This window comes from Pseudomonas batumici, from assembly GCF_036585405.1.
GTDB classification, from domain to species: domain Bacteria; phylum Pseudomonadota; class Gammaproteobacteria; order Pseudomonadales; family Pseudomonadaceae; genus Aquipseudomonas; species Aquipseudomonas batumici.
In genome coordinates this window covers 4,726,894-4,842,236 of sequence record NZ_CP144470.1, presented here as the reverse complement: position 1 = coordinate 4,842,236, position 115,343 = coordinate 4,726,894, and the positions used below count along the sequence as shown (strand labels likewise).

The following is a 115,343-nucleotide window of genomic DNA, read 5'->3' as shown; positions in this document are numbered from 1 at the left end:
TGAGTCGTACGATCCCGGGATCGGGGGTATCGATCGTTGGCGATCTGCCCCGCGGCCCTCATGCCCTTCGCGGCCATGAAGACAACACGGTGCATATCTGGGTAAACGGAACCGGTCGGCAGTACAGATAGCCCTGCATGATCCGGCAACCCTGTTCCAGTAACATCTCGGCCTGTTGCGGGGTCTCCACGCCTTCGGCCACCAGTTCCAGACTCAGCGCCTGGCCCAACTTGATGATCGCCTCGACGATGGCCAGGTCGCTCTTGTCGCTGAGCATGTCACGCACGAAGCTCTGGTCGATCTTCAACACATCGATGGGAAACCGCTTGAGATAGGCCAGGCTCGAATAACCCGTGCCGAAATCGTCGATGGCCACGTGCACGCCCAGCGCCTTGAGCGCCATCAGGGTTTCACGGGCGTTGTCGATGTCCCGGGCCAGCACCCCTTCGGTGATTTCCAGTTCCAGCCATTGCGGCGCCAGGCCGGAGTCATGCAGGATGCCCTTGACCATCCCCAGGAAGGTCTCCTCGCGAAACTGCACGACGCTGATGTTCACGCTGACGCAGATCCGGTAACCCAGCTCGTGGAGTTTGCGGGTGTCCTTGCAGGCCTGGAGCAGCACGTACTTGCCGATGGGGATGATCAGCCCGGTTTCCTCGGCCAGGGGAATGAAGTCCGCCGGGGAGACCAGGTTGCCGTCACCGTCGCGCCAGCGGATCAGCGCCTCCATGCCCACCACCCGGTGTTCCCGGGCATCGACCTTGGCCTGGTAGAACACCTCGAAAACCCCGTCCTCGATGGCCGCGCGCATATGCCGTTCAAGCAGGTGGCGGGCGCGCATGCTGCTTTCGATACCCGGCGAGAAAAACAGGTAGCGATTACGTCCCGCCTGCTTGGCCTGGTACATCGCAGCATCGGCATGCCGGTAGAGCGACTCCAGATCGTCGCTGTCTTCCGGGAACACGCCGATGCCGATGCTGGCGCTCAGGTCGTAGCGATTGCCCTGCAGCGAAAACGGGCTGGAGATGCTGGTCAGCACCCGTTCGGCAAAATTGCCCACCGCCTCGAAACCGTCCACCTCCGACAGCAGGATGATGAACTCGTCGCCGCCTTGCCGACTGAGCGTGTCCATGCCGCGCAGCATCGTCGACAAGCGCGTGGCCACGTACTTGAGCATCTGGTCACCGACCGAATGGCCCATGGAGTCGTTGATGGCCTTGAAGTTGTCCAGATCCAGCAACAACAGCGCCAGCCGCCCGCGATTGCGCCGGGCCATTTTCAGGGCCTGCTCGGCGCGGTCCTGCAACAGCATGCGATTGGGCAAGCCGGTCAGGGCATCGTGATTGGCCAGCCGCTTGGCTTCGTTGCGCAAGGTGATATGGGCGTTGATATGCGCCCTGGCCACCGGGATATTCAAGGGTTTCTGGATAAAGTCGATGCCGCCGTAGCCCAGAGCCTGGAGTTCGTAATCGGCCTGGGCATGGGAGGTGACGAAAATCACCGCGGCGTCGGACAGCTTGGGGTCGGACTTCAAGGCCTTGCAGACCTCGAAGCCGTTCATGCCGGGCATCTCGATATCGAGCAGGACCACATCGGGACGGTATTGACGCGCCACCCTCAGCGCTTCTTCGCCACTGGTGGCGACATGCACCTGTGCCAGATCGCGTACCGATTCCCTGAGAATGAGCGCGTCAGTCGCCTGGTCATCGACGATCAGGACGACCGGAGCAGGGCTAAATGTGGTCTCGCGCATTCCTTGCTCCCAGGCAATTCCTTTGTAATTCATGACCAAAGAGCGCTGACGTGGCCCCGTTTCTCACGTCCGCGCGAGCACCCAGGCGCCCAAGACACCGCAAAGGAACGCAGACGTATATTGGTTATAGCTGACGCGAGGCACATAGCCACCCCGCCGAAACTTCTTCGACGACTCGTTGACCGAGCGGTAAACCTCCAGTCAGCGCGACTCGCCCAGCAACCCCAGCTCCTGCGCCCGCGCCACGGCCTGGGTGCGCCGCTCGACCCCCAGCTTGCTGTTGATATGGCTGGCGTGGGTTTTGACCGTATGCAGGGAGATGAACAACTGGTCGCTGATCTCCTGGTTCGAACACCCCTGGGCGATCAGGTGCAGGACGGCCAGCTCGCGGGTACTCAGGCTCTCGATGGGCTGTGAGGGCTGCAAGACCTCCGTCGACTCGCGCACGACCTGGGCCGGCAGCAGCTCCAGCAGGCTTTGCCGCAGGGACGTGTCGGGACCTTGCAGCAGTTGCTCGCGCATCCAGCCCGGATGCACCTGCGCCAGGGGCTGGAACGGCAACAGCGCGCCCCCCGTGGTGGCCTCCACCGCGCGGGAGAACAGCGGCCGGGCTTCAGCCTCCCGGGCGGTCGCCAGCAGCAGCATCACCCACTGGTTCCAGGCCATCACGCTGAGCAATTGGCTGCCGCAGGCCTGCCCCTGTTCCACCAGCTTCGACAACCGTTGCTGCGCGGCCGCCGGCGGACCCCGCAACGCATCGAGCTGGGCCTGCTGCAACTGGATATGCAAGGGCAGTTGCAGGTGGAATTCAGGCGCCGCGGCCGGCCGATCGCCGTTATAGGTCTGCTCCAGGCGCCCCAGCCAGGCTTCGGCCAGGTCAATGCGCCCCTGGGCCAGCCACAGTTGGCACTTGACCAGGGTGATCATCGCCAGGTAGTAGATTGGCGGTACATCCCAGATATGCATCAAGCGCTCGGCCTCGGCCAGTTCGGCAAAGGCCTTGGCGAACTCGCCGTTGCGCCCTTCCTCGCTGGCAATGGCGCAGTATCCCACCAACACGCTGATATCACGGCAGGCTCGCGCCTCGTGGATGCCGGCCAACAGGCGAATCCGCCCGGCCTCGGGTTGCAGGCGCTGGATCAGCAGGTAGCCCTCGTACAGCGTCAGCCGCGCGCGGGCGGCGTACAGGCGCTGGGTAGGCAGGCCCTGCAGGCGCTGCAAGCCCTGGCGCACCTCATCCAGCGCGCGCAGCACCTCGCCACGGGCCTGGAGCACCCGTGCCCGGTCGTAATGGGCCAGGGCCTCGAACAAGGGGTTGCCGACCCGCTGGGCCAGTTCCAGCGACTCGCGATTCAGGCCCCGTGCACGCCACAGGTCGCCATCGGCAATCGCCAGGTTGGACAGGGTCGACAGGCACACCATACGCTGGCCATAGCGCTTGTGCGGCAGGCTGAGCAAGGCTTCGCCGCAATAGGCCTGGGTCTTCTGGCGATCGCCACGGCCGCGGGCGATGATCCCGCTCAACGCCAGCCATTGCGCGAGCATGGACTTCTGCGCGGTGGCCGAAGGCGCCGGCAGGAAGTGACTCAGGTGGCTCGCCAGCTCTTCGGCCGCATCCAGCTGGCAGGCCAGCGCCAACGCCCAGGCATAGAGCACGATCAGGCGCGGCGTGCTGACCAGCAGGCTGTCGGGCAAGTCCATTTTCCAGCGCAGCAGCATGCCGACGTTCTGCTCGGCCAGCAGTTGCTCTTCCGAGAGGTTCTGCACCAGGTTGGCCGCCACATCCAGATGACCGGCCCGCAGCGCCTGCTCCACCGCCTCGTCGAGCAGGCCCTGGGCGCTGAACCAACGGCAGGCCCGCAGGTGCAGGCTGGCGGCGGGGACCAGGGCATTGCCGGGCGGACGACTGCGCAGCAGATCGGAAAACAGGTGGTGATAACGGAACCAGTGGCCGTGTTCGTCCAACGGCACCAGGAATACCTGGTGCGATTGCAGGTAACGCAGGATCTGCGCGCTGTCGTGGGACTCGCGGATCGCATCGCACAGCTCGCCGCAGAAACGTTCCTGGGGCGCGGTGTCGTAGAGAAAGGCCTGGACCTCGGGCGGCAGGCAGTCGATCACCTCCTCCAGCAGGTAATCGCGGATCAGCCCTGCCCCGCCCTGCAGGACCTGGGGCACCGCCATGTCGCTGCTGGCCTGCGCCGCGGCCAGCAGCCAGAAACGCAATCCGGCCACCCAGCCCTCGCTACGCTCGATCAGGTTGTGCAACGCCTCGCCACGCAAGGAACTGCTGTGGCGTTCGAACAGATCCAGGGATTCGCCGTGGGTCAGGCGCAGGTCCTGCTCGTTCAACTCCAGCAGTTGTCGCGACAGCCGCAGGCGGGCCAGATGCCACTCCGGCCGCTGCCGGCTGGTGACCAGCACCAGCAAACCGGCGGGCAGGTGGTTGAGGAAAAACTGCAGGCAACGATCCAGCACCGGCCCCTGGGCCAGATGGTAGTCGTCGAGCACGAGCAACAGCGGCGTGGTGGTGGAAAGATGCAGCGCCAGTTCGTCGAGCAGGCCGTCCAGCCACTCTTCGAAAGCGAAGGGTTGATGCCGCTGGCGCATTTTCAACAGGCCCAATGCCTGGCAGCCCAACCCCGGGAAACTGTGTTGCAGGCCGTCGAGCAGGCGCTCGAGGAAACGTCCCGGATCGTTGTCCCGGGGACTGAGCCCCAGCCACAGGCTTTTCCAGTGTCCGGGCAGGCTCTGGCAGAACTCCACCGCCAGCGAGCTCTTGCCGAACCCGGCCGGGGCGCTGACCAACAACAATCGCCCCTGCAACCCGGCACCGAGGCGTTCGCACAGGCGCGGTCGCAGCACATAGCCGTCCGGCAATGGCGGACGGAAGAAACGTCCTTCCAGGGCAGGTATGGCCAGGCCCATGGGACCTTGCATACGGGACAGTTCAGTCATGGCCGGCTCTTGTTGAAAGGCTATTATCGGCGGGCAGATGCCCGCAGACTAGCGGTAAAAAGCACCGTAATGAAGACTTTTTGTCGTAATTTTGTCGAAAAGACTCGGCTTTGAAATATTTGGCTACACATATCCCGCGGACAAAAAAACGCCCCGAACCAACGGGGCGTTTCAACGCAGGATGCGCCTGCGCTTGCAACCGGGTTTCAGCGAACGCCGTCCTGGCGCAGGGCGGCCGGGGTGAAGTCGCTGGTGCTGGCGGTGAAGCCGAAGTCATACGCCTGCTTCTCTTCGTTCTTCATGCCCAGCGCCAGGTAGCGGCCGGACTGCAGGTCGTAGAGGGTTTCCAGGGCGTACCACGGCACCTGCTTGTCATAGTAGTTCTCGGCATGGGCTTCGGCCACCCGCCAGAGTTGACCGCGACCGTCGTAGTGATCGATCACCGCCGCCTGCCAGGTGTCTTCGTCGATGTAGAAGTCACGCTTGGCATAGATGTGACGCTGACCTTCCTTCAGGGTCGCGACCACGTGCCAGACGCGGCGCAACTCATAGCGCGCCAGGTCCTGGTTGATGTGCCCGGCCTTGATGATGTCGTCGTACTTGAGTTGCGGCGAGTCGAGCTTGTAGCTGTCGGCGGCGATGTACATCTCCTGCTTGCCTACGAGCTTCCAGTCGTAGCGGTCCGGCGCGCCGTTGTACATGTCCAGGTTGTCGGAGGTGCGCAGGCCGTCGGCGGCAGTACCCGGGCCGTCATAGGAGACTTGCGGGGCACGCCGCACGCGACGCTGGCCGGCGTTGTAGACCCAGGCCGAACGCGGCTCCTTGACCTGGTCGAGGGTTTCGTGGACCAGCAGCACGCCACCGGCCAGACGCGCCGGCGCGGTCACTTTCTGCTTGAAGAAGAACAGGATATTGCCCGAGCTGGCCGGATCGTAGTCCTTCATCTTGTCGCGGAAGACGAACTGGTCCTGGAAGTACACCAGGCTGTACGAGCCGTTGGCCTGGGGCGTGGCCTGGGTCACCAGGCGGGTCACGCTGCCGCCGCGATAGCGGGTGATATGGTTCCAGATCACTTCCACGCCACTTTTCGGAATCGGGAAGGGTACGGCGGTCTTGAAGTTTTCCAGGCCGTTGCCGCCGCTGACCAGACTGGTCTTGGTGGCGTTTTCCTTGATCGCCGCGAACACGTCATCCGGTACGGTGGCACCGCGATGGGACGGGTAGACCGGCATCTTGAAGGTCTCCGGGTAACGCTTGAACATCGCGTATTGCCCCGGCGCCAGCTTGTCCTTGTACTGATCGACGTTCTGCGCGGTGATGATGAACAGCGGCTTTTCATTGGCGTAGGGGTCGGAGAGGAAACCCTTGCCGTCGACGCTGCCGATGGTCTTCGCCATCGGCGTCCAGGCCGGGATGGTGCCGGCGGCATTGCCGGCCTTTTCCGCGCCCATCGGGGTCAGGCTGCTGCCCAGTTTCGCCGCTTCGTCGGCGGACACCGCCGCCATCACGCTGCTGGCCAGCAACGACAATCCCAGTACACCGACCTGAAGCAGATTCTTGGTGATTTTCATCTTGTTGTTCTTCCTTCAAATGCAAGGTACTTAGAAGTTCATGCCGACGCTCAGCGCCACGAAGTCACGGTCATCCACGGTGGTGTACTTGCCACCAAAGAAATTGGTGTACGAGAGGTTGGCCGTGTAGGTGTTCTGATACTCGGCTTCCAGACCCAGGCTGACCGCCTTGCGGCCTTCCTCGAAGTTGCCGCCAGGACCTGGCGAGTAACCGCTGACGTCGTGGGACCAGGCCACGCTGGGCTTGAGGTTGATACCGGCAAAAACGTTGTTGTAGTCCCAGATCGCGCGAGCCCGGTAGCCCCAGGAGTCGGAGGTGGCGAAACCATTGTTCTCGCAATAGCGGCTCAGGTTGTTCTGCGCGGCGCCCGCCAAGGTACTCGCGTTCAACGCGACGCACTGGCCATTGGGCAGCGGGCCCGGACCATAGCTCGGGTCGCGCCCGTAGCGGGCTTTGGTGGGACTGTCCAGGCCACCCATGTGGGTCAGGCCGATCTCACCCACAACGGTCAAGCGCTCGGCCCCCATCACCTGATCGAAGAAATGGGTGAAGGTGGTTTGTACCTGGGTGATTTCCTTGCGCCGGTAACCCGGTTGATCCTGCCCAGGCTGGCCCTGCAAGACCGACACGCTGGGGTTCAACGGCGTCAGGCCGGAATAGAGAATGTCCGTGGTATTGAGTTGCACCGGCGCATTCGGTCGATAGCTGACCTCACCGCTCCACGCCGTGCCCGTCGGCAAGGTGGTGGAGAAACTCAACCCATAAAGACGGATATCCGAAGGGTATTCCACGTAATAGCTGGAGTTGCCCGCCACGACAAGCGGCAACAAGCTGGGCGCCAGACCGACCGCAACGCCCGCCGGGACACCGGCGCCGACCAGCGAACCCACCAGGCCGGCACCGCTGTAGGCACTCGCCGGAGCCCCCTTGCCACTGAAAATCGGGTTACGGCTGTGATAGTTCATGAAATAAGCGCCGAACTCGGTGTCCAGCGGTTCGAACATATAGTGCGCGGCAAAACCGAATTGACCGCTGTCGCTTGGCTTGCGGTCAGGTCCCCGACGAACGATCACCCCTTCGTCAGGGTCACCAAAGGTCACCCCCTTGGCGGCCAGCGTGTTCAAGGTTGCGCCGCGCAACGCCGCGGGCAGGCCGGCGGCGGCCAAGGAACTGTTCAACCCGTTCTGGGTTCTCAACACCGCCAGGTTGTTGTTACAGCCATTGGCGATCACATCCGGCTGTGAGAAGAACGTGCCGCAGTTGTCGACAACCGTCTGGTCCCAGCCGATCTGATAGAAGCCTTCAGCCGACAGGTTGTCGGTGATGCTCTGCGACAGATAGAACATGTTGACCGGAATCAAGCCTTCCTTGATCTCGGCACCCGGGCGACGGAATGCCGATACATCGATAGGGTTGATCGAGTTGATACCACCACCGATGAAGGTACTTTCCCCCCAGCTGACCACCTGCTTGCCGAACCGCACCGAACCCGGCAGGTCGGCAATGCTGTAGTTGTGGTAGACGAACGCATCGAGAATCTCGCCACCGGAGGACTTGGCAGCCTCCTTGCGCCCATCGTTGCTGACATTCTTGAATCTCAGGTCTTCGTCCTGCAGCTTGAAGTCATACCAATATTTGCCGCGAACAAATACGCCTGTATCGCCATATTTCAATTCAAGGTCATGAGTCCCCTTGAAGATCTTCGAAAACGTATCCCCAGCCTTGAAGTTCAGGTGACCATCATCGGAGGTTTGTGAAAGACCATGGCCGCCGTTGTTCGATCCAATCAGGTTCTTGTCAGGATTCTGCGTCGACCAGCTGGCCCCCAGCGACAGGGACGAGTCGAAGCTGCCCTCGATTTCACCGACATTGAAACTGACGCCAAAGGCGGGACCGGCGAGCGTAGAGGCGAGACTGACAGCCAAGGGCAGCTTCGCCCGGCGCCAGAACGGGTTTAACGAGATCATCGAGCTACTCCATGTGCTTTATTGTTATGGCAGTGAGCACTTCCAGGAATGCCCCGGGCGAAAGGGAAGCAGACACTCCCATCAATCGCCCGAAGTCGCGGCGCGGTGTATCGCTTGCCGCGTTCCTGAAAATCCGTCAGCGGACTATAGCCAGCGGGTAGTACCGCTTGATCCCTCTAAAGTGTGATTTGCACGCTGGGGATCACTGCAACAACAATGCGTTCGCCAAGCCGGTAAATACCGGCGGGCAAGCATGACTGAAAATTAGAATTTGCCAAGCCAAGCGCTTGCTTGGTGGGCTTGCCACGCCCTTTCGGGCGTGGCGGGACACCTCAGAGGGTCGAGAGGAAACTGCTGTTGCTGGCCTGCCATTGGAGGATGTCGATGCGGATGCGCTTCTTGTCCAGTTTGCCGACGCTGGTCTTGGGAATTTCAGTAACAACGGCGATCTGGCTCGGGATCGCCCACTTGCTCAAGTGCCCCTGCTCGACGAACGGCTTGAGGTGTTCCTTGAGTTCCCGGGCACCAATCTGCTGACCCTCGCGCAGGACCAGTAGCGCAAACGGACGCTCGCCCCATTGCGGATCGGCGATGCCCACCACTGCTACTTCGCGTACCGCCGGATGGCGGCTGATCAGGTCTTCCAGGGCCAGGGAGGAGATCCATTCGCCGCCGGTCTTGATCACGTCCTTGATCCGGTCGCGGATGTCGATCACCCCCAGGCTGTCCAGGGTCGCCACGTCGCCGGTGTGCAACCAGCCGCCGGCCCAGAGTTCGGCGCCCTTCTGCGGCTCGTTGTAATAGCTCTCGGTCAGCCAGGGCGCGCGCAGCACCAGTTCACCCTGGGTCTCGCCGTCAGCCGGGAGGAAGTTACCTTCATCGTCGACAATCGCCGCTTCCACCAGCGGCCCGGGCACGCCGGCCTTGATCCGGTAGGTGGTGCGCTCGTCCTCGCTGCCGGCCATCAACTCTTCGCTGAGGTGGGCACAGGACACCAGCGGGCCGGTTTCCGACATGCCGTAGGCGGCGGTCAACTGAATGCCCCTGCTCTTGGCGGTCTCATACAGCGTGCGGTTCAACGCACTGCCGCCGATGACCATCTTCCAGCCCTTGAAGTCGGTGCCCTGCGCCGCCTTGGCGTTGAGCACCATCTGCAGGATGGTCGGCACGCAATGGGAAAAGGTGACCTTTTCCTTGCGCCACAGCTCCACCAGCAGTTCCGGGTCGTAGCGACCGGGATAGACCTGCTTGAGCCCGAGCATGGTCGCCACGTACGGCAGGCCCCAGGCGTGCACGTGGAACATCGGGGTGATGGGCATGTACACGTCGTTGGTGCCCAGCAGGCGCACGCTGTCGATGCTGCCCATGATGGTCGACACGCCCAGGGTGTGCAGCACCAGTTGCCGATGGGTGAAATACACGCCTTTCGGGTTACCCGTGGTGCCGGTGGTGTAGAAGGTGGTGGCGACCGAGTTCTCGTCGAAATCCTCGAAGTCGTAGACCGGGCTCGCCGCCGCCAGCAGTTGCTCGTACTCGCCCACCAGGTTCGGCAACTCGGCGCTCTTGTCCTCGGTGTCGGTGAGCAGCAGGGTCTTCTCCACCGTGGTCAGCTGCCCGGCAATCGCCTGGTACAGGCCGACGAACTCGCTGTTGACCAGCACGAAGCGGTCCTCGGCGTGATTCATGGTGTAGAGGATCTGCTCGGGTGAGAGCCGCACGTTGATGGTGTGGATGACCGCGCCGATCATCGGGATGGCGAACATGCACTCCAGGTAGCGATGACTGTCCCAATCCATCACCGCGACGGTATCGCCGGCCTTGACCCCCGCCGCCGTCAGGACGTTGGCCAGGCGGGCGATCCGCTCGCTCAGGGTCGGATAACTGTAGCGCAGCTTGTCGCGATAGATGATCTCGCGGGTCTTCTCGTAGCGGCTGCCGGACATCAGCAAGCGCTTGATCAACAGTGGGTATTGATAAGCCCCTTCGGCGGGCGGAATGATACGAGTCTGCAACATGGAGCTTCCTTGGTCTGAGTGCACGGGCAAGGCTAAAGATAGGCACTCTAGAGCCGTCGCGCACTCACTAAATCGCCCAAAGGAATGATTTGCAGACAAACGTGAAGGCCAGCTTGGCACCGGCGTCCACGAAAACCGCCGCCAAGGCTCAGGCCACCTGCCCCGCCGGCTGCCGGGCCGGGGTTCGCGGGAACACCAGCGCGGCGACGAACGTCAGCGCGGCGAAGCCGCCGAGGATCAGGTACAGACCGGCAAAACCCTGGCGTGGCTCGACGAAAGCGATCAACGGAATGGCCGTCGCGCTGGCCCCGAACGACAGGCAGTAGCGCAAGGCAAAGACCCGGGATTGCCACTGCGGGGCGACAAAGTGGGCGACCATGGCGTCATTCACCGTCACCTGGCCGAACACCACGAACATCAGCGCCGCCCCCAGCACCATCACCGACAGGCCGTCGACATAGGCCAGGCCGAACAGCAACGGCGCCTGGCACAGGGTCAGCACCACGAAAGGCCATTTCAGGCTCATGCGGTCGAGCATCCGGCCGATGCTCAACTGCGCCACCGCGCCAAAGGCGTAGGCCAGGCTGACGATCACACCGAGCAACTGCGGCGAAGCGAGCCACTCGTGCAGGCGCTCCTGGAACAGCTTCGGGTAGGTCATGGTGGTGGCATTGAACACCACCCCGCCGGTGGCCGTGACCAGGGCCAGCACGCCGAACACCATGACCATGGAAATCTGCTGGCCGCTGGCGCCGCGCGGTTTCACATGGGGCTGCAGCGGGATCGGTTCTTCTCGCACCTGCCAGGCAAACAGCACGCCGAGCAGGATCGACACCGCCCCCGGCAGGATAAACGCCGAGCGCCAGCCGAACTGCGCCACCAGAAAGCCGGTGACCAGCGCCGAAAACGCCACGCCCAGGTTGCCCCACATGCCGTTGACGCCGATTTCACGGCCACGGTTGCGGGCATAGCTCACCAGCATCGCGGTACCCACCGGGTGGTAGATCGCCGCGAAGACACCGATCAGGGTCAGCCCCAGGGTCAGCATCGGCACCGTGCTGCTCAGGCCGGTAAAGATCGACGCGGCGCCGATCCCGAAGAAGAACAGCAGCATCATGCTGCGCCGGCTCCAGCGGTCCCCCAGCCAGCCGGCCGGCAGCGAACAGGCACCGAAGGCAATGAAGCCGCCCAGGGACAGGCCGATCATCCGGGCGAAGTCGAGGCCGAAGGTCTGGCCCATGCCGAGCACGGCGGCGGGAAAAATCAGCATGAACATGTGATCGATCACATGGGCTGCGTTGATATAGCGGATTACGTTTCGGGGTTGGTTCATCACGGCACGCTTCAGGAGTGTTATCGGTCCGTCATGCTAAATTGGCGACAAAACGCATTTCTGCCAACAAACTCATCAAACCAGACAGACTTGTGGAATCGGACATGTTAATCAGCCATTTCCTGCACGGCCCTATCAGCGCCTACCCCCGCAATTACGTCGACGGCGCGCACCAGGAGCTGCACGTCCATCGGGAAGCGCAGTTGCTCTATGCCGTGAGTGGAGTGATGCGCCTGGTGACCGCCGAGGGCGCGTGGATCATCCCGCCGACCCGCGCGGTGTGGATTCCGCCCTGGGTCGAGCATGAGATTTTCATGAGCGGCGAAGTGCGCATGCGGTCGTTATTTGTCGCGGCCGAGTATTCGCCGGCCAACCTGCAAGGTTGCTGCGTGCTGGCGGTGACGCCGCTGCTGCGGGAGTTGATCGTGCGGGCGGTGCAAGGGCCGGAACAGGCGCGGAACCCGCTGATCCAGCAACTGATGCTGGAGGAACTGGCCGCCCTGGAGAACCTGCCGCTGCACATCCCCATGCCGACGGACCGGCGCCTGCAACGGATCTGCCTGGCCCTGCTGGAAGCCCCGGATCATCCCAACAGCCTGGAGGACTGGGCCCAGCAGGTCGGCGCCAGTACCCGGACCCTGGCGCGACTGTTCCAGCAGCAGGTGCGGATGAATTTCAATGCCTGGCGCCAGCAGCTACGCCTGATGGAAGCCCTGCCACGCCTGATCGCCGGGGAAAGCGTGCAGCACGTGGCGAAGGTCCTGGGCTATGGCAGCGCCCGGGCGTTCAGTTCGATGTTTCGTCGCCTGCTCGGCGACAACCCACGCGACTACCTGAACGCCTTGAATCAGTTCAGCGCGATCAATGCATCTCGGTGAAGGCCAGCTTCACGCCGATGGCGATCAGTACCGCGCCCATGGTGCGGTCGAACCAGTGGCCCATGCGGGCGAAACCGGCACGCACGCGCTGCTGGCTGAACAGCATCGCCACCAGGCAGAACCACAGCGCGGTGGCCGCCGCCAGGTAGACGCCATAGCCGGCCTGGACCAGCAACGGCGTATGCGGGTTGATCACCACGGTGAACAGAGAGAGGAAAAACAGCGTCGCCTTGGGGTTCAGGCCATTGGTCACGAAACCGGAAGTGAAGGCGCCACGGGCGGTGCGCTCGCCCGCCTGCAAGGCCAGGTCGTCCGGCGCGGGCTGGGCGGGTTTGGCGCGGATGGCCTTGAAGCCGATGTACAGCAGGTAAGCCGCCGCCAGCCATTTCAGGGCGTTGAACAGCACGATCGATTGCGACACGATCAAGCCGATGCCCAGCAGCGAGTAACCCACATGCAGGAAGATCGCCGTACCGACGCCCAGCGCGGTCCAGGTGCCGGCACGCCGGCCATGGGTCACGCTCTCGCGCACCACCACGGCGAAATCCGGGCCGGGGCTGGCCACCGCCAGCAGGTGAATCAGGGCAACGGTCAAGAATTCCGCCAGGTAGATGGACACGTCGATGGACTCCTCAGTCACTGAATATGTCTGTTAGGCTCGTCACGAAAACTCGCCGAGCGGCGATCAGGCAAGGCAAAAACAGGCGAGGAAGCGGAGTTTAGTCCACTAAATGAGCATTCCGAGCCTGTTTTTAACGCAGCATGATCGTCGCGCAGGCAGTTTTCGTGGCGAGCCGAGGCTCGATACCTTACGCCTTCACCCCATAGCACAAAAGGTACAGTTGATGAGCAACTCCCGCCGCGCGGTATTCCTCGATCACCCTTCCCTGGATCTCGGCGATCTGGACCTTGATCCGCTGCGGGCCTGCTTCGACGAGTTGCGTTTGTGTGCCGGGACCACCCCGGAGAATGTCGTCGAACACCTGGCAGGCGCCAGCGTGGCCATCAGCAACAAGGTGCCCCTGACCGCCGAAACCCTGGCCGCCTGCCCCGACCTGAAGCTGATCCTGATCAGCGCCACCGGTACCAACAATGTCGACCTGGCCGCCGCCCGCGCCCGCGGCATTACCGTGAGCAACTGCCAGGGCTACGGCACGCCGTCGGTGGCCCAGCACACCCTGATGTTGCTGCTGGCCCTGGCCACACGGCTGACCGACTACCAGAAAGCCGTGGGCGAAGGCCGCTGGCAACAGGCCAGACAGTTCTGCCTGCTGGACTTCCCGATTGTCGAGCTGGAAGGCAAGACCCTCGGCCTGCTCGGCCATGGCGAACTCGGCGGCGCGGTGGCCCGGCTCGCCGAAGCCTTCGGCATGCGCGTGTTGCTCGGGCAGATTCCCGGACGCCCGGCCCGGGCCGATCGCGTACCGTTGGAGCAACTGCTGCCACAGGTCGATGCACTGACCCTGCACTGCCCGCTCAACGAATACACCCGCCACTTCATCGGTGCCCCTGAACTGGCGCTGCTCAAGCCCGGCGCTTTCGTGGTCAACACCGCGCGCGGCGGCCTGATCGACGAACTGGCCCTGGCCGATGCCCTGCGCAGCGGCCACCTGGGCGGGGCCGCCACCGATGTGCTGAGCGTCGAACCGCCCAGCAACGGCAACCCGCTGCTGGCCGGCGATATCCCGCGCCTGATCGTCACCCCGCACAACGCCTGGGGCAGCCGTGAAGCCCGGCAACGGATCGTCGGGCAACTGGCGGAAAACGCCCTGGGCTTCTTCAACGGAGCAGCATTGCGGGTTGTCAGTTGATAGACTGCGGCACTTTTTTTCAGGGAGCAGACCATGGATCCGCGCAGTGAAGTACTGCTTCGTCAGGCCGACTATTTCCAGGGCAAGCTGTTGCTCGCCGGACTGCCCGCCGACGACTTGCTCGGGCGCCTGCCCAATGCCCACGGCTGGTGCTGGCATGCTGGGGATCAGGCGGCATTGGAGGCCCGCTTTGCCGGCCGCAGCCATTTCGGCGTGAATATCCCCGAGCTCCCGTTCGACAGCGCCGTGGTGTTCCTGCCCAAGGCCAAGGACCTGACCGACTACCTGCTCAACGCCATCGCTTCGCGCCTGCCCGGCGGCGATGTGTTCCTGGTGGGTGAAAAACGCAGCGGCATCGAAGGCGCGGCCAAGCAGCTCAACCCCTTCGGCAAGCCGCGCAAGCTCGACAGCGCCCGGCATTGCCAGCTGTGGCAGGTCACCGTCGCCGACGCGCCGCAGACCCAGCCGCTGGAGAGCCTGGCCCGGCATTACGAACTGGACCTGACCGAAGGACCGCTCAAGGTGGTCAGCCTCCCCGGTGTGTTCAGCCATGGACGCCTGGATCGCGGCAGCGCCCTGCTGCTGGAGCATCTGGACAAGCTGCCGAGCGGCCACCTGCTGGACTTCGGTTGCGGTGCCGGGGTGCTCGGCGCCGCCGTGAAGCGGCGTTACCCGCACAACCAGGTGATCCTGCTCGACGTCGACGCCTTCGCCACCGCCAGCAGCCGCCTGACCCTGGCCGCCAACGGCCTCGACGGCGAAGTGCTGACCGGTGACGGCATCGATGCGGCACCCATGGGCCTGAGTGCGATCCTGAGCAATCCGCCGTTTCATGTCGGCGTGCACACCGACTATCAGGCAACGGAAAATCTGCTGCGAAAAGCGGCAAAACATCTGAAAAACGGCGGCGAACTGCGGCTGGTGGCGAACAACTTCCTGCGCTACCAACCCTTGATCGAAGAGCATCTGGGGCCTTGCGTGACCAAGGCCGAGGGACAGGGCTTCCGGGTCTACAGCGCCAAACGCGGTTGAAAAACAAGACTTGCGCAATGGATCCTGCCTAGGCAGAATCCGCTCCGTCCTAGGGGAGTAGTCTCCCACGAGCGCCACGCTCGTCCGGCATGCGTCAACATACTTGGTCAACCGACCATGGCGCATGCGACCCAGGGTCCGCACAGACGGGCCCGGGGTTTGACAAGACCTATGACACGCACACCTTACCCGGGGCGGGAAGGCTGTACGTGTCATAGCCGTGTCGACCCGCCCCTTAGGAAAACCTGATGCTGGACTCCCTGCTCGTTCCCACCGCAATCGTTGCCCTGGCCGAAATCGGCGACAAGACGCAACTGCTCGCGCTCATTCTGGCTGCACGTTTTCGCAAACCCTGGCCGATCATTGCCGGTATCGTCGCGGCGACCCTGGCCAACCATGCGGCGGCCGGCGCGGTGGGCGCCTGGTTCGGCAGTTTCTTCTCCGATGCGGTGCTGCACTGGATCCTCGCGGCGAGCTTTACCGCCACGGCCCTGTGGACCCTGGTGCCGGACAAGATCGACGATGACGAGACCACCACGGCGCGCAAGTTCGGCCCGTTCCTGACCACCCTGATCGCGTTCTTCCTGGCGGAAATCGGTGACAAGACCCAGGTCGCCACGGTGATGCTGGCGGCACAGTATCCGGAGCTGTGGCTGGTGATCATCGGCACCACCCTGGGCATGCTGATCGCCAACGTCCCGGTGGTGTTGGCGGGCAACTTCGCCGCCGACAAGTTGCCGTTGACCCTGATCCGCCGCCTGGCGGCGTCGGCGTTCTTCATCCTCGCGGTGGTGGCGGTGTACAAGGCGATGCAGAGCAGCGGCTGGCTCTAAGACGGCTTTAAACCGCGCCTCAACCCGGCGTCAGGCACTCCGGCGCATTGAGCTTCGGATCGTTCACCAGGTTGGCCAGCACCCGCTCGCGCAAAGGCGCCTGGGGACTGGCCAGCAACGCCTGCAAGTCGGCCAGCGAGGTGGCTTCGGACAACCACGCCTCCTGCCCCGCTGCATCCAGGATCAGCGGACGCCGCTGATTCGACGCCGCCTGGGTCACCACGGCGGTGCTCAACCAGACATGCCCGTCCACCGGATAGGCCTCCCAGATCGCCGCAAAAAACAGGCTCGAACCTTCCGCCGGCGTCAGCCAGTAAGGCCGCTTGCGCTGCGTGCCGCGCCACTCGTAGAAGCCGTTGGCCGGCAGCAGGCAACGCCGCTCGCGGAAGGCCTGGCGAAACATCGGCTGCTCGGCCAGGGTTTCCGCCCGGGCATGGGCCGGAGTCTTCGACAGATCGGTCAGCCAGGCCGGGGTCAGCCCCCAGCGGGCGCGGGCCAGCTCGCGTTGACCGTCGGCAGCACGCAGGATCAGCACCGAATCATTGGGCGAAATATTCCACTGCGCCTTCTGGTCGGCGGGAAAGCCGGGCAAGGCCGCGAAGGTGGGGTTCCAGCGAAACAGGGCATAACGTCCACACATTGGGCTACACGGCTCTTTTCAAAAACTCGGGGCAATCAAGCTAACAGACCAGCACATCCGGAAAACTGTCCGGCTCATCACCGGACATCGGCAGCGCCTCATTGTACGCGGCGATCAACTCCCGCGCGCAGTGCGCCTGGTCATTGTCCACCGCCAGGGCCAACAACCCGAACACCGGCAACTCCCCCACCCCACCCAGCAGGTCACGCCCCACCAGGTGCGCCTCGATCCCTTCGCTGGCGAGCATGCCTTGCAGCAGCTCACCTTCCATCAGGTTTTCCGGCTCGTAGATACGCTGCATAGGGAAACCCTCGTCACTCGTCCTCTCTGTAGACGTCGAGCATCCACTCCTCGCCATCGGTCTGCAGGACAAAGGTAATCGGTCGGCAGCACACCGCGCAGTCCTCGATATAGGTCTGGTCGCCGCCGGACAGATCCAGCACCGCTTCGCCTACTACACCGCAATAAGGGCATTCGTAACGCTCAGTTTCCAGCATCGCGGCCTCCGAAGTGACTTGTGCGTATAATCGCCGGTCTATTTGCAAGGCTATTTTACGCCTGGGCTTTATTTTCCCGATCGGGCTTTGTTATTTATCACTCAACCCTCTACTTACCCTAGCCGTTTCCAACAAGAGAGCATGATGGGCGAATTCGATGCCATCCGACCTTACGACGACAGTGAAGTACCGGCCGTCCTGGCCCGACTGTTCGGCGACCAGGCGTTTCTAGATATCCTCACCCACTTCCGCTTCCCGCGCCTGGCCGGCGCCTTCGGCTGGCTGCTCAAACCGCTGATCGCCTACCGCCTGCGCCGTGAATTCGCCGGCGTGACCTCGGTCGCCACCTTGCAGGACAAGGTCGAGGTCTACGTCGACCGGACCATCGAGCATGCCACCGACGGCGTCACCTACACCGGCGTGGAACAGCTCAAGTCGGGCCAGGCCTACCTGTTCCTGGCCAACCATCGGGACATCGTGATGGACCCGGCCTTCGTCAACTATGCCGTGTACCACGCCGGCCTGCCCACGCCGCGCATCGCCATCGGCGACAACCTGCTGCAAAAGCCCTTCGTCAGCGACCTGATGCGCCTGAACAAGAGCTTCATCGTGCACCGCTCGATCGCCGGACGGCGGGAAAAGATGGCCGCCTATCAATTGCTCTCGGCCTACATCAACCATTCGATCCGTCACGACGGCCAATCGATCTGGATCGCCCAGGCCGAAGGCCGGGCCAAGGACGGTGACGACCGGACCGAGTCGGCGATCCTGAAAATGTTCCACATGAGCCGCAAGGACGAGCCGTTCTCCGAGGTCATCCGCTCGATGAACCTGACGCCCGTGTCCATCAGCTACGAGTATGACCCCTGCGACCTGGCCAAGGCACGCGAGCTGTATATCCGCGCCACCACCGGCAGCTACACCAAGGCGCCGGGCGAGGATGACGTCAGCATTGCCAAGGGCATCACCGGCTACAAGGGCCGGGTCCACGTGAACTTCGCCGCGCCCCTGAGCGGCGAGTTCGAGGACACCAAGGTCCTGGCCACGGAAATGGACCGGCAGATTCTCCACGGCTATCGCCTGTTCCCGGTGCACTACCTGGCCTATGCCCAGTGGAGCGAAGCCGACCCGCAGTTGCAGGTGCCGCCCGCCCCCCAGGTGTTCCCCGCCGAGGAACTGGCCAAGGCCGAGGTGCAATGGCAGAACCGCCTGGAGGCCTGCCCGGTCGAACACCGTCCGTACCTGGTGCAGCAATACGCGACGCCGGTGCGCAATCAGTATCGGGTCAAGGCCGGCCTGGCGCTTTAATAGCAACGGTTATGAATAACAACGGCGCCCGTGGGCGCCGTTGTCGTTTCTGTTGGTCGGGTTGATTTCCATTGTCACCGGAACGTCACCTTGACACGCCAGTCTGTCGCCCTTCGATAGCCCACGGAGCTTGTCATGCTGCACGCAGAAAACCAGGATCGCCTTTACCTGATCGCCCCCAGCGACGAACAGCAAGCCCTGGTGGACGCCATGTCGTTCAACGTCCAGGATCGCCATTGGCTGGTGTATTGCGCATTGGGAGGGCATCAGCACGCCGATCTGCCGGAAACGGATCTGCTGACGGGGGTGAGCGTGCTGGATCTTTATGTGGAGGCGGCGTGAGCCGCCCCCCACATGGCTCATATCATTATTCGCTCAGCAGTTGGCCGATTTTCGGGTCCTTGAACACCCGGGTCAGCGCATCGCTCAACACGTCGCTGATCAACTTGGTGTTCGACTCTTCGTTCGGCGCCATGCCGAAACGCTGGTTCAAGGATGCCCCATAGCTACCGCTGTAATGACGGTTGCCGCTGCTCACATCGGAACGGAAGTTGGCACCGATGTTCGCCTCGGTCACATAAACCCCCTCTTTCGGCGACTGATAGGTCAGGTCGGACAGGGTCACGGTCAATACCGGCACATTCATCGCGTTAGGCGACGGGGTAAAGCCCAGCAGGCGCACCGCGGCTTCGGCCTGGGCCTGCAGTTTCGGCATCAGGTCGGCACTTTGCACGGTAATGGCGCTGGTCTCGGGGTACAGGCCACCCCGGGTACCCAACACCGGCGAGCGGCGGCCGTCCACCACCCGCACCACCACCGGCTGGCCATGGCCGATCGGCGCCAGTTGCACGGTGAGCTTGGGTTGCGGGCTGAGTTGTTGCGGGCTGTTGGCACAGCCGACAAGCGTCAAACTGGTTACTGTGATCAAACCGAACAACAGGCGTTGCAACATGCTCATCTCTCCAAGGACCAGGCATCATTCAGGCCCTGAGTATAGCGGGGCCCGGGTGTCGCTAACCAGCGTCGCCCGCACGGGCACGAACGTCCGGCAAGCGCCCCCGGCCGCCGTCTGGTCACGAACCTGTCACACCGGCCTGCCACCCTGCGCACAACCTCTGATCGCTGAAACGCCCGGCACCTGACCGGATGCCGAATAAAAGTCATTAAACACGACCATTTTTCCCCGTTTCTTAGTTACAATCTCCCCCCGATTATAAGGACGTCTCCTGATCGGGCCTCGCAGCACCGCCAATGCCCTTGCATCGGCACCTTCGTACTGCCCACAGAGAGCCGCCCACACAGATCGAGTGAAGCCGGCGAGCTTGCTGATACCAGCGCAAACCACCGTTTTCAGCGAATCTGCCAGAGCTGCCCTTGCGCTCGCTCACTGCGTTGTTGGCCCGTGCCGCCTGCCCTTCCCGGCCGGTATTCGCACCACGGGCCCGGTGACAGACTGCGGCAGCCCTTTTTTGAGGTTCACGTCTTCAAAAGAGCGTGAAAAAACGGGTTTTCACAACTTCACGAGAGTGTGGCGAACAAATGAATAGTTTCGTGTCTGAACAGGCACCATCAGCGTCTCCAACGGCCCCATCACACAGGATCCGATACACCTCGACAGGTGCTTGACACCTGTTCGCTTACGGATTTGGTTGCACGAATCGGACGCTCTTGACCATAAGTCGAATTGCCCGTGTTGCCCGCACATGCGTTCATACGCACCTGGGCCCACCGGCAGCGTCCGCTGAAGTTGCAAGAAATTGCGAAGAATCGGACATGGCCATCCTGGTCGGGTCATTGCGGGGCTAACATCAACAGAGCCCCGCCCATGCCCGGCAGCCATGCCGTCAATGTGGTGCTGCAGATTTTGGAGACGCGTTAATGGCGCATAACGAAGCAGTCGATGTGGTCCTGGTAGGGGCCGGCATCATGAGTGCCACCCTTGCGGTGCTGCTCAAGGAGCTCGACCCCGCGATCAAGCTGGAAGTCGTCGAGCTGATGGATTCCGGTGCCGCGGAGAGTTCCAACCCGTGGAACAACGCCGGTACCGGCCATGCCGGCCTGTGCGAGCTGAACTACACGCCGCAGGCGGCTGACGGCTCCGTCAACATCAAGAAAGCCGTGCACATCAACACCCAGTTCGAGGTGTCGAAGCAGTTCTGGGCCTACCTGGCGCAGAAAGGCACCTTCGGCTCGTGCAAGTCCTTCATCAGCCCGGTGCCGCACCTGAGCTTCGTCCAGGGCGACAAGGACATTGCCTTCCTCAAGAAGCGCTTTGAAAGCCTGCATCCGCACCATGCCTTCGCCGAGATGGAATACACCGAAGACCGCGCGAAGCTGGCCGAGTGGATGCCACTGATGATGCAGGGCCGTCCGGCCGACGAGCCGATTGCCGCGACCCGCGTGCTGAAAGGCACCGACGTCAACTTCGGCGCCCTGACCAACCAGTTGCTCAAGCACCTGACCAGCGCCCCCGACGCCCAGGTCAAGTACTGCAAGCGCGTGACCGGCCTCAAGCGCAATGGCGCCGGCTGGACCGTGAGCATCAAGGACGTGAACAGCGGCAACAGCCGTGAAGTCGATGCCAAGTTCGTCTTCCTCGGCGCCGGCGGTGCGGCCCTGCCGCTGCTGCAGGCTTCGGGCATCGAGGAAAGCAAGGGCTTCGGCGGCTTCCCGGTCAGCGGCCAGTGGCTGCGTTGCGACAACCCGGAAGTGGTCAAGCACCACCAGGCCAAGGTCTACAGCCAGGCCGCCGTGGGTTCGCCACCGATGTCCGTGCCGCACCTGGACACCCGTGTGGTCGATGGCAAGAAGTCCCTGCTGTTCGGGCCTTATGCCGGTTTCACCACCAAGTTCCTCAAGCACGGTTCGCTGATGGACCTGCCGCTGTCGGTGCGCGTTGGCAACATCGGCCCGATGCTGGCCGTGGCCCGCGACAACATGGACCTGACCAAGTACCTGATCAGCGAAGTGATGCAGTCCATGGAGCAGCGCCTGGAATCCCTGCGCCGCTTCTACCCGGAGGTGAAAGCCGAGGACTGGCGCCTGGAAACGGCCGGTCAACGGGTGCAGATCATCAAGAAAGACCCGAAGAAAGGCGGCATCCTGCAGTTCGGTACCGAACTGGTGGCGGCCAAGGACGGCACGCTGGCCGCCCTGCTCGGCGCCTCGCCGGGCGCTTCGGTCACCGTGTCGATCATGCTGGAACTGATCGAGCGCTGCTTCCCGGAAAAAGCCAAGGGTGAGTGGGCGGCCAAGCTCCATGAGATCTTCCCGGCACGGGAAACGGTCCTGGAGACGGATGCGGCGCTGTATCGCAAGATCAACGCGCAGAACAACATCCGCCTGGAACTGGTGGAGCCGAGCAGCGAGACCGAAAGCTACGCTTGAGGTGATCGTGCAATGAAAAACGCCCTGTTCTTCGGTTGAAGAACGGGGCGTTTTTTTTAGCTCAGAATCAGATGTGGCGAGCGGGCTTGCCCGCTCGCCACAGGGGTCAGCCGCGAGCGTTGTCGATCAACTCGATATAGTCGCCGGCATTGCGCTGATCGCTGATCAGGGCGACGAAGTCCTGGCCGTGCTCGTCCTTGCCGTCGAGGTCGTAACCGGCTTCCTTGAAGAACACCAGGAACCGCTCGAAATCGTCGATACGCAGGCCACGGTAGGCCTTGATCAGCTTGTGCAGGGACGGCGAGGTGGCATCAACCGGCTCGAAATCGAGAAACAACTTGATCTGCGCATCGCCGATCTCGTCACCAATCACCTGTTTCTTATCTTTGCGCATTACCGGCTCCAGCCAACAGACATTACACGGGGCAGGCAGTTTACCCCTGCCTCTGCTCCGGTCTCAACGAGTACGAACTGATCCGGTCCACCCGTGCGCCAACGGCAAAAAACCTGACGGTAAAAACTGTGCTCCGAAGCCCGCACGTGGCGTCTAGCAGCATGTAGACCCGCAACCCGGCGGGAAGTGACTGCGAGCCCGAGCATGCAAGCGCTGTTGAACGAGATCCTTGATGAAGTCCGGCCATTGATCGGCCGGGGCAAAGTGGCCAATTACATTCCGGCGCTGGCGGATGTGCCGGGCAATCAACTGGGCGTTGCCGTGTACAGCAACGACGGCGAGGTGTTCCAGGCCGGCGACGCGCAGACGCCCTTCTCGATCCAGAGTATTTCCAAGGTCTTCAGCCTGGTGCAGGCGATCGGCCACTCCGGTGAGGCGATCTGGGAGCGGCTGGGCCATGAACCCTCCGGGCAGCCCTTCAACTCGCTGGTGCAGCTGGAGTTCGAACGCGGCCGCCCACGTAATCCGTTCATCAACGCCGGAGCCCTGGTGATCTGCGATATCAACCAGTCGCGCTTCGCCGCGCCGGCGTTGTCGATGCGCGACTTCGTCCGGCGCCTGTCGGGCAACATGCAGATCATGGTGGACGGCAAGGTGGCCGAATCGGAATACCAGCACCGCGCACGCAACGCGGCCATGGCCTACCTGATGCAATCGTTCGGCAACTTTCACAACGATGTGGAGGCAGTGCTGCGCAGTTACTTCAGCCACTGCGCGCTGCGCATGAACTGCATCGACCTGGCGCGGGCGTTCTGCTTCCTGGCCAATGACGGCTTCTGCAAGCACAGCGGCGAGCAGATCCTGACCCGGCGCCAGACCCAGCAGGTCAACTCGATCATGGCCACCAGCGGGTTGTATGACGAGGCCGGGAATTTTGCCTATCGGGTCGGCTTGCCTGGCAAGAGCGGCGTGGGTGGCGGGATTGTCGCGGTGGTGCCGGGACGCTTTACCGTGTGCGTCTGGTCGCCGGAGCTGAATGCGGCCGGTAACTCGCTGGTGGGAATGGCGGCGCTGGAACTGCTGAGCGAGCGGATCGGCTGGTCGGTGTTCTAAAGTGCAACACTGTGGCGAGCGGGCTCGCCACAGGATTGATTCCAGGCCTCCTGATGGGAATCAGGTAATCGGCGCTGGATTGAACAAGGTAATGTCGTTGTGCAGCTTGTGCCGCTCGGCCCAGGTCTGCTGTTTGCCGCTGGCGACATCCAGGTAGTAGTGGAACAACTCCCAGCCCAGCTCCTCGATCGTGGCCCTCCCGGTCGCAATGCGCCCGGCGTCGATATCGATCAGGTCCGGCCAGCGCTGCGCCAGCTCGGTGCGGGTCGAGACCTTCACCACCGGCGCCATCGCCAAGCCATAAGGCGTACCGCGTCCCGTGGTGAACACATGCAGGTTCATCCCGGCAGCCAGCTGCAAGGTACCGCAGACAAAATCACTGGCCGGCGTCGCGCAGAAGATCAGGCCCTTGCGCGTGAAGCGCTCGCCCGGCCCCAGCACCCCGTTGATCGCGCTGCTGCCGGACTTGACGATGGAACCCAGGGACTTCTCGACAATGTTCGACAACCCGCCCTTCTTGTTCCCGGGCGTGGTATTGGCGCTGCGGTCGGCCTCGCCCTTGGCCAGGTAGCGGTCGTACCAGTCCATCTCGCGCACCAGCGCCTCGGCCACCGGCAGGTTCTCCGCCCGCGAGGTCAGCAGGTAGATCGCATCGCGCACTTCCGTCACTTCGGAAAACATCACCGTCGCCCCGGCCCGCAACAGCAGATCGGAGGCATAGCCCAAGGCCGGGTTGGCGGTGATCCCGGAAAACGCATCGCTGCCGCCACATTGCATGCCGAGAATCAGCTCCGACGCCGGCACCGTTTCCCGGCGCCGCTGATCGAGTTTCTTCAGGCGGGTTTCCGCCAGCGCCATGATCTGCTCGATCATTTCGGTAAAGCCGTGGCTGGCATCCTGCAAGCGATACAACCAGGGCTCGCTCAGGTCCACCGAGCTGTCGCCCTCGTGCATCACCTGCCCGGCCTGCAACTTCTCGCAGCCGAGACTGATCACCAGCGCCTCGCCCCCCAGGTTCGGGTTGCGCGCCAGGTTGCGCACGGTGCGGATCGGGATATAGGCGTCGGCCGCGCTGATCGCCACGCCGCAACCGTAGCTGTGGGTCAAGGCCACCACATCGTCGACATGCGGGTACTTGGGCAACAGTTCGTCCTTGATGCGCTTGACCGCATGGTCCAGCACGCCGGTCACGCACTGCACCGTGGTGGTGATGCCGAGGATATTGCGCGTGCCCACGGTACCGTCGGCATTGCGATAGCCCTCGAAGGTGAAGCCCTCGAGCGGCGCCTGGGCCGCCGGCACGTCGGTGGACAGCGGCAGGCTGTCCAGCGGTGGCGCGGTGGGCATGCGCAACTGATCCTCCTTGATCCAACTGCCACGGGGAATCGGCGCCAGCGCATAACCGATGACCTGGCCGTAGCGGATCACTTCGCCGCCCTCGGCGATGTCCACCAGGGTCACCTTGTGGCTCTGCGGAATGGGCTCGCGGGTCACCAGGCCGTCCGCGAACTCGGTGCCGGCCGGCACGCCCTGGTCATTGACCACGATCACCACGTTGTCCCGCTCGTGCAGGCGGATGTAGCGCGGCGAATCGGAATGTTCAATCAACTGCATGAAGCCGCTCCTCAGGAATGGGCTTGGGTCAGACGGGGCTCGGTATCGTGCCTGGGACCGGCCGGTGGCTCGCGCAGTTCGACCCGCTTGATCTCACCGACGATCACCACGTAGCTGATCACCGCCACCAGCGCGTTGGCGCCGACGAACACCAGGGCCCACTTGAACGAGCCGGTGGCGCTGATGATGTAGCCGATCACGATCGGCGTGGTGATGGACGCGATATTGCCGAACATGTTGAACAGGCCGCCACTCAAGCCGGCGATCTGCTTCGGCGAAGTGTCCGAGACCACCGCCCAGCCCAGCGCGCCGACGCCCTTGCCGAAGAACGCCAGGGCCATGAAGCCCACCACCATCCATTCGATGTCCACGTAGTTGCAGGCGACGATGGTGGTGGAGAGCAGCAGGCCGCCAATGATCGGCGCCTTGCGGGCGAAGGTCAGGCTGTGGCCGCGGCGCAGCAGGTAGTCGGAAATGATCCCGCCCAGCACACCGCCGACAAAGCCGCAGATCGCCGGCAAGGAGGCGATGAAGCCGGCCTTGAGGATGGTCATGCCGCGCTCCTGCACCAGGTACACCGGGAACCAGGTCAGGAAGAAATAGGTGATGCCGTTGATGCAGTACTGGCCCAGGTAGACGCCGAGCATCATGCGGTTGGTCAGCAGTTGACGCACGTAGTCCCACTTCGGACCGCCACCGGCGGCCTTGCCCTGGTCCATGTCGACCATGCCGCCGTTCTCGGCGATATGGTTGAACTCGGCCTCGTTGATCATCGGGTGCTGGCGCGGGCTGTGGATGATTTTCAGCCAGATCAGCGAGAACAGCACGCCGAGGCCGCCCATCACCAGGAACACGTGCTGCCAGCCGAAGACGAACACGATCCAGCCCATCAGCGGCGCGAACAGCACGGTGGCGAAGTATTGCGCGGAGTTGAAGATCGCCGAGGCGGTGCCGCGCTCGGCGGTGGGGAACCAGGCCGCGACGATGCGGGCGTTACCGGGAAAGGACGGCGCTTCGGCCAGGCCCACCAGGAAGCGCAGCATGAACAGCGCGACCACGGCGGTGGAGACGCCGAGCTCGCCGACATAGCCTTGCAGCGCGGTGAACAGCGACCAGGTGAAGATGCTCAGGGCATAGACTTTCTTCGAGCCGAAACGGTCGAGCAGCCAGCCGCCGGGAATCTGCCCGAGCACATAGGCCCAGCCGAAGGCGGAGAAGATATAACCGAGGGTGACGGCATCGATGCCGAGGCTCTTCTGCAGGCTGGAACCGGCAATAGCGATGGTGGCACGGTCGGCGTAGTTGATCGTGGTCACCAGGAACAGCATGAGCAGTATCAAATAGCGGACGTGGGTCTGCTTGATCGCTTGCATGTAGATGTACTCCCACTCTTTATTTTTTTACGCGGGTAAAACATTCAGGGATGTACCGCACGGGGCTTCAGGCAAGGGCCCCGTGCGGGCAAAGCGGGTTACGAACCGATGTAGCTGGTCTTGACGACGGTGTAGAACTCCTGCGCGTAACGGCCTTGCTCACGGGAACCGTAGGACGAACCTTTGCGCCCGCCGAACGGCACGTGGTAGTCCACGCCCGCCGTCGGCAGGTTGACCATCACCATCCCGGCCTGGGAGTGGCGCTTGAAGTGGTTGGCGTACTTCAGCGAGGTGGTGGCGATACCGGCGGACAGCCCGAACTCGGTGTCGTTGGCCATGGCCAGCGCGGCTTCGTAATCGGCCACCCGGACGATGTTGGCCACCGGGCCGAAGATCTCCTCGCGGCTGATGCGCATCGAGGCTTCGCTGTCGGCGAACAGCGTCGGGGCGAGGAAATAGCCTTCGGTATCGCAGGTCACCAGGCCACCGCCGGACACCAGCCGCGCGCCTTCGGACTGACCGATGTTGATGTAGCCCAAATCTTGCTCAAGCTGTGCCTGGGACACCACCGGACCAATGTCGGTACCACTCTTGAGCGCGTGACCGACCTTGATCGAACGCATGCGCTCGGCCATGGCCTCGACGAACTTGTCGTGAATCCCGGCGGTAACGATCAGCCGGCTGGAAGCCGTGCAGCGCTGGCCGGTGGAGTAGAACGCACTCTGCACCGCCAGCTCGACGGCCTGCTTGAGGTCGGCGTCATCGAGAATGATCTGCGGGTTCTTGCCGCCCATCTCCAACTGCACCTTGGCCTGGCGCGACACGCAGTTGACTGCGATCTGCCGACCGACGCCGACGGAACCGGTGAAGCTGATACCGTCGACTTTCGGGCTGTTGACCATCGCGTCGCCCACCAGGCGACCGCTGCCCATCACCAGGTTGAACACACCGGCCGGGAAACCGGCGCGGGAAATGATTTCCGCCAGGGCCCAGGCACAACCCGGCACCAGTTCGGCGGGCTTGAGCACCACGCAGTTGCCGTAGGCCAGGGCCGGGGCGATCTTCCAGGCCGGGATGGCGATCGGGAAGTTCCACGGCGTGATCAGACCGACCACGCCCAGGGCCTCGCGGGTCACTTCGACGTTGACGCCCGGACGCACCGACGGCAGGTAATCCCCCGACAGGCGCAGGCATTCGCCGGCGAAGAACTTGAAGATGTTGCCGGCGCGGGTCACTTCGCCAATGGCCTCGGGCAGGGTCTTGCCCTCCTCCCGGGCCAGCAGGTGCCCCAGCTCTTCGCGGCGGGCGAGAATCTCCGAACCGACCTTGTCCAACGCATCGCTGCGGGCCTGGATGCCCGAGGTGGACCAGGCGGGAAACGCCGCACGGGCGGCGTCGATGGCCGACTGCACTTGAGCCAGGTCGGCCTTGGCGTATTCGCCAATGACATCGGACAAGTCCGACGGGTTGATATTGGCCGAGTAATCGGCACCGGCCACCCACTGGCCGCCAATGTAGTTGTCGAAACGCTTTGCATCTGCCACGGAAAACCTCCTGAACCGAAAAAGCCGCTGATTGCTCAGCGGCCTGGTTTATTCGTTCTTACTGTGCGCCTTGCTTGTCGATCAGCGCGGCCAGGGCTTCGTATTCTTCCGGCAGCAGATCGGTCAGCGGCGTGCGCACGGGACCGGCGTCATGGCCGACGATCTTCGCACCGGCCTTGATGATGCTCACAGCATAACCGGAGCGGCGGTTACGGATATCCAGGTACGGCAGGAAGAAGTCGTCGATGATCTTGGCGACGGTGGCGTGATCGTCGCGGGCAATGGCGTGGTAGAAATCCATCGCGGTTTTCGGGATGAAATTGAACACCGCCGAGGAGTAGACCGGCACGCCCAGGGCCTTGTAGGCCGCGGCATAGACCTCGGCGGTCGGCAGGCCACCGAGGTAGCTGAAACGGTCACCGAGGCGGCGGCGAATCGACACCATCAGCTCGATATCCCCCAGGCCATCCTTGTAGCCGATCAGGTTCGGGCAGCGTTCGGCCAAGCGTTCCAGCAAGGGCGCGGTCAGGCGGCAGACGTTGCGGTTGTAGACCACCACGCCGATCTTCACCGATTTGCACACGGCTTCAACGTGGGCGGCGACGCCTTCCTGGCTGGCTTCGGTCAGGTAGTGCGGCAGCAGCAGCAGGCCCTTGGCCCCCAGGCGCTCGGCTTCCTGGGCGTATTCGATGGCCTGGCGGGTCGAACCGCCGACACCGGCGAGGATCGGCACACTGCCGGCACAGGTATCGACGGCGGTCTTGATCACTTCGGAATATTCGCTGGCCGCCAGGGAGAAGAACTCACCGGTACCGCCGGCGGCGAACAGCGCGGTCGCGCCGTAAGGGGCCAGCCACTCCAGGCGCTTGACGTAGCCGGCGCGATGGAAATCACCCTGGGCAGTGAAATCGGTCACCGGGAAGGACAGCAAGCCGGAGGAGAGGATGGACTTCAGTTCTTGTGGATTCATTATTCGAACACCCTGGGAGCACGTTGTGATGAAAGAGACAGCGCAGGCTGGCTGATGTCGTACGTCATCGTACAACTTAAATAACAAAGGTCAACAGGTATCGCTCAAGAAATCTCACAAACCATTTGCCCCCTTGACGTAGGAAATTTTTCATCTATATTCGATTTTAACTGTATATATATACAGTTAATTGAAACGAAAAAGACGACATATCAAGGAGCTAGAAATGTCAGCTACTCAACGGATCGCAGGGGATTTCCTGCTGCACGACGGCAAGGTCATTGCCGAACTCGACACCCTCTTTACCGAACGGGGCATCGCGATTCCAGGCGACGGCGCGGCCGTGATCCTGCTCGCCGAAGGTCATCACACCCTCAAGTATCACCAGCCGACGACGCCCGGCGTCGCGCCCAAGGGCTCGCCCCAGGTCCGTTTCGAAGGTGGTGAACACACAGCTATCGGCGACGGCGCCCTGCTGCGTTTTGCCAAGGACGCACCGGCCATTCCGGCTTGGCAGGTCGAACTGCACCTGACCAACGGTCTGGCCCTGACCTACGGCCAGATCATCGCCCTGGGCGGAGATTTCTACGGTATCCCGGACCGACCGATCGCCGATGGCGCCACCCTGGCGGAACGTCAGGCGCGCTTCAGCGCATCCTTCAACTCGCTGGCGACGCTGCCCGCCTCCCGGGAAGAAGCGCAGAAGATCCTGCAAGTGATGAAAACCGAGATCAACGCCGCCAACCAGGCGATCAAGGACGGCAAGCAACCTCATGAAGCCTACGACGAACTGGGCGATACCCTGTCCGGCGAGTGGAACAAGATCACCGGTGGTGGCAGCTTCGCCTCGCCGCTCTATCCCCTGGGCCGCTACCTGAAACTGGCCGCCAGCAACTGGGACCACTTCGGCGAATGGGCCTTGCTGGCCTACCAGGCCGGTCACGCCGCCGCGTTGCAACAGGCTGTTGTTGCTCGTAAAAGCGGCACCGACCAGGACCTGGAACTGGCCTACGCGATGAATGCCTTTGCCGATCATTTCCTCACCGACCTGTTCTCCGCCGGCCATTTGCGTGTGCCGCGCAAGCAACTAGCCGACAGCGTCACGCCCGCCGACGTGGGCTCGCTGATTTCCCGTTTCATGCACGACGAGGACAGCAAGTACGGCCTGAAAGTCAGCAACGCTCGCGGCGAGCGCTGGAATTGCTACGGCGACAAACGCTATTTCGACACGATCGACAGCAGCAACCGGCTCCAGGTCAAACAGGCGGTGCAGCAGTCGGTGGATGAAGTGTTCGCGGCGTTTCTCAGTGGCGTCGTCGTACCACCCGAGGCCTATGCCGCCCTGCGTTCGGTACCGGACCTGGCAAAGGTGGAAAACAGCCAGGACAGCCTGAATTTCGCCCCGCTGTTCGCCCTCAAGGGCAAGACCGTGCTGCGCCGCAACGACGTCAACAACCTCAATGACCGCAGCCAGAGCGACAGCTGGTGGGGCTGGAGTACCTATCTGTTGCTCAAGGACTACAAGCCGAACCTGCCCGCGGGCTACCTCAACCCACCCGGTTTAGCCCCGGCCATCAAGGCCGATGGCTGGCAGAGCCGCACCCCCAGCGAACCCAACTGGCTGCCGGGCAATGCCGTGCGCTATGCCTTCAGCTACACCAAGGGGCTGGACGAGTCCTATATCGGCCCGTGGACGGCCTATGCCGAACTGACCGATCGCTTTCAGCCGACCTTGAATGTACCGGCGGATGCGTCAGTGGGGGTGACGGGACGCCATGTGTTCCGCCAGTTCCGTGGCGGTTCGCCCGAGCTGATCGGCACGCTGGACGGCCAGGCCACGACCTTTATCGACAATCATCAGTGACAAGGAGAGCACCCATGACCTTTACCGTAAAACTCGAACTGGCTTCCGGTCAGTCACTCAAGGATATGCCGCTGGAACTGCTGGCCGATGGCGTGGCGGTTGCCCGGGCGAAGGCGGATGCGACCGGCAAAGTTGCGTTTGATGTGCCGGCGAAAGCCGCGAAATGGGCGGTGCGCGTGGATCGGACGATCCTGAAAGGCGCATAGAGAACCTGGTGTGGGAGCGGAGCTTGCCCGCGAAGGCGACCTTGAGGTCGCCAAAAGCTTCGCGGGCAAGCTCCGCTCCCACAAGGTCCGTATTTCAGGCTTCGAGCTACTTAGCCCTTCTGCGCCTCGGCCTCTTCATGGGCCTGGCGCAGCCGCTCGCGGCTGTTGGTCAAATGCAGGCGCATCGCGGCCCGCGCCGCATCGGAATCCTGGCGGGCAATCGCTTCATAGATCTCTTCGTGCTCACGCCCCAGCCGGTTCATGTAGTGCTGCTGGTCATCATGGGCCAGCCGCGCCGAGTTCAAGCGGGTCCGTGGAATGATGCTGGTGCCCAGGTGGGTCATGATATCGGTGAAATAGCGGTTGCCGGTGGCCAGGGCAATCTGCAGGTGGAACTGGAAATCCGAAGCCACCGCATCGCTGGCATGGGCCGCGCTTTCATTCAACGCATCCAGCGCCGCACGCATGGCCGCCAATTGCTCGGGGGTGCGCCGCTGCGCCGCCAACCCCGCCGACTCGACTTCCAGGCTGATACGCAACTCGAGGATCGCCAGCACATCGCGCAGGGTCACCACCGTCGCCGGATCGATACGAAAACCGCTGGGGCTCGGTGTGTCCAGGACAAAGGTACCGATGCCGTGACGGGTTTCCACCTGCCCGGCCGCCTGCAGGCGCGAGATCGCCTCGCGCACCACCGTACGGCTGACGCCATGGGCATCCATGATCGCCGACTCGGTGGGCAACTTGTCCCCACGCTTGAGCTGGCCGTCGCGGATCTGCTCGGTGAGTACCGTGACCAGTTCCTGGGCAAGGCTGCGGCGCTTTCGGGTCGGGCGAAGCCCGGCGCTCTGGTTTTCCATATCGAACATCTATCTCGGCTGAACGGCTGAGCCCGCATCATAGCTCAACCGGGTTGTACGATCACTGTTGGCTATGCACTGACCGCGTCCTGAGTGACCAGGTGTCCACGCTCGATACGCAGATGCCGTGGGTGGAATTTGTTCAGGCTGCTGCGATGGCCGACGCTGACAATGCTCAAGCCCGGGATCTGGTCGATCAGCGCCTGATACAGTGCAGCCTCATCCTCCTCGTCCATGGCCGCCGTGGCCTCGTCGAGGAACAGCCATTGCGGCGCATAGAGCAGCGCACGGGCGAAGGCCAGGCGCTGCTGCTCACCCGGCGACAACATCCGCTGCCAGTGATTGCTTTCGTCCAGCCGTCCGGCCAGGTGCGGCAGGCGACAGGTCTGCAAGACTTCCTGATAACGCTCATCCGGGTAAGCATCGCCCGGCTGTGGATAACTCATCGCCTCACGCAGGCTGCCAATCGGCAGGTAAGGTTTCTGCGGCAGGAACAGCGAACGCCCGACCGGCAAGCGAATGCTGCCGCCGCCCCGGGGCCAGAGATTGCCCATGGCGCGCAACAGGGTGCTTTTGCCACTGCCGGAACGCCCGCTGAGCATCACCCTTTCGCCCGGGGCCACACTCATGTGCGCACCCGCCAGCAAATGCCGACCGTCCGCCAGATCCAGGTCCAGGTTGTTCACCTGTAACGCTTCACCCTGGCTCTGCACATCGATGGCCGGAGTACGGTCTTCATTGTCGAGCATGGCCTGACGGAAACTCAGCAAACGGTCACAAGTGGCTTTCCACACCGCGATGTTGGAGTAGGCATCGATGAACCAGCTGAAGTTTTCCTGCACATTGCCGAACGCCGAGTTGATCTGCATCAGCTCGCCGAGCTGGATCTTGCCGGCGAAATAGCGCGGCGCCGCCACCATGAAGGGAAAGATGATCGCGATCTGAGTGTAACCGGAGGTGAAGAACGTCAGGCGCTTGGTGACCCGCATCAGCGACCAGTAGTTGGACCAGACCTTGCCGAAACGTGTACTGAGACGCTGGCTCTCATTGGGCTCGCCGTCATACAGGGCAATGCTTTCGGCGTTTTCACGAACCCGTACCAACGAGAAGCGCATATCGGCTTCAAAGCGTTGTTGTTGATTATTCAGCGGGATCAGGTGGCTGCCGATCACCCGGGTCAACCAACTGCCGATGACCGCATAGAGGAAGGCGCACCAGAACATGTAGCCGGGAATAGTGATGCCAAAGACTTCGATACTTCCCGATATCCCCCAGAGAATGATCGAGAACGACACCAGACTGACCACAGTGCGAAACAGCCCCAAGCCCAGACTCAAGGTGTCGCTGGTAAAGCTGTTGAGGTCTTCACTCAGTCGTTGGTCCGGGTTGTCGGTATTCCCGCCCGACTCCATCTGGTAGTAGTTCTTGTGCTCGAGCCAGCGTTTGAAATGCTGCTCGGTCAGCCAGCGGCGCCAGCTGATGGTCAGCATCTGGGTCAGGTACAGCCGATAGACCGCACCGAGGATGGCAACCGCGGCAATACCGCCGAAATACAGGATCAGGTGCCAGAAGGCATCACTGTTTTTCTCCTGCAAGGCGTTGTAGAAGTCCTTGTACCAATTGTTGAACCAGACCGAGATGCCAACGCTGAATAGCGACAGGCCCACGACACTGATCAGCAAAAACCAGGCCTTGCCCTTCTCCTCACTGCGCCAGTAAGGCGAGGCCAGTTGCCAGACCCTACGAAAAAAATGCCCTTTTACTGCATCGTTGACCGCGGAATATTCAGCGTTCTTAGTCATTCTAAGGCTCGGTTGGAGTAAGAAATTTCACCAACCGATCATAGATGATTCGTGCCCGCCGTAGGGCGCTTTGCGACGGACTCGTTCAGCGCCGGTTCAGCGCCGCACCGGCCGCTTCTGCAATTTGCGCTGCAAGGTCCGCCGATGCATGCCCAACGCCCGGGCGGTGGCGGAGATATTGCCTTCGTGTTCGGTCAATACGCGCTGGATATGCTCCCATTGCAGGCGATCCACCGACATCGGGTTTTCCGGCACCAGGGTATCGAGGTCGGCGTGCTCGGACAGCAGGGCCGCCAGCACGTCGTCGGCATCCGCCGGCTTGCATAGATAGTTGCAGGCACCGCGCTTGATCGCCTCCACCGCCGTGGCGATGCTCGAGTAGCCGGTAAGGATCAGCACACGCATCTCCGGATCGAGCTCCAGCAGCTTGGGCAGCAGCACCAGGCCGGAGTCGCCGTCCATCTTCAGGTCCAGCGCGGCATAGTCCGGCAGGTCCTGCTGGGCCAGGATCAGGCCCTCTTCGGCGGAACCTGCGGTGCTGACGCGAAAGCCGCGGCGGCTCATGGCCCGCGCCATCACGCGGGTAAAGGTGGCGTCGTCGTCCACCAGCAACAGATGCGGCAGTTCCTCGCCTTCGACCTGGATTTCGTCACTCATGCTTCGTCTCCTCGGGCAACACGGGGCAGGCGCAGCTCGGTGAGCGTGCCGCCCTCCTCATGACTGTAGAGTTTCACCGAGCCGCCGGCGCGTGTCACGCTGGCCTTGCTCAAGAACAGGCCCAGGCCGAAACCTTTGCCCTTGGTGGTAAAAAACGGTTTGCCGATCTGCTCGGCGATGGCCAGCGGCACACCGGCGCCGTGGTCACGGATACTGATGGTGAGGGTCTCCTCATCCCAATCGAGTCGCACTTCCAGGCCTTCGGGGCAGGCATCGGCGGCGTTGTTCAGCAGGTTGAGCAAGGCCTGGGTCAGGTCCGGCGGCGGCGCCAGGCGCGGCACATCGCCCTGGCCCAGGCGCTGGAAGCGATAGCTGGCTTCCGGGCGCATCAGGTGCCAACGGTTCAGCGCTTCGTCGAGCCAGACCGTGACGTCCTGCATTTCCACCGCCATTCGACGATTGGCCTCGGCGGCGCGAACCAGCTGCTGCAGGCTTTCCTTGCACAGCTTGACCTGGTCCTGGAGCACGCTCAGGTCGTCCTGGAGCAGCGGGTCCGGATGATCCTGGCGCATTTCCTTGAGCAGCACGCTCATGGTTGCCAGGGGAGTCCCCAGTTCGTGGGCGGCGCCGGCGGCCTGGGTCGCCACGGCCAGCAGTTGCTGGTCACGCAGGCCTTCTTCGCGGCGCAACGCGCGCAATTCTTCCTGGCGCCGCAGTTCCTCGGCCATCTTCGCGGCGAAGAAGGTGATCACCGCCGCAGCCAGGGCGAAGCTCAGCCACATGCCATAGATCTGCAGCTTTTCCCGGGAAATCGGCAGGGTTTCCAGCGGGTAGAACTGCACCAGTAGCAAGGTGTACAGCGCCAGTGCCACGCCGGAGAGGACCACCGAATAGCGCCAGGGCAAGGTCACCGCGGCGATGGTCAGCGGCACCAGGTAATAGGACACGAAGGGGTTGGTCGAGCCCCCGGAGAAGTACAGCAAGGCGCTGTGGATAAACAGGTCGCAGGCCAGTTGCACGGCGTATTCGAGCTCGGTGACCGGCCAGGTGGTGCGCAGGCGCACCACCGTGAAGGCGCAGAGCACCATGGAACAGACCAGGGTCATCGCCAGTTGCAACCAGGGCAGCGGCAGCAGCTGGAACCAGTAGGCGATTCCCACGGAGCCGGCCTGGGCGGCCAGGACCAGAATACGGATGAAGGTCAGGCGCCAGAGGTTCTGGCGAGTCGCGGACAGCAATTGAACGGGGGCGAGCATGAGCTCTCCTGATGAGCGCTCCAGGCGGATCGCCACGAGTATAACCAAGCCGGGGCGCGGGCAGGTAAATGTGCGGCAAACAGCCACAGTCGACAAACATCGTTCCGACAAGCCCGCTCGCCACACAGTCCCCTACAACCGGCTCTACTCTGTATTGAAGTTGTAACCGTGCGAACCCGACACGCCGAGCGCAGTCTGATGTCTGCAAGCGGGACTGCCCGACACCACCCGCGCACCGAATCCCAAGGAGCTTCACATGCACTTCACACGCCGCGCCGCCCTTCTCGCCCTCAGCCTCAGCACCCTCGCCAGCCTGCCGGCCCTGGCCGCCGACGAGGCCCGTTACAACCAGATTTCCCTGCGTGCCGAAGCCAGCCAGGAAGTGGCCCGCGACCTGATGATCGTCACCCTCTACACCGAGGCGCAGAACAGCGATCCGGCCAAGCTCGCCGCCGACATCACCACCCGCATGAACAAGGCGCTGGGCCAGGCCAAGGCGGTCAAGGAAGTCAGCCTGAGCCAGGGCAGTCGCAACAGCTACCCGATCTACGACAACAAGACCCAGAAGATCATCGGTTGGCGTGAACGCGCCGAACTGCGCCTGGAAAGCAGCGACTTTGCCGCCCTGTCCAAGCTGACCGGCGAACTGATGCAGGACCTGAAAATGGAAAGCATGGACTTCGCCATCGCCACCGCCACCCGCAAGACCAGCGAGGACGCCCTGTTCAAGGAGGCCATCGCCGCGTTCAAGGCCCGCGCCCAACTGGCCACCGAGGCCTTGGGCGGCAAGGGCTACAAGATCGTCAGCCTGAACCTCAACAGCAACGGTTATCCACAGCCGTTCCCGCGCGGCGCGATGATGATGAAAGCGGCGGCCATGGACGCAGCGCCGACGCCGGAAGTCGAAGCCGGCAAGGCAAAAGTCAACATGAATGCCGATGGGGTGATCGAGGTCCTGCAGTAAGGGCCGGCTTGCGATCGGTGTAGGAGCCGGCGCCAAGACCTCGACAGGGCGTGCTAGAGTCGGGCCTCTCCCCGCTCTATTGCGCACCTTCGAGGCCTTTCAATGGAAAAGATTGCCTTCAAACCCCTGCTGTTGGCCGCCACCTTGCTGGCCTGCGCCCCCTTGGCCCAGGCCAGCTCGACCCTGGTCTACTGCTCCGAAGCCAGCCCCGCCGGCTTCGACCCGAGCCAGTACACCAGCGGCACCGATTTCGACGCCTCGGCGGAAACCGTGTTCAACCGCCTGGCCCAGTTCAAACGCGGCGGCACCGAGGTCGAACCCGGCCTGGCCACGAGTTGGGAGGTTGCCCCGGACGGCCTGGCCTACACCTTCCACCTGCGCCCCGGCGTGAAGTTCCACACCACCGACGACTTCAAGCCGAGCCGCGACTTCAACGCCGAAGACGTGCTCTTCACCTTCCAGCGCCTGCTCGACGCCAATCACCCGTTCCGCAAGGCCTACCCTTCCGAATCGCCCTATTTCAGCGATATGGACCTCAACACCACGATCAAGAGCGTCGAAAAACTCGATGACCAGACCGTACGTTTCACGCTGAACCATATCGAGGCTGCCTTCGTGCAGAACCTGGCCATGAGCTTCGCCTCGATCCAGTCCGCCGAATACGCCGCGCAACTGCTCAAGGAAGGCCGCGCCGCCGACATCAACCAGAAGCCCGTGGGCACCGGCCCGTTCGTGTTCAAGCGCTACCAGAAGGACGCGCAGATCCGCTACGTGGCCAACAAGGCCTACTGGAAACCCGAGGACGTGAAGCTCGACAACCTGATCTTCGCCATCACCCCGGATGCCGCCGCGCGCCTGCAGAAGCTCAAGGCCGGGGAATGCCAGGTCAGCGGTTACCCGCGCCCGGCCGACATCGAGATCATGCGACAGGACAAGAACCTGGTGGTGCAGCAGCAGCCGGGCTTCAACCTGGGCTTCCTCGCCTACAACGTTACCCACAAACCCCTTGACCAGCTCAAGGTCCGCCAGGCCCTGGACATGGCCATCGACAAGCCGGCGATCATCAAGGCCGTCTACCAGAGCGCCGGTCAACTGGCGCAGAACGCCCTGCCGCCGGGCCAGTGGTCCTATGACCCGAGCATCAAGGACGCGCCCTACGACCCGACCAAGGCCCGCGCGCTGCTCAAGGAAGCCGGCGTGGCCGAAGGCACGCAGATCAACCTGTGGGCCATGACCGTGCAACGGGCCTCCAACCCCAATGCCCGGATGTCGGCGCAGATGATCCAGGCCGACTGGGCCAAGGTCGGGATCAAGGCCAATATCGTCAGCTATGAATGGGGCGAGTACATCAAGCGCGCCAAGAACGGCGAGCATGACGTCATGATCTATGGCTGGACCGGCGACAACGGCGACCCGGACAACTGGCTCGGCGTGCTCTACAGCTGCGCCGCAGTCAAGGGCAGCAACTACGCCAAGTGGTGCGACCCGGCCTATGACCAGCTGATCCAGAAAGCCAAGCTCAGCAGCAACCATGACGAGCGGGTCAAGCTCTATCAACAGGCACAGAAAATCCTCAAGGAACAAGCGCCGATCACCCCGATCGCCAACTCGACGGTGTTCCAGCCGCTGCGCCGGGAAGTGCACGACTTCAAGATCAGCCCCTTCGGCCTGACCCCTTTCTATGGCGTGAGCCTGGGCCAGTAGGCCAATGCCCCAACCGGGTGCGCCAGGCGCCCCGGTTGCCCGTCCATGGTGCGCCCCGTGCACCTGAAAAGTCCCTCGAAAGCTGACAAATGCGTCAGAATTTACACAATTGCGACATTCATGTACGTTCGTGCCACTCTTCGACGCTTAGCACGTCTCTGCATCTTGCAATGGGTATGGGGCCTGCATAAGTATCCGCAGGTCGACTCACGAGGTCGTCCTCACTACCAAAAATGACAACAAATCATGAGGCCACCATGCTTAAAAAAGCAGTCATTCCGTTTTTAGTCGGCGCAGGCCTCCTGGCCAGCGCACCGTTCGCTGTCGCTGCGACTAACCTGGTGTTCTGCTCCGAGGGGAGCCCGGCCGGTTTCGATCCAGGCCTGTACACCACCGGAACCGACTTCGACGCCGCCGCTGAAACCATCTTCAACCGCCTGAGCCAGTTCGAGCGTGGCGGCACCGCCGTGACTCCTGGCCTGGCGACCAGCTGGGACGTTTCCCCCGATGGCCTGACCTACACCTTCCACCTGCGTGAAGGCGTCAAGTTCCATACCACCGATTACTTCAAGCCGACGCGTAACTTCAACGCCGACGACGTGCTGTTCACCTTCAACCGCATGCTCGACAAGGACATGCCGTTCCGCAAGGCCTACCCGACTGAATTCCCATACTTCACCGACATGGGCATGGACACCAACATCACCAAGGTGGAAAAACTCGACGACAAGACCGTCAAGTTCACCCTGAAGACCGTGGATGCCGCGTTCATCCAGGACTTGGCGATGAGCTTCGCCTCCATCCAGTCCGCCGAGTACGCCGACAAGCTGCTCAAGGAAGGCAAGGCCAGCGACATCAACCAGAAGCCGATCGGCACCGGTCCGTTCGTCTTCAAGAGCTACCAGAAAGACTCGAACATCCGCTACACCGGCTTCAAGGACTACTGGAAGCCTGAGGACGTCAAGGTCGACAACCTGATCTTCGCCATCACCACCGACGCCTCGGTACGCGCGCAGAAGCTCAAGAAGGGCGAGTGCCAGATCACCGCCTACCCACGCCCGGCCGACATCGCCCCGCTCAAGGCCGACAGCAGCCTGAGAATGCCTGAGCAGGCCGGCTTCAACCTGGGTTACATCGCCTACAACGTGATGCCGGTCCTCAAGGACCAGACCGCCGCCAACCCGCTGGCCGACCTGCGCGTGCGCCAGGCGCTGGACATCTCGGTGAACAAGAAGCAGATCATCGAATCGGTCTACCAGGGCGCCGGCCAACTGGCGGTCAACGCCATGCCGCCGACCCAATGGTCCTACGACACCACCGTCAAGGACGCCAAGTACGATCCGGAAAAGGCCAAGGAACTGCTCAAGGAAGCCGGCGTCAAGCCAGGTACCGAGATCACCCTGTGGGCCATGCCGGTCCAGCGTCCGTACAACCCCAACGCCAAGCTGATGGCAGAGATGCTCCAGTCCGATTGGAAGAACATCGGCCTCAACGTCAAGATCGTCAGCTACGAGTGGGGTGAATACATCAAGCGTTCCAAGGCTGGCGAGCAGCAAGCCATGCTGATTGGCTGGAGCGGCGACAATGGTGACCCCGACAACTGGCTGGGCGTGCTGTTCGGCTGCGACGCGGTTAACGGCAACAACTTCTCGAAGTTCTGCTACAAGCCCTTCGAGGATCTGATCAAGGAAGCCAAGTCCACTCCGGACCAGGCCAAACGCACCGAGCTGTACAAGCAGGCGCAACACATCCTCAAAGACCAAGTCCCCTATACACCTATCGCACACTCGACGGTGTACCAACCCATGAGCGCCAAAGTGCAGGACTTCAAGATCAGCCCGTTCGGCTTGAACTCCTTCTACGGCGTCAGCGTCAGCAAGTGAGGTGGTGCGAAGACGGCGCCTAACCGGCGTCGTCTTCGCCTCCTCCGCCAGAATTGCAGGAATTGTCCGAAATCCATTCGCTGTAACAGCAGAGCGCATCTCTGCTGCACAGAGATTTCCTACAACTCTCTAAGGCTCTACGCATTTACCGCATCGACTTGGCTTCGTAACGTCAAGACTTCGCTGATATGCGTTCACGAGCGGCATTGCTGCATTCACTGACTTGATCGGCGATTTTTTCCGTGTCCCCAACACGGCCATTGCTCGCCGATGACAATAAAAAAGGATTGGGACCGTCATGCGCCAGACCTTCACATTATCCGCATTGGTGGGAGCCGCCCTGTGGGCGGGTTCTCCTTTCGCCCAGGCTGCCGGCAGCCTGGTGTTCTGCTCCGAGGGCAGCCCGGCCGGGTTCGACAGCGCGCAGTACACCACCGCCACCGACAATGACGCCGCCGAGCCGCTCTACAACCGGCTGGTGGAGTTCGTCAAGGGGGAGACCACCGTCGCCCCGGCGCTGGCCGAAAGCTGGGATATTTCCGCGGATGGTCTGGTGTATACGTTCCACCTGCGCAAGGGCGTCAAGTTCCACAGCACCGCGTACTTCACGCCGTCCCGCGACTTCAACGCCGACGACGTGGTGTTCACCTTCAATCGCATGCTCGATGCCGAGCAGCCGTTTCGCAAGGCCTACCCCACCGAGTTTCCGTACTTCAACGGGATGAGCCTGAACAAGAACATCGCCAAGGTCGAAAAGACCGGGCCGCTGACCGTGGTCATGACCCTCAATTCGGTCGACGCCGCGTTCATCCAGAACATCGCCATGAGCTTCGCCTCGATTCTCTCCGCCGAATACGCCGACCAGTTGCTCGCCGCCGGCAAACCGAGCGACATCAACCAGAAGCCCATCGGCACCGGGCCGTACGTGTTCCAGCGCTATCAGAAAGACGCGCAGATTCGCTACGTTGCCAACAAGCAGTACTGGGACCCGGATCAGGTCCGGCTCGACCAGCTGATCTTCGCCATCAACACCGATGCCTCGGTGCGGGTACAGAAACTCAAGCGCGGTGAATGCCAGATCACCCTGCACCCGCGCCCCGCCGACGTCGACGGGCTGAAGAAGGACCCCAAGCTGCAGGTCATCCAGAAGCCCGGCTTCAACCTGGGCTACATCGCCTACAACGTGCAACACAAACCCTTCGACCAGCTCCAGGTCCGCCAGGCGCTGGACATGGCGGTGAACAAGCCGAGCATTCTCAATGCGGTCTACCAGGGCGCCGGCCAGCTGGCGGTCAACGCCATGCCGCCCAGCCAATGGTCCTACGACGAAAGCATCAAGGACGCCCCCTACAACCCGGAAAAAGCCCGGCAACTGCTCAAGGCCGCCGGCGTCAAGGAAGGCACCGAAATCACCCTCTGGGCCATGCCCGTGCAACGCCCGTACAACCCCAACGCCAAGCTGATGGCCGAAATGCTCCAGGCCGACTGGGCGAAGATCGGCCTGAAGGTGAAGATCGTCAGCTATGAATGGGGCGAGTACATCAAGCGCACCAAGAATGGCGAGCACGACATCAGCCTGATCGGCTGGACCGGCGACAACGGTGACCCGGACAACTGGCTCGGCACCCTCTACGGTTGCGACGCGATTGGCGGTAACAACTACTCCATGTGGTGCAACCCGCAATACGACAAGCTGATCAAGCAAGCCAAGCTCGTCACCGACCGCGACCAACGCGCGGTGCTTTACCAACAGGCCCAGCAGTTGCTCAAGCAACAGGTGCCCATTACCCCCATCGCCCATTCGACGGTCAACCAGCCGTTGAGTAGCAAGGTCGAAGGTTTCAAGGTCAGTCCCTTCGGGCGCAACGTGTTCTCGGGCGTCAGTATCGAACAATAAAACCATGACCCGTGCCGCGGGGGCGAATTTCGCCTCTCGAGCAACTTGCTGCCGAAATTCGGCAAATCACTGCCAAGCAAACGATTGCGCAAACAAAAAGTGTCCACCACAAAAGCCGGATAAACCTAGAAAACCGGTATTAAAAAAGAAAATAAGGAGCTTTACCTTGAAACTCTCTCACCAAGCGTTATTGGCCTTGGCCATCAGCAGCGCCACCGTGATGGCTTACGCTGACACCCAGAGTCAGGACTTCGTGCCGACAGGCCTGAGTTCGACCAATGCGCAAAACGACGCCAAGGGCTTCATCGACGGCCAGAGCCTGGGCGGTACGACCCGCAACTGGTACGCCAACGAATTGAAGCGCCGCAATGACCGTTTCAGCTACGACAAACACGGTGTGGCAACCCCTATTCCGCGCCGCATCAACTGGGTCCAGGGCACCATCCTCGACTACAACTCGGGCTTTACCCAAGGTACGGTTGGCGTCAGCACTGAAGTCGCGCTCTACAACGCCATTGCCCTGGATCGCAGCCGCGAGGACATCGCCGGCGGCGGAAACCGCACCCTGGCCAACCGCCATGGCGACGCGATCGACCAGTGGAGCAAAATCGGCCTGGCCAACGTCAAGTTCCGTGTCTCGAACACCACCCTGACCGCCGGTCGCCAGAACTTCAGCACGCCGATCGTCGATGTCATCGGCAACCGCCCACTGCCTTCAAGCTTCGAGGGTGTGAGCCTGCACAGTGAAGAATTCAACAACCTGTCCTTTGACGCAGGCACTTTCGACCGTGTGTCGCCGCGAACCGAAGAGAGCCTGTCCAGGTTCCGCAGCGAGTACACCAACAACGGCGCCGAGACCGACCACGTCAATACCGTCGGCCTGAACTACCAGCCGTTCAAAAGCCTGAAGACCAGCCTCTACATGGCCAACGTCGAGGACTTCTGGAACCAGTACTACTTCGGCGCCACCCACGAATTGGGCGACACCTCGGTGCTGGGCCTGACGACCGGCCTGAATTACTACAAGACGCTCGATACCGGCAAAAAGAAGATGGGCGAGATCGACAACGACGCCTACTCGCTGTCTCTCGGCCTGACCCACCAGGCCCACAGCCTGACCTTCTCCTACCAGCAAATCGTTGGTAACGAATACTTCGACTACCTGCACGAAACCAACGGTATCTACCTGGCCAACTCCATGCTGTCGGACTTCAACGGTCCGAACGAGAAGTCGTTCCAGGTTGCCTATGGCCTGAACATGGCCCAGTACGGTATTCCCGGCCTGAAATTCAACATCTATGAAGTCCACGGCTGGGGCATTGACGGCACCCATTACACCGGCACCGCCTACGACGTGAAAAACCTCAACGGCGAGCACCACTACGAATATGGCATCGGTACCTCCTACGCCGTACAGAGTGGTCCGCTGAAAGCCACCTCCATTCGTGCGACCTACACCACCCACCGCGCCAGCGCGAACCAGGGTGATGGCAACATCAACGAATTCCGCGTGGTCACCACCATTCCATTCAACATTCTCTGACACCTGACTGTCCTGGGGCCGATTCGACGAATCGGCCCCAGCGTCTAATCTGGCTCAATTGATCAAGGAGGGTTACATGAAGAAGCTTCCCCTGCGTGCCGCCATCGCGGCAGCCGTGTTCAGCGTGGCGATCGGCGTTTCGGCCAAGCCGCTGGTGGTTTGTACCGAAGCCAGCCCGGAAGGTTTCGACCCGGTGCTCTACACCACCGCCGTCACCTCCGACGCCGCGGCCGAAACCATGTTCAACCGCCTGGTGGACTTCAAGCCCGGCACCACCGAGATCCAGCCGGCCCTGGCCGAAAGCTGGGAAATCAGCCCCGACGGCCTGCAATACACCTTTCACCTGAGAAAAGGCGTCAAGTTCCACACCACCGACTACTTCAAGCCGACTCGCGAGCTGAACGCCGATGACGTGGTCTGGAGCTTCCAACGGCAACTGGACCCCAACCATCCGTGGCACAAGGCGTCCACCGTCGGTTTCCCCTATTTCGAGAGCATGGACTTCCAGAACCTGCTCAAAAGCGTCGACAAAGTCGACGACATGACCGTGCGCTTCACCCTCAATCGGCCTGAAGCGCCGTTCCTGCCCGACCTGGCCATGGCCTTCACCTCGATCCACTCGGCCGAATACGCCGACCAGTTGCTCAAGGCCGGCAAACTCGACGAGCTCAACAGCAAGCCGGTCGGTACCGGCCCGTTCATCTTCCAGCGTTATGCCAAGGACGCCCAGGTCCGCTTCAAGGCCAACCCGGAGTATTTCCGTGGCAAGCCGCCGGCGGACACCCTGGTACTGGCCATCACCACCGACAACAACACCCGCCTGCAGAAGCTCAAGGCCAACGAGTGCCAGGTCGCGCTGTACCCCAAACCCGACGACGTGCCGAACATCCAGGCCGATCCGAACCTGAAGATCGATGGCCTGGCCTCGCTGTCCACCGGTTACGTCGCGATCAACACCGAGCACAAGTACCTGAGCGATGTCCGGGTGCGCCAGGCCATCGAGCTGGCCCTGAACAAGCAGAACTACGTCGACACCCTGTACGGCAAGGGCAATGCCATCCCCGCGGTCAACCCCTACCCCTCGACCCTGCTGGGCTACAACAACCAGCTGAAGGCCCCGGCCCAGGACCTGGACAAGGCCCGCGCCCTGCTCAAGGAAGCCGGCGTTCCCGAAGGCACGGTCCTGACCCTCTATACCCGCAACGGCGGCGGCCCGACCAACCCGAACCCGCAACTCGGCGCCCAACTGATACAGGCCGACCTGGCCAAGATCGGCCTCAAGCTCGACATCCGCGTCATGGAATGGGCCGAAATGCTCAAGCGGGCGAAAAAAGGCGAGCACGACATGGTCTCCGCCGGCTGGAGCGGCGACAACGGCGACCCGGATAACTTCCTGAGCCCGCTATTGAGTTGCGAAGCGGCGAAAAACGGCGAAAACTACAGTCGCTGGTGCAATCCGCAGTTCCAGGCGCTGATCGATCAGGCTCGCGCCAAGACTGACCCGGCCGAACGTGCCGCACTCTATGAGCGGGCCCTGGCGATCCTGCACAACCAGGTGCTGTGGGTGGACCATGCTCATCCCAAGATGTTTACCGCAATGCGCAAGAACGTAGAGGGCTACCACATGAGCCCGCTATCCCTGAACAACTTCGCCACCACCCAGGTGAAGTAGAACAACAAACGTTCGTCGGTGCCCGACCCCGGGCACTGATGGACACGCCTAACCGGCTGATGAGGTACACCACACGATGTTTAGTTTTATTGCCCGCCGACTGGGGTTATTGATCCCCACGTTTTTCGGCATCACGTTGCTGACTTTCGCGTTGATTCGCATGATCCCGGGCGATCCCGTGGAAGTCATGATGGGCGAGCGCCGGGTCGACCCGGAAATGCATGCCCAGGCGATGGAACGCCTCGGTCTTAACAAGCCGCTTTATGCCCAATACATCGACTACGTCGGCAAGCTCGCCCACGGCGACCTCGGCGAGTCCCTGCGTACCCGTACCGGCGTGTGGACCGAGTTCACCACGCTGTTCCCCGCCACCCTGGAGCTGTCCAGCGCCGCCCTGCTGTTCGCCGGCGTCTTCGGACTGCTGGCCGGGGTGATCGCCGCCCTCAAGCGAGGGTCCCTGTTCGACCATGGCGTGATGGGGATCTCCCTGGCCGGCTATTCGATGCCGATCTTCTGGTGGGGCCTGATCCTCATCATGTTCTTCTCCGTGAGCCTGGGCTGGACCCCGGTGTCCGGACGTGTCGACCTGCTCTACGACATCGAGCCGAGAACCGGCTTCATGCTCATCGACACCCTGCTCAGCGGCCAGACCGATGCGTTCTGGGATGCGTTGCACCACCTGATCCTGCCGGCCATCGTGCTGGGCACCATCCCGCTGGCGGTGATCGCCCGGATGACCCGCTCCTCGATGCTCGAAGTCCTGCGTGAAGACTACATCCGCACCGCCCGGGCCAAGGGCCTGTCGCCGGCCCGCGTGGTGTTCGTGCATGGCCTGCGCAACGCGCTGATCCCGGTGCTGACCGTGGTCGGCCTGCAAGTCGGCACCCTGCTGGCCGGCGCCGTGCTCACCGAAACCATCTTTTCCTGGCCCGGCATCGGCAAATGGCTGATCGAAGCCATCGGCGCCCGGGACTATCCGGTCGTGCAAAACGGCATCCTGTTAATCGCCTGCCTGGTGATTGTGGTCAATTTCGTCGTGGACATCCTCTACGGCCTCGTCAATCCACGCATCCGTCACCAGCGCTGAGATCAAGATCATGAGTACTACTATCGCCTCGACCGTTGTCGATCAAAGCCTGCTGTACCCCTCTCCGTACAAGGAATTCTGGCAGCACTTCGCCAAGAACAAGGGCGCCGTCGCCGGCCTGCTGTTCATGCTGCTGGTGGTGTTCTGCGCGATCTTCGCGCCCTGGGTCGCTCCGCACGACCCGAGCGAGCAGTTCCGCGAGGCCCTGCTCACCCCGCCATCGTGGCTTACAGGTGGCCACGCCCAGTTCCTGCTGGGCACCGACGAACTGGGCCGTGACCTGCTCTCGCGGCTGATCCACGGCTCGCGCCTGTCGCTGCTGATCGGCCTGTCCTCGGTAGTGATGTCGCTGATCCCGGGCATCCTGCTGGGCCTGCTGGCCGGTTTCTTCCCGCGCGTGCTTGGTCCGACCATCATGCGCCTGATGGACATCATGCTGGCCCTGCCCTCGCTGCTGCTGGCCGTGGCGATCGTCGCCATCCTCGGCCCAGGCCTGATCAACACCGTGATCGCCATCGCCATCGTCTCGCTGCCGTCCTACGTGCGCCTGACCCGCGCCGCGGTGATGGGCGAACTGAACCGCGACTACGTGACCGCCGCGCGCCTGGCCGGCGCCGGCCTGCCGCGCCTGATGTTCATCACCGTGCTGCCCAACTGCATGGCACCGCTGATCGTCCAGGCCAGCCTGAGCTTCTCCTCGGCGATCCTCGATGCCGCCGCCCTGGGCTTCCTCGGCCTCGGCGTCCAGCCGCCTACCCCGGAGTGGGGCACCATGCTGGCTTCGGCCCGCGACTACATCGAACGCGCCTGGTGGGTCGTCAGCCTGCCCGGCCTGACCATTTTGCTCAGCGTGCTGGCAATCAACCTGATGGGCGACGGCCTGCGCGATGCGCTGGACCCGAAACTCAAGAACGCCGCCTGAGGAGATTCCCATGTCACTGCTAGAAATCAAGAATCTCAACGTTCGCTTCGGCGACCAGACCGCCGTTCCGGTGGTCGACGGCCTCGACCTGAGCGTGGACAAGGGCGAAGTCCTGGCCATCGTCGGCGAATCGGGTTCGGGTAAATCCGTGACCATGATGGCGCTGATGGGCCTGATCGAGCGCCCCGGCATCGTCACCGCCGACGCCCTGCGCTTCGACGGCAAGGACATGCTCACCCTCAGCCCCCGCCAGCGTCGGCAGGTGGTCGGCAAGGACCTGGCGATGGTCTTCCAGGACCCCATGACCGCGCTGAACCCCAGCTACACCGTGGGCTTCCAGATCGAGGAAGTGCTGCGCCTGCACCTGAAGATGTCCGCCAAGGCCGCCCGCAAGCGCGCCATCGAACTGCTGGAAAAGGTCGAGATCCCGGGTGCCGCCAGCCGCATGGACGCCTACCCGCACCAACTGTCCGGCGGTATGAGCCAGCGCGTCGCCATCGCCATGGCGATTGCCGGCGAACCCAAGCTGCTGATCGCCGACGAACCGACCACCGCCCTGGACGTGACCATCCAGGCGCAGATCATGGACCTGCTGCTCAGCCTGCAACAAGAGCAGAACATGGGCCTGGTGCTGATCACCCACGACCTCGCGGTCGTTGCCGAAACCGCCCGACGGGTCTGCGTGATGTACGCCGGTCAAGCCGTGGAAGTCGGCCAGGTCCCGGGCCTGTTCGATATTCCGGCGCATCCGTACAGCGAAGCCCTGCTCAAGGCGATTCCGGAGCACAGCCTCGGCGCCGAGCGCCTGTCGACCCTGCCGGGCATCGTTCCCGGTCGCTATGACCGACCCCAGGGTTGCCTGCTGTCGCCGCGCTGCCCCTACGTGCAGGAGAAGTGCCGGCAGCAGCGTCCGACCCTGGACCCGAAAGCCAACAGCCTTGCCCGTTGCTTCTTCCCGCTGAATCAGGAGGTGGCGTAATGGCCGTCGTTCTTACCGCCCGCGACCTCACCCGTCACTACGAAGTCTCCCGTGGCCTGTTCAAGGGCCATGCGCTGGTGCGCGCCCTCAACGGCGTGTCGTTCGAACTGGAAGCCGGCAAGACCCTCGCCGTGGTGGGTGAATCGGGTTGCGGCAAATCCACCCTGGCCCGGGCCCTGACGCTGATCGAGGAGCCGTCGTCCGGCTCGCTGAAAATCGCCGGCCAGGAAGTCGCCGGCGCCGACAAGGCCCAGCGCAAGCAACTGCGCAAGGACGTGCAGATGGTGTTCCAGAGCCCCTACGCGTCGCTCAATCCCCGGCAGAAAATCGGCGACCAGTTGGGCGAGCCGCTGCTGATCAACACCAAGCTGTCCGCCGCCGAGCGCCGTGAGAAAGTCCAGGCGATGATGAAGCAGGTCGGCTTGCGCCCCGAGCACTATCATCGCTACCCGCACATGTTCTCCGGCGGCCAGCGCCAGCGTATCGCCCTGGCACGGGCGATGATGCTGCAGCCGAAAGTGCTGGTGGCGGACGAACCGACCTCGGCGCTGGACGTATCGATCCAGGCGCAGGTGCTGAACCTGTTCATGGATCTGCAGCAGCAGTTCAATACCGCCTACGTGTTCATTTCCCACAACCTGGCGGTGGTCCGTCACGTCGCCGACCAGGTGTTGGTGATGTACCTCGGCCGCCCAGTGGAAATGGGCCCTAAGGAGGACATCTATGCCCGTCCCCTGCACCCCTACACCCAGGCGCTGCTCTCGGCGACACCGGCGATCCACCCGGATCCGCTGAAGCCGAAGATCAAGATCGCCGGCGAGCTGCCCAACCCGCTCAACCCGCCGCCTGGCTGCGCCTTCCACAAGCGCTGCCCGTACGCCACCGAGCGTTGCAGCACGGAAGAGCCGGCCTTGCGCCTGCTCGACACACGCCAGGTAGCCTGCCACTACGCGGAGCAATTCCTCGGCTGACGGGCACAAAAAAGCGCTCTCCTGTGTAAGCGAGAGCGCTGAAAGGGGTGAATCCAGCCCTTTGCACCAAGAGAGCTATCCGCTTGGCGCAAAGGGCTTTTTCATTTGAGTTGCACAGATCCGCTGTAACGGCGGGACCTCAGCCCTGGGTATCGTCTTCGTCGCTGCTGTCGTCGCTCGAACCGTCGTCCTTGCTGTCGTCAGGCTTGGTATCGGCTGCATAGAGCATATGCGTCGGGGCCTTCGAAACAGAAACCGCCCCATGATCCGACACCGTATTACTGGCCCAGGCACCTGAAGCCCCCACCATCAACAGCACCAGTACCTTGATCAGCAGCACGCCGCGTTGAAAGATTTTCATCGTTGCTGTCCCTCGTGGATAAATCACAAGCACCTTGCAGCCGACTTCAAGAAGGCAACCGCAACTTGTCTGAACCTAGTCGGGTTGAACCGACTTTTCCATACTGGCCAGATGAAAACTGCTGGTTGGCGATAGAATTATTCCGACTGATGATTAGACCCAAAGGGTATAAAGGTCTTCTCAACAGCGTTTCTCAACACCACTATCCCTGGGCAATCTTTCTGTGTGCGGGGCATCTTCACTACAATTTGTCCGAAGACAGGACATCGAAACGCTTTTGCATAAAAAACCGATTATGTCCGGCGACCGGGTAATCCTTAAGTTCGCCGAATATGCTGAAGCCAAGCCGGAGGTAAAAGTCCGGCGCTTGGAAGGAGAAGGTGTCCAGCCAAATACCTTGGCAGCCTTTCTTACGAGCCAGCGCCTCCGCCATGCTCATCAACTTCGACCCCATTCCTTGCCCTCGGGCGATTTCAGGCACAACAAGCAACTCAACGAATAGCCACTGTCCGGAAATTTTTGCGTATAAACCACCCTGAGTGTTGCCCGTTTCATCCTGGATTAAGATTGCAATTTTTTCGACGCCCCCCAGTCCGGTATGTGTCTTATTGTATTCGCTCAACGGTGCCAGAATTGCTTGGTAATCGGCTTCTTGAGGCGCTTCTTTTATCTCGATCCGTAAGTTCACAGCTCTCTCCCTAGACTCTGTACAAAAAATACTGTCGCAAACATAGCTGCGAACAAACCAGCGTGACCATGGCTGAAAAACTTTTCATCGGTTTGTCGACGCGTGTGCCGATGCAGCGGTGCTCTTTCAGCCAAACAAACAGGCGCTCAATGATGTTGCGCTGACGGTACTTGGGCCGACCATCCACTCCAGGCGGCCCTCCGCGCTTAATAAAAAAGGCAAAACACTCATGTTTTGCCTTTTTCATATCACTTCTTTCTATTTAGTGATGTTCGCGCGTCGCGCGGAATTTCACGTCCGGCCAGCGCTCTTCCATCAGCGCCAGGTTGACCCGGGTCGGCGCCAGGTAGGTCAGGTGACCGCCGCCGTCCAGCGCGAGGTTTTCCGCAGCCTTGGCCCGCAGTTCTTCCAGCTTCTTCTTGTCGCTGCAATCGATCCAGCGCGCGGACCACACGGTGATCGGCTCGTACGAGCACTCGACCTTGTATTCCTCTTTCAAGCGACTGGCGACCACATCGAACTGCAGCACACCGACGGCACCGAGGATGATGTCGTTGCTGCGCTCGGGGAAGAACACCTGGGTCGCGCCCTCCTCCGCCAACTGCTGCAAGCCCTGGCGCAGTTGCTTGGACTTGAGCGGGTCACGCAGGCGCACGCGACGGAACAGCTCCGGGGCAAAGTGCGGAATACCGGTGAAGCCCAGGGCCTCGCCTTCGGTGAAGGTGTCGCCGATCTGGATGGTGCCGTGGTTGTGCAGGCCGATGATGTCGCCGGCATAGGCCTCTTCCAGTTGCTCACGCTCGGAGGAGAAGAAGGTCAGCGCGTCGCCGATCCGCACGTCCTTGCCGGTACGCACGTGGCGCATCTTCATGCCCTTGTCGTACTTGCCCGAACAGATGCGCATGAAGGCGATCCGGTCGCGGTGCTTGGGGTCCATGTTCGCCTGGATCTTGAACACGAAGCCGGAGAACTTCTCCTCCACCGGCTCCACGGTGCGCTCGTTGGCCACCCGGGCCAGTGGCCTCGGTGCCCAATCGACCACCGCATCCAGCACGTGGTCCACGCCGAAGTTGCCCAGGGCGGTACCGAAGAACACCGGGGTCAGTTGGCCGTCGAGGAATTCCTGCTGGTCGAACTCATGGCAGGCGCCCTGCACCAGTTCCAACTGATCGACGAAACGCTCGTACTCGTCGCCCAGATGCGCACGGGCCTCCGGCGAGTCGAGCTTGTCGATGATCTTCACCTCGGTGCGCTCATGCCCGTGACCGGCGGTGTAGACGATGATGTAGTCGTCGGCCAGGTGGTACACGCCCTTGAAGTCGCGGTAGCAGCCGATCGGCCAGGTGATCGGCGCGGCCTTGATCTTCAGGACGGCTTCGATCTCGTCGAGCAGTTCGATCGGGTCACGGATATCGCGGTCCAGCTTGTTGATGAAACTGACGATCGGCGTGTCGCGCAGCCGGCAGACGTCCATCAGGGCGATGGTCCGTGGCTCGACGCCTTTACCGCCGTCGAGGACCATCAGCGCCGAGTCGACCGCGGTCAGGGTGCGGTAGGTGTCTTCGGAGAAGTCTTCGTGGCCCGGGGTGTCGAGCAGGTTGATCATGTGCTCCCGATACGGGAACTGCATGACCGACGTGGTGATCGAGATACCCCGTTGCTTTTCCATTTCCATCCAGTCGGAAGTGGCATGGCGGTCGGACTTACGGGATTTCACCGTACCGGCCACCGCGATCGCCTTGCCCATCAGCAGGAGCTTCTCGGTGATGGTGGTTTTACCGGCATCGGGGTGGGAAATAATGGCGAAAGTGCGGCGTTTCGCGACTTCGGCGGCCTGGTGGGTCATGGGAAATCGCCTGGCATGTGAGTCAAAAAAGGGCAGCGATTATAGCCTAAGTCGATGGCAGAACCGAACCATTGAGCTCCTGACGGATGGCTGAAGACTGTTTTTCACGGAACATCAGACTGTCATCCGGGTCAGTTACACAATGACTGATCCGGGCCGCGCGACGGGCGCGTGCAAAAACGCGACATTTTTAGTTGATCTCAAGCCCCTCAAGTCCTAAAGTTCGCGCCGAACGTCCATGCTGGAAACGATCCATCCGGCTCAAGTACTGACGACGAGACAGCAAGGCCAAGGACAACATTCCAGGTCGCTTGAAAGCGTAGCGAGCGCAGGCAAGACAAGGCGGGAAGAGACGAGGAAGCGGAGTTTACTGGTTGTAAATGAGCATTCCGAGCCTCTTCCCAACGCAGTATTGCCAAGCGTAGTAGCTTTCAAGCGACCTGGATGGCCTTTTTGCTTTCGGCGGCAATGCCTTGGGAAGTAGGCGAACCAAAGTGGGGATACGGAGGACGTTCATTTGCACCCATTGATAGATCACGTTTGCCACTAGGAGCCCCACCGTATGTCGATTCAGGTCGAAGACTATTTCGCGCGCGAAACCTTTCAGAAAATGAAGGCGTTCGCCGACAAGCAAGAAACCCCGTTCGTGGTCATCGACACCCAGATGATCGCCCAGGCCTACGACGACCTGCGTGCAGGCTTCGAATTCGCCAAGGTCTACTACGCCGTCAAGGCCAACCCGGCCGTCGAAATCATCGACCTGTTGAACGAAAAGGGTTCGAGCTTCGACATCGCCTCGATCTACGAGCTGGATAAAGTGATGAACCAGGGCGTCAGCCCGGATCGCATCAGCTACGGCAACACCATCAAGAAATCCAAGGACATCCGCTACTTCTACGAGAAGGGCGTGCGCCTGTACGCCACCGACTCGGAAGCCGACCTGCGCAACATCGCCAAGGCCGCACCGGGCTCGAAAGTCTATGTGCGTATCCTGACCGAAGGCTCGACCACCGCCGACTGGCCGCTGTCGCGCAAGTTCGGCTGCCAGACCGACATGGCCATGGACCTGCTGATCCTCGCGCGCGACCTCGGCCTGGTGCCTTATGGCGTGTCGTTCCACGTCGGTTCGCAACAGCGCGATATCAGCGTCTGGGACGCGGCCATCGCCAAGGTCAAGGTGATCTTCGAACGCCTGAAGGAAGAAGACGGCATCCACCTCAAGCTGATCAACATGGGCGGCGGCTTCCCGGCCAACTACATCACCCGTACCAACAGCCTGGAAACCTACGCCGAGGAAATCATCCGTTTCCTCAAGGAAGACTTCGGCGACGACCTGCCGGAAATCATCCTGGAGCCAGGCCGTTCGCTGATCGCCAACGCCGGGATCCTGGTCAGCGAAGTCGTGCTGGTGGCGCGTAAATCGCGTACCGCCGTCGAGCGCTGGGTGTACACCGACGTGGGCAAATTCTCCGGCCTGATCGAAACCACCGACGAGTCGATCAAGTTCCCGATCTGGACCGAGAAGAACGGCGAAGTGGAAGAAGTGGTGATCGCTGGTCCAACCTGCGACAGCGCCGACATCATGTACGAAAACTACAAGTACGGCCTGCCGCTGAACCTGGCGGCCGGCGACCGCCTGTACTGGCTGTCCACCGGCGCCTACACCACCAGCTACAGCGCCGTGGAATTCAATGGCTTCCCGCCGCTGAAATCGTTCTACGTGTAATAAGCCGTACCGCTGAAACGCGCGCGGGTCATACCGCGTGCTGTTCCCGAAAGGCCCGTGAATCCTCACGGGCCTTTTCTATTTACAGGCTGCAAATTTTTCGGCGCCTGAGGGTCAAGCCGCCAGCGCCTGCAACGCCGCCTGGTCGGTTTCATCGCCCAGCAGCGCCGCCCGCTGGTGGTAGTCCAGCGCCAACGCGCGGATCTCGGGATGCGGCGCCGCCAGCAAGGCCTGGCGGCCGACCCGCAGGAACTTCAGGTTTCCACCGGCCAGCGCCTGGCGCAACCAACCCCGCGCCTGGTCGAGCTGCCCCAGGTCCGCCAGCACCGCCGCATAGCTGAACTGCCCGCGAAAGTCGCCGCCCTCGGCCGACAACCGATACCACTCGCAAGCCGCCACGAGATCGGCCGGACAGAAGCGCCCGTCCTCCAGATAACGCCCCAGCAGGTTCATCGATTTGGCATGCCCGAGTTCGGCGGCGTGCCGGTAGCAGGCCAACGCCGCGACCTGATCCTCGCCGACCCCACGCCCGGTCGCCAGCAGATTGGCATAGTTGTACAAGCCCCAGTCCAGCCCGCCGTCGGCGGCCAAGCGGTATTCCCGCGCCGCCGCCTGGGCGTCGGGCTCACAGCCCCAGCCATGCTCGAGACAACGCCCGAGCATATTGCGCGCCATCAGGTGACCGCCATCCGCCGCAATCCGGAACCAGCGCAAGGCCAGCGCCGGGTCCTGCTCGATGCCCTGCCCGTCCAGCAGGATCTGTCCCAGCAGCGCCTGGGCCTCCAGCACGCCCTGGCCGGCCGCCAATAAGACCGCCTGGGCCGCCCGGGCCGGATTCTCTTCGAGCATGGCCTTGAGCGAATCGCCGTCGAGGACTTCCTCGCGTCGCAGATGAAAGCCCATGACCTACACCTCGACCCAGCGACGCAACAGGTTGTGATAGGTCCCGGTGAGCTGGATCAGCGCCGGATGATCGGGAACATCGCGGGTCAGGCTCTGGATCGCCGCGTCCATCTCGAACAGCAAGCTGCGCTGGCTGTCCTCACGCACCAGGCTCTGGGTCCAGAAGAACGCGGCATAGCGGGCACCGCGGGTCACCGCGTTGACCTTGTGCAGGCTGGTGCCCGGATAGAGCACCAGGTCGCCGGCGGGCAACTTGACCTGGCGGGTGCCGAAGGTGTCCTGGATCTCCAGTTCCCCACCCTCGTATTCATCCGGATCGCTGAAGAACAGCGTGGATGACAGGTCGGTACGGACCCGCTCCGGATTGCCCCGGGGCTGGCGCACGGCGTTATCGATATGGAAATCGAAACTGCCACCGGCCGTGTAACAGTTCAGTAACGGAGGGAACACCTTGTGCGGTAACGCCGCTGACATGAATTGCGGATTTTTCCACAGCCGCTCCAGCATCGCCGCGCCGATTTCCTGCGCCAGCGGATGGCCCTCGGGCAGTTGCAGGTTGTGCTTGGCCTTGGCCGACTGATAGCCGGCCGTTACCTTGCCGTCGGCCCAATCGGCCTGTTTCAGCGCCTGGCGTATGCGCAGCACCTCTTCACGGGAGAACAAGCCGGGAATGTGCAGCAGCATGGTCGGTACCTGAAAACGAAAGAGCGTTAATGGTATTGATTCTTATTGTTGCTGTAAAACCCTATCCGCCGCAGAGACCAACCAGGGCGTAAAAACCGCAAAGGGAAAGTGTAAAGAACGCAAATCAAGAGCGAATAGAAATGTGTCGCAATTGATACAGATAATCGTTTGCTTTATATTCCGCCGCCTTGAAACCCTAGGGAGGGAACGTCACATGTCACGTCAACAACCGCATCTTCCAGTCAGTTCGCCACGTCTGCTCGTCTCGGCGATGGGCGTGGCCATCAGCGCCGCGTCCGCCGCGCAGATGGCGCAAGCGGCCGAGAACACTGACGGCAAGAGCCAGCGCAACAGCATTGCGTTGGACGCTACGAGTGTGACGGGGCAAGACCAGGAGTCGACTTCCTACCAGGTGGAAAAGGCCTCCTCGCAGAAATACACCGCACCGCTGGCGGACACCCCGCGCTCGGTGACCGTCGTCCCGCAGCAGGTGCTCAAGGACACCGCCGCCACCTCCTTGCAGGACGCCCTGCGCACCGTGCCCGGCATCACCTTCGGTGCCGGTGAAGGCGGCAACCCGCAAGGCGATCGTCCGTTCATCCGTGGCTTCGATGCCCAGGGCGACACCTATGTCGACGGCGTCCGCGACACCGGCGCGCAATCGCGGGAAATCTTCGACGTCGAATCCATCGAAGTCAGCAAGGGCCCGAACTCGGCCTTCGGCGGTCGCGGCTCGGCCGGCGGCAGCCTGAACCTGGTCAGCAAGCAGCCCAAGCAGCAGGACTTCACCAATGGCGGCTTCACCTATGGCTCCGACCAGACCCGTCGCTACACCCTGGACGTGAACCGCCAGTTCCTCGACAGCGCCGCCTTCCGCCTGAACCTGATGAACCACGAGCAGAACGTCGCCGGTCGCGACGCGATCAACTACGACCGCTGGGGCGTGGCGCCGTCGCTGAGCTTCGGCCTGGGCACCCCGACCCGGGTCAACCTCAGCTACTACCATATGCAAAGCGACGACCTGCCGGACTCGGGGATTCCCTACGGCTACGGCTCCAAGGCCGGCAACGCCGCCCATATGCACGACAAGCCGACAGACGGCGGCAACAGCAGCAACTTCTACGGCCTGAAAGACCGCGACTTCCGCAAGACCCGCGCCGACATCAGCACCTTCTCCATCGAGCACGACCTGAACGACTCGATGACGCTCAAGAACACCCTGCGCCACGGCAACACCGGCCAGGACTATATCGTCACCCAGCCGGACGACAGCCAGCACAACGTCAACCAGTACGGCAACGTCTGGCGCCGGGCCAACACCCGGGTCGGGACCACGACCACCACCACCAACCAGACCGACCTGTTCGGCGAGTTCCATGCACTGGGCTTCAAGAACAACTATTCCACGGGCCTGGAGTTCAGCCGCGAGCAAAGCCGCTACAGCGGATACAACGTGTCGAACAACAGCGCCGTGAAATGCCCGGTGGGATCGGCACCGCCGTACTGCACCTCACTGTCCAACCCCAACCCGAACGATCCCTGGACCGGCACGGCGGTACGCAACTACGCCTTCACCGACTCCAGCGCCGACACCCGTGCCGCGTATGTCTTCGACACCATCGAGCTCGATCCCAAGTGGTTGTTGAACGCCGGCCTGCGCTACGACAGCTTCGAGACGCAGTCCAAGACCGCAGCCACCCGCCTGGAGAACGACAGCCACTTCTTCAACTGGCAAGCCGGCCTGGTCTGGAAGCCGGTTGAAAACGGTAGTGTCTACGCGTCCTACGCCACCTCCGCGACACCGCCCGGTGCCCTGGTGGGCGAAGGCGCCGACGGCAACCCGCTGTCGGCCGGCAACTCCACCAGCGACCTGAAGCCGGAAGAAACCGTCAACTATGAGCTGGGCACCAAGTGGGATGTGTTCCACAACCGCCTGTCCCTGACCGCCGCGGTCTTCCGTACCGAGAAGAAGAACACCCGGATCCTGGTGGACCAGCTCACCTACCGCAACGCCGGTGAATCCCGTGTCGACGGTATCGAACTGTCGGCCAGCGGCAAGATCACCGACAAGTGGCAAGTGTTCGCCGGCTACAGCTACCTGGACAGCGAACTGGTGGACCCGGGCTTCAACGGTCGTAACGGTGTGATCAGCGCCGGCTCGGCCAAAGGCAACCAGATGCCCAACACGCCGAAGAACAGCTTCAGCCTGTGGACAACTTATGAAGTGCTGCCGAAGTTGACCGTCGGGGGCGGCGCCTTTTATGTCGATCAGGTCTACGGCGACAGTGCCAATACCGTCTATGTACCGGCCTACACCCGCTACGACGCCATGGCCAGCTACAAGCTGACCCGGAACGTCGACCTGCAGTTGAACGTCCAGAACCTGACCAACGAGACCTATTACGACAAGGCCTATGCCGCCCACTTCGCCAACCAGGCGCCGGGGCGGACCGCGTTGTTCACTACCAGCTTCCACTTTTAAGGCCACCGGCGCCGGGTAAGAAACCTGTGGGAGCCGGCTTGCCGGCGATGAGGCCCTTGAGCCTTGCGGCGCCTGTGCGGACGCCATCGTCGGAACGCCGCCCGCAGCAAGCTGGCTCCTACAGAAAAGCCCCGCTCATCTCCATGAGCGGGGCTTTTCGTCACACGAAAAAATATCCTGAATATGAATTCGTCGCATTCTCATAAACACACGGCATAATACGCGCCGTAAGAATCACTTCGATAGGGCAAGGCGATCCCGTGTTGAAAAAGACACTGTTCCAATTGCACTGGCTGTTCGGCATCAGCGCCGGGCTGGTGCTGGCCTTCATGGGGATCACCGGTGCCCTGGTGTCCTTCCAGGACGAACTGTTGCGCCTGCTCAATCCCAGCGTCCTGCAACTTGAGGTGCCGGCGCACGGCGAGGCGCTGCCCCCGGCCGAACTGGTGCGCAAGCTCGAAGCCCGCGAAGGCAAGCGCGTCGCCATGCTCTGGGTCGAACCCCATGGCGACAGCGCCGCGCGGGTCGCCTTCACGGCCCCGCCCGGCGAGCACCGTGGGCAGATGCGCTACTTCGACCCCTACACCGCCGACTACCAGGGCGACGCCCAGGGCCAGGACTTCTTCGGCCTGATGCTGCAACTGCACCGTTTCCTCGCCATGGGCGACAGCGGCCGGCAGATCACCGGCGCGTGCACCCTGATGCTGGTGTTCTTCTGCCTCTCCGGACTCTATCTGCGCTGGCCGCGCCAGGCCCTCGACTGGCGGGCCTGGCTGACCTTCGACCGGGCGAAAAAAGGCCGCGCCTTCAACTGGAACCTGCACGCGGTCGCCGGCACCTGGTGCCTGCTGTTCTACCTGCTGTCGGCGCTGACCGGGCTGTCCTGGTCCTACGAGTGGTACAGCAACGGCCTGAACAAGCTACTGGCCGACTCGCCGCTGCAACAACGTCGCGGCGGACCGCGTACGCCGTCGCCCAGCGGTCCGACGCCGAGCGCCGACTACGACGCCATCTGGGCCAGCCTCCAACGCGCCGCGGGCCCCGACCTCAGTGCCTACAACATCCGCATGCCGGCCGTGGCCGGACAACCGGCGACGGTCTACTACCTGCTCAAGGATTCGCCCCATGAGCGCGCCCTCAACCAGATCAACCTGAACCCGCTCACCGGCGTCATCCACGACCATTTGCGCTACGCCGACCAAAGCTTCAAGGCGCAGCTGCTGACCAGCCTTTACGCGCTGCACGTCGGCAGTTACTTCGGGGTCATCGGCCGGATCCTGCTGACGCTGTCCAGCCTGAGCATGCCGTTGTTCTTCGTCACCGGCTGGCTGCTGTACCTGGACCGGCGGCGCAAGAAACGCCAGGTGAAGCAGGCCCGCCAGGAGCTGGAACCGCAGCGCGACGACCGCTCGGCCTGGCTGATCGGCTTCGCCAGCCAGAGCGGTTTCGCCGAACAACTGGCCTGGCAGAGCGCCGGCCAGTTGCAGGCCGCCGGCTTGCCGGTGCGGGTCCGGCCTCTCGCCGACCTCGAAGAGCGGGACCTGCGTGAATCGGCCCATGCGCTGTTCGTCGTCAGCACCTTTGGCGACGGCGAAGCGCCGGACAGCGCCCGCGGATTCGAACGCAAGGTGCTCGGCCGGCCACTGTCCCTCGATACCCTGAACTATTCGGTGCTGGCCCTCGGTGACCGGCAATACCCGCACTTCTGCGGTTTCGCCCGACGCCTGCATCACTGGCTGGAAGAGCGCGGCGGCACGCTCCTGTTCGCCCCGGTCGAAGTCGACAACGGCAGTCCCTACGCCCTGCGCTACTGGCAACAGCAGCTCAACCAGTTGACCGGCGGCGCTCCCCCGGTGACCTGGCAGGCACCGAGCTTCGCCACCTGGACCTTGCGCAGGCGCGAACTGCTCAATCCGGGCAGCACCGGTTCCGGCGTCTACCGGCTGGCCCTGACGCCCGAGACGCCCACCCCATGGCAGGCCGGCGACCTGGTGGAAATCCGCCCGCGCCAGAATGCCCTGGCAGTGGAACATTTCCTCGCCGGGCTCGGGCTTGAGGCCGACAGCCCGGTGCAACTCGACGGCGTGCGGGAAAGCCTCGCCCAGGCCCTGGGCGGACGCCAGTTGCCGGAGAACCGGGTCCACCTGCTCGGCCTGCATGCCCAGGCACTGGTGGACGCGCTGATACCGCTGGGCCCACGCGAGTACTCCATTGCGTCCATTGAAAGCGATGGGCAACTGGAACTGCTCGTGCGCCAGGAACGCCATGCCGATGGCAGCCTGGGCCTGGGTTCCGGGTGGCTGACCGAGCATGCACCGCCGGGCGCCGGCATCAGCCTGCGGGTGCGGCGCAACAGTGGTTTCCATCTGCCGGTGGCACCCTGTCCGCTGATCCTGTTGGGCAACGGTACGGGCCTGGCGGGTCTGCGCAGCTTGCTCAAGGCCCGTATTGCCGATGGCCAGCGAGATAACTGGTTGTTGTTTGGCGAGCGCAATATCGCTCACGACTTCCATTGCGCGGAAGAATTGATCGGCTGGCTCGCAAACGGTGACCTGGCGCGACTGGACCTGGCATTTTCCCGCGACCAGGCAGAGAGAATCTATGTCCAGGATCGTCTGCGTGACGCGGCGGATGAACTGCGCAAATGGCTGGCGGCCGGTGCGGCGCTGTATATCTGCGGCAGCTTGCGGGGGATGGCGGCGGGAGTCGACCAGGTGTTGCTGGAATTGCTCGGGGCCAAGGCCGTCGAGGCGCTGATCGAGCAAGGGCGTTATCGGCGGGATGTGTACTGAAGCTCGGTCAGAACACCGCGTTGTGGCGAGCGGGCTTGCCCGCCCGCCACAAGGAACAACACAGTCAAGCTCGTGCCGGTTCGATACTCAGCTCAACCACTTCCGGCCGCTTGAGCACGGCATAAGCCAACGCCGTCAGCAGACTGCCGGCGACAATCGCCAGCAAATACAGCAGCGCATGGTTGATCGCATTCGGGATCAGCATCACGAACAGGCCGCCGTGGGGCGCCATCAGCTTGCAGCCGAAATACATCGACAAGGCACCGGTCAGCGCGCCGCCGGCAATGCTCGCCGGAATCACCCGCAACGGATCCTTGGCCGCGAACGGAATCGCCCCCTCGGAGATAAAGCACAGCCCCAGCACGAACGCCGCCTTGCCCGCCTCCCGCTCACCCTGGGCAAACTTGTGCCGCGCAATCAGCGTGGCGATCCCCAGGCCGATCGGCGGCACCATGCCCGCCGCCATGGTCGCCGCCATCGGTGCATAACTCTGCGACGCCAGCAGCCCGACCGAGAACGCATAGGCCGCCTTGTTGATCGGCCCGCCCAGGTCGACGCACATCATTCCGCCCAGCAACACCCCGAGCAGAATGGCGTTGGCGGTGCCCATGCTGTCGAGGAAATGCGTCAGTGCTTCGAGCATCCCCGCCACCGGTTTGCCCACCACATAGATCATCACCAGGCCGGTGAACAGGCTCGCCAGCAACGGAATGATCAGGATCGGCTTCAGGGCCTCAAGGCTGGTGGGCAACTGCGCATAACGATTGATCGCCTTGGCGCTGTAACCGGCCAGAAAACCGGCGATGATCCCGCCGATAAAGCCCGCGCCCAGGGTGCTCGCCAGCAGGCCGCCGATCATGCCCGGCGCCAGGCCCGGACGGTCGGCAATCGAATAGGCGATGTAGCCGGCCAGCAACGGCACCATCAACTTGAACGCGCTTTCGCCGCCGATCTGCATCAAGGCGGCCGCCAGCGTGCCGGGCTCCTTGAAGGCGGTGATGCCGAAGACGAACGACAAGGCGATCATCAGGCCGCCCGCCACCACCATCGGCAACATGAACGAGACACCGGTCAGCAGGTGTTTGTAGACACCGGTCTTTTCCTGCTTGGCAGGTGCCGCGGCGTTGCCCGTGGTGACTTGCTCAGGCCGGCCTTCGGCCAGCGCCTTGTCGAGGGTCGCGTCCGGTTGCTTCAAGGCGATACCGGTGCCGCAACGGTAGATCTTCTTGCCGGCGAAACGCTCGGTGGCGACTTCGATATCCGCCGCCAGCAACACCACATCGGCCTCGGCGATCGCCGTCGCGCTCAGCGGGTTGCGGGCGCCGACCGAGCCCTGGGTTTCCACCAGCAGGTCATAGCCCAGGCGCTTGGCCGACTGCTGCAAGGCCTCGGCGGCCATGAAGGTGTGGGCCACGCCGGTCGGGCAGGCGGTCACCGCCACCAGGCGCGGTGCGCGCTTGAGCGGCGCAACCGGCGCCGCTGCCACCTCGGGCACGGCCTTGGGCGCGACATGCAGCCGGGCCTCTTCGGCCCCCCGACGCAAGACCGCCTCGACATCCTGCAACGCCTGGGCTGGGGTGCTTTGAAAAACCCGCTTGCCGACAAACCGCGACATCTCTACCGGCACGCTGCTGACCAGCAACACCCATTCAGCCGCATCGATCGTCGCCGCCGACAGCTCGCGCTCCGGGTGCAGGCTGTCGTGGACCTCGACACTGGTGCTCCAACCCTGGCGCTGGGCCGCCGCATCGAGCAGGCGGGCGCACAGCACACTGGTGACCATGCCGTTCGGGCAGGCGGTAACAATGGCTAATTTCATGACTGTTCCTCTTATTGTTCTGTCAGGGCGTGCACGCGGACGCCGCTTTCAAGCTGCGCCAACTGCGCCCTGTCGCTGATACCGAAACCGATCTGGGTCACCGCCTGGGCGGCAATCGCGGTGGCGGTGCGCAAGGTCTGCTCGGCACCGTGACCGCTGAGCAGCCCGTGCAGCATGCCGGCCAGCAGCGAATCGCCGGCACCGACGGTACTGACGACTTGCACTTTCGGCGGTAGCGCCTGCAAGGCCGGCGCACCGGAAAACCAGTTGACCCCCTCGGCACCATGGGAAATCACCACATGTTCGATCCCCTCGGCCTGCAGCCGCGCGGCGGTTTCGGCCTGGCTCTGCAGCGAGGTCGCGGGAATCCACAAGGCCTCGGCCAGTTCCTCGCCGTTGGGCTTGATCAGCCAGGGTGCCGCCGCGAGACCGGCGCGCAATGCCGCGCCACTGGTGTCCAGGGCGACTTTCAGACCGAGCTCTTTCAGGCGCAGCAGCAGCGCCTGCAGCCACTCGGGGCTCACCCCCTGCGGCAGGCTGCCGGCCACCACCACGGCGTCATGTCCCGGGGCGATCAGGTCGAGCTTGTCCAACAGCGCTTGCCGCGCCTGTTCACTGACCTGGGGACCGGGGCCATTGAGATCGGTGATCCGTCCGTCATGCTCGGCCAGCTTGATATTGCTGCGGGTTTCCCCCGGCACCCGGACAAAGGCGTCGACAAAGCCGCGACGCGCCATCAGGGCCTCGAACGCTTGCGGATTGCTGTCGCCGAGAAAACCGCCGACGGTCAGTTGATGCCCGAGGTCCGCCAGCACCTGGGCCACATTCAGTCCTTTGCCGGCGGCATGGGTGTACATGGCTTCGCTGCGGTTGACCTGGCCCGGCTCCAGCCGCGCCAATTGCACGGTCAGGTCCAGCGCCGGGTTCAGGGTCAGGGTCAGGATCCGGGCCATTACACGGCCTCCACGAGCGCGCGCACTTCATCGCCGCTGCCCACCGCCAAGGCGGCCTGGGCCAGCGCCTGGGCCTGGGGCAGGCTCAGCTCGCGCACCCGCGCCTTGACCTCGGGAATGCTGCGGGCCGAGACGCTCAGCTCATCCACCCCCAGCCCCACCAGCACCGGCACCGCCAAGGGGTCCGCCGCCAGTTCTCCGCACACGCCGACCCATTTGCCATGGGCATGGGCCGCGCGCACGGTGATGTCGATCAGTTGCAGCACCGCCGGGTGCAGGCCATCGGCCTGGGCCGAGAGCGTCGGGTGACCACGGTCGATGGCCAGGGTGTATTGGGTCAGGTCGTTGGTGCCGACGCTGAAGAAGTCCACTTCCTTGGCCAGCACCGGCGCCAGCAGCGCCGCCGACGGTACCTCGATCATGATCCCCAGTTGCAGGTCGGCCACCGGGATTTCCTGGCGCAGACGCTCGGTCATGTCCCGGGCCTGGCGCCATTCGGCGACGCTGCCGACCATCGGGAACATGATCCGCAAAGGGCGGTTGTCGGCGGCACGCAGCAAGGCGCGCAACTGCCCTTCCATGATCTGCGGACGCTGCAGGGTCAGGCGAATGCCGCGCACACCGAGGAAGGGGTTTTCCTCCTTGGCGATCGGCCAGTACGGCAGCGGTTTGTCGCCGCCGACGTCAAGAGTCCGCACCACCAGCGGCCGGCCCGCCAGGCCATCGAGCACGCGACGGTATTCGGCTTCCTGGGTCGCCTCGTCCGGTGCCTGCGGATGGGCCATGAAAATCAGTTCGGTACGCAGCAGGCCGATGCCTTCGGCGCCCTGCTCCACTGCGCTTGCGACGCCCGCGCTTTCGCCGATATTGGCGAAGACCTCGACCGCGTGGCCATCGCGGGTCAGCGCCGGTTCGTGACGCTGTTCCGAGGCCTCGCGCAGGCGCTGCTCACGGGTGTCGCGCTCCTGCAGGGCACGCTGCAAGGTCGCCGCATCCGGCGACACATGCAGGCGACCGCGCTGCCCGTCGATCAACAGAGGCGTGCCGGGTGCCAGCAGCAGCACCGCCGCGCCGGCACCGACCAGTGCCGGAATGCCCAGGGCCCGGGCAACGATCGCGCTGTGGGCCGTGGCCCCGCCACGGGCGGTAAGAATCCCCGCGACCCTCGCCGGATCCAGCCGCGCCACATCCGAAGGACCGACTTCATCCATCACCAGCACATAAGGCTGATCGGGTTCGGCCAGGGTTTCGACGCCGCACAGTTGCGCCAGCACCCGCCGACCGACATCCCGCAGATCCGCCGCGCGCTCGGCCAGCAAGGCGTCATGCAAGGCCTCCTGCTGCCGGGCCGCCGCCTCGACCACCGCCATCCAGCCGGCCTCGGCGCTTTCGCCCTGCTTGAGACGGGACTCGACCTCGTCACTCAGTTCCGGGTCGGCGAGCATTTCCTGATGGGTGATGAAAATTTCCCGGATGGCCTTGGCCTTGCTGCGCTGGATCAGGCCGTCGATGTCCTGGCGCACCAGATCCAGGGCCTGTTGCAGACGCTGGCGCTCGACCAGCGCCGACTCGCCGCGCAACGGGTAATCGAACTGTTCCAGCACCTGGACATGCGCCGGGCCGATGGCGATTCCCGGTGCGGCGGCAATGGCCTGGAGCTGACTGCCGGCAGCCGGCGCCAGCAGGGGCACCAGGACTTCCTCCGGTTCAGGCATGGCGACACTGACCGCCGGCAATGGCTCGACTTCCTCGCCCAGGCCTTCCTCCACAGCCGCCAGGAGCGCGGGCAAGGCATCGGCGGCAATGCTCGGCTCGGCGATGAATTCCAGCACCTGGGCGCGCCGTGCGCCGAGGCTGAGCAACTTGCTCAGGCTCTTCACCGACACCGCGCCGCCGGCACCGTCGACGATGCGCACGCGAATATCGCCTTCGAAGTTTTTCGCCAGTTGCGCCAGGACTTTCGCCGGCCGGGCGTGCAAGCCGTGGGCATTGGCCAGGGCAATCCGCGCGCTCGGCCAATCGGCCGGCAACTCGCCGCCGAGGACTTCGAGCACCGCGCGGCTGCTGGTGGCACGGCCGAGTTCCTGGCCACGCCCTTCGATCAGCAGCGCACACAGGCGTTCGAGCAGGGCTTGGTGGGCCTCGCCGAGACTGGCCAGGCAGAACAGGCCGTTCAGGGGCTGGCCGAGGTAGCGCAGCGGTTTGTTCGGGGTCACGAAGGCCAGGCCCGGCCGCTTGACCGTCTGCTCACTGTGCAGCCACCACAAGCCGTCGCCCAGGGGCAAGGCTTCGACCTGCTGCAACACGGCGGCAAAACCATTGCTGACGCAATCGGCCTGGCGCAGCAGGCGCGCGCCCCGCCAGACCAGCTCTTCGAAATCCTCCGCGGCCACGCCCAGGCCGATCATCTGCGCATCCAGCGCCAGTTCCTGCGGCGCGCCCTGCAACAGTTTCAGCAGCGCCTCGGCGGAGCTGGCACGACGCAGGGCCTGGCCCAGATCGGTCTCGCCGAGGGCCCGGGTCAGCAGTTGCAGCAGGCGCAAGTGCTCGTCGGAACGGGCGGCAATACCGATGGCCAGGTAGACGATCTGACCGTCGCCCCAGTCCACGCCGTCGGGAAACTGCAGCAGGCGCACACCGGTGGCGAACACCTGGTCGCGGGTTTCCGGCGTACCGTGGGGGATCGCAATACCTTGGCCGAGAAAGGTCGAGCCCTGGGCTTCGCGAGCCTGCAAGCCCGTCAGATAACCCTCGGCCACCAGGCCGTCGGCCACCAGATTGTTCGCGAGCAGTTGCAGGGCCGCAGACTTGTCCACGGCCGACTGGCCCATGGAAATCTGCTCTACGGTGAGCTCGAGCATGCCTTTCTCCTATTCAGCGTCAGGTGGACGCTAGGTATTGTTTTGAATAAACCAGCTTAGGCCGATGGCCCGAACAGTGTGAAACGGTCTTTCGGCAGGACCGTGACACGGGCCGAATGCCTCAAAAATACGCTTGCTGAAACGTTTAATCTAGAGTGTTCCACACGTTACTCGATTATCGTTCGGCGTTGAAGCCCCTGCGGTCGCTTCAAAATCCCGGGATAGGCCTGCAGAACCGGGCTTGGCAGCGAAGCGTTTGACGTTCTCGAGGCTCCTGCATCTGTTTTGTGTACAGTCCCACAGTGGAACCGCCGTCGTCTTTTGACAACTCGACGACGAAGGTCGACTGCCGGAATAGGGTACGATCAGCGAAAATGCGGACATGAGCTGCAACAAAATAAGGAATTTCCGGTTTGAAACTCAGTGATATCGCCCAACTGGCCGGTGTGTCCGTCACCACCGCCAGCTACGTGATCAACGGCAAGGCCGAACAACAGCGCATCAGCAACAGCACCGTTGAACGGGTGCGGGCCGTGGTCGACCAGCATGGCTTCACGCCCAATCCCCAGGCCGCCGGGCTGCGCAGTCGCAAGACGCGGACCTTGGGTTTCATTCTGCCGGACCTGGAAAACCCCAGTTACGCGCGCATCGCCAAGCTGCTGGAGCAAGGCGCCCGCGCCCGGGGCTACCAGCTGCTGATCGCCAGCTCCGACGACGCCCCCGACAGCGAGCGGCAACTGCTGCAACTGTTCCGCGCACGGCGCTGCGATGCGCTGTTCGTCGCCAGCTGCCTGCCGGCGGATGACGACAGCTATCTCCAGTTGCAGGCGCTGGGCATACCGGTGATCGCCATTGACCGGGAAATGGAACCGGCGCACTTCTGCTCGGTGGTCAGTGACGACCAACAGGCCAGCCTGCAACTGACCCGCAGCCTGCTGCAACCCTTGCCTCGGCATATCGCCCTGCTCGGCGCCCGCTCCGAATTGAGCATCAGCCGCCAGCGCGCCGCCGGCTTCCAGGACGCCTTGCAAGGGTTCAAGGGCGAAGTGTTGATGGCCCATGGCGAAGCCTTCAGCCGCGAGTGCGGTCGCCAGTTGATGGACGACCTGGTCAAGCGCCTCGGCCATCTGCCGGATGCCCTGGTCACCACCTCCTACGTCCTGCTGCAGGGCGTGTTCGATGCCCTGCACGATCAACCGCTGCAGGCGCAGCCCCTGCGCCTGGGCACCTTCGGCGATACCCAACTGCTGGACTTCCTGCCCTTGCCGGTCAACGCCATGGCCCAGCAGCATCAGCTGATCGCCGAAAAGGCCCTGGAGCTGGCCCTCGCCGCCATCGAGGAAAAGACCTACCAGCCTGGCGTCCAGGCCATCGCCCGAACCTTCAAGCAGCGACTCCACGAGGCCTGACCGTGGATCTGATCGACACCCACACCCACCTCGACTTTGCCGATTTCGATAGCGATCGCCACGAGGTCCTCGAACGCAGCCGCGCCCTCGGCGTGGGGCGGATGGTGGTGCTGGGGGTCTATCAGAAAAACTGGCAGCGGCTCTGGGACCTGGTGCTGAGCGACCCGCGCTTGCACGCCGCGTTCGGCCTGCACCCGGTGTACCTGGACGATCACCGGCCGGCCGACCTCGATGAATTGGGTGATCGGCTGACGCGCTGCGCCGGCCATCCGCAACTGTGTGCGGTAGGAGAATTCGGCCTGGATTATTTTCTGCCACAGCTGGATCGCGAACGCCAGCAAGGGCTGTTCGAAGCCCAGCTGAAACTGGCGGCCGACTTCGCCCTGCCCGCGCTGCTGCATGTACGCAGGAGCCACGCGGCGACCATTGCCACCCTCAAGCGTTTTCGCCTGGCCCGTGGCGGCATCATCCACGCCTTCGCCGGCAGTCGCGAGGAAGCCCGGGAATACCTCAAGCTGGGCTTCAAGCTGGGCCTGGGCGGTGCCGGCACCTGGCCGCAGGCCTTGCGCCTGAGCAAGGTCATCGCCGATCTGCCGCTGGACAGCGTGGTACTGGAAACCGACTCACCGGACATGGCGCCGGTGATGTTCGCAGGCCTACGCAACAGCCCCGAGCATTTGCCGGCCATCTGCGGGGCCCTGGCCGAGCTGATGAACGTCAGCCCGCAAACCCTGGCAAGCGCCAGCAGCGCCAATGCCTGCGCGCTGTTCAATTGGCCTGTGGCGGCAGCCTGAGCACCGGCAAGACCTGATGCCGTTCAGACCCGGAACGCACCGATCAGTTGCCTGAGTTCCACCACCTGCCCCGACAGCAGCCGACTGGCACTTTCGGTCTGGTGCGCGCCCTCGGCCGTACGCTCGCCGGCGCGATTGATCTCGACGATGTTCTGGTCGATATCGTGGGCCACGGCGGTCTGCTGCTCGACCGCGGCAGCGATCTGCTGGTTCTGGTCGACGATCATGCCCACCGCGCCAAGGATATTGTCCAACGCCTGCTGGACCTTTTCCGACTGGCTCACCGTGCTGCTGGCCATCCCATGGCTGATGCCCATGGCCTTCACCGCCGCGCCCACGCCACCGTGGAGCCGGCTGATCATCTGCTCGATTTCCTCGGTCGACTGCTGGGTACGCTTGGCCAGGGTCCGCACCTCGTCGGCCACCACCGCGAAACCCCGGCCCTGCTCGCCGGCACGGGCCGCCTCGATGGCCGCGTTGAGCGCCAGCAGATTGGTCTGCTCGGCGATGCTCTTGATCACCTCCAGCACCCGGCTGATGGACTGGCTGTCGGTGGCCAGTTGATTGATCACCTGCACCGACTGATCGATCTCGCCGGCCAACTGCGCGATGCTGTTCTGTTGCGACTCGACCAGGCCACGCCCGCTGAGGGTTTCGCCGTTGACACTGTGGGCGCTGCTCACCGCGGCCGCCGCGCTGCGTGCCACCTCCTGGGCGGTGGCCGACATCTGGTTCATCGCGGTCGCCACCTGCTCGATCTGGCTGCGCTGACCGGCCACCGCCTGGTTGCTGCGGGCCGACACCGACTCGACCTGCCCGGCCTGGCGCTCGACCTCGCTGACGGTCTGCCCGACCCGCTCGATCAGGTCATGGATCTTCGCCACGGTGCCATTGAACACGCCCCCCAGCTCACCCAGCTCATCGCGGCTATGGGCGACGAAATTGACCGTCATGTCACCGGCCGCCACCTTGTTCATCATTTCCCCCAGGCGTCGCAAGGTGGTGCGGGTCGAAGCATAGAAACCGCCGTACAGGTAGACGATGGAGAAGAACACCGCCGCCAGCGCGACGACCAGCGACAGCATGTGCAGGCGATTTTGCGCCAGGCGCTGTTCAAGCTCCTGGCCGAGATAGGCCAGGGTCGCGTCATTGAGCTGGTAGGTCTGCGCCATCAATGCGCTGACCTGATCGTAGAAAGCCGGCCAGGGCGCCTCCAGGGTTTCGGCCATCACCACCTGCTCTTCGAACAGCTCGCTGCCTTTTTTCAACGACGCCTTGCTGGTGGCGGCCAGTGCATCCAGGGCCGTGTGGGCATTTTTGCTGGCGCCCAGGGCATCCTGGAGTTTCAGCGCGTATTCGGCCTGCAATTTCTCGATCTGCTGCTGCAACTCGTCGAAGCGCGTGCTCGACGCCGAATTGAGAAAACCCTGGCCCAGGGAATAGGCGCCGATGGACCGGCCTTCGCCGAGGATCTGCGTCACTTGCGGGGTCACGCTGCTCACCAGTTCGCTCAACTGCCGCAGATCGCTCTGGTTATCCCGGCTGAGCCCCGACTGGCTGGCGACGATCTGGCTGAAGATTTGCGCCTTGGCGAGCAGCTTCGCGATCAGTGCGCTTTTGCTCTGCAGGGAATTTTCGGCCTGCTGGGCCTTGAAGGCACTGATCATTTCATCGCGCTTGGCGTTGAAGGCATCGACCTGCTCGGGGTCGATCGTCACCGGCGCCAGGCCTTGCAAGCGCGCCAGGACGCTCTGCTCAAGGGCGTGGATCCTGCTTTCCAGGTCCCCCGCCTTGCCGGATTGGCCGAGGACCGCGTTGATCTGCACCTGATTGTTCAGGGTTTCCAGATCCCGCCGCAGGGTCAGGCTACTGCCCAGCAGGTCGAGGCTTTGCAGCTCGATCTGGGTGCCGGAGAATTCGCGATAGGAATCGCGTACCAGGTAGAAGTTGGTCACCAGCATCGGCACGAAGAACAGCACGCTGATCAGGCTGAACTTCATCCCGAAGCTCAAGCGGTTCATCAGGGCGACGGCGGGATATAGCAAGCTCTTCACTGGAACGCTCCCTTTCGTATTATTTTTATCGTGGCAGGCACGGCAAGGCACAAAGCCAGTATCCGCAGCTACTGCTTGTATAACTTAATTTGAAAGGGAGTTTTGTAACTTAAGGTTAATGCCGCTTCGCCCGCGACAGCCGCCCGACGACCCGGCGGCTGTAGGAGCCCGGGATCAGATCAGCACGGTCCAAAGGGCAAACCCGGCATACCAGAGCACCGCCGCCCGCAGCAGTAATTCCCACAGGCTGTCCAGGCTGCTGACGCCATCGGCGCCGACCACCGGCGCCGGGACTTCCCCGGCGACACGCCCGACTTTCTCCACCAGTTGCCGCGCGCTGATGTCCCAGTTGAGCAACTCATGCAGCATCACCCGGCTGACCCCGACGAAGTTGCCCACCAGCGCCAGGCTGGCCGCCAGCAAGCGCACCGGCAACCAGTCGAAGGCGTGCCGCAGCAAGGCGGCGCGCTCCGCCAGCGCCGGGTTATGGCTATGCCGCGACGCCAGCGCCAGCAGCCGATAACTCAGCGCCGCCACCGGGCCCAACAGGAAATACCAGAAAATCACCACGAAGAAACTCTGGTAGGCCTGCCACAACAGATAACCCTGGACCTTCTCCAGCAACTCGTCGCCGTTCTCGGCGCACACATCCATGTCACGCTTGGCCACATGCACGGCCGCCTGCACATCAGTGCGCCGCCAGGCATCGCGAAACGGCCCGAGGGTCGCCAGCAAATCCCCACGCCCCAGGCTGTAGATCACCACCAACAGGTGCACCGGCAGGGCCAGCAAGCCATAGGCCACCGGTTGCAGGACCATCAGCAGCAGACCGAGCAAGACCACCGGCAACAGCACCAGCAGGCTCAGCACCAGCCAGGGCCGTGCGACCGTCCGCGGGGCGGTTTCCAGCTTGGCCAGCTCCCGCAGCCAGGCACCATCACGCTGGACACGCTGGCGCAGGGCCGAGAACTTTTCGATCCACACCGCCAACAGCAGCACCATAAAACTCATTGTGACTCTCCTTTTTCCAGCAAGGCGGCCCGAAAGCGCCCCCAGTCGAACGCCGGCCCCGGATCGGTCTTGCGTCCCGGGGCGATATCACTATGGCCGCAAATCCGTTGCGGGGTTATGGCCGGGTAAGCGGCTCGCAGCTGACGGGTCAAGCCGATCAGCGCTGCGTACTGTGCGTCGGTGAAAGGCAGGTCGTCCGTGCCTTCCAACTCGATGCCCAGGGAAAAATCGTTGCAGGTTTCCCGTCCCTCGAAAGACGAAACCCCGGCATGCCAGGCCCGCTCCAGACAAGAGACAAACTGAGTGACTATACCGTCACGCTCGATCAGAAAGTGCGCAGACACGCGCAGGTCGGCGATGCCTTCAAAGTAGGAATGTTCAGTGACATCCAGGCGATTCTGGAAGAACTCCTGCACCTTGCCCGTGGCGAACTGCCCCGGCGGCAGGCTGATGTTATGGATCACCAGTAGGGAGATTTCCCCGGCCGGACGCTGGTTGAAGTTGGGCGACGGACAGTGACGCACGTCCTGGCACCAACCGCTGGCGGGATCCAACTGCATACCGATTCCTTCGAAGACAAGACGACGGGCTCAGTATGCCGTGATAGGCACGCGGATGGGTCAGCAAATCCGCGGATATAGTGGAATTTTTCTCAACCGCCGCCCGCGACGGGACAAGCGCCGCGCACTCAGCGCGTCGTCATTCGCCGCAGGTTGCCGATGACCGAGGCCAGCGCCCGGTCGAACAGCAAGGCGTCGTCGAGCAAGCGCACCGCGCCACGGCGAAACTCCACCGCCAGGGCTTGCGCCGTGCGCTCGAGCACCTTCATGCCGGTGCGATTGACGAAAATATACTTGCCGCCCGGCTCGATGATCGCCGTCAGCTTGCAGCGCAGGCTGCTGTCCTCGTCCTCGCGGATTTCCACCCACTGGCCGATGTGCAATTGCCGGACCCAGAGCAGGCCGGCGTCATCCGCCGGCAACTCGAAGGTGGTTTCGTCGCTCAGGCGCTCGTGGGGCGCACTCAGGACAATCTCTTCCACCACCTCCACCATCGCCGGCGCCGGTGTCTGCGGCTCGGCGCTGCGTTTGGCCAACTGCTGGAGAACCTGGACATGGAGGAGTTCCAGCTGGCTGAAAAACTCGCTGGTGGCGAAGGGATCGAAGGCGGCGCTGGCCAGGCCGTCACGCAGGGCCTTGAGCAACCCCGGCACCAGCTCCAGCAGCTTGAGCCGCGCATCGACCGGGTCCTGGGGGTCGACACTCCAGATCAACTCGTCCATGGTCTGCAAACCGGCCTGCCATTCGGCGGAGGCTTCCCCCTGCTTCAGCCAGGTCAGCAACAACACCTTGCTCCAGGCCTCCTGGAGCAGGCGCACCACCACCTCGGGCAAGGTCTTGCCCAACAGCCGCGCGTTCATCACTTCCTGGACCCGCTGACGCGCCTGTTCGGCCTTGGCCCGGCCTTCCTCGGCATCGCGGGTACGCTGCTCGAGCAATTCGCTGCGCCGGCGCTCGTCGCCGGTAAAGGCGAGGAACTCCGCCAGCAACTCGGAAAAGATCGCCGGGTCATCGACGAAGTCATTCAACAGGCGCTGCACGATCTGTTCGATGCGCACGTACAACGCATCGCGCTGATGGTCGTCGCGCGCGCCCCAGCCCAGGGCGGCCGAGGCGATTTCGTTCAACAGGCGTCGCGCCGGATGACTGCCGCGACTGAAGAAACTCTTGTCCAGTACCGCCACTTTCAACATCGGGATCTGCAGGCGGCCGATCAGCGCTTTCAGAGAATCGGGAAGGACCCGGTCATCGAGGATGAATTCGAAGAGCATCGCGATCAGGTTGATCACGTCCTCGTCCATGCCCCCGACCACCCTCGACTTGCCGCTTTTCACGCTGACCCGGGTCAACAGCTGTTCCAGCTGATTGCGCAGGTCGAAGTCTTCCGGCGAACTGGGCTCCGGCACATATTGCTGCAGATGCGAGAGCAGGCGCAGCAGGTCGTTGGTGGAAATCGGCTGGACTTCGGAACCGGCCTCGAGCTTGGGCGCCACGCTGCCGCGCACGTGCAACAGGAGTTCCTGCAAGGCGGCGAACATTTCCTGCACGCTTTCGTCCAGGGGCTTGATGCTGGCGGTCGGGGCCTGACGCTCACCTGCGCTGGCCGACGACCGGTCGCTGGTGCGCCGCGCCGGAGCGGCCTTGAGTTCCGGCAGCACACCGGTGGCGATCAGCAACTGATTGGCTTCGGCATACAAGTGGTCGGCGTCGCTGAGGACATACTTCTCGAACAGCTTGAGGATGATCAGCTTGACCTTGATCTCCACCCCGAGGTCGCGCCCGGCCTCCAGGAAATAATCGCAGAGCATCGCCGGTCCCATGGGATTGCTCGCGTCGTCGACACGCCGGCTGATCAGGGCATTGAGACGGGTGCTGAGTTGCCCCAGGGCAAAACCGTCGCGGCTGAGTACCTTGGCGACCATGGCATCCAGGGCCACGGTGCGTTCGAGCTCGTCGTTGGGTACCAGTGCCAGGGCCTCGTAGTCCACGGCCTTGGACAGCGTCGGCTCGCTGGTGTCGTACTGGCCGAGACCGTCGAAGGCCTCGAAAAACCGCTGGAGAAAGCCGCGCTCGATGCTCTTGCGCTTGAGACGCAGGTCGCGCATGGCTTCAAAGAAGGTGTTCTGGTCGACGTTGTTCTGGGCCTTGTCGGCCATTTCGAACAAGGTGTCGTCGGCGTTATCGAACAGCGCCTGCAAGCCTTGCTTGAGCTGCAGCGCGGCCTTGTCACGCACCTGGGTGAGAACCACGGGCAAACGGGCCAGCGGCGACGGCGTCGCTTGATCGTCGGAGGTCTTGTGCAAAGGCACGACTTTTCCGTCAATGTGCATCAAAGCCTCCTGCTGCAGCGGTTCTGTTGGTTCAGCGTGAAAGATCGGTCTATGCGGGGGCGGGCATGATGGCTCACAACCGCCTCTCGGCGAACACGTCAGGTACTCACCGGCTATCGATAAATCGGGGAAGCACAGATACGTCAAAGCTATGACGTCAATTACAAGGCAGATTATCTTGCAAAAGATGTCACCTTTACTAGTGGCCCTCTGCAATTCCTTTGCATAAATCTGCAGAAACAGACCGTCGGACAGGCAAAACGCTCATGACAAGCGACCAACGGCGGGACCGAAGGTCAGTGAAGGGCCACGCGCCTTGGGTTGGGCGGCGCCCTGGCCCTATAATCGAGGCACTTTGTTTGTGGAGTCCGTTATGCCGAATCTACGCCTCGCCGACCTGACCGCCGAAATCGAAGCCAACGTGCGCCGTGCGTTGCACGAAGACATCGGCAGCGGCGACATCACCGCGCAATTGATCCCCGCCGAGCGCCTGGCCAAGGCCACCATCATTACCCGCGACGAGGCGACCATCGCCGGTACAGCCTGGGTCGATGCGGTGTTTCGCCAGCTCGATCCGCGGGTGGCCGTGCATTGGCAGGTGCACGACGGCGAACGGGTCCAGCCGAACCAGCCGCTGTTCCACCTGGAGGGTCCGGCGCGTTCGCTGCTCAGCGGCGAACGCAGCGCACTGAATTTCCTGCAGATGCTTTCCGGGGTCGCGACCCATGCGCGGTATTACGCCGACCAGGTCGCCGATACCGCGGTCAAGCTGCTGGACACCCGCAAGACCCTGCCCGGCTTGCGCCTGGCGCAGAAGTACGCGGTGACCTGCGGCGGCTGTCATAACCATCGGATTGGCTTGTACGACGCGTTCCTGATCAAGGAAAACCATATCGCCGCCTGCGGCGGGATCGCCCAGGCGATCAGCGCGGCGCACAGGATCGCCCCGGGCAAGCCGGTGGAGATCGAGGTGGAGAGCCTGGCCGAGCTCAAGCAAGCGCTGGCGGCGGGGGCGGACATCATCATGCTGGATGAGTTGAGCCTGGACGACATGCGCGAAGCGGTGCGCCTGAACGCCGGCAAGGCCAAGCTGGAAGCCAGCGGTGGGATCAATGAACAGACGCTGCGGCCGATTGCCGAGACGGGCGTGGACTACATATCCATTGGCGCCATGACCAAGGATGTGAAGGCGGTGGACCTGTCGATGCGGTTGAGTCTCTGACAGAGGTTTGAGAGCAACGCCCTCCCCTTGTAGGAGCCGGCTTGCCGGCGATGGCGGCCGTTCAGGCGATGCAAGGCTCATGGGCCTCATCGTCGGAACGCCGCCCGCAGCAAGCCGGCTCCCACAATGACCGTGCCGTCCGCGCAAGCAAGGGCCAATCTCGGCTTAACGCAACGAAAAGCGCTGCGCCTCATGCTCCAGCAGCCATTGCTTTGCCGCTAGCCCGCCACCGAATCCGGTCAGCGTACCGTTGCTGCCAATCACCCGATGGCAAGGCACGATCACCGGCACCGGATTGCGTCCATTGGCCGCCCCGACCGCCCGTGACGCCTTGGGTCGATTGATCTGCCGGGAAATTTCGCCATAGCTGGTGGTCACGCCGTAGGGAATGGTCACCAGGGCCTGCCAGACATCTTTCTGAAAATCCGTCCCCAACATATTGAGTTTCAGATCGAACTCGACGCGCTCGCCGGCAAAGTATTCCTCCAACTGCGTACGCACCTGCGCCAGCTTGTCCGGCGCATGCAACCAACCTTCCAAGGGCGTCTGCGGCCGATAGTCCAGCTCGAAGCGCACTTCGCGCAGCCCGTCGTCATCGGCCACCAGCATCAGCGGGCCGATGGGCGAAGGGATGATGTCGTAGTAAATCCGGCTTGCTGTCATTTTTGACTCCTGCGTATCGATTCTGCCTCGCTCGCCCCACGCCACAGGTACATCACCGTATAGGCGCGCCACGGCCGCCAGTCTTCGGCGAGCACTTCCAGGGCCTTGGTACTCAAGGGCGGCACATCCCTGACCACCTCACGACGCAGAATCAGGTCCGCCGCCGGGAAGGCGTCGGGATGATTGAGCGCGCGCATGGCGATGTAGTGTGCGGTCCATTCGCCAATGCCCGGCAGCGCGACCCAGCTTTTGACGAAATCATCGAGACGTTGTTCTGTCCGAAAACTCACCCGACCGTCCAGCAAGGCCCGGGCGATCCCCTGGATGGTGGCGGTGCGCGTCCTGATCACACCGATGGAGCCCAAGTCTGCTTCGACCAATTGTTCAGGTGCCGGAAACAGCCGATCCAGACCGGGAGCCGGCGGCGCTTCAAGGACAGTGCCGAAACGGCTCAACAGTCGCGACGCCAGGGTTCGGGCAGCCGCCACACTGACCTGCTGCCCCAGCACCGCCCGTACCGAAATCTCGAAACCGTCCCAGCCGCCGGGCAGGCGCTGCCCGGGATAGCGTTCGACCAGCGGCGCGAGCACCGGGCTGGCGCCCAGGGTGGCGACGATGGCCTGCGGGTCGGCGTCCAGGTCGAACATCCGGCGAATCCGCGTGACCACCGGCAGCATCTGGCCGGGTGGGACATTGAACAGCTCCAGCTTCAGGGCATGGGCGCCATTCGGCCAAGCGCTGACCTGCAGCCAACTGGGCGACTCATGGTTGCCGAAGACTCGTTTGTAGCCGTGCTCGTCGACCACCTCGATGCCCGGCAATGCCCTGCTGCCGAGGAAAGCCAGCAGTGCCTTGAAATCGTAGGGTGGCCGATAGCCCAGGCGCAGGACCAGGGCATTGTTGGCATTGGCCAGCGGCTTGCGACGAAACTCCCGGGGCGGCGCATGGTTGGCCTCGGCAAAGGCCGAGTTGAAGCGGCGCAGGCTCTGGAAGCCCGAGGCCAGTGCCACTTCGGTGATCGGCAGCGCGGTTTCGGTCAGCAGTTGCTTGGCGAACAACAAGCGCTGGGTGGCATGGACCGCAATGGGCGGTGCGCCGAGGTGCCTGACGAACAGGCGCCGCAATTGCCGGGCGCCGACATCGAGTCGGGCGGCCAGGTCGTCGAGGGACTGTTCGGCGAGAAAACCTTCGTGGATCAGCTTCAGCCCACGGGCCACCAGATGTTCGCCATGCAGCCAGATATTGTTACCCGGCGCCAGTTCGGGACGGCAACGCAGGCAGGGCCGAAAGCCCAGTGCCTCGGCGGCGGCAGCACTGGGGTAGTACTGCACATTCTCGACCTTGGGCGGGCGCGCCGGGCAGACGGGACGGCAATAGATCCGAGTGCTGAGAACGGCGGTGAAAAACACTCCATCGAAGCGCGCATCGCGGCTCAGGCGAGCCTTTTCGCAGATCTCGGCGGAGGGGAATGAGGAAGCAAGGGTCGTGTTCATGGGCAGAGACTAGCACCGGTGATGGGGCTGTTCTCGCCATTTTCGGACGTGAATGAATCTGGTGCCGGAGATAGGAATCGAACCTACGACCTTCGCGTTACGAGTGCGCTGCTCTACCGACTGAGCTACACCGGCGTGGCCCTAAAGCTAGCATCCGACGCCGTAGCGGGCAAGCTACTCGAGCTTGATCGCGATCACGCCCTGGGTCCAGAAACGCGGTTGGAAATGGCCGCCGTATTGCTGCTGGTAGAGTTTGTTGCGTTCGTCCAGATGGGGAAAGTCGCGGATCACCACATAGGCCAGGAACAGCACGACGGCGGTGCTGATGCCCATCCAGAACCAGTGGATAAAGGCATTGGGCTTGGCGGGCTCGCCCTTCCAGACGTGAATGCCCATCAACCAACCGATCACCAGCGACAGCCAGAGCTGGGAGTACGGCATCACGATCACCCCATCGACCATGGATTGGGTCAGGGCACCGATCAGGCTGGCGAAGAGGCACAGGCGCAGTAGGTCGGTCGGATCGTCTGACATCGAGCGTTCGCGAATCAGGCGGAAGGTGACCCACAGGCCCCGTCCGACCAACCCCATGACCAGCAAGGTGGAGGGGACGCCCCATTCGCTGGCCCATTGCAGGATGGCCTGATGCGGATGGGCGGCGATGGGGTTGTGGATATCGGCGAAATGCATGGGGCCGAAGCCGAGCCAGGGATGTTCGCGGATCATCTCCCATGCCTGTTGCCAGAGCGGACCTCGGTCGGAGAGCGTGGTGGTCAGGCGCTCGCTGGCGGCGTTGCTTACCTCCATGCCGAGGTAACCGGCGAGAACACTGAACAACAGCCAGTAAAGCGCCACACACACCAGGACTGCGAGCACCTGCCAGGTGATCCATCGCCTGCCGGAGTGACCGCAGATAAACAGCCCACAGGCAGCTACGCCCATGCCCAGCCAAGTGCCGCGAGTACCACCAGCCACCGCGATCAGCCACCAGAGACTCAGGAGCGAGAACCCCCAGACTTGGGTAGAACGTTTGGTGGTAGACAGCAAAAGTGGGAGCGCTAAAAGCGGCAGGGTGAAGGTCTGGAACTGGCCGTAGAAGCGTTTGTTGGAGAAGCCGCTCAGAAGCCCGCCGGTGTCCAGTATCCCTGTGCCAGCGACAAACGAATGGAATGCCAATGTCAGGAAGTCAAAGCTCTTGAAGGCGCAGATAAACACGACAAACAGCAGCAACAGTCGATCAGCGGATACCCCGCTGGATCGACGTGTATAGGCAAAGGCTTCAGCGCAGCAGCAAGAGGCAGCAAGCAAAGCGATCTCAGTGAGTGCCCAGAGTGGCTGATGCGCATAAAGGGAAGAGACGATGCCTGCCAGCAAGACCAGCCCGCAGGCCAGGAGCGCGGGCCGATCAACAAGAGCGACCGCGTAGGACGTTCGGCAGCAAAATAGAAAAACTACCGCCGTACCGGCAACGACAACTTGCCCAAGACGCTGAAGCGTATGCCCGCCCAGACCGTGCCCAAAGACCATCACGGCAGTGATGAGCAGCGTGAGTACCAGCCAAATCTTTGTCCGCCCAGTCCAGGTAGCGTCCATTACGACCTCGAAATGTCCATTTCAGTCTGCTTACAGACGCATCAGGCTTTCGGAGTCAACATCAAAAGTGGCGCGGGGTGTGCCCGCTTGCAGGCAAGCGGGCTACCTTGATTGCATCCAAGCTCAAGGTAACGCTGAGCCTCATCAGGCTGCCCCAAGCTTTTCAAGGCGTCAGCCATACCTATGTAAGGGCTTGTATAACTAGGTCTGAGGCTTATGGCACGCTCGAACTCCAACTTGGCTTCTGCTGCCTTTCCAAGCAAAAGAAAAATTTTGCCCCGTTGATAATGGGCATATTCATATTTCGGCTTCAGCGTGATTGCTTTATCAATATTCTTCGATGCCAAATCAACGATCCCCTTATCGAGGTAGTTGGCCCCCAGATTATAATAAATCCGGTAACCGCCAAAAAGTCCCGGCTTGTCGCCCTGCCCCTCATAGTATTGCACTGCTTCATTCCACACCAATACAGGTGCAGACAAGGTCATCAAGCGATCATAGGAAAGCCCAAACAGATAAAGTGCAAAAACAGGAGTCAGGGTGAACAGATATATTTTCTTGAGTCGCCGCAGCCCCAACGCCAAGGCAATAAACAACCCAGGAATCCAGAGATAGCTGCGATACAGCACAAAAGGCTCCTGCAATCGGACTGATACCAACTCCGTCGCAAACAGTACCCATGGGAACAGTAGCGCGAACCCCAGGAGACCTTTACTCGCTCCACGCAGCAGCAATATGAAGGCTGCCAAGCCATAGGCAACAAACGCCACCAGACCAACCCAAGTCCACCAGACACCGTATCCCAGAGGAAAAGGCACTCGAAGATCAAGCCCCATGGCACTCCCCTGAGGCAAGGCCAGGACCGAGAGGTACTTGAAGAACAGTCCCATCTGGTTCAACACGCTCAACACATAAAGCGAGCCATTCGGCTGGAAGGCCTCATCACTGAGCACTTCTTCAATCTTGATCTCATAGGCATTACCGATCACACCCTTGGACCAGAGTATGACGGACACGGCAATGATCGCTTGAACCGCCAATACCGAAAAAATCTCCCCGGTAGCAAACTGCGAGGAGAATCGGCTACGGCGGTACAATACCCATAACAGGAAGCACAGCGCCGGTAACATCACCGCATGCTCTTTGGCATACAGGGCCAACAGCATGCACAGACAGGACGTCCAAAGAGCCCAGCGCTTCCCACCAAGTCCCTGCCAGAAAGCCCATAGCCCCAGCAGACCAAAAAGAGTGGCACACACGATGGTGCGCTGGATGAGGTAACCCTGGGTCTGAATGGCCAGCGGATGTATGGCAAATAGAAAAGCGACGATAAAGGCCGCCGTATCTGTATTCAGAAAAAAAGAGGCGCGTCTCTCCAAGCTATTGAGGAGCTGACGAATAAAACCGAAGAGCACCAAAGCCGTGCAACCATGAAGAATCAGATTCCCCACTCGCAACCAGATGATCTTGTCACTGAGATAGACGAAGCTCGCGGCCATGGAGTCGTATACCCAGAACCGTGGAGCCAGGTTAGACGTCGCGGATAGCTGCGCCGCGGGACCACCTTCCCGAAAAAAAGCTTCATCGTCAAAAACCAAGGGATTATTCAGGAAGGAAAAGCAAAGTATCAACAACAGGCCCGCGGAAAGAACGGCAAGCAACAAAAAAACCAATCGGCGCGAAACCATAGCGTTCCTATATTCAGTCTTTCAAACGCTCAGCGCTTATAAAAACCGGCATGCCTTGAAGGGAATGCCGGTTTTATTTCACTACGCAGGGCCTTTAGGTCTCACGCGTAACATTAAATATTATCTGCAGAAACCAGCGTTCAAGCAGGTCCCACCAACAGTCCACGTAATCGCATTACCTGACGTGTTAGCCTGAAGCGTGTAGGTGTAACCGCCTGCAGCATTTGTCGCGGTCATTGAGATAAGCCCATTCGCGACCGTCATCGAAGACACGCTGGTCGACACCATTACTGCCGGCACACCATTTGAGCCCGCACCACACAGACTGCCGCTCGAGTTTGCGTTTTCTACCATGCAAACTGCCACAGCACTCTTGTATCCATCCGCAATCGAAATGACCTCGGCAAAGTGGGCCTTTTGTGTATAGGTGTTATACGCAGGCAACGCAATCGCCGCCAAAATGCCGATGATCGCCACAACGATCATCAGTTCGATCAAGGTGAAACCCTTTTGAGCATTCATATTTCGTCTCCAAACGTGAGCAAAGGCGTGATGACTCCTGTAACGATTAGCACAGCCCGTGCCATGCCCCGCCATGCAGCCCAGTACGTGTTGAAATGCCCTTCCACGCTCTGAACGCTGCCTCAGAACAACAAAACCTGACATTTTTTGTCACCGACCCGCCCCCGATTTGGCACCATCGCCCGACTACGCTATAAGACTCCGACTGTTTGTGTTTGGTGCTCAAATGAACGATATCGCCCTTTCCGGTCTGGCCAAGCAACTGGTTGCCGCCGAGCTGATTACCGACAAGAACGCTCAGCAGGCGTATCAACAGGCCCAGCGCAATCGGGTGTCCCTCGTCAGCTATCTGGTCCAGAACAAACTGGTCAAAAGCCGCCAGGTCGCGGAAATCGCCTCGGAGCATTTCGGTGTTGCCCTGCTCGACCTGAACTGTCTCGACAAGGAAAGCCAGCCCAAAGGCCTGGTCAGCGAGAAGCTGATCCGCCAGCACCATGTCCTGCCACTCTGGCGACGCGGCAATAAGTTGTTCGTCGGCATATCCGATCCTAGCAATCATCAAGCGATTACCGATATCCAGTTCAGCACCGGTCTCACGACCGAGGCCATTCTGGTAGAGGACGACAAGCTCACCGACGCAATCGACAAGTTTTTCGACAGCAACTCCACCGGTTTTGAAGAGATGGGGGACGTCGACCTTGAAGGTTTGGATATCGAATCGGTCGACGACAAGAAGCAGGAACAGATTGCCGGCCAGGATGCCGACGATGCCCCGGTGGTGCGCTTCGTCAACAAGATGCTGCTGGACGCCATCAAGGGTGGCTCCTCGGACTTGCACTTCGAGCCCTATGAAAAGGTCTACCGCGTTCGCCTGCGCACCGACGGCATCCTGCGCGAAGTCGCCAAACCGCCGATCCATCTCGCCACCCGCATCGCCGCACGCCTGAAAGTCATGGCCAGCCTGGATATCTCCGAACGCCGCAAACCCCAGGATGGCCGGATCAAAATGCGCATCTCGAAGACCAAAGCCATCGACTTCCGGGTAAACACCCTGCCGACGCTGTGGGGCGAAAAGATCGTGATGCGGATCCTCGACCCGTCCAGTGCCCAGATGGGTATTGATGCGCTCGGATACGAACCGGATCAGAAAGACCTCTATATGGCGGCCCTGAAACAACCGCAGGGCATGATCCTGGTCACCGGCCCCACCGGCTCGGGCAAAACCGTTTCGCTCTACACCGGCCTGAATATCCTCAATACCGTGGACATCAATATCTCCACCGCCGAAGACCCGGTGGAAATCAACATGGAAGGCATCAACCAGGTCAACGTCAATCCCAAACAGGGCCTGGACTTCGCCCAGGCCCTGCGCTCGTTCCTGCGCCAGGACCCGGATGTGATCATGGTCGGAGAGATCCGCGACCTGGAAACCGCCGAGATCGCCATCAAGGCCGCCCAGACCGGCCACATGGTCCTGTCCACCCTGCATACCAACAGCGCGGCGGAAACCCTGACGCGCCTGCACAACATGGGCATTCCCGGTTTCAACATCGCCACCTCGGTGAACCTGATCATCGCCCAGCGACTGGCACGCAAACTCTGTACCTACTGCAAGAAGGAAATCGATGTCCCCGAGGAGGCACTGATCAAGGAAGGTTTCCCGCCGGAGAAAATCGGCACCTTCAAGATCTACGAACCCGTTGGTTGTGAGCAATGCAACGGCGGCTACAAAGGTCGGGTCGGGATTTACGAAGTGGTCAAGAACACCCCGGACCTGCAACGGTTGATCATGGCCGAAGGCAACTCCATCGAGATCGCCACCCAGATGCGCAAGGACGGCTTCAATGACCTACGCACCTCGGGCCTGCAAAAAGCCATGCACGGGCTGACCAGCCTGGAAGAAGTCAATCGCGTGACCAAGGACTAAACCATGGCGACCAAAGCAGTCAAAGTCAGCCTTTATGCCTGGGAAGGGACCGACAAGAAGGGTAATAAAATGTCCGGTGAACTCACCGGCCATAACCCGGCACTGGTCAAAGCACAACTGCGCAAGCAAGGCATCAACCCGGGCAAAGTGCGGAAAAAAAGCAACTCGATCTTCAGCAAGGGCAAGCGCATCAAGCCCTTGGACATTGCCCTGTTCACCCGCCAGATGGCGACGATGATGAAAGCTGGTGTGCCGTTGCTGCAGTCCTTCGACATCATCGGCGAGGGCTTCGAGAATCCGAACATGCGCAAGCTGGTGGACGATATCAAGCAGGAAGTCGCCGCCGGCAACAGCTTCGCGACATCCTTGCGTAAGAAGCCGGAATATTTCGATGATTTGTACTGCAACCTGGTGGATGCGGGCGAACAGGCAGGCGCACTGGAAAGCCTGCTGGAGCGGGTTGCGACCTACAAGGAGAAAACCGAAGCCCTGAAAGCCAAGATCAAGAAGGCGATGAACTACCCTATTGCCGTCGTGCTCGTGGCGATTATCGTTTCTGGGATTCTGCTAATCAAAGTCGTTCCGCAGTTCCAGACGATCTTCAAGAGTTTTGGCGCGGAGCTTCCGGCCTTCACCCTGATGGTGATAGGGCTCTCCAACATCGTGCAAGAGTGGTGGTGGATCATTATTGTGGCGCTGGTTGCAGCTATCTATTGCCTGAGACGGGCACACAAGACATCCGAGCGCTTTCGCAACTGGATGGACAGAACACTGCTGAAGTTCCCGATCATCGGTGGGCTGCTGTATAAATCCGCCGTGGCACGCTACGCCCGCACCCTCTCGACAACCTTCGCCGCCGGCGTGCCACTGGTTGAAGCCCTCGATTCCGTGGCCGGTGCCACCGGTAATGTGATCTTCAGAAATGCGGTCCACCGTATCAAGCAGGACGTTTCTACTGGTATGCAGTTGAACTTCTCCATGCGGGCGACCGGAGTATTCCCGAGCATGGCCATCCAGATGACCGCCATCGGCGAGGAATCCGGCGCCCTGGACGCTATGCTCGACAAGGTCGCGACCTACTACGAGGGCGAAGTCGATAACATGGTCGACAGCCTCACCACCCTGATGGAACCCATCATCATGGCTGTGCTCGGCGTCATCGTCGGCGGCCTGGTGATCGCCATGTACCTGCCCATTTTCAAGCTTGGCCAAGTGGTTTAATCAATGCCCCTACCCGACTTCCTGGCCAGCAACCCGCTGGCCTTCGTTGCATTCGCCCTGCTCCTCGGCCTGATCGTCGGCAGTTTCCTCAACGTCGTGATCTGGCGCCTGCCGAAAATGCTCGAACGCGACTGGCGCACCCAGGCCCACGAAGTCCTCGGCCTGCCCCAACCCGCGCCCGGCCCGACCTACAACCTGATACTGCCCCACTCCCATTGCCCGCACTGCAATCACCAGATCCGCGCCTGGGAAAATCTCCCGCTGATCAGCTACGCCCTGCTGCGCGGCAAATGCTCCAGCTGCAAGGCCCCCATCGGCAAACGCTATCCGCTGACCGAACTGGCCTGCGGCCTGCTCTCGGCCTTTGTCGCCTGGCATTTCGGTTTCGGCTGGCCCGCCGGCCTGATGCTGGTGCTGAGCTGGGGCCTGTTGGCCATGAGCCTGATCGACGCCGATCACCAACTGCTGCCTGACGCCCTGGTCCTGCCGCTGCTCTGGCTCGGCCTGATCGCCAACCACTTCGGCCTCTTCACCAGCCTGGACAACGCCCTGTGGGGTGCCGTGGCCGGCTACCTGAGCCTCTGGTCCGTCTACTGGCTGTTCAAGCTGCTCACCGGTAAGGAAGGCATGGGCCATGGCGACTTCAAGCTGCTGGCAATGCTCGGTGCCTGGGGCGGCTGGCAGATCCTGCCGCTGACCATCCTGCTGTCATCCCTGGTGGGCGCCGTGCTTGGCCTGATTCTGCTGCGCCTGCGCAACGCCCAGACCTCGACCCCGATCCCCTTCGGTCCCTATCTGGCGATTGCCGGCTGGATTGCCTTGCTCTGGGGTGGTCAAATAACCACTTCCTATCTGCAGTTTGCCGGTTTCAAATGACCAAACCCGCTTCAAAACCCTGGATTCTCGGCCTCACCGGCGGCATCGGTAGCGGCAAGAGCGCAGCGGCCCAACACTTCAGCGATCTCGGCATCCATACCGTGGACGCCGATCACGCCGCCCGCTGGGTGGTGGAGCCCGGTCGTCCGGCGCTGGAAAAGATCGTCGAGCACTTCGGTCCCGGTGTGCTTCAAGCCGATGGCCAGCTGGACCGCGGCGCCCTGCGCGCGCTGATCTTCGAAGCGCCGGAACAGCGACGCTGGCTCGAAGCCCTGCTGCATCCGCTGATCGGCGAGGAAATCACCAGCCACCTGGCCCGCGCGCAATCGCCCTACGCGATCCTCGTGTCGCCGCTTCTGGTCGAATCAGGACAATACAAGAACACCCAACGGGTGCTGGTGATCGATGCCCCGCAGGCGCTGCAGATCCAGCGCACCCTGCAACGGGACCAGACCAGCGAACAACAGGTGCAAGCCATCCTCAAGGTCCAGGCCAGTCGTGAAGAACGCCTGCGCCATGCCGACGATGTGCTGGTCAACGACCGCGACCTGGCCTGGCTGCACAGCGAGGTCGAGCGCCTGCATCACTTTTATCTGACTTTGCGTGGAGGCCACCCATGAGCCAACCCTTGACCGTTGAATGCCCGACCTGCGGCGCCCCCGTGGAATGGACCGCCGCCAATCCGCAGCGGCCGTTCTGCTCCGACCGCTGCAAACTGATCGACCTCGGCGCCTGGGCCTCGGAGGAACACAAGATTCCCGTCAGCCCCGACGCCGAGGACGATCTGTTCTCCGACGATCTACCGCCCCGCGCCCACTGACCGTCAAAAGATCAGGGCCGCATGAAACCGTAGTCCTGGTCGTCATCGAGGTTCTCGGCGAGAAATTGCAGTTCGTCCGCCAGATCCTCCGCACTGCGCACCGCCTTGCTCTGCTGCACCACCGCGCTGAGCAAGGCGCGCAGGCCCAGCCCCGGCTCGAACCCCGCCACCTGCGCCGCCTCCAGGCTGGCCCGCACTTCCTGACGCGCCCATTCGTACACACTCATGACCTTGCTCCCGGTTTTTTCCGCAGCATGGTCGCGGGACGATCCAACGGGATTGACCCAGGTCAACGGGGCTCATTGTCCTTCCAGGGCGCCGACAGGTAGCGCGTGCGATTGAAGGTTTCCAGCCACTCCGGACAGAACACCACCAGCGCGCTGACCACCATGCCGTTGATAAAGGCCTCGGGAAAAATCAGCAGCCACAAGTAGCCGACAAAATCCTCCAGCCACTCCGGCAGGGCGAAACGCTCGTCGAACCACAGCAAGCCCAGGGTCGACAGCAGGCAGAGCAAGGCCGCCAGGGCCGCGGCGAAAAAGCCCGAGCAGAAGATATACACAAAGGGATTACGCGGCTGCGCCCGCTCCACCAGGATCGCGCAGGTCTCCGTCACCAGCACCGGCAACAGGATCAGCAAGGTGCCATTGACCCCGAGCGCCGCCAGGTCCTGGTGACCCAGCAGCACGAGACCGAGCTGCGCCACCAGGCCGCCGACAATTGCCAGCGGCCAGTCCAGCAGCAGGGTCACCGCCGTCAGGCCGATGAAGTGATAGGACACCCCGGTGTCGAAGTCGCGCCGCACCAGCCAGAGCAGGAACAGGGCGAAGACCGTCCCGAACAGCAGGTGCTGGCGGCGACTGTCGGTGAACAGCTCGACCCAGGGCGAACGCCAGATCGCCCAGACAATCACCGGCAGATAGATCAGCCAGCCGATGACCAGGCTGGCGGGCGACAACAGTTGCGCGCCGATCATAAGGACATCCTCACCCTCCGTGGACTCGATAACAGCACCCGGCCGCTCCGGCCTGCTTGAGTCCTACAGTCTACACCGCCCTTTACGCGGCACCGCGTCGACAAAATTTTCCCCGCACTTCCAGACGTTACGGATTCGACGCTAAGCTTGGGCCATGGACGATTCGGATTTTTTACGCTTGCTGACCATACAGGCCGAGCAAGCCAATACCTTCCTTTCCAATGCCCGCAAATGGGAGCGTGAGCGTTGGGTCTGCCAGCGCCTGCTGCAAGGGCTGAACATTGCCTACCGCGCCGAAGACTTCCTCCCCGCCCAGGAGCCGCCGGACGTGCTGTTTCGCGACGCCTGCTTCGAGGTCTTCTTCGTTCTCGACGAAGGCCGGCGGCTCAACGATGAGTGGCGCGAAGAGTTGCAGCGCCGGCGCAGCGCCTTTTCCCTGAGCCAACTGGTACGCCGCGAAGCCAAGCCCAGGCGCATTCCCGCCACCGAACTGCTGCAGCGGCTGGCGCCGACCCTGCGCAAGAAAGCCCACAACTACCAGGAGCGCGGGCTGGACCTGGCTGAACTGGATATCATCGCCTTCGCCAGCCTCAAGCGCGAAGTGCTGGACCTCAACAGCCACTTCCCGCCCCCGACCGAATACCTGCGCCAGGGCTGGCGCTCGCTGTCGCTGGTGGGCCCGACCTTCGCCCGGGTGCTGTTCGCCCACCCCGATGCCCCGGACTTCCTGCGCGGCAATCTGGGGCGCAGCATCGTTTTCGATGTCGGCATCAGCTTGTAAGCCCATGGCGCAATCAACGCGCCAGTGATACAAAGCACGCTAGTGACGTCTATCTGACGAGGCTCTTATGACCAGCCGCCTGAACCCCGACGACCAGCAGCATGTCGATCAGTATCTGCAGCTCCCCCAACACCAAGTCGAGCGCCGGCCCTTTCGGCCGTGGATGCTCCTGGTGGTGGTGCTGAGCGCGGTCATCGGCCTGGGCCTGTTGAGCCGCCTCCTGAGTTACCTGGTGCTATGAGCTGCCTCGCGCTCGCCCGGATAACCCAGGCAAAGATTTCCTTTAGCCTTGCGAGATATCCCCATGAACCATCGTATCGTGATCGTCGGCGGCGGCGCCGGCGGCCTGGAGTTGGCGACCCGCCTGGGTAAGACCCTGGGTAAGCGCGGCATTGCCAGCATCATGCTGGTCGACGCGAACCTGACCCATATCTGGAAACCCCTGCTGCATGAAGTGGCGGCCGGCTCCCTCAATTCTTCGGCCGACGAGCTCAACTATGTCGCCCAGGCAAAATGGAACCACTTCGAGTTCCAGCTGGGGCGCATGAGCGGGCTCGACCGCGAACAGAAAAAGATCCAGTTGGCCGCCACCTACGACGAACAGGGCGTGGAACTGCTGCCTGCCCGTGAACTGGCCTACGACTCGCTGGTGATCGCGGTGGGCAGCACCACCAATGATTTCGGCACCCAGGGCGCGGCGCAACACTGCCTGTTCCTCGACACCCGCAAACAGGCCGAGCGCTTCCACCAGCAGTTGCTCAACCACTACCTGCGCGCCCATGCCGGGCAAACCGATGCGCTCGAGCAGATCAGCGTGGCGATCGTCGGTGCCGGTGCCACAGGCGTGGAGCTGGCGGCCGAGCTGCATAACGCCGCCCATGAGCTGGCGGCCTACGGCCTGGACCGCATCAAGCCGGAAAACATGCACATCACCCTGATCGAGGCCGGCCCGCGCGTACTGCCGGCCCTGCCGGAGCGCATCGGCGGGCCGGTGCACAAGACCCTGGAGAAACTCGGGGTGCGGGTCATGACCAATGCGGCCGTGAGCGAAGTCACCGCCGAAAACCTGGTGACCGCCGACGGCCAGGTGATTGCCGCGAGCCTCAAGGTCTGGGCGGCAGGGATTCGCGCACCGGGCTTTCTCAAGGACATCGATGGCCTGGAAACCAACCGGATCAATCAGCTCCAGGTATTGCCGACCCTGCAGACCACCCGCGACGAGAATATCTTTGCCTTCGGCGACTGCGCGGCCTGCCCGCAACCGGGAAGCGACCGCAATGTGCCGCCACGGGCACAGGCGGCGCATCAACAGGCGTCATTGCTGGCCAAGTCGCTGAAACTGTGGATCGAAGGCAAGACCCTGCCGGAGTATCGCTATACCGACTACGGCTCGCTGATTTCGCTGTCGCGGTTTTCCGCCGTCGGCAACCTGATGGGCAACCTGACCGGCAGCGTGATGCTGGAGGGCTGGCTGGCGCGGATGTTCTATATATCGCTGTACCGGATGCACCAGATGGCGCTGTACGGCACTTTCCGCACCCTGATGCTGATGCTGGGCAGCCGGATCGGACGGGGTACGGATCCGCGCTTGAAGCTGCACTGATAGCGGGCTTGCCAGCGAAGCAGAGGTCCTTGAGGCCGCTAAAAGCTTCGCTGGCAAGCCAGGCTCCTATAAGGCCTGCGTCGTCCAGTGCGATCAAAAGCCTTGAGTAAAATACAGGCAAAAAAAAGCACCCTTTCGGGTGCTTTTTTTCTGAAGATGGTCGGGGTAAGGGGATTCGAACTCCTGACATCCTGCTCCCAAAGCAGGCGCGCTACCGGACTGCGCTATACCCCGGTAAAAAAAAGGCACCCCTGAGAGGCGCCTTCTTCGAACAGCGCTTTTGGCCTCTGTTCTTAAGATTCGATTCCAGCGAACTGGTTTCAAAAATGGTGGGTCGTGTGGGATTCGAACCTACGACCAATTGGTTAAAAGCCAACTGCTCTACCAACTGAGCTAACGACCCAAAAATGGTCGGGGTAAGGGGATTCGAACTCCTGACATCCTGCTCCCAAAGCAGGCGCGCTACCGGACTGCGCTATACCCCGATTTGAAATTGGCTCCGTGACCAGGACTCGAACCTGGGACCCAATGATTAACAGTCATTTGCTCTACCGACTGAGCTATCACGGAACTACATATTTCAAGTTACAACCTTTACTGCAGGCTTCCATCGCTGAAAGCTTCCTCAACCAGGCTTTTGCATCGCTGCGTTCGCTTGTCTGAGGCGCGCTATTCTACAACCTTGGAAACCTCTGTCAACCCCCTAAATTGCTTTCAAGACAATGATTTGCAATCTTTTTTCTGATTTCCCTTGTGGGAGAAATCCGAGGGGTGACGTACTGCGGGGCGCACTTTACAAGCCTTTGTCCTTGAGTTCAACGCCCTATCGAAAAAAAAGCCTTCGAAAATGTCATGCCCCCACTGTAGGAGCAGCCGGTCGACGCTCGATTGCTGGCGATGGGCGTCAACGATAACGCGGGGAATCTGGATCACCGCGCTGCTCTTGCGTTCATCGCCAGCAAGCTGGCTCCTACAGGGGATCACGTAGATCCCCGGGCACTCAGGCAAACACGATCTCGTCGTTGGCAACCGTTGCCTTCACGCTCGTCCCCGGCAGGAACTGCCCCGACAGGATCAGTTGCGCCAACGGGTTCTCGATCCAGCGCTGGATCGCGCGCTTGAGCGGCCGCGCGCCATAGACCGGGTCGTAACCCACTGCAATCAGCTTGTCCAAAGCCTCGCCGCTCAGCTCCAGCTTCAGCTCGCGCTCCGCCAGGCGGCTGCGCAGGCGTCCCAATTGGATCTCGGTAATGCCGGCGATCTGATCCCGTGCCAGCGGCTCGAAAATCACCACCTCGTCGACCCGGTTGATGAACTCCGGCCGGAAATGCGTATTCAGCGCATCCATGACCGCCGCTCGCTGGGCCTCGCGATCCCCCACCAGTTCCTGGATCTGCGCCGAGCCCAGGTTGGAGGTCATCACGATCACCGTGTTGCGGAAATCCACGGTACGCCCGTGGCTGTCCGTCAGGCGACCGTCTTCCAGCACTTGCAGCAGGATGTTGAACACATCCGGGTGCGCCTTCTCGACCTCGTCCAGCAGGATCACCGAGTAAGGCTTGCGCCGCACGGCCTCGGTCAGGTAACCGCCCTCTTCATAACCGACGTAGCCCGGTGGTGCCCCGATCAGACGCGCCACGGAGTGTTTCTCCATGAACTCCGACATGTCGATGCGCACCATGGCTTCCTCGGTGTCGAAGAGGAATTCGGCCAGCGCCTTGCACAGCTCGGTCTTGCCCACGCCGGTCGGGCCGAGGAACATGAAGGAACCGCTCGGCCGGTTCGGATCGGACAAGCCGGCCCGGGAACGCCGTACCGCGTTGGCCACCGCCACCACCGCCTCGTCCTGGCCGATCACACGCTGGTGCAGCAGGCTCTCCATCTTCAACAGCTTGTCGCGCTCGCCTTCGAGCATCTTGGACACCGGGATCCCGGTCCACTTCGACACCACTTCGGCGATTTCCTCTTCGGTCACCTTGCTGCGCAGCAACTGGTTCTCGCTCTGACCGTGCTGGTCGACCATCTGCAGGCTGCGCTCCAGGTCCGGAATCACCCCATATTGCAGCTCGGCCATGCGGTTGAGGTCGCCCTTGCGGCGCGCCGTTTCCAGTTCCTGGCGCGACTGCTCGATTTTCTGCTGGATCTGCGCCGAACCCTGCACTTCGGCCTTTTCCGAGGTCCAGACCTCTTCCAGGTCGGCGTACTCGCGTTCCAGCCGGATAATTTCTTCCTGGAGTTTTTCCAGGCGCTTTTTCGCCGCCTCGTCGTCTTCCTTCTTCAAGGCCTGGGACTCGACCTTGAGCTGGATCAGGCGACGCTCCAGACGGTCCAGCACTTCCGGCTTGGAGTCGATCTCCATGCGGATACGGCTGGCGGCCTCGTCGATCAGGTCGATGGCCTTGTCCGGCAACTGGCGGTCGGTGATGTAGCGATGGCTGAGCTTGGCCGCGGCGATGATCGCACCGTCGGTGATCGCCACCTTGTGGTGCACTTCATAACGCTCTTTCAGGCCGCGGAGGATGGCAATGGTGTCCTCCTCGCTCGGCTCATCCACCAGCACCTTCTGGAAGCGCCGCTCGAGGGCCGCGTCCTTCTCTATATATTGGCGATATTCATTGAGCGTGGTCGCCCCGACGCAATGCAGCTCGCCACGGGCCAAGGCCGGCTTGAGCATGTTGCCCGCATCCATCGAGCCTTCGCCCTTGCCGGCGCCGACCATGGTGTGCAGTTCGTCGATAAACAGGATGATCTGCCCTTCCTGCTTCGACAGCTCGTTGAGCAGCGATTTCAGGCGCTCTTCGAATTCCCCGCGATACTTGGCGCCGGCAATCAGCGCGCCCATGTCCAGGGACAGCAGGCGCTTGCCCTTCAGGCCATCCGGCACTTCGCCATTGATGATGCGCTGGGCCAGGCCTTCGGCAATGGCGGTCTTGCCCACGCCGGGCTCGCCGATCAGCACCGGGTTGTTCTTGGTCCGGCGTTGCAGCACCTGGATCGTGCGGCGGATCTCGTCGTCACGGCCGATCACCGGGTCGAGCTTGCCCTCTTCGGCACGCTTGGTCAGGTCGATGGTGTACTTGTCCAGGGCCTGGCGCGCGCCCTCGGCGTTGGCGTCATTGACCGCCTCGCCGCCGCGCAGGTTGTTGATGGCGTTTTCCAGGGCCTTCTTGCTCACCCCCTGGCCGAGCAGCAACTTGCCCAGCTTGCTGTTCTCGTCCATGGCGGCGAGCAGCACCAGTTCGCTGGAGATGAATTGGTCGCCCTTCTGCTGGGCCAGGCGATCGGCCTGGTTGAGCAGGCGCGCCAGATCCTGGGACATGTTCACGTCGCCGGTGGGATTCTGGATTTTCGGCAAGTGATCGAGCTCTTTGCTCAGTTCCTTGCGCAGGCTGTTGACGTCGAAACCGACCTGCATCAGCAGCGGCTTGATCGAGCCGCCCTGCTGTTCCAGCAAGGCCTGCATCAAGTGTGCGGGCTCGATGGCCGGATGATCGAGGCCGACCGCCAGGGATTGGGAATCCGATAACGCCAACTGCAATTTACTGGTTAAACGGTCTATACGCATGAGTCACCTTCCTTTTGAGCAGGCCGGAGCGATGGACACACCTGAATGAAGAAACCTGCCAGATACCCCAGTAGATGCGGTCGATTCTGGGAGATTCAAGCGCCAGAGCGTTGACGCAGATCAGAAGAGTCTAGTCTTGAAGCCAGATCAGGGAGGCAAAGCGACCGGTGCGTGAGCTGCGACGGTAGGAGAAAAAGCGCGGGTCGGTGACCGTACAGAACCCGCCGCCATAGACCGCGGTGATGCCGCGGGCTGCCAGGCGCAGGCGCGCCAGGGCATAAATGTCGGCCATGAAGCGCCCGGCATTGACGCTGGGCACGAAGGCTTCGATTGTTTCAGGATGCGTAGCGATAAAGGCTTCGCGTACTTCCGCCCCCACCTCGAACGCCCCGGGACCGATAGCCGGGCCGAGCCAGACGAGGACTTCCGAGGCCGGGGTATCCAGCCGGTCGACAGTGGCTTCCAGCACACCCGCCGCCAGCCCGCGCCAACCGGCATGGGCGGCGGCCACGCGGGTACCGGCACGGTCGCAAAACAACGCCGGCAGGCAATCGGCGGTCATCGACGTGCAGGCGATGCCCGGTGTGCTCGTCCAGCTGCCGTCGGCTTCAGCGGTCAGCGTCGGATCGGCCTCGACCACCTCGACACCGTGCACCTGGCGCAACCAGGCCGGGCGGACAGCGAAGGTCTCGGTGAGGCGCCGGCGATTTTCCGTAACGGCCAGCGGGTCGTCGTCGACATGATCACCCAGGTTGAGGCTGTCGAACGGCGCCAGGCTGACGCCGCCCGCCCGCGTGGTCACGCAGGCCCTGACCCGTGCCGGCGCGGGCCAGTCGGGGATCAGGAAGTCATTCACCCGACGAACGCCTCGCGGTCCTGCTTGAGCAACGACAGCAACCAGACGAAATCGTCCGGCAGCGGCGATTCCCAGCTCATGCGCTTGCCGGTGGTCGGATGGTCCAACTCCAGGAAACGCGCATGCAGGGCCTGGCGCGGGAAGTTTTTCAGCGAATCGACCATGGTCGCGCTGGCCGCCGGCGGAATACGGAAGCGACCGCCGTAAGCCGGATCGCCGACCAACGGGAAGTTGATGTGGGCCATGTGCACACGAATCTGGTGGGTACGACCGGTTTCCAGCTTCACCCGTACATGGGTGTGGGAGCGGAAGCGCTCCAGCACGCGATAGTGGCTCACCGCCTGCTTGCCGCCTTCCATCACCGCCATGCGCTGGCGCTGCTGGCCGTGACGACCGATGGGCGCATTGATCTTGCCGCCCGCGGTGACCACGCCGATCACGATGCATTCGTAGATCCGGCTGACACTGCGGCTCTGCAATTGCGCGACCAGCTGGGTCTGGGCCTGGATGGTCTTGGCCACCACCATCAGACCGGTGGTGTCCTTGTCCAGGCGGTGCACGATGCCCGCGCGCGGCACATTGATGATGTCCGGCACGTGGTGCAGCAAGGCGTTGAGCAAGGTGCCGTCGGCGTGACCGGCCGCCGGGTGGACCACCAGGCCCGCCGGCTTGTTGATCACCAGGATATCGTCGTCTTCATAGACGATATCGAGCTCGATGTCCTGGGCGACCCATTCACCCTGGGCCTCCTGCTCGGCGGTCAGTTCGAGCACGGCACCGCCATGCACGATGTCACGGGGCCGGATCACGGCACCGTCCACGGTCAGGCGGCCGTCCTTGATCCAGGCGGAAAGGCGCGAGCGCGAGTGCTCGGCGAAGAGTTGGGCGGCGACTTGATCGAGGCGTTGACCGCCCAGTTCGGACGGCACCTCTGCGCGAAGTTCAATTTTATCGGACATGCTCGGACTGGGCGTCGGCACAGCCTTTGGTTTCGGCTGCGCGCTTGTGGTTAAATACGGCGTCTTTTGCCCCGAGGCTTTCAACGGGGCACTCATCATAACAGGACGGCCCCGCCCAAGACAGCGGCCGTCATAGGGACGCAAGCCGCCATGCAAGTGAAACACCTGCTGCTGATCGCCATCCTCGCACTGACTGCTGCTTGCTCGTCGAAGGAAGTCGTTGACGAAAACTTGAGCGAAGTCGAGCTGTACCAGCAGGCGCAGGCCGACCTGGACAAACACAGTTATAACAGCGCCACCGCCAAGCTCAAGGCCCTGGAGTCGCGTTACCCGTTCGGGCGCTACGCCGACCAGGCCCAGCTCGAACTGATCTACGCCAACTACAAGAATGGCGAGCCGGCGGCTGCCAAGTCGGCCGCCGAGCGCTTCATCCGCCTGCACCCGCAGCACCCGAACGTCGACTACGCCTACTACCTCAAGGGCCTGACCTCGTTCGACCAAGACGTCGGCCTGTTGTCGCGTTTCCTGCCGCTGGACATGACCAAGCGTGACCCGGGCGCAGCCCGCGACTCCTACAACGAGTTCGCCCAGCTCACCAGCCGCTACCCGAACAGCCGCTACGCGCCGGACGCCAAGCAGCGCATGATCTACCTGCGCAACCTGCTGGCGGCCTACGAGATCCACGTGGCCGACTACTACCTGACCCGCCAGGCCTATGTCGCCGCCGCCAACCGCGGCCGCTACGTGGTAGAAAACTTCCAGGAAACCCCGGCGGTCGCCGACGGCCTGGCAGTGATGGTCGAGTCGTACCAGCGTCTGCACCTGGACGATCTGGCGGCTTCGAGCCTCGAAGTGCTGAAAGCCAACTACCCGAACCATCCGTCGCTGGTGGACGGTCAGTTCGTGCCACGCGTGGCCGAAGCGGACAACCGTTCGTGGATGAGCAAGGTCACCCTGGGCCTGATCGAATCCCGCCCGCCGCTGCCGCCGGGAGAGACCCGCGCCAACCAGGACGTGGTCAAGCAGTTCCAGGACGCCAAGGACTCGATTCCGTCCGACCTGAAGCCGGAAGGCGATGCCGCCCAGGAAGAACAGCACCCGGCCGAAGGCAACCAGCACAAGCGTTCCTGGTTCAGCTACATGACCTTCGGTCTGTTCGACTGAGTCTTGCCCCCTAAGAAAAGAGCCTTTCGAGGCTAATGCCGATCAGTTAAGCCTCGTCGCTTGACCTTTGGCCGCAAGAAATCAAAATCCGATGCCTGAATAGGCATCGGATTTTTTTATGCGTCTGGCTCGGGCACTGGAACTAACCCACAACTTCGTCTCGACTCCCAATTCCATTGAGGGATTGGACTCGTTGCTTGATCCCTCTCTGGTCGAGCAAGCGTTGGAACAGGCCGGCGTAGCCACCCTTCGCAAGCGGCGTCTGCCCTTGGAAATGATGCTCTGGTGCGTCATCTCCATGGCGTTCTTCCGGCGCATGTCGGCGTGGGATGTGGTCAGTCGCATGAACATCATGCTGCCCGGGCAACGCCCACTGGTCGCACCCAGCGCCGTAGTCCAGGCCCGTCAACGATTGGGTAGCGAGGCCGTACGACAAGTCTTCGATCTGACGCAGAAAAGCTGGCATGAAGCGGCCGGCCATCCGACCTGGGCCGGATTGCGTTTACTGGGGGTCGACGGTGTCGTCTGGCGAACGCCCGATACACCCGAAAACCGTGCGCGTTACGACTCCGCCAGCAACCAGCATGGCGATACCGGTTTTCCTCAGGTGCGCATGGTTTGCCAAATGGAGTTGACCAGCCATTTGCTGATCGGCAGTGCTTTTGATGGCTATCGCAGTAACGAAATGAAACTGGCAGAGCAACTGATCGACACCACGCCAGATCACTCGCTGACGCTGTTTGATCGCGGTTTCTACTCCTTGGGGTTGCTGCACCAATGGCAGCAGGTCGGCACTGAGCGGCATTGGCTGATGCCGCTGCGTAAAGGTGCGCAGTACGAAGTGATTCAGCGCTTGGGGCGTCAGGATGCGGTGGTCTCGCTCAGCACTTCGCCGCAGGCCCGCAAGCAGTGGCCAGGCTTGCCAGAGCGCCTAACCGCAAGGCTCCTAAGCAAGACCGTAAAGGGCAAGGTCTGTCAGATTTTGACGTCGATGGTCGATCCGCTGCGTTTCCCATCCGATGAAATCGTCGACCTATACAGCCATCGCTGGGAAATCGAATTAGGATTCAGGGAAATGAAACAGACACTGCTCAACAGCAGCTACACGTTGCGTAGCAAGACGCCCGAGATGATCGAGCAAGAGTTGTGGGGCGTGTTGCTGGGCTACAACCTGTTGCGTTATCAGATGGTGGAAATGAGCCGCCATTGTCCGGGCATCCATCCGTGCGAGCTAAGCTTCACCGCGTGTACTTGGGCGATCCTGGGTTTTATCAATGGCGTTTCTGCGGATCGCTCAGGGAACATCCCCAAATACCTCGCCGAATTGCATGCCTCGGCCCCGCACTATGTACTGCCGCATCGCCGGGAAGAGCGGGTTTATCCGCGAGCTATCAGGCTGAAATCCCCGAAGTATCCGATCAAAAATAAAAATGCCAGTCAGCTTAACTGACTGGCATTAGCCTTTCGAGGCTCTTTTTTTTCGCCAGCGTTCCGTGTCCCGGCAAAGGCACTGTGCGCCCGGCATGTCCTTGGCTAAACTGCCGGATCATTTGCCAATAAGCGGGTTGCCATGGTTCGTCTACTGTTCTGGATTGCGCTGATTGCGGCCGCCGTATGGTTCTGGCGCAAATTCAATCGCCCCACCCCGCCCGCCCGCCCGGCCGACGCCCTGGATGCCACACCGATGGTCCGCTGCGCCCATTGCGGCGTCCACCTGCCCCGCGACCGCGCCCTGAACCTGCAACAGGACTGGTACTGCAGCCAGGCCCACCTCGAGCAAGGCCCGGGCTCTCGTGAGCGCTGAGACCTTCAGTCTCGGCGGTTCCCAGGCCCAGCGCCTGCTGCGGCTCTATCACCTCTATCGCCTGAGCATCGGCATCGCCCTGGTGCTGCTGATCTCCAGCAACATGGACGACAAGCTGCTGGAGCTGACCAACGGCGAACTGTTTCGCACCGGCAGCTGGATCTACCTGATCCTGAATATCCTGGTGGTGGTCCTGCTGGGAAATCCCCGGCACCAGGGCCAGGTCTTCATCCTGGCGCTGGCGGATGCGCTGATGTTGTCCGGCCTGTTCTATGCCGCCGGCGGTCCGCCGAGCGGCATCGGCAACCTGTTGATCGCCTCCGTGGCCATCAGCAACGTGCTGCTGCGCGGTCGTATCGGCCTGCTGATCGCCGCCGTCTCGGCCATCGGCATCATCTACCTGACCTTCTACCTGAGTTTCAGCCGCCCGGCCGCCGCCAACTATTACGTGCAGGCCGGCCTGCTCGGCGTCCTCTGCTTCGCCGCCGCCGTGCTGGTACAGGGCCTGACCCGGCTGCTGGCGGTGAGCGAAAACCTCGCCGAACAACGTGCCAGCGACGTCACCAACCTGGAAGAACTCAACGCCCTGATCCTGCAACGCATGCGTACCGGCATCCTGGTGCTCGACGAGCAACGCCGGGTGCAGCTCGCCAATCAGGGGGCACTGAGGCTGCTGGGTGAGCAGGACCTCAATGGTCGGGTGATCGACGCCTTCTCCCTGGAACTGGTCGAGCGCCTGCACGCGTGGCAAAGCAACCCGACCCTTCGTCCGAAAAGCCTGAAGATCCTCGGCGCGGGTCCCGTCCTGCAACCCAGTTTCATCGCACTGAAACGCGGCGAGCACTACCAGATCCTGGTCTTCCTCGAGGACCTCTCGCAGATCGCCCAGCAGGCCCAGCAGCTCAAGCTCGCCGCCCTGGGCCGTCTGACCGCCGGTATCGCCCATGAAATCCGCAACCCGCTGGGTGCCATCAGTCACGCAGCCCAGTTGCTGCAGGAGTCGGAGCTGATGCCGGAGGCGGACCGACGTCTCACGCAGATCATCCAGGACCAGTCCAAGCGGCTGAACCTGGTGATCGAGAACGTGCTCCAGCTGTCCCGGCGACGCCCGACGCAACCGCAATTGCTCGACCTCAACGAATGGCTACAGGCGTTTGTCGGCGAGTGGCGCGAGCACGCCCGGCCCAACCAGTGCCTGCACCTGCAGATCGATGACAAGTCCCTGCAGACCCGCGCCGATCCGCTGCAACTGGCCCAGGTGCTGAACAACCTGTTGGAAAACGGTCTGCGCTACAGCGCCCAGTTGCATGAGTTGGCGCAAGTCTGGCTGACCTTGTCGGAGGACCCGAACAACGGCTTGCCGACCCTGGAAGTCCTCGATGACGGCCCCGGCGTCGCCCCCGAACAGCGCCAGCACCTGTTCGAACCCTTCTTCACCACCGAGAGCAAGGGCACGGGCCTGGGCCTGTACCTGTCCCGCGAGCTATGCGAAAGCAACCAGGCCCGCCTAGACTACTCGGTACGCCAAGGCGGCAGTTGCTTTCGCATCACCTTCGCACACGCACGTAAACTGAGTTGAACATGAGCCCACGGCAAAAGATCCTGATCGTCGACGATGAGCCGGATATCCGCGAACTCCTGGAAATCACCCTGGGCCGGATGAAACTCGACACCAGCAGTGCCCGCAACGTGGCGCAGGCCCGGGAAAAGCTGGCCCAGGAAAGTTTCGACCTGTGCCTGACCGACATGCGCCTGCCGGACGGTACCGGGCTTGAGCTGGTGCAGCATATCCAGCAACGCCATCCCCAGGTGCCCGTGGCGATGATCACCGCCTATGGCAGCCTCGACACCGCCATCAACGCCCTGAAATCCGGGGCCTTCGACTTCCTGACCAAACCGGTGGACCTGGCGCGCCTGCGCGAACTGGTGAGCAGCGCCTTGCGCTTGCCGACCAGCGGTAGCAAGCAGCCCTCCATCGACAGCCGGCTGCTGGGTGACTCACTGCCCATGCGCGCCCTACGCAAACAGATCGACAAACTGGCCCGCAGCCAGGCGCCGGTGTACATCAGCGGCGAATCGGGCAGCGGCAAGGAACTGGTGGCACGGCTGATCCATGAGCAGGGGCCGCGCGCCGAGCGGCCGTTCGTACCGGTGAACTGCGGAGCCATTCCGGCCGAACTGATGGAAAGCGAGTTCTTCGGCCATCGCAAAGGCAGCTTTACCGGCGCGGTGGAAGACAAGCCGGGGTTGTTCCAGGCGGCCAATGGCGGCACCTTGTTTCTCGATGAAGTCGCCGACCTGCCGCTGGCGATGCAAGTCAAGCTGTTGCGCGCCATTCAGGAAAAGGCCGTGCGCAGTGTCGGCGGGCAGCAGGAGGAAATCGTCGATGTGCGCATCCTCTGCGCCACCCACAAGGATCTGAACGCCGAAGTCGGTGCCGGGCGTTTTCGCCAGGACCTCTACTATCGCCTGAACGTCATCGAGCTGCGGGTGCCATCGTTGCGCGAGCGCCGCGACGATATCGAACCCCTGGCCACCCACGTTCTCGAACGACTGGCCTCCGGCAGCGGCCTACCGGCGGCGCGGCTTCATCCGCAGGCGCTGGATACGCTCAAGGGCTACCGCTTCCCCGGTAACGTCCGGGAATTGGAGAACATGCTCGAACGGGCGTACACCCTGTGTGAAAACGAACAGATCGAAGCCGGCGACCTGCGCCTGGCCGAAGGTGGTGGGAGCTGCGCGCCTGTCGGGGAACCGAGCCTGGCGCAGATCGACAACCTGGAAGATTACCTGGAGAGCATCGAGCGCAAACTCATTCTCCAGGCACTGGAGGAAACCCGCTGGAACCGCACGGCGGCGGCCCAGCGGTTGAACCTGTCGTTTCGTTCGATGCGCTATCGGCTCAAGAAGCTCGGGCTGGATTGAGCGCCCATCAGATCCGGCCCTCGGGCGCATAAGGCGCCGGATCGATGATCGGCTCACGGCCCAGCAACAGATCGGCAAACAACTGGCAGGAGGCCGGTGCCAGCACCAGCCCATTGCGATAATGCCCGCAGTTCAGCCACAGCCCCTCGAACCCCGGCACCCGACCGATATAGGGAACGCCCTCGGGCGAACCCGGGCGTAATCCCGCCCAATGTCCGACCACTTCGGCATCCGCCAACGCCGGAATCAACTCGACCGCCGAAGCCTTGAGGCTTTCCAGCGCCGACGGCGTCGGCGTCTTGTCGAACCCTTCGTGCTCCAGGGTACTGCCCACCAGGATATGCCCGTCACGCCGTGGAATCGCATAACGGCCTTTCGCCAGGACCATGCAGGGAAGAAAATCCGCGGCGCACTTGTAGAGAATCATCTGGCCCTTGACCGGTTCCACCGGCAGCGCCAGTCCCAGGCCGCCCAACAACTCCCCGCTCCAGGCCCCCGCCGACAGCACGACCTGATCGGCACGCAGTTCCCCGGCGGCCGTGCGCACGCCCACCACGCGCTCCCCTTCACGGAGAAACCCGGCCACTTCGCACTGCTCGCGAATCGTCACATTGGGCAACGCCTGCAAGGCCGCCTTGAGGGACTTCACCAGGCGCGGATTGCGCACATTGGCGACATTGGCCATGTAGATGGCCCGGGAATAGCCATCGCCCAGCACCGGCACCGCCTCATGAACCGCCGAGATATCCACCGCGCTCAAGGGACGCTGTTCGCGCGCGGCCCAGGCCAGGGCCTCGGTTTCGTCGTCCAGGTCGAGCCAGTACAGGCCGGTGGTATGGACCTCGGGATCGACACCGGTGGCGGCGAACAGATGTTCGCCCAGTTGCGGATAGAAGTCCTGGGACCAATGCGCCAGGGCCGTGACGGCCGCACTGTAGCGCCACGGGTACAGCGGCGAAACGATACCGCCACCGGCCCAGGAGGACTCCTGGCCCAGGCCGGAGCGGTCCAGCAACGTCACCTGTTCGACCTCGGCGGCCAGATTGAATGCGGTCAGCAGGCCAATCACGCCGCCACCGACGATTACCACATGTTGTTGCCTTGCCATCGCATCATCCAACAGAAAAAGAAACCGGCGCGGACTGCGCCCTGGAAAGCACTGCTCAGCGGCCCCAGCAATCCTTGCTGGTCAAACCCGCGGCAGCCCCTGGATTGGTACGCTGGCCGGTCTGGGTGATGTTGAAACCACCGCACCGGTCACCGACCATCATCGACCCGGCCGCCGCAGTCGCCAACAGATTGAAATCCTGGGCATTCAAGGTCGCGGTAATCGTGTAATGGGCATTGCCGGCACTGACCGTCGGTACAGTGGGCGCCGTCCCCGAGTAGGAACCGTTCTTCGAGTAGAACCGCTCGAGGTTCTGGGTCTGTTCGGACAGCAACCCGGCGATTTCCGAGCGGTGCGTACGCTTCACATAGTCGGTGTAGGCGGGATAAGCCACCGCCGTCAGGATACCGACAATGGCCACGACAATCATGAGTTCAATCAAGGTAAAGCCTCTGGAGATTGCTTGCATACGCCGCCGTCCCTATTGAATTTGCCGCCACATGATCCGCCGACTGCCCCCACCGGCCTCACCGGGATTCCCGGCATTGGCCTGGATACTCTCCACAATGGATCGCGAACTGCCGGTGATGGCCACAGCTGTCACCCGGTACAAGGTTGCCGAAGTGCCGATTGGCAGGTTGGCCGCCAACACCGTGACACCCAGGTTCTGTACACCGTAGAAACCGTTGCCGGTGGCAATCCAGTTCACACCCGAGACCGCGTTCGTCCCGGCGGCCGACAGGGTGGCGGATTCCACCGGCGGCGCACAGGTGACATTGGTCGTACATATCGTCAGGTCGTAGGTCGCTCGCTGCACCGTGCTTTCACCGATGCGTAGCGCCGCCTCGGCAGCCTGGAACGAGGTATTGCGCCAGGTGAGACTGCCGGCCATCTTTTCCTGCAAGGTCGCATTCTGCATGGAGGAAATACCGATCAGGGTCAGCAGCAGCAGGAACACCAGGCTGACCAGCAACGTCATGCCGCGCTGCGAGCCGAACCCGAAACCCGTAGTTCTGAAATCTGTAGTGCTGAAACCTGTATCGCTTCGAGGCAAGAACCGCATACAAAGTCCACCTACAAGAGCCGATTGCGCAGGGCAGCGACCACGCTGTACTGCTGATCGGCGACCTGGCCGCTCGGGTCGTACAGGGTCATTTGCAGGCGCACGCTACGGATGGTTGCCGGGTCCGTCGGATGGCTGCTGTAGGAACTGACCGCGATATCGGTCGCCGATCTCGCAACGCCGAAGGAGACGTGGAAGGTTCTGACATTGCTCACCAGCCCGGCCGCCGGGCCTTTCCCGCTGGTGACGGTAATCCGGTTATTCCTGAAGGCATAGATCTGCTGGCGCAAGGGAAAGGCCACTTGCCCGGCGGCCGGCACGCCCGCATCCCGGACAGCCGTCGCCGTATTGCGGCAATCGGAGAGGATCGTCCAGGTCGGCTTCCCGCCATTGCCACCGATATCGGCGGTCACCAGCGTCAGGGTATTGCTGACGCTGTTCCAGGTGATCGGCGTGATGGCGATGGCGGCGAAATTCGCCGCCGCCGAGGTATCGATGGCGCTGGTGGTCAGGCAGCCGAACATGCCGACCATCCGGATCTCCTGCACCATCTTGCTGAGGATGAAACGCGCGTCCTCCTGCATACCAGCGGCCCTGTCCTGGCTGAGATAGGTAGCCTTGGCCGCGACGAAGATCTGGGTAATGCCCAATACGACGATCAGCCCCAGGGTGATGGCAATCATCAACTCGATCAGGCCGAAACCTCTGTAACGACGGCTCATGGTGCGACTACCGGATCGACTGCAACGCGGCTATTGAGCACGAAAGTGAGATTCGGCGTAGCGGCGTCGGTCATGTTGTCAGCCCGTTGGTCACTCCAGCCGATGGTGATGGTGACCGCCCTCCCGCTCACCTCAATCCTCCCCGTCCCGGAAGCTCCGGCGAAGTTACCGATGCTGGTCTTGAAGTCATGGAAATCGGCATCCCGCGCCACTGTCGAACCGGCCGTGGCGGTGACACTCCCCACGCCGGCCAGGGAATAGTCCGCATCCGGGTTGGCGCGGATACGGTCCATCATGTCGTAGGCAATGAAACTGGCCTGGGTTCTCATCTTCGAGCTGTCCGTGTAGATCAGCGCATTGAGCTGAATCGCCGCCGCCCCCAGCACGCCGACGGCAAGGATCAACACCGAGATCAGCACCTCTACCAGCGTCATCCCTGACTGCTTCCCACTCCTCGCCCACCGCATCAGCAACTCCCAGCCAACAAGACCCAACCATTAAAACCGTGGATGCCATCGACTATAACTAGCGGTGCAACCCAAGACATTCCTCACCAGGATGGACGGTTGTTTTCTCAGGACCGGCGCCCGGAACGCGCCGAAACACCCAGTCTCCAGGAGGGAGCCCAGATGGATCAGAAAGGATTCAGCCTTGTTCAGTTGCTGATTGGCCTCGCCGTCATCGGCATTCTTGCCCGATTCGCCAGCCCGGCCTTCAGTGAACTGATCGCCTCGCAGCGTCGCCAGGTGAGCGCCAACGAGCTAGCAAACGGCCTGCAACTGGCGAGAACCGAGGCGGTTCTACGCCAGCAGGATGTCGTCATGCATGCCCTGGAAGAAGATTGGAATCGCGGCTGGCGGATCATCGTCGACCGCAGCGGACAAGGTCACCTGGACCCGGACAACCCGGTGCTGGTTGAACGACGCAGCCATGGACAGACCCCGATCAAAGGCAACCGATTGATCCAGCAGTTTGTCCGCTTTACCGCCATCGGCTCGATCAACCCGCAGAACGGCGCATCGATGGGAGGGACCCTGCATATCTGCGCCACGGACCGCCCCGTCAGCCACTATCAGGTGATACTGGCTGCAACGGGACGGATCAGGCTCGAAAGGCGGGAAATGCCAGAGGCGCTGTGCGCCTCCGCAGGTTTACAGCAGGGAGCGAACGCGTAATTCCTTGGGCATGGAGAAGGTGACGTTCTCCTCGCGACCGGCCAGTTCATCGGCGCCGGTCGCACCCCAGGCCTGGAGCTGCTGGATCACGCCACGCACCAGCACTTCCGGAGCCGAGGCGCCGGCGGTGATGCCGATCTGCTCGACCCCGTCGAACCAGCTGCGCTGCAGGTCTTCAGCGCCGTCGATCAGGTAGGCCGGTGTCGACATGCGCTCGGCCAGCTCGCGCAGGCGGTTGGAGTTGGAGCTGTTCGGGCTGCCCACCACCAACACCACATCGCACTCGTCCGCCAGTTGCTTGACCGCGTCCTGGCGGTTCTGCGTGGCGTAGCAGATGTCGTCCTTGCGCGGTCCGCCGATGGCCGGGAAGCGCGCCCGCAGGGCATCGATGACGCGGCTGGTGTCGTCCATGGACAGGGTGGTCTGGGTCACGAACGCCAGTTTTTCCGGGTTGCGCACCTGCAAGGCGGCGACGTCCTTCTCGTCCTCCACCAGATAGATCGCACCGCCGTTGCTGTCGTCGTACTGGCCCATGGTGCCTTCGACTTCCGGGTGGCCGGCGTGGCCGATCAGGATGCATTCGCGACCGTCGCGGCTGTAGCGCGCCACTTCGATGTGCACCTTGGTCACCAGCGGGCAGGTGGCGTCGAACACTTTCAGGCCACGCCCCGAAGCTTCCGTGCGCACGGCCTGGGAAACGCCGTGGGCACTGAAGATCACGATCACGTCATCCGGTACCTGGTCCAGCTCTTCGACGAAGATGGCGCCACGGGCGCGCAGGTCTTCGACGACGAATTTGTTGTGGACCACTTCATGGCGCACGTAGATCGGCGGGCCGAAGACTTCCAGGGCCCGGTTGACGATTTCGATCGCCCGGTCCACGCCGGCGCAGAAGCCACGGGGGTTGGCGAGTTTGATGTGCATGCTGTGCCTCGTGTCTTGCGCGCAAGGATTGAATCGTTGGACCGCCAGCAAGCCAACCCTGTAGGAGCAAGCTTGCTCGCGATGCTCTTAAAGCGCCTTGACCTCGATGATCTCGACATCGAAGGTCAGGGTCTTGCCCGCCAACGGGTGGTTGAAGTCGACGGTCACCTGGGTGTCGTCGAACGCCTTCACCACACCGGGCAGCTCGGTATTGGCCGCATCGTTGAAGATCACCAGCAAGCCTTCCGACAGCTCCATGTCCTGGAACTGCGAACGCGGCATAACCTGCACATTCTGCGGGTTCGGCTGGCCGAAAGCATTTTCCGGGGCCACGGTCAGGTGGCGCTTGTCACCGGCCTTGAAGCCGAACAGCGCCGCCTCGAAGCCCGGCAGCAGGTTGCCGTCGCCGACCTTGAAGGTCGCCGGCGCCTTGTCGAAGGTGCTGTCGACGGTATCGCCGTTTTCCAGGTGCAAGGCGAAGTGCAAGGTGACCTGGGTGTTCTGACCGATGCGTTGCTCAGCCACTGCGTGTTCAGTCATGAACGGGTTCTCCGGACTTTTTGCTCTTGAACATATCCAGCGCCAGCATCACCGCGCCCACGCTGATGGCGCTGTCGGCAAAGTTGAACGCCGGGAAGTACCAGCGGTTCTGCCAGTGCACCAGGACGAAGTCGATCACATGGCCCAGGGCCATACGGTCATACAGATTACCCAGGGCACCGCCGAGCACCAGCGTCAGCGCAATCGCCAGCCAGGTTTCGTTGCGTCCCAGGCGCTTGAGCCAGACCACCAGCACGGCACTGACCACGACGGCGATCAGCGCGAACAACCAACGCTGCCAGCCGGAGCTTTCCGCCAGGAAGCTGAACGCCGCGCCGGTGTTGTAGGCCAGGGTCCAGCTGAAGTAATCGGGGATGACCACGATCTGTTGGTACAGGTTCAACGAACTGGCGAAGTGGAACTTGCTGGCCTGGTCGATGACCAGGACCAACACGCTCAACCACAACCAGCCCAGGCGGCCGAAACGGCCGGCACTGGTGTTAGGCATAGTGACGCACCTCGCCTTCGCCGCTGATGTTGTCCACGCAACGACCGCAGATTTCCGGATGCTCCGGGTTGACCCCGACGTCCTCGCGGTGATGCCAGCAACGGCCGCACTTGGCATGGGCGGACTTGACCACCTTGAGCTTCAGGCCGGCCACTTCGGTGACCACCGCATCCGCCGGGGCCAGCGCCAACGGCGCAACGGTCGCGGTGGAAGTGATCAACACGAAACGCAGTTCGTTGCTCAGCTTGCCCAGGTCGGCAACCAGCGCCTCCTCGGCGAACAGGGTCACTTCGGCCTGCAGGTTGCCGCCGATGGCCTTGGCCGCCCGCAGGTTCTCCATCTCCTTGTTGACCGCGACCTTGACCGCCATGATCCGCTCCCAGTAGTCACGATCCAGCTCGAAGCCTTCCGGCAGCTCGCTGAGACCTTCATACCAGGTGTTGAGCATCACCGATTCGTTGCGCTCGCCCGGCAGGTACTGCCACAGCTCGTCGGCGGTGAAGGCCAGGATCGGCGCGATCCAGCGCACCAGCGCTTCGCTGATGTGGAACAGCGCGGTCTGGCAGGAACGCCGGGCCTTGCTGTCGGCGCCGGTGGTGTACTGGCGGTCCTTGATGATGTCGAGGTAGAAACCGCCCAGCTCCTGCACGCAGAAGTTGTGCACCTTGGAGTAGACGTTCCAGAAACGGTATTCAGCGTAATGCAGTTCCAGCTCGCGTTGCAGCAGCAGCGCGCGATCCACGGCCCAGCGGTCCAGGGCGAGCATCTCCTCGGCCGGCAGCAGGTCGCTGGCCGGGTTGAAGCCGCTCAGGTTGGAGAGCAGGAAACGCGCGGTGTTGCGGATCCGCCGGTAGGCGTCGGCGCTGCGTTGCAGGATCTGGTCGGACACCGCCATCTCGCCCGAGTAGTCGGTCGAGGCTACCCACAGGCGCATGATGTCGGCGCCCAGGGTGTCGTTGACTTTCTGCGGCGCGATCACGTTGCCCAGGGACTTGGACATCTTGCGACCGGCCTCGTCGACGGTGAAGCCGTGGGTCAGCAGTTCGCGGTACGGCGCGTGGTCGTCGATGGCGCAACCGGTCAGCAGGGAGGAATGGAACCAGCCGCGATGCTGGTCCGAACCTTCCAGGTACAGGTCGGCGCGCGGACCGCTCTCGTGGCCGACCGGGTGCGAACCGCGCAGTACGTGCCAGTGGGTGGTCCCGGAGTCGAACCAGACGTCGAGGGTGTCGCTGATCTTGTCGTACAGCGGCGCTTCGTCGCCCAGCAGCTCGGCGGCGTCCATCTTGAACCAGGCCTCGATACCTTCGACTTCGACGCGCTGGGCAACGATTTCCATCAGCTCGACAGTGCGTGGGTGCAGCTCGCCGCTTTCCTTGTTGAGGAAGAACGGGATCGGCACGCCCCAGTTGCGCTGGCGGGAGATGCACCAGTCCGGACGGTTGGCGATCATCGAGTGCAGGCGTGCCTGGCCCCAGGCCGGAATGAACTGGGTGTGCTCGATGGCACTGAGCGCGCGCTCACGCAGGGTGTCGCCGGCCACCGGGGCCTTGTCCATGCCGATGAACCACTGCGCGGTGGCGCGGTAGATCAGCGGGGTCTTGTGGCGCCAGCAGTGCATGTAGCTGTGGCTGATGGTTTCGGTGTGCAGCAGGGAGCCGACTTCGGCCAGCTTGTCGACGATGGCCGGGTTGGCCTTGAAGATGAACTGGCCGCCGAAGAACCCCAGGGACTCGGCATACACGCCGTTGCTCTGCACCGGATTGAGGATGTCATCGTTGACCAGCCCGTACTGCTTGCAGATCTTGAAGTCGTCCTCGCCGTAGGCCGGGGAGCAATGCACGATGCCGGTACCGGCGCCCAGTTCGACGTAGTCGGCCAGGTACACCGGCGACAGGCGGTCATAGAACGGGTGACGGAAGTTGATCAGTTCCAGGGCCTGGCCCTTGGCAATCGCGAGCACCGAGCCTTCCAGCTTGTAGCGCGCCAGGCACGCCTCCACCAGCTCTTCGGCCAGCACCAGCAACCGGTCGCCGACATCCACCAGGGCGTAGTTGAATTCGGGGTGAACGTTCAGCGCCTGGTTGGCCGGGATGGTCCACGGGGTGGTGGTCCAGATCACGATCTGCGCCGGCTTGGCCAGCGCCGGCAGGCCGAAGGCGGCGGCCAGCTTGTCCTGGTCGGCTATAGGGAAACCAACGTCGATGGTCGGGGACTTCTTGTCCTGGTATTCGACCTCGGCTTCGGCCAGGGCCGAAGCGCAATCGAAGCACCAGTTCACCGGCTTGAGGCCCTTGAACACGAAGCCGCCCTTGACGATTTCGGCCAGGGCGCGGATTTCACCGGCCTCGTTCTTGAAGTCCATGGTCTTGTAGGGGTTGGCGAAGTCGCCCAGCACGCCCAGGCGGATGAACTCGGACTTCTGCCCTTCGATCTGCTCGGTGGCGTAGGCGCGGCACAGTTCGCGGGTCTTGTCCGCGCTCAGGTTCTTGCCGTGGGTCACTTCGACCTTGTGTTCAATCGGCAGGCCATGGCAGTCCCAACCCGGCACATAAGGGGCATCGAAGCCGGCCAGGGTCTTGGAACGGATGATCATGTCCTTGAGAATCTTGTTCAGCGCATGACCGATGTGAATCGTGCCGTTGGCATACGGAGGACCGTCGTGAAGAATGAACTTCGGACGATCCTTGCCAATCTCGCGCAACTTCCCGTACAGGCCAATGCTGTCCCAGCGCTGCAGAATCTGCGGTTCGCGCTGTGGCAGGCCGGCCTTCATCGGGAAGGCGGTGTCCGGGAGGTTAAGCGTGGCTTTGTAGTCGGTCATTTCAGGCTCTTTTTAAGCGGTTGACCCTGCCAGTGGGCACGGGCGGCGGCGACGTCCGCATTGATCGCCGTCTTGAGCGCCTCCAGGGAGGCAAATCGCTGCTCATCGCGCAGCTTGTGGTGGAAGACCACCGTCAAACGCCGGTCATACAGATCACCGGCAAAATCCAGCAGGTGCACTTCCAGGTGAGCGCTGCCATCACCTGAAACCGTTGGCCGCACGCCGATATTGGCGACACCCGGCCACGCCTGGCCGTCGAGCTCGATGCTGACCAGGTAGACCCCGGTCAACGGCACGCGACGGCGCTTGAGCTGCACGTTGGCAGTCGGCGTGCCCAGTTGGCGCGCCAGTTTCTGCCCATGCAACACCCGTCCGGCGATACGGAACGGGCGGCCGAGCAAACGCTCGGCCAGGGCGAAGTCCGCCGCCGCCAGGGCATTACGCACCTGGGTGCTGCTGACTCGCAGGCCATCGAGTTCAACGGTCTGCGCGGCCTCGACGGTAAAACCGCGGGCACGGCCGGCCTGTTGCAGGAACTCGAAATCGCCGACGCGATCACAGCCGAAGCGGAAGTCGTCGCCGACTTCCAGATGCTGCACGCCCAGGCCGTCCACCAGGATGGTATCGACGAACTCGGTGGCGCTAAGCTTGCTCAGGCGCTGGTTGAACGCCAGGCACAGGACCCGGTCGACGCCCTCGGCGGCCAGCAGCTTCAGCTTGTCGCGCAGGCGTGCCAGACGCGCAGGCGCGGTGTCCGGGGCAAAGAACTCGCGCGGCTGCGGCTCGAAAATCACCACGCAGCTGGGCACGCCCAACTCCAGCGCACGCTCGCGCAGCCGGGCCAGGATAGCCTGGTGGCCACGGTGAACACCGTCAAAGTTGCCAATGGTGGCGACGCAGCCCCGATGCCGGGGGCGCAGGTTGTGAAGGCCTCGAACCAGCTGCATAACGCGCTTCTTGCTCATAAAGTGGTCGATTATAACCACACCCGGCGGCCGACGACAGGCAACAGCACCGCACAAATCGATCGAACCGACAAAACTCTCGTGCACCGCCTACCAGGAACGCGTTACATCAACGATTTTCGATTGAAATGCCGCAGGCGCAGGCCCAGGGCCGCCAACATGCCGAAGTATGCCAGCACGCCGGCCGCCACCAAGGTGCCCAGGCGAAGGAAACGCTCGAGCATGTGCCCCTGGTCCCAGGCCGGCATGACCTGCATCAACCCGAACAATACCGCCGACATCACCACCACCGCCAGCACCAGCTTCGCCAGATACGCCCCCCAGCCCGGCTGCGGCACGAACAACTGTTGCTTGCGTAGTTGCCAGAACAGCAGCCCGGCGTTGATACAGGCCCCGCCACTGATCGCCAGCGCCAGCCCGGCATGGGCCAGGGGCCCGATAAAGGCCAGGTTGAGCAACTGTGTGACCGTCAGGGTGAAAATGGCGATCTTCACCGGGGTGCGAATGTTCTGCTGCGCGTAGAAACCGGGCGCCAGCACCTTGATCATGATGATGCCCAGCAACCCCAGCGAGTAGGCAATCAGCGCACGCTGGGTCATCAACGCATCGAAGGCACTGAACTGGCCGTACTGGAACAGCGCGACCGTCAGGGGCCTGGAGAGGATCGCCAGCGCCAGGGAGCACGGCAACACCAGCACGAAGCACAACCGCAGGCCCCAGTCGAGAATCCGCGAATACTCGTGACGATCCTTGCTGGCATAGGTCTTGGACAGGATCGGCAACAGGATGGTGCCCAGCGCCACCCCCAGCACCCCGGACGGCAACTCCATCAGCCGGTCGGCGTAGTACATCCAGGACACCGACCCCGCCACTAGGAAGGAGGCGAAGATGGTGTTGATGATCAGGGAAATCTGGCTGACCGACACCCCGAGAATCGCCGGCAGCATCTGCTTCATCACCCGCCAGACACCGCTGTCGCGCCAATTCAGCCGTGGCAGCACCAGCATGCCGATCTTCTTCAGGCTCGGCAGCTGGTAGAGCAACTGGGCCAGGCCGCCGGCCAGCACCGCCCAACCCAGGGCCATCACCGGCGGATCGAAATACGGCGTCAGGAACAGGGCAAAAATGATCATGCTCACGTTCAGCAGCGTCGGCACGAAGGCCGGCACCGAAAAACGGTTCCAGGTATTGAGGATCGCCCCCGCCAGGGACGACAGCGAGATCAGCAATATATAAGGAAAAGTCACCCGCAACAGGTCGGAGGTCAGCTTGAACTTCTCCGGCGTGTTGGTAAAACCCGGGGCCGTGACCCAGATCACCCAGGGCGCGGCCAGCATGCCCAGCACCGTCACCAACGCCAGCACCAGGGTCAGCAGGCCGCTGACATAGGCGATGAAGGTGCGGGTCGCCTCTTCGCCCTGCTGGCTCTTGTATTCCGCCAGGATCGGCACGAAGGCCTGGGAAAAGGCCCCTTCGGCAAAGATCCGCCGCAGCAGGTTGGGCAGTTTGAAGGCGATAAAGAAGGCGTCAGTGGCCATTCCGGCACCGAAGATACGCGCGATGATCGTATCGCGAACAAACCCCAGAACCCGGGAAATCATCGTGATAGAGCTGACGGCGGCCAACGACTTGAGCAGATTCATTGAAAGAGAGTGCGCCTTTGGAGAAAGAGCAGGCGAACAAAGCGCCCGTTTGTGCGATACTCCGCGCCGCAACAGCACAGAGCCAAAGCTCGCGAGTTTACAGGTCAGGCGCCGGAAATAAATCACCCGTCTCTTCAGATCGACCACTCAGCGGGATGTATCACCCGCCCTTGACAAGACTTCAACTCATCGGCATGATTCGCGGCCTATTTTGTTTGCTATTCCCTAAAAAGTCTTTCGAGGAGCTCGACGGTGGCCAACTCACCTTCCGCCAAAAAACGTGCAAAACAGGCTGAGAAGCGTCGCAGCCACAACGCCAGCCTGCGTTCCATGGTTCGTACCTACATCAAGAACGTAGTCAAAGCCATCGACGCAAAAGACGCTGTCAAAGCTCAAGCCGCTTATGTTCTGGCTGTTCCTGTTATCGACCGCATGGCCGATAAAGGCATCATCCACAAGAACAAGGCCGCTCGTCACAAGGGTCGTCTGAACGGCCACATCAAGGCGCTGAACCTTGCTGCTGCAGCCTAAGCGACACGCTTGTTAAAAAACCGACCTCAGGGTCGGTTTTTTATTGCCTGCGATTTCAGCACCTCACGGGTGCGACGGCCAGGGCAGGATCGGAATCGCCGTCACCGCATTCTGCGGGCTGCCTTCGATCAAGCGATCGCTGTAGACCAGATACACGAGAGTATTGCGCTTCTTGTCGAGGAAGCGCACCACCTGCATGGTCTTGAACACCAGCGAGGTGCGCTCCTTGAACACCTCCTCGCCATCCTTCAACTCGCCGCTGAAACGAATCGAGCCGACCTGGCGACAGGCAATCGACGCCTCGGCGCGATCCTCGGCCAGCCCCAGGCCACCCTTCAAGCCGCCGGTCTTGGCCCGGGACAGGTAGCAGGTCACCCCCTCGACCTTGGGATCGTCGAACGCCTCGACCACGATGCGATCGTTCGGCCCGACGAACTTGAAGACCGTGGACACCTGGCCAATCTCTTCAGCCGACGCCAGCAACGGCATCGCCAGCAGCAACCCCAACAATCCCTTTGCGATACCCATACCCATCTCCCTCAATCCATCACACCAGAATCAGGTTATCGCGGTGAACCAGTTCAGGCTCCGCCATATACCCCAGCAGACCGACAATGGCATCCGACGACTGCCCGATAATCTTCTGCGCCTCGAGCGCACTGTAGTTCGCCAACCCACGAGCGATCTCACGACCGTCCGACGCCACGCACACCACCATCTCACCGCGACGGAAGCTGCCCTGGACCAGCTTCACCCCCACCGGCAGCAGGCTCTTGTGATCCCGGGCCAGCGCATTCACCGCACCATCATCCAGCACCAGCGTGCCACGGGTCTGCAGATGCCCGGCCAGCCACTGCTTGCGCGCCGCCAGCATGCCACGCTCGGGCGACAGCAAGGTGCCGATGCGCTCGCCCGACTTCAGGCGATCCAGCACGCGCTCCAGGCGCCCACCGACAATGATCGTATGCGCACCGGAACGCGCCGCCAGTCGCGCCGCGCGCAACTTGGTCTGCATGCCGCCACGCCCCAGCGCACCGCCGGTACCGCCCGCCACCGCATCCAGCGCCGGATCATCGGCACGCGCCTCATAAATCAGCTGGGCATCAGGGTTGTTGCGCGGATCGGCGTCGAACATGCCGTCACGATCCGTCAGGATCACCAGCAGGTCCGCTTCCACCAGGTTGGCCACCAGCGCCGCCAGGGTGTCGTTGTCGCCGAAACGGATTTCATCGGTGACCACGGTGTCGTTCTCGTTGATCACCGGGATGACCTTGAGCTCGACCAACGCACGCAAGGTGCTGCGCGCATTGAGGTAACGCTTGCGGTCGGACAGATCGTCATGGGTCAGCAGGATTTGCGCGGTATGCCGGCCATGCTCGGCAAAGCTCGACTCCCAGGCCTGCACCAGACCCATCTGGCCAATCGCGGCAGCCGCCTGCAACTCGTGCATGGCACTCGGTCGCACCGTCCAGCCCAGGCGGCTCATGCCCGCCGCCACCGCACCGGAAGACACCAGCACCAGCTCGACGCCCGCCTCGTGCAACGCCACCATCTGCTCGACCCAGACGCCCATTGCGGCGCGATCGAGCCCCTTGCCGTCCGCCGTCAGCAGTGCGCTGCCGATCTTCACGACCCAACGCTGCGCACCTGTCACCTTGCTCCGCATCATCTTTCAACCTTGGCTTGCGGGCAGCGCGACCGAGCGCTGCCCATGCGATTGTTCAGGGTAGCCGGTTCCCAGAAACCAGAACGCCGCTCGAATGAGCGGCGCCAGGTGGAACAGGCTGATGGCGATGATAACACCGCCACAAGTCAGATAGACCGCCCGCCTGCAATCGAGCGGCGGCCCACCCCTACGGTAAACGGCAACGTCAGTCGCGCACGTAGATGATTTCCGGGCCATCCTCGTCATCGACGTCTTCTTCGTCCCAGTCATCATCGTCGCCGATGTCATGGACGCTCTTGACGCCGCTGCGGCGCAGGGCACGCTGGTCATCCAGGGCCTGCAACCGGGCACGCGCCTCGTCTTCGATACGCTGATCCAGGTCGCGCAGCTCGTCGGCGTAGGCCGGATCGCTGGCCAGACGGTCAAGACGATCCTCCAGGTAGCGCATGATGTCACGGGTCAGGCGCTCGGTCCCTTCGCTGGC

At 62.4% G+C, this 115,343-nt stretch carries 97 protein-coding genes, 5 tRNA genes, 1 pseudogene and 1 riboswitch (1 of these 104 running past the window's edge); of the genes and pseudogenes, 41 read left to right on the top strand and 62 right to left on the bottom strand.

Translation table 11 applies throughout. From position 1 onward, the window contains the following. Positions 1-58: 58 nt before the first annotated feature. From NUH87_RS22055 to NUH87_RS22030, 6 genes are all read right to left on the bottom strand, one after another. The gene (locus NUH87_RS22055; RefSeq protein WP_040070797.1) at positions 59-1,753 is read right to left on the bottom strand and encodes a two-component system response regulator; all 1,695 of its coding nucleotides are present in this window, start codon (positions 1,751-1,753) and stop codon (positions 59-61) included. Positions 1,754-1,954: 201 nt separating this feature from the next. Further along, positions 1,955-4,711, bottom strand: coding sequence for a LuxR C-terminal-related transcriptional regulator (locus tag NUH87_RS22050; protein WP_338522675.1), 2,757 nt, complete (start codon positions 4,709-4,711; stop codon positions 1,955-1,957). 206 nt (positions 4,712-4,917) lie between these two features. Beyond that, positions 4,918-6,282: a DUF1329 domain-containing protein gene (locus NUH87_RS22045; RefSeq protein ID WP_338522674.1), complete on the bottom strand. Its 1,365-nt coding sequence runs from the start codon at positions 6,280-6,282 to the stop codon at positions 4,918-4,920. A gap of 30 nt (positions 6,283-6,312) precedes the next feature. Further along, on the bottom strand, positions 6,313-8,250 hold the full coding sequence (locus tag NUH87_RS22040; protein ID WP_338522673.1) for a DUF1302 domain-containing protein: 1,938 nt from the start codon (positions 8,248-8,250) through the stop codon (positions 6,313-6,315). Positions 8,251-8,582: 332 nt separating this feature from the next. Next, positions 8,583-10,265 (bottom strand): fatty acid--CoA ligase, encoded by a 1,683-nt coding sequence (locus NUH87_RS22035; protein WP_338522672.1) that lies wholly within the window; start codon positions 10,263-10,265, stop codon positions 8,583-8,585. A 148-nt stretch (positions 10,266-10,413) separates the two neighbouring features. Then, positions 10,414-11,598, bottom strand: coding sequence for an MFS transporter (locus NUH87_RS22030; protein ID WP_338522671.1), 1,185 nt, complete (start codon positions 11,596-11,598; stop codon positions 10,414-10,416). A gap of 104 nt (positions 11,599-11,702) precedes the next feature. On the opposite strand from NUH87_RS22030, the gene NUH87_RS22025 reads away from it, so the two are divergent. Next, complete coding sequence (locus tag NUH87_RS22025) at positions 11,703-12,476, top strand: helix-turn-helix transcriptional regulator (protein ID WP_338522670.1); 774 nt, start codon at positions 11,703-11,705, stop codon at positions 12,474-12,476. On the opposite strand, the gene NUH87_RS22020 is transcribed toward NUH87_RS22025, so the two are convergent. Further along, positions 12,460-13,089, bottom strand: a complete 630-nt coding sequence (locus NUH87_RS22020; protein WP_338526891.1) for a LysE family transporter — start codon at positions 13,087-13,089, stop codon at positions 12,460-12,462. The genes NUH87_RS22025 and NUH87_RS22020 overlap by 17 nt on opposite strands. Before the next feature lie 232 nt (positions 13,090-13,321). On the opposite strand from NUH87_RS22020, the gene NUH87_RS22015 reads away from it, so the two are divergent. The 3 genes from NUH87_RS22015 to NUH87_RS22005 all read left to right on the top strand — a co-directional run bounded on the left by NUH87_RS22015 (position 13,322) and on the right by NUH87_RS22005 (position 16,152). After that, positions 13,322-14,287, top strand: a complete 966-nt coding sequence (locus NUH87_RS22015; RefSeq protein WP_338522669.1) for a 2-hydroxyacid dehydrogenase — start codon at positions 13,322-13,324, stop codon at positions 14,285-14,287. A gap of 33 nt (positions 14,288-14,320) precedes the next feature. Next, entirely contained in the window at positions 14,321-15,319 is a 999-nt protein-coding gene (locus tag NUH87_RS22010; protein WP_338522668.1) for a class I SAM-dependent methyltransferase, read from the top strand. Positions 15,320-15,358: 39 nt separating this feature from the next. Beyond that, positions 15,359-15,480: riboswitch (yybP-ykoY riboswitch) on the top strand. Positions 15,481-15,567: 87 nt separating this feature from the next. Continuing rightward, positions 15,568-16,152, top strand: coding sequence for a TMEM165/GDT1 family protein (locus NUH87_RS22005; protein WP_040070812.1), 585 nt, complete (start codon positions 15,568-15,570; stop codon positions 16,150-16,152). A gap of 19 nt (positions 16,153-16,171) precedes the next feature. Here NUH87_RS22005 and NUH87_RS22000 read toward each other — a convergent pair whose 3' ends face one another. Genes NUH87_RS22000 through NUH87_RS21990 form a run of 3 tightly spaced genes read right to left on the bottom strand, consistent with a single transcriptional unit; the run spans position 16,172 to position 17,289 of the window. After that, complete coding sequence (locus tag NUH87_RS22000; protein ID WP_040070814.1) at positions 16,172-16,792, bottom strand: SOS response-associated peptidase; 621 nt, start codon at positions 16,790-16,792, stop codon at positions 16,172-16,174. Between the two features lie 40 nt (positions 16,793-16,832). Next, the gene (locus NUH87_RS21995; protein ID WP_040070815.1) at positions 16,833-17,093 is read right to left on the bottom strand and encodes a putative signal transducing protein; all 261 of its coding nucleotides are present in this window, start codon (positions 17,091-17,093) and stop codon (positions 16,833-16,835) included. 13 nt (positions 17,094-17,106) lie between these two features. Continuing rightward, the gene (locus tag NUH87_RS21990) at positions 17,107-17,289 is read right to left on the bottom strand and encodes a CPXCG motif-containing cysteine-rich protein (protein ID WP_040070817.1); all 183 of its coding nucleotides are present in this window, start codon (positions 17,287-17,289) and stop codon (positions 17,107-17,109) included. A 141-nt stretch (positions 17,290-17,430) separates the two neighbouring features. On the opposite strand from NUH87_RS21990, the gene NUH87_RS21985 reads away from it, so the two are divergent. Next, positions 17,431-18,597: a 1-acyl-sn-glycerol-3-phosphate acyltransferase gene (locus NUH87_RS21985; RefSeq protein ID WP_040070818.1), complete on the top strand. Its 1,167-nt coding sequence runs from the start codon at positions 17,431-17,433 to the stop codon at positions 18,595-18,597. A gap of 135 nt (positions 18,598-18,732) precedes the next feature. Beyond that, entirely contained in the window at positions 18,733-18,939 is a 207-nt protein-coding gene (locus tag NUH87_RS21980; protein WP_040070959.1) for a hypothetical protein, read from the top strand. Between the two features lie 25 nt (positions 18,940-18,964). Here the strand turns inward: NUH87_RS21980 and NUH87_RS21975 are convergent, their stop codons facing one another. Then, positions 18,965-19,549, bottom strand: coding sequence for a YajG family lipoprotein (locus NUH87_RS21975; protein ID WP_040070960.1), 585 nt, complete (start codon positions 19,547-19,549; stop codon positions 18,965-18,967). Between the two features lie 926 nt (positions 19,550-20,475). On the opposite strand from NUH87_RS21975, the gene mqo reads away from it, so the two are divergent. Beyond that, positions 20,476-21,984: a malate dehydrogenase (quinone) gene (mqo, locus tag NUH87_RS21970; RefSeq protein ID WP_338522665.1), complete on the top strand. Its 1,509-nt coding sequence runs from the start codon at positions 20,476-20,478 to the stop codon at positions 21,982-21,984. A gap of 106 nt (positions 21,985-22,090) precedes the next feature. On the opposite strand, the gene NUH87_RS21965 is transcribed toward mqo, so the two are convergent. Next, positions 22,091-22,378 (bottom strand): PA4642 family protein, encoded by a 288-nt coding sequence (locus NUH87_RS21965; protein ID WP_338522664.1) that lies wholly within the window; start codon positions 22,376-22,378, stop codon positions 22,091-22,093. A gap of 204 nt (positions 22,379-22,582) precedes the next feature. Here NUH87_RS21965 and glsB point away from each other — a divergent pair, with 204 nt between their 5' ends. After that, positions 22,583-23,491 (top strand): glutaminase B, encoded by a 909-nt coding sequence (gene glsB / locus NUH87_RS21960; RefSeq protein ID WP_040070967.1) that lies wholly within the window; start codon positions 22,583-22,585, stop codon positions 23,489-23,491. A 60-nt stretch (positions 23,492-23,551) separates the two neighbouring features. On the opposite strand, the gene garD is transcribed toward glsB, so the two are convergent. From garD to kdgD, 4 genes are all read right to left on the bottom strand, one after another. Beyond that, positions 23,552-25,105 (bottom strand): galactarate dehydratase, encoded by a 1,554-nt coding sequence (garD, locus tag NUH87_RS21955; protein ID WP_338522663.1) that lies wholly within the window; start codon positions 25,103-25,105, stop codon positions 23,552-23,554. A gap of 11 nt (positions 25,106-25,116) precedes the next feature. After that, on the bottom strand, positions 25,117-26,478 hold the full coding sequence (locus NUH87_RS21950; RefSeq protein WP_338522662.1) for an MFS transporter: 1,362 nt from the start codon (positions 26,476-26,478) through the stop codon (positions 25,117-25,119). A gap of 98 nt (positions 26,479-26,576) precedes the next feature. Beyond that, positions 26,577-28,022, bottom strand: coding sequence for an aldehyde dehydrogenase family protein (locus tag NUH87_RS21945; RefSeq protein WP_338522661.1), 1,446 nt, complete (start codon positions 28,020-28,022; stop codon positions 26,577-26,579). Between the two features lie 58 nt (positions 28,023-28,080). Beyond that, on the bottom strand, positions 28,081-28,992 hold the full coding sequence (kdgD, locus tag NUH87_RS21940) for a 5-dehydro-4-deoxyglucarate dehydratase (protein WP_338522660.1): 912 nt from the start codon (positions 28,990-28,992) through the stop codon (positions 28,081-28,083). A 226-nt stretch (positions 28,993-29,218) separates the two neighbouring features. Here kdgD and NUH87_RS21935 point away from each other — a divergent pair, with 226 nt between their 5' ends. After that, positions 29,219-30,856: a phospholipase gene (locus NUH87_RS21935; protein ID WP_338522659.1), complete on the top strand. Its 1,638-nt coding sequence runs from the start codon at positions 29,219-29,221 to the stop codon at positions 30,854-30,856. A gap of 14 nt (positions 30,857-30,870) precedes the next feature. Next, positions 30,871-31,062, top strand: coding sequence for a hypothetical protein (locus NUH87_RS21930; protein ID WP_040070977.1), 192 nt, complete (start codon positions 30,871-30,873; stop codon positions 31,060-31,062). A 110-nt stretch (positions 31,063-31,172) separates the two neighbouring features. Here NUH87_RS21930 and NUH87_RS21925 read toward each other — a convergent pair whose 3' ends face one another. The 4 genes from NUH87_RS21925 to NUH87_RS21910 form a co-directional block, all read right to left on the bottom strand. Continuing rightward, positions 31,173-31,922 (bottom strand): FadR/GntR family transcriptional regulator, encoded by a 750-nt coding sequence (locus tag NUH87_RS21925; protein ID WP_338526889.1) that lies wholly within the window; start codon positions 31,920-31,922, stop codon positions 31,173-31,175. A 71-nt stretch (positions 31,923-31,993) separates the two neighbouring features. Further along, a complete protein-coding gene (locus NUH87_RS21920) occupies positions 31,994-33,724 on the bottom strand; it encodes an ABC transporter ATP-binding protein/permease (RefSeq protein ID WP_338522658.1) in 1,731 nt (576 codons plus the stop codon). A gap of 96 nt (positions 33,725-33,820) precedes the next feature. Continuing rightward, entirely contained in the window at positions 33,821-34,381 is a 561-nt protein-coding gene (locus NUH87_RS21915; RefSeq protein ID WP_100941240.1) for a response regulator transcription factor, read from the bottom strand. Further along, entirely contained in the window at positions 34,378-35,637 is a 1,260-nt protein-coding gene (locus tag NUH87_RS21910) for an ATP-binding protein (RefSeq protein ID WP_040070983.1), read from the bottom strand. The genes NUH87_RS21915 and NUH87_RS21910 overlap by 4 nt, the downstream gene beginning before the upstream one ends. 256 nt (positions 35,638-35,893) lie before the next feature. Here NUH87_RS21910 and NUH87_RS21905 point away from each other — a divergent pair, with 256 nt between their 5' ends. The 10 genes from NUH87_RS21905 to NUH87_RS21860 all read left to right on the top strand — a co-directional run bounded on the left by NUH87_RS21905 (position 35,894) and on the right by NUH87_RS21860 (position 49,259). After that, positions 35,894-36,601: an SIMPL domain-containing protein gene (locus NUH87_RS21905; protein ID WP_338522656.1), complete on the top strand. Its 708-nt coding sequence runs from the start codon at positions 35,894-35,896 to the stop codon at positions 36,599-36,601. Positions 36,602-36,703: 102 nt separating this feature from the next. After that, the gene (locus NUH87_RS21900; protein WP_338522655.1) at positions 36,704-38,305 is read left to right on the top strand and encodes an ABC transporter substrate-binding protein; all 1,602 of its coding nucleotides are present in this window, start codon (positions 36,704-36,706) and stop codon (positions 38,303-38,305) included. Between the two features lie 257 nt (positions 38,306-38,562). Continuing rightward, on the top strand, positions 38,563-40,188 hold the full coding sequence (locus NUH87_RS21895) for an ABC transporter substrate-binding protein (RefSeq protein ID WP_338522654.1): 1,626 nt from the start codon (positions 38,563-38,565) through the stop codon (positions 40,186-40,188). Between the two features lie 298 nt (positions 40,189-40,486). Then, on the top strand, positions 40,487-42,085 hold the full coding sequence (locus tag NUH87_RS21890; protein WP_338522653.1) for an ABC transporter substrate-binding protein: 1,599 nt from the start codon (positions 40,487-40,489) through the stop codon (positions 42,083-42,085). 166 nt (positions 42,086-42,251) lie between these two features. Continuing rightward, positions 42,252-43,628, top strand: coding sequence for an OprD family porin (locus NUH87_RS21885; protein WP_338522652.1), 1,377 nt, complete (start codon positions 42,252-42,254; stop codon positions 43,626-43,628). A 76-nt stretch (positions 43,629-43,704) separates the two neighbouring features. Beyond that, a complete protein-coding gene (locus tag NUH87_RS21880) occupies positions 43,705-45,300 on the top strand; it encodes an ABC transporter substrate-binding protein (RefSeq protein WP_338522651.1) in 1,596 nt (531 codons plus the stop codon). Between the two features lie 76 nt (positions 45,301-45,376). After that, a complete protein-coding gene (locus NUH87_RS21875) occupies positions 45,377-46,387 on the top strand; it encodes an ABC transporter permease subunit (RefSeq protein ID WP_338522649.1) in 1,011 nt (336 codons plus the stop codon). 10 nt (positions 46,388-46,397) lie between these two features. Further along, positions 46,398-47,309: an ABC transporter permease subunit gene (locus NUH87_RS21870; RefSeq protein ID WP_040070994.1), complete on the top strand. Its 912-nt coding sequence runs from the start codon at positions 46,398-46,400 to the stop codon at positions 47,307-47,309. 10 nt (positions 47,310-47,319) lie between these two features. Next, positions 47,320-48,288 (top strand): ABC transporter ATP-binding protein, encoded by a 969-nt coding sequence (locus NUH87_RS21865; protein ID WP_040070995.1) that lies wholly within the window; start codon positions 47,320-47,322, stop codon positions 48,286-48,288. Further along, on the top strand, positions 48,288-49,259 hold the full coding sequence (locus tag NUH87_RS21860) for a peptide ABC transporter ATP-binding protein (protein ID WP_040070997.1): 972 nt from the start codon (positions 48,288-48,290) through the stop codon (positions 49,257-49,259). Before NUH87_RS21865 ends, NUH87_RS21860 begins: the two co-directional genes overlap by 1 nt. 139 nt (positions 49,260-49,398) lie before the next feature. Here NUH87_RS21860 and NUH87_RS21855 read toward each other — a convergent pair whose 3' ends face one another. The 4 genes and pseudogenes from NUH87_RS21855 to NUH87_RS21840 form a co-directional block, all read right to left on the bottom strand. Continuing rightward, complete coding sequence (locus NUH87_RS21855) at positions 49,399-49,620, bottom strand: hypothetical protein (protein ID WP_040070999.1); 222 nt, start codon at positions 49,618-49,620, stop codon at positions 49,399-49,401. Between the two features lie 241 nt (positions 49,621-49,861). After that, positions 49,862-50,308 carry a GNAT family N-acetyltransferase gene (locus NUH87_RS21850; RefSeq protein ID WP_338522648.1) on the bottom strand — a complete coding sequence of 149 codons (447 nt, stop codon included), beginning with the start codon at positions 50,306-50,308 and terminating at the stop codon, positions 49,862-49,864. A gap of 10 nt (positions 50,309-50,318) precedes the next feature. After that, positions 50,319-50,492 (bottom strand): annotated as a pseudogene (locus NUH87_RS21845) (IS5/IS1182 family transposase); the annotation flags it as partial. 78 nt (positions 50,493-50,570) lie between these two features. Then, positions 50,571-52,154 (bottom strand): peptide chain release factor 3, encoded by a 1,584-nt coding sequence (locus tag NUH87_RS21840; RefSeq protein WP_040071004.1) that lies wholly within the window; start codon positions 52,152-52,154, stop codon positions 50,571-50,573. 562 nt (positions 52,155-52,716) lie between these two features. Between NUH87_RS21840 and NUH87_RS21835 the strand changes: the two genes are divergently transcribed. Beyond that, on the top strand, positions 52,717-53,880 hold the full coding sequence (locus NUH87_RS21835) for a type III PLP-dependent enzyme (protein WP_040071005.1): 1,164 nt from the start codon (positions 52,717-52,719) through the stop codon (positions 53,878-53,880). A 114-nt stretch (positions 53,881-53,994) separates the two neighbouring features. Here the strand turns inward: NUH87_RS21835 and NUH87_RS21830 are convergent, their stop codons facing one another. Continuing rightward, positions 53,995-54,783, bottom strand: coding sequence for a tetratricopeptide repeat protein (locus tag NUH87_RS21830; protein WP_338522646.1), 789 nt, complete (start codon positions 54,781-54,783; stop codon positions 53,995-53,997). A 3-nt stretch (positions 54,784-54,786) separates the two neighbouring features. Next, the gene (locus tag NUH87_RS21825; protein ID WP_338522645.1) at positions 54,787-55,467 is read right to left on the bottom strand and encodes a Fe2+-dependent dioxygenase; all 681 of its coding nucleotides are present in this window, start codon (positions 55,465-55,467) and stop codon (positions 54,787-54,789) included. A 214-nt stretch (positions 55,468-55,681) separates the two neighbouring features. On the opposite strand from NUH87_RS21825, the gene NUH87_RS21820 reads away from it, so the two are divergent. After that, positions 55,682-57,949: a TonB-dependent siderophore receptor gene (locus NUH87_RS21820; protein ID WP_338522643.1), complete on the top strand. Its 2,268-nt coding sequence runs from the start codon at positions 55,682-55,684 to the stop codon at positions 57,947-57,949. 260 nt (positions 57,950-58,209) lie between these two features. After that, entirely contained in the window at positions 58,210-60,741 is a 2,532-nt protein-coding gene (locus NUH87_RS21815) for a sulfite reductase flavoprotein subunit alpha (protein WP_338522642.1), read from the top strand. Positions 60,742-60,805: 64 nt separating this feature from the next. Here the strand turns inward: NUH87_RS21815 and NUH87_RS21810 are convergent, their stop codons facing one another. From NUH87_RS21810 to ptsP, 3 genes are read right to left on the bottom strand one after another with little or no spacing between them, the layout of a single operon-like run. Further along, positions 60,806-62,560, bottom strand: coding sequence for a PTS fructose-like transporter subunit IIB (locus NUH87_RS21810; RefSeq protein ID WP_338522640.1), 1,755 nt, complete (start codon positions 62,558-62,560; stop codon positions 60,806-60,808). An 11-nt stretch (positions 62,561-62,571) separates the two neighbouring features. Continuing rightward, complete coding sequence (gene pfkB, locus NUH87_RS21805; RefSeq protein ID WP_338522638.1) at positions 62,572-63,513, bottom strand: 1-phosphofructokinase; 942 nt, start codon at positions 63,511-63,513, stop codon at positions 62,572-62,574. Continuing rightward, a complete protein-coding gene (gene ptsP, locus NUH87_RS21800; RefSeq protein ID WP_338522637.1) occupies positions 63,513-66,374 on the bottom strand; it encodes a phosphoenolpyruvate--protein phosphotransferase in 2,862 nt (953 codons plus the stop codon). Before ptsP ends, pfkB begins: the two co-directional genes overlap by 1 nt. 413 nt (positions 66,375-66,787) lie before the next feature. Here ptsP and cra point away from each other — a divergent pair, with 413 nt between their 5' ends. Both cra and NUH87_RS21790 read left to right on the top strand, forming a co-directional pair. Next, entirely contained in the window at positions 66,788-67,783 is a 996-nt protein-coding gene (gene cra / locus NUH87_RS21795; protein ID WP_338522636.1) for a catabolite repressor/activator, read from the top strand. Between the two features lie 2 nt (positions 67,784-67,785). After that, complete coding sequence (locus NUH87_RS21790; RefSeq protein WP_338522635.1) at positions 67,786-68,577, top strand: TatD family hydrolase; 792 nt, start codon at positions 67,786-67,788, stop codon at positions 68,575-68,577. 23 nt (positions 68,578-68,600) lie between these two features. Here NUH87_RS21790 and NUH87_RS31320 read toward each other — a convergent pair whose 3' ends face one another. The 4 genes from NUH87_RS31320 to NUH87_RS21770 all read right to left on the bottom strand — a co-directional run bounded on the left by NUH87_RS31320 (position 68,601) and on the right by NUH87_RS21770 (position 74,532). After that, a complete protein-coding gene (locus tag NUH87_RS31320) occupies positions 68,601-69,305 on the bottom strand; it encodes a methyl-accepting chemotaxis protein (protein ID WP_422393951.1) in 705 nt (234 codons plus the stop codon). A gap of 1,500 nt (positions 69,306-70,805) precedes the next feature. Continuing rightward, on the bottom strand, positions 70,806-71,642 hold the full coding sequence (gene ampE / locus NUH87_RS21780; RefSeq protein ID WP_338522633.1) for a regulatory signaling modulator protein AmpE: 837 nt from the start codon (positions 71,640-71,642) through the stop codon (positions 70,806-70,808). Continuing rightward, positions 71,639-72,202, bottom strand: coding sequence for a 1,6-anhydro-N-acetylmuramyl-L-alanine amidase AmpD (gene ampD, locus NUH87_RS21775; protein ID WP_338522631.1), 564 nt, complete (start codon positions 72,200-72,202; stop codon positions 71,639-71,641). Before ampD ends, ampE begins: the two co-directional genes overlap by 4 nt. Positions 72,203-72,330: 128 nt before the next feature. Then, entirely contained in the window at positions 72,331-74,532 is a 2,202-nt protein-coding gene (locus tag NUH87_RS21770) for a DUF1631 domain-containing protein (protein ID WP_338522630.1), read from the bottom strand. Between the two features lie 373 nt (positions 74,533-74,905). On the opposite strand from NUH87_RS21770, the gene nadC reads away from it, so the two are divergent. Then, positions 74,906-75,754 carry a carboxylating nicotinate-nucleotide diphosphorylase gene (gene nadC / locus NUH87_RS21765; RefSeq protein ID WP_338522629.1) on the top strand — a complete coding sequence of 283 codons (849 nt, stop codon included), beginning with the start codon at positions 74,906-74,908 and terminating at the stop codon, positions 75,752-75,754. Positions 75,755-75,919: 165 nt separating this feature from the next. Here the strand turns inward: nadC and NUH87_RS21760 are convergent, their stop codons facing one another. The 6 genes from NUH87_RS21760 to NUH87_RS21735 form a co-directional block, all read right to left on the bottom strand. Further along, on the bottom strand, positions 75,920-76,417 hold the full coding sequence (locus NUH87_RS21760; protein ID WP_338522628.1) for a methylated-DNA--[protein]-cysteine S-methyltransferase: 498 nt from the start codon (positions 76,415-76,417) through the stop codon (positions 75,920-75,922). Beyond that, positions 76,414-77,910 (bottom strand): DNA-3-methyladenine glycosylase 2 family protein, encoded by a 1,497-nt coding sequence (locus tag NUH87_RS21755; RefSeq protein ID WP_338522627.1) that lies wholly within the window; start codon positions 77,908-77,910, stop codon positions 76,414-76,416. The genes NUH87_RS21760 and NUH87_RS21755 overlap by 4 nt, the downstream gene beginning before the upstream one ends. A gap of 59 nt (positions 77,911-77,969) precedes the next feature. Next, positions 77,970-78,045: transfer RNA gene (locus NUH87_RS21750), tRNA-Thr, on the bottom strand. A gap of 39 nt (positions 78,046-78,084) precedes the next feature. Then, on the bottom strand, positions 78,085-79,503 hold the full coding sequence (locus NUH87_RS21745; RefSeq protein ID WP_422393875.1) for an O-antigen ligase family protein: 1,419 nt from the start codon (positions 79,501-79,503) through the stop codon (positions 78,085-78,087). 41 nt (positions 79,504-79,544) lie between these two features. Then, the gene (locus NUH87_RS21740; protein WP_338522625.1) at positions 79,545-81,191 is read right to left on the bottom strand and encodes a hypothetical protein; all 1,647 of its coding nucleotides are present in this window, start codon (positions 81,189-81,191) and stop codon (positions 79,545-79,547) included. Positions 81,192-81,311: 120 nt separating this feature from the next. Further along, positions 81,312-81,713 (bottom strand): pilin, encoded by a 402-nt coding sequence (locus tag NUH87_RS21735; RefSeq protein ID WP_338522623.1) that lies wholly within the window; start codon positions 81,711-81,713, stop codon positions 81,312-81,314. Between the two features lie 226 nt (positions 81,714-81,939). Here NUH87_RS21735 and pilB point away from each other — a divergent pair, with 226 nt between their 5' ends. From pilB to yacG, 5 genes are read left to right on the top strand one after another with little or no spacing between them, the layout of a single operon-like run. Continuing rightward, on the top strand, positions 81,940-83,640 hold the full coding sequence (gene pilB / locus NUH87_RS21730) for a type IV-A pilus assembly ATPase PilB (protein ID WP_338522622.1): 1,701 nt from the start codon (positions 81,940-81,942) through the stop codon (positions 83,638-83,640). 3 nt (positions 83,641-83,643) lie between these two features. Beyond that, positions 83,644-84,861, top strand: a complete 1,218-nt coding sequence (locus NUH87_RS21725) for a type II secretion system F family protein (RefSeq protein WP_338522621.1) — start codon at positions 83,644-83,646, stop codon at positions 84,859-84,861. 3 nt (positions 84,862-84,864) lie between these two features. Continuing rightward, the gene (locus NUH87_RS21720) at positions 84,865-85,737 is read left to right on the top strand and encodes an A24 family peptidase (RefSeq protein ID WP_338522620.1); all 873 of its coding nucleotides are present in this window, start codon (positions 84,865-84,867) and stop codon (positions 85,735-85,737) included. Then, positions 85,734-86,357 carry a dephospho-CoA kinase gene (gene coaE, locus NUH87_RS21715; RefSeq protein ID WP_338522619.1) on the top strand — a complete coding sequence of 208 codons (624 nt, stop codon included), beginning with the start codon at positions 85,734-85,736 and terminating at the stop codon, positions 86,355-86,357. Before NUH87_RS21720 ends, coaE begins: the two co-directional genes overlap by 4 nt. Next, on the top strand, positions 86,354-86,557 hold the full coding sequence (gene yacG / locus NUH87_RS21710) for a DNA gyrase inhibitor YacG (protein WP_040071046.1): 204 nt from the start codon (positions 86,354-86,356) through the stop codon (positions 86,555-86,557). The genes coaE and yacG overlap by 4 nt, the downstream gene beginning before the upstream one ends. Positions 86,558-86,568: 11 nt before the next feature. On the opposite strand, the gene NUH87_RS21705 is transcribed toward yacG, so the two are convergent. Together NUH87_RS21705 and NUH87_RS21700 are read right to left on the bottom strand one after the other, a co-directional pair. After that, positions 86,569-86,784 (bottom strand): hypothetical protein, encoded by a 216-nt coding sequence (locus tag NUH87_RS21705; RefSeq protein ID WP_338522618.1) that lies wholly within the window; start codon positions 86,782-86,784, stop codon positions 86,569-86,571. 62 nt (positions 86,785-86,846) lie between these two features. Next, the gene (locus NUH87_RS21700; protein WP_338522617.1) at positions 86,847-87,533 is read right to left on the bottom strand and encodes an energy-coupling factor ABC transporter permease; all 687 of its coding nucleotides are present in this window, start codon (positions 87,531-87,533) and stop codon (positions 86,847-86,849) included. Positions 87,534-87,687: 154 nt separating this feature from the next. Here NUH87_RS21700 and NUH87_RS21695 point away from each other — a divergent pair, with 154 nt between their 5' ends. The 3 genes from NUH87_RS21695 to NUH87_RS21685 all read left to right on the top strand — a co-directional run bounded on the left by NUH87_RS21695 (position 87,688) and on the right by NUH87_RS21685 (position 89,917). Beyond that, positions 87,688-88,314, top strand: a complete 627-nt coding sequence (locus NUH87_RS21695) for a DUF1780 domain-containing protein (RefSeq protein ID WP_040071051.1) — start codon at positions 87,688-87,690, stop codon at positions 88,312-88,314. A 67-nt stretch (positions 88,315-88,381) separates the two neighbouring features. Continuing rightward, the gene (locus tag NUH87_RS21690) at positions 88,382-88,555 is read left to right on the top strand and encodes a DUF3094 family protein (RefSeq protein WP_338522616.1); all 174 of its coding nucleotides are present in this window, start codon (positions 88,382-88,384) and stop codon (positions 88,553-88,555) included. A gap of 63 nt (positions 88,556-88,618) precedes the next feature. Beyond that, entirely contained in the window at positions 88,619-89,917 is a 1,299-nt protein-coding gene (locus NUH87_RS21685) for an NAD(P)/FAD-dependent oxidoreductase (RefSeq protein WP_338522615.1), read from the top strand. Between the two features lie 157 nt (positions 89,918-90,074). Here NUH87_RS21685 and NUH87_RS21680 read toward each other — a convergent pair. From NUH87_RS21680 to rluD, 7 genes are all read right to left on the bottom strand, one after another. Further along, positions 90,075-90,151 (bottom strand) — tRNA-Pro (locus NUH87_RS21680). Positions 90,152-90,244: 93 nt separating this feature from the next. After that, positions 90,245-90,320, bottom strand: a tRNA-Lys gene (locus tag NUH87_RS21675). 5 nt (positions 90,321-90,325) lie between these two features. Beyond that, positions 90,326-90,402: transfer RNA gene (locus NUH87_RS21670), tRNA-Pro, on the bottom strand. Positions 90,403-90,411: 9 nt separating this feature from the next. After that, positions 90,412-90,487, bottom strand: a tRNA-Asn gene (locus tag NUH87_RS21665). 430 nt (positions 90,488-90,917) lie between these two features. After that, positions 90,918-93,482: an ATP-dependent chaperone ClpB gene (clpB, locus tag NUH87_RS21660; RefSeq protein WP_338522614.1), complete on the bottom strand. Its 2,565-nt coding sequence runs from the start codon at positions 93,480-93,482 to the stop codon at positions 90,918-90,920. A 130-nt stretch (positions 93,483-93,612) separates the two neighbouring features. After that, complete coding sequence (gene pgeF, locus NUH87_RS21655; RefSeq protein WP_338522613.1) at positions 93,613-94,338, bottom strand: peptidoglycan editing factor PgeF; 726 nt, start codon at positions 94,336-94,338, stop codon at positions 93,613-93,615. Further along, positions 94,335-95,297, bottom strand: a complete 963-nt coding sequence (gene rluD, locus NUH87_RS21650) for a 23S rRNA pseudouridine(1911/1915/1917) synthase RluD (RefSeq protein ID WP_040071060.1) — start codon at positions 95,295-95,297, stop codon at positions 94,335-94,337. The genes pgeF and rluD overlap by 4 nt, the downstream gene beginning before the upstream one ends. A 150-nt stretch (positions 95,298-95,447) precedes the next feature. Between rluD and NUH87_RS21645 the strand changes: the two genes are divergently transcribed. The 5 genes from NUH87_RS21645 (at position 95,448) to NUH87_RS21625 (ending at position 101,190) form a co-directional block, all read left to right on the top strand. Continuing rightward, the gene (locus NUH87_RS21645; RefSeq protein WP_040071063.1) at positions 95,448-96,461 is read left to right on the top strand and encodes an outer membrane protein assembly factor BamD; all 1,014 of its coding nucleotides are present in this window, start codon (positions 95,448-95,450) and stop codon (positions 96,459-96,461) included. A 118-nt stretch (positions 96,462-96,579) separates the two neighbouring features. After that, complete coding sequence (locus NUH87_RS21640) at positions 96,580-97,911, top strand: IS4 family transposase (protein ID WP_338522612.1); 1,332 nt, start codon at positions 96,580-96,582, stop codon at positions 97,909-97,911. Between the two features lie 120 nt (positions 97,912-98,031). After that, positions 98,032-98,265 carry a PP0621 family protein gene (locus tag NUH87_RS21635; RefSeq protein ID WP_338522611.1) on the top strand — a complete coding sequence of 78 codons (234 nt, stop codon included), beginning with the start codon at positions 98,032-98,034 and terminating at the stop codon, positions 98,263-98,265. After that, positions 98,255-99,844, top strand: coding sequence for a sensor histidine kinase (locus tag NUH87_RS21630; RefSeq protein WP_338522610.1), 1,590 nt, complete (start codon positions 98,255-98,257; stop codon positions 99,842-99,844). Before NUH87_RS21635 ends, NUH87_RS21630 begins: the two co-directional genes overlap by 11 nt. Positions 99,845-99,846: 2 nt before the next feature. Next, positions 99,847-101,190: a sigma-54-dependent transcriptional regulator gene (locus tag NUH87_RS21625; RefSeq protein ID WP_040071066.1), complete on the top strand. Its 1,344-nt coding sequence runs from the start codon at positions 99,847-99,849 to the stop codon at positions 101,188-101,190. A gap of 7 nt (positions 101,191-101,197) precedes the next feature. Here NUH87_RS21625 and thiO read toward each other — a convergent pair whose 3' ends face one another. The 5 genes from thiO to pilV form a co-directional block, all read right to left on the bottom strand. After that, positions 101,198-102,298: a glycine oxidase ThiO gene (gene thiO / locus NUH87_RS21620; RefSeq protein WP_338522609.1), complete on the bottom strand. Its 1,101-nt coding sequence runs from the start codon at positions 102,296-102,298 to the stop codon at positions 101,198-101,200. Between the two features lie 55 nt (positions 102,299-102,353). Beyond that, positions 102,354-102,767: a type IV pilin protein gene (locus tag NUH87_RS21615; protein ID WP_338522608.1), complete on the bottom strand. Its 414-nt coding sequence runs from the start codon at positions 102,765-102,767 to the stop codon at positions 102,354-102,356. 12 nt (positions 102,768-102,779) lie between these two features. Next, entirely contained in the window at positions 102,780-103,277 is a 498-nt protein-coding gene (locus NUH87_RS21610; RefSeq protein ID WP_338522607.1) for a pilus assembly PilX family protein, read from the bottom strand. Positions 103,278-103,372: 95 nt separating this feature from the next. Next, positions 103,373-104,083, bottom strand: coding sequence for a PilW family protein (locus NUH87_RS21605; protein WP_338522606.1), 711 nt, complete (start codon positions 104,081-104,083; stop codon positions 103,373-103,375). After that, on the bottom strand, positions 104,080-104,550 hold the full coding sequence (gene pilV / locus NUH87_RS21600) for a type IV pilus modification protein PilV (protein ID WP_338522605.1): 471 nt from the start codon (positions 104,548-104,550) through the stop codon (positions 104,080-104,082). The genes NUH87_RS21605 and pilV overlap by 4 nt, the downstream gene beginning before the upstream one ends. 162 nt (positions 104,551-104,712) lie before the next feature. Between pilV and NUH87_RS21595 the strand changes: the two genes are divergently transcribed. Continuing rightward, complete coding sequence (locus NUH87_RS21595) at positions 104,713-105,258, top strand: GspH/FimT family pseudopilin (RefSeq protein WP_338522604.1); 546 nt, start codon at positions 104,713-104,715, stop codon at positions 105,256-105,258. Here the strand turns inward: NUH87_RS21595 and ispH are convergent. The 6 genes from ispH to murJ form a co-directional block, all read right to left on the bottom strand. Beyond that, positions 105,235-106,182: a 4-hydroxy-3-methylbut-2-enyl diphosphate reductase gene (gene ispH / locus NUH87_RS21590; protein ID WP_338522603.1), complete on the bottom strand. Its 948-nt coding sequence runs from the start codon at positions 106,180-106,182 to the stop codon at positions 105,235-105,237. The genes NUH87_RS21595 and ispH overlap by 24 nt on opposite strands. Positions 106,183-106,269: 87 nt before the next feature. Continuing rightward, positions 106,270-106,707 carry an FKBP-type peptidyl-prolyl cis-trans isomerase gene (gene fkpB / locus NUH87_RS21585; RefSeq protein WP_338526887.1) on the bottom strand — a complete coding sequence of 146 codons (438 nt, stop codon included), beginning with the start codon at positions 106,705-106,707 and terminating at the stop codon, positions 106,270-106,272. 7 nt (positions 106,708-106,714) lie between these two features. Continuing rightward, entirely contained in the window at positions 106,715-107,230 is a 516-nt protein-coding gene (gene lspA, locus NUH87_RS21580) for a signal peptidase II (protein ID WP_338522602.1), read from the bottom strand. Further along, positions 107,223-110,054, bottom strand: coding sequence for an isoleucine--tRNA ligase (ileS, locus tag NUH87_RS21575; RefSeq protein ID WP_338522601.1), 2,832 nt, complete (start codon positions 110,052-110,054; stop codon positions 107,223-107,225). Before ileS ends, lspA begins: the two co-directional genes overlap by 8 nt. Beyond that, on the bottom strand, positions 110,051-111,001 hold the full coding sequence (gene ribF, locus NUH87_RS21570; RefSeq protein WP_040071081.1) for a bifunctional riboflavin kinase/FAD synthetase: 951 nt from the start codon (positions 110,999-111,001) through the stop codon (positions 110,051-110,053). The genes ileS and ribF overlap by 4 nt, the downstream gene beginning before the upstream one ends. A gap of 122 nt (positions 111,002-111,123) precedes the next feature. Then, positions 111,124-112,662 (bottom strand): murein biosynthesis integral membrane protein MurJ, encoded by a 1,539-nt coding sequence (gene murJ / locus NUH87_RS21565; protein WP_338522600.1) that lies wholly within the window; start codon positions 112,660-112,662, stop codon positions 111,124-111,126. A gap of 252 nt (positions 112,663-112,914) precedes the next feature. Here murJ and rpsT point away from each other — a divergent pair, with 252 nt between their 5' ends. After that, a complete protein-coding gene (gene rpsT / locus NUH87_RS21560; RefSeq protein ID WP_040071083.1) occupies positions 112,915-113,193 on the top strand; it encodes a 30S ribosomal protein S20 in 279 nt (92 codons plus the stop codon). A 63-nt stretch (positions 113,194-113,256) separates the two neighbouring features. Here rpsT and NUH87_RS21555 read toward each other — a convergent pair whose 3' ends face one another. The 3 genes from NUH87_RS21555 to cgtA form a co-directional block, all read right to left on the bottom strand. Then, on the bottom strand, positions 113,257-113,721 hold the full coding sequence (locus tag NUH87_RS21555) for a CreA family protein (protein ID WP_040071084.1): 465 nt from the start codon (positions 113,719-113,721) through the stop codon (positions 113,257-113,259). Between the two features lie 19 nt (positions 113,722-113,740). Then, on the bottom strand, positions 113,741-114,859 hold the full coding sequence (gene proB, locus NUH87_RS21550) for a glutamate 5-kinase (protein ID WP_338526885.1): 1,119 nt from the start codon (positions 114,857-114,859) through the stop codon (positions 113,741-113,743). Between the two features lie 205 nt (positions 114,860-115,064). Next, on the bottom strand, positions 115,065-115,343 hold the final stretch of the coding sequence (gene cgtA, locus NUH87_RS21545; protein WP_040071085.1) for an Obg family GTPase CgtA. It continues 948 nt past the right edge of the window; only the last 279 of its 1,227 coding nucleotides appear in the window; its start codon lies beyond the right edge, outside the window — the gene reads right to left on this strand; the stop codon is at positions 115,065-115,067.

What these genes read in the sequence shown, in the direction of transcription:
- NUH87_RS22055 (WP_040070797.1), bottom strand. Translation starts at nt 1,753, where the DNA reads ATGCGCGAGACCACATTTAGCCCTGCTCCGGTCGTCCTGATCGTCGAT.
- NUH87_RS22050 (WP_338522675.1), bottom strand. Translation starts at nt 4,711, where the DNA reads ATGACTGAACTGTCCCGTATGCAAGGTCCCATGGGCCTGGCCATACCT.
- NUH87_RS22045 (WP_338522674.1), bottom strand. Translation starts at nt 6,282, where the DNA reads ATGAAAATCACCAAGAATCTGCTTCAGGTCGGTGTACTGGGATTGTCG.
- NUH87_RS22040 (WP_338522673.1), bottom strand. Translation starts at nt 8,250, where the DNA reads ATGATCTCGTTAAACCCGTTCTGGCGCCGGGCGAAGCTGCCCTTGGCT.
- NUH87_RS22035 (WP_338522672.1), bottom strand. Translation starts at nt 10,265, where the DNA reads ATGTTGCAGACTCGTATCATTCCGCCCGCCGAAGGGGCTTATCAATAC.
- NUH87_RS22030 (WP_338522671.1), bottom strand. Translation starts at nt 11,598, where the DNA reads ATGAACCAACCCCGAAACGTAATCCGCTATATCAACGCAGCCCATGTG.
- NUH87_RS22025 (WP_338522670.1), top strand. Translation starts at nt 11,703, where the DNA reads ATGTTAATCAGCCATTTCCTGCACGGCCCTATCAGCGCCTACCCCCGC.
- NUH87_RS22015 (WP_338522669.1), top strand. Translation starts at nt 13,322, where the DNA reads ATGAGCAACTCCCGCCGCGCGGTATTCCTCGATCACCCTTCCCTGGAT.
- NUH87_RS22010 (WP_338522668.1), top strand. Translation starts at nt 14,321, where the DNA reads ATGGATCCGCGCAGTGAAGTACTGCTTCGTCAGGCCGACTATTTCCAG.
- NUH87_RS22005 (WP_040070812.1), top strand. Translation starts at nt 15,568, where the DNA reads ATGCTGGACTCCCTGCTCGTTCCCACCGCAATCGTTGCCCTGGCCGAA.
- NUH87_RS22000 (WP_040070814.1), bottom strand. Translation starts at nt 16,792, where the DNA reads ATGTGTGGACGTTATGCCCTGTTTCGCTGGAACCCCACCTTCGCGGCC.
- NUH87_RS21995 (WP_040070815.1), bottom strand. Translation starts at nt 17,093, where the DNA reads ATGCAGCGTATCTACGAGCCGGAAAACCTGATGGAAGGTGAGCTGCTG.
- NUH87_RS21990 (WP_040070817.1), bottom strand. Translation starts at nt 17,289, where the DNA reads ATGCTGGAAACTGAGCGTTACGAATGCCCTTATTGCGGTGTAGTAGGC.
- NUH87_RS21985 (WP_040070818.1), top strand. Translation starts at nt 17,431, where the DNA reads ATGATGGGCGAATTCGATGCCATCCGACCTTACGACGACAGTGAAGTA.
- NUH87_RS21980 (WP_040070959.1), top strand. Translation starts at nt 18,733, where the DNA reads ATGCTGCACGCAGAAAACCAGGATCGCCTTTACCTGATCGCCCCCAGC.
- NUH87_RS21975 (WP_040070960.1), bottom strand. Translation starts at nt 19,549, where the DNA reads ATGTTGCAACGCCTGTTGTTCGGTTTGATCACAGTAACCAGTTTGACG.
- mqo (WP_338522665.1), top strand. Translation starts at nt 20,476, where the DNA reads ATGGCGCATAACGAAGCAGTCGATGTGGTCCTGGTAGGGGCCGGCATC.
- NUH87_RS21965 (WP_338522664.1), bottom strand. Translation starts at nt 22,378, where the DNA reads ATGCGCAAAGATAAGAAACAGGTGATTGGTGACGAGATCGGCGATGCG.
- glsB (WP_040070967.1), top strand. Translation starts at nt 22,583, where the DNA reads ATGCAAGCGCTGTTGAACGAGATCCTTGATGAAGTCCGGCCATTGATC.
- garD (WP_338522663.1), bottom strand. Translation starts at nt 25,105, where the DNA reads ATGCAGTTGATTGAACATTCCGATTCGCCGCGCTACATCCGCCTGCAC.
- NUH87_RS21950 (WP_338522662.1), bottom strand. Translation starts at nt 26,478, where the DNA reads ATGCAAGCGATCAAGCAGACCCACGTCCGCTATTTGATACTGCTCATG.
- kdgD (WP_338522660.1), bottom strand. Translation starts at nt 28,992, where the DNA reads ATGAATCCACAAGAACTGAAGTCCATCCTCTCCTCCGGCTTGCTGTCC.
- NUH87_RS21935 (WP_338522659.1), top strand. Translation starts at nt 29,219, where the DNA reads ATGTCAGCTACTCAACGGATCGCAGGGGATTTCCTGCTGCACGACGGC.
- NUH87_RS21930 (WP_040070977.1), top strand. Translation starts at nt 30,871, where the DNA reads ATGACCTTTACCGTAAAACTCGAACTGGCTTCCGGTCAGTCACTCAAG.
- NUH87_RS21925 (WP_338526889.1), bottom strand. Translation starts at nt 31,922, where the DNA reads ATGGAAAACCAGAGCGCCGGGCTTCGCCCGACCCGAAAGCGCCGCAGC.
- NUH87_RS21920 (WP_338522658.1), bottom strand. Translation starts at nt 33,724, where the DNA reads ATGACTAAGAACGCTGAATATTCCGCGGTCAACGATGCAGTAAAAGGG.
- NUH87_RS21915 (WP_100941240.1), bottom strand. Translation starts at nt 34,381, where the DNA reads ATGAGTGACGAAATCCAGGTCGAAGGCGAGGAACTGCCGCATCTGTTG.
- NUH87_RS21910 (WP_040070983.1), bottom strand. Translation starts at nt 35,637, where the DNA reads ATGCTCGCCCCCGTTCAATTGCTGTCCGCGACTCGCCAGAACCTCTGG.
- NUH87_RS21905 (WP_338522656.1), top strand. Translation starts at nt 35,894, where the DNA reads ATGCACTTCACACGCCGCGCCGCCCTTCTCGCCCTCAGCCTCAGCACC.
- NUH87_RS21900 (WP_338522655.1), top strand. Translation starts at nt 36,704, where the DNA reads ATGGAAAAGATTGCCTTCAAACCCCTGCTGTTGGCCGCCACCTTGCTG.
- NUH87_RS21895 (WP_338522654.1), top strand. Translation starts at nt 38,563, where the DNA reads ATGCTTAAAAAAGCAGTCATTCCGTTTTTAGTCGGCGCAGGCCTCCTG.
- NUH87_RS21890 (WP_338522653.1), top strand. Translation starts at nt 40,487, where the DNA reads ATGCGCCAGACCTTCACATTATCCGCATTGGTGGGAGCCGCCCTGTGG.
- NUH87_RS21880 (WP_338522651.1), top strand. Translation starts at nt 43,705, where the DNA reads ATGAAGAAGCTTCCCCTGCGTGCCGCCATCGCGGCAGCCGTGTTCAGC.
- NUH87_RS21875 (WP_338522649.1), top strand. Translation starts at nt 45,377, where the DNA reads ATGTTTAGTTTTATTGCCCGCCGACTGGGGTTATTGATCCCCACGTTT.
- NUH87_RS21870 (WP_040070994.1), top strand. Translation starts at nt 46,398, where the DNA reads ATGAGTACTACTATCGCCTCGACCGTTGTCGATCAAAGCCTGCTGTAC.
- NUH87_RS21865 (WP_040070995.1), top strand. Translation starts at nt 47,320, where the DNA reads ATGTCACTGCTAGAAATCAAGAATCTCAACGTTCGCTTCGGCGACCAG.
- NUH87_RS21860 (WP_040070997.1), top strand. Translation starts at nt 48,288, where the DNA reads ATGGCCGTCGTTCTTACCGCCCGCGACCTCACCCGTCACTACGAAGTC.
- NUH87_RS21855 (WP_040070999.1), bottom strand. Translation starts at nt 49,620, where the DNA reads ATGAAAATCTTTCAACGCGGCGTGCTGCTGATCAAGGTACTGGTGCTG.
- NUH87_RS21840 (WP_040071004.1), bottom strand. Translation starts at nt 52,154, where the DNA reads ATGACCCACCAGGCCGCCGAAGTCGCGAAACGCCGCACTTTCGCCATT.
- NUH87_RS21835 (WP_040071005.1), top strand. Translation starts at nt 52,717, where the DNA reads ATGTCGATTCAGGTCGAAGACTATTTCGCGCGCGAAACCTTTCAGAAA.
- NUH87_RS21830 (WP_338522646.1), bottom strand. Translation starts at nt 54,783, where the DNA reads ATGGGCTTTCATCTGCGACGCGAGGAAGTCCTCGACGGCGATTCGCTC.
- NUH87_RS21825 (WP_338522645.1), bottom strand. Translation starts at nt 55,467, where the DNA reads ATGCTGCTGCACATTCCCGGCTTGTTCTCCCGTGAAGAGGTGCTGCGC.
- NUH87_RS21820 (WP_338522643.1), top strand. Translation starts at nt 55,682, where the DNA reads ATGTCACGTCAACAACCGCATCTTCCAGTCAGTTCGCCACGTCTGCTC.
- NUH87_RS21810 (WP_338522640.1), bottom strand. Translation starts at nt 62,560, where the DNA reads ATGAAATTAGCCATTGTTACCGCCTGCCCGAACGGCATGGTCACCAGT.
- pfkB (WP_338522638.1), bottom strand. Translation starts at nt 63,513, where the DNA reads ATGGCCCGGATCCTGACCCTGACCCTGAACCCGGCGCTGGACCTGACC.
- ptsP (WP_338522637.1), bottom strand. Translation starts at nt 66,374, where the DNA reads ATGCTCGAGCTCACCGTAGAGCAGATTTCCATGGGCCAGTCGGCCGTG.
- NUH87_RS31320 (WP_422393951.1), bottom strand. Translation starts at nt 69,305, where the DNA reads ATGTCGGCCACCGCCCAGGAGGTGGCACGCAGCGCGGCGGCCGCGGTG.
- ampE (WP_338522633.1), bottom strand. Translation starts at nt 71,642, where the DNA reads ATGAGTTTTATGGTGCTGCTGTTGGCGGTGTGGATCGAAAAGTTCTCG.
- ampD (WP_338522631.1), bottom strand. Translation starts at nt 72,202, where the DNA reads ATGCAGTTGGATCCCGCCAGCGGTTGGTGCCAGGACGTGCGTCACTGT.
- NUH87_RS21770 (WP_338522630.1), bottom strand. Translation starts at nt 74,532, where the DNA reads ATGCACATTGACGGAAAAGTCGTGCCTTTGCACAAGACCTCCGACGAT.
- nadC (WP_338522629.1), top strand. Translation starts at nt 74,906, where the DNA reads ATGCCGAATCTACGCCTCGCCGACCTGACCGCCGAAATCGAAGCCAAC.
- NUH87_RS21760 (WP_338522628.1), bottom strand. Translation starts at nt 76,417, where the DNA reads ATGACAGCAAGCCGGATTTACTACGACATCATCCCTTCGCCCATCGGC.
- NUH87_RS21755 (WP_338522627.1), bottom strand. Translation starts at nt 77,910, where the DNA reads ATGAACACGACCCTTGCTTCCTCATTCCCCTCCGCCGAGATCTGCGAA.
- NUH87_RS21745 (WP_422393875.1), bottom strand. Translation starts at nt 79,503, where the DNA reads ATGGACGCTACCTGGACTGGGCGGACAAAGATTTGGCTGGTACTCACG.
- NUH87_RS21740 (WP_338522625.1), bottom strand. Translation starts at nt 81,191, where the DNA reads ATGGTTTCGCGCCGATTGGTTTTTTTGTTGCTTGCCGTTCTTTCCGCG.
- NUH87_RS21735 (WP_338522623.1), bottom strand. Translation starts at nt 81,713, where the DNA reads ATGAATGCTCAAAAGGGTTTCACCTTGATCGAACTGATGATCGTTGTG.
- pilB (WP_338522622.1), top strand. Translation starts at nt 81,940, where the DNA reads ATGAACGATATCGCCCTTTCCGGTCTGGCCAAGCAACTGGTTGCCGCC.
- NUH87_RS21725 (WP_338522621.1), top strand. Translation starts at nt 83,644, where the DNA reads ATGGCGACCAAAGCAGTCAAAGTCAGCCTTTATGCCTGGGAAGGGACC.
- NUH87_RS21720 (WP_338522620.1), top strand. Translation starts at nt 84,865, where the DNA reads ATGCCCCTACCCGACTTCCTGGCCAGCAACCCGCTGGCCTTCGTTGCA.
- coaE (WP_338522619.1), top strand. Translation starts at nt 85,734, where the DNA reads ATGACCAAACCCGCTTCAAAACCCTGGATTCTCGGCCTCACCGGCGGC.
- yacG (WP_040071046.1), top strand. Translation starts at nt 86,354, where the DNA reads ATGAGCCAACCCTTGACCGTTGAATGCCCGACCTGCGGCGCCCCCGTG.
- NUH87_RS21705 (WP_338522618.1), bottom strand. Translation starts at nt 86,784, where the DNA reads ATGAGTGTGTACGAATGGGCGCGTCAGGAAGTGCGGGCCAGCCTGGAG.
- NUH87_RS21700 (WP_338522617.1), bottom strand. Translation starts at nt 87,533, where the DNA reads ATGATCGGCGCGCAACTGTTGTCGCCCGCCAGCCTGGTCATCGGCTGG.
- NUH87_RS21695 (WP_040071051.1), top strand. Translation starts at nt 87,688, where the DNA reads ATGGACGATTCGGATTTTTTACGCTTGCTGACCATACAGGCCGAGCAA.
- NUH87_RS21690 (WP_338522616.1), top strand. Translation starts at nt 88,382, where the DNA reads ATGACCAGCCGCCTGAACCCCGACGACCAGCAGCATGTCGATCAGTAT.
- NUH87_RS21685 (WP_338522615.1), top strand. Translation starts at nt 88,619, where the DNA reads ATGAACCATCGTATCGTGATCGTCGGCGGCGGCGCCGGCGGCCTGGAG.
- clpB (WP_338522614.1), bottom strand. Translation starts at nt 93,482, where the DNA reads ATGCGTATAGACCGTTTAACCAGTAAATTGCAGTTGGCGTTATCGGAT.
- rluD (WP_040071060.1), bottom strand. Translation starts at nt 95,297, where the DNA reads ATGTCCGATAAAATTGAACTTCGCGCAGAGGTGCCGTCCGAACTGGGC.
- NUH87_RS21645 (WP_040071063.1), top strand. Translation starts at nt 95,448, where the DNA reads ATGCAAGTGAAACACCTGCTGCTGATCGCCATCCTCGCACTGACTGCT.
- NUH87_RS21640 (WP_338522612.1), top strand. Translation starts at nt 96,580, where the DNA reads ATGCGTCTGGCTCGGGCACTGGAACTAACCCACAACTTCGTCTCGACT.
- NUH87_RS21635 (WP_338522611.1), top strand. Translation starts at nt 98,032, where the DNA reads ATGGTTCGTCTACTGTTCTGGATTGCGCTGATTGCGGCCGCCGTATGG.
- NUH87_RS21625 (WP_040071066.1), top strand. Translation starts at nt 99,847, where the DNA reads ATGAGCCCACGGCAAAAGATCCTGATCGTCGACGATGAGCCGGATATC.
- thiO (WP_338522609.1), bottom strand. Translation starts at nt 102,298, where the DNA reads ATGGCAAGGCAACAACATGTGGTAATCGTCGGTGGCGGCGTGATTGGC.
- NUH87_RS21615 (WP_338522608.1), bottom strand. Translation starts at nt 102,767, where the DNA reads ATGCAAGCAATCTCCAGAGGCTTTACCTTGATTGAACTCATGATTGTC.
- NUH87_RS21610 (WP_338522607.1), bottom strand. Translation starts at nt 103,277, where the DNA reads ATGACGTTGCTGGTCAGCCTGGTGTTCCTGCTGCTGCTGACCCTGATC.
- NUH87_RS21605 (WP_338522606.1), bottom strand. Translation starts at nt 104,083, where the DNA reads ATGAGCCGTCGTTACAGAGGTTTCGGCCTGATCGAGTTGATGATTGCC.
- pilV (WP_338522605.1), bottom strand. Translation starts at nt 104,550, where the DNA reads ATGCGGTGGGCGAGGAGTGGGAAGCAGTCAGGGATGACGCTGGTAGAG.
- NUH87_RS21595 (WP_338522604.1), top strand. Translation starts at nt 104,713, where the DNA reads ATGGATCAGAAAGGATTCAGCCTTGTTCAGTTGCTGATTGGCCTCGCC.
- ispH (WP_338522603.1), bottom strand. Translation starts at nt 106,182, where the DNA reads ATGCACATCAAACTCGCCAACCCCCGTGGCTTCTGCGCCGGCGTGGAC.
- lspA (WP_338522602.1), bottom strand. Translation starts at nt 107,230, where the DNA reads ATGCCTAACACCAGTGCCGGCCGTTTCGGCCGCCTGGGCTGGTTGTGG.
- ileS (WP_338522601.1), bottom strand. Translation starts at nt 110,054, where the DNA reads ATGACCGACTACAAAGCCACGCTTAACCTCCCGGACACCGCCTTCCCG.
- ribF (WP_040071081.1), bottom strand. Translation starts at nt 111,001, where the DNA reads ATGCAGCTGGTTCGAGGCCTTCACAACCTGCGCCCCCGGCATCGGGGC.
- murJ (WP_338522600.1), bottom strand. Translation starts at nt 112,662, where the DNA reads ATGAATCTGCTCAAGTCGTTGGCCGCCGTCAGCTCTATCACGATGATT.
- NUH87_RS21555 (WP_040071084.1), bottom strand. Translation starts at nt 113,721, where the DNA reads ATGGGTATCGCAAAGGGATTGTTGGGGTTGCTGCTGGCGATGCCGTTG.
- proB (WP_338526885.1), bottom strand. Translation starts at nt 114,859, where the DNA reads ATGCGGAGCAAGGTGACAGGTGCGCAGCGTTGGGTCGTGAAGATCGGC.